Here is a 114,373-nt window from a genome sequence, read left to right as displayed (position 1 = left end):
GCTTGTAATCCGTTGTTCCGTGTCAGTGGAGGCGCATTATAGGGAGTTATTTCAGGCTGACAAGGGGAAATTTAAAATAATCTTCCGAGTGCGTATTTTTTCATCAAAACCACTTAAACTGACAGTTTTTCGAGCGTTTTAAAGCCATAGCGCTGTAGCACAGGCAATAATTGTTCAGCTTCTGTCGTCATTGCCATACAAAATGCAACGTTCTCATCGGTTGATTTCGCATCTGGTGCTTCATGCTCTAACAACCAGGCCGTGCGGCGCGCTATCGCGGCACCAGAATCCACCAGTCTCGTCCCCTCGGGAAGGACCTGTAAAAGCTCTTCCTGTAATAGAGGGAAATGAGTGCAACCGAGCACTACTGTGTCAGGTGGTTCAGACATCCGCAGCCATGGACGCAGAATACGCCGCAGTTCTTCCAGAGAAACTGTTTCACCGTGCAGCTTCGCTTCCGCCAGTTCCACCAGCTCAGCAGAACCCAACATTGCAATTTGGCATTCGTTAGCGAATCGCGCAATCAGCTCATGGGTATACGAGCGCTTCACCGTTGCACGTGTAGCCAGTAGCCCCACAACACCGTTCGCCGTGAGTCGCGCTGCCGGTTTAATCGCAGGCACCACGCCCACAACCGGGAAAGCAAATTTCTCACGTAACGCAGGGAGCGACACCGTGCTTGCTGTATTACACGCGATGACCGCAAGAGAGAGGGGATAGCGCTGCTGGACCGCAGTCACTATCTCAACAACACGCTCGACGATAAACTCCTCGCTCTTCTCTCCATAAGGAAAGGCGACGTTGTCGAAAGCGTAGATATAGTGGAGATCCGGCAGAAGACGCCGGATCTCGTCATAGACCGACAACCCACCGACGCCGGAATCAAATACCAGCACGGTGGGACGGGGATCAGAAGGTGTAGCTGCCAGACAAGGTGTATTCCCGTCCTGCAGTTGCGTAGCCATAAACTGTCTCGTAATCTTTATCGAACAGGTTGGCGATTTTACCACGAACTGTCAGCTGTGAGGTGATTGGATATGACACTCCGATATCCCACAAGCTGACGCCGCCCAATTTAACATCACGATTATTGTCGTAATCATTATCGTAACGTTCACCTATATATTGATAAGCAATGTTCCACCCCAAGTCCTGAACCTGCCCAGTTAACTCATACTTAACCTGCTGTTTTGCTCGGCGATAGAGTACCTTATTCGTATCATCATCCCGCGGGTCAACATACTGTAGCGTCAGGTGATGATCTACCGGGCCAGTCGTAACATTCCCAGTCCATTCCAGCCCTTTAATCGTGGCTGACTTAACGTTGACGTACTGGTTATTCTTGTAATCGATCAGGTTTTGAATTTCATAATGATATGCCGAAAGACGCCAATCAAGCGGCCCTGTCAATCCATCAATCCCTGCTTCCCACTGTTTAGATTCTTCCGGTTTCAAATTCGGGTTGGCTGCAATACCCGGCCCATAGGAAGAGGCAAAACGCGTAGCCCCGTATTGCTGACCAAGTGAAGGAGCCAGGAAACCTGTGCCATAAGAGAGCGTTGCACGGTAGCCATCAACAAACTCCCAGCCTGCAGCAGTCTGCCAGGTGCCATGCCAGCCGAATTGTTCATCATGATCTTCACGGCCTGAGGCTTCCAGCGTGACGCTATCAATTTGTTGTTGCCCAGTTAGATAAAGTCCGGTCGTATCACGTTTATAAGCGTCCGATTTCGTGGTACTACTGGAAGTCAGCTTTTCTTGTTTCCAGTCGACACCACCGCTAATCGCTCCATGCCCAACCTCAACGTTATTTCCCCACTGAATATAGCGCTGTTCCATATTATCCAGCGTAGCATCCCCCGCATAACGACCGAGTTGATTGCTATAGTTGTAATCTTTGAGATGCTGGTAGTTAGCAATCAGTTGGGCGGAATAGATACCTGAGCTGTAACGAAGGCCGGAATCCCAGGACTGAGTGTAATTCTGAGCTTCGTCATTACCGCCAGCATAGCCATAAGAGCCCTGATCGTAATCGCTATTCGCCGTGTAGCCGTAACCACGGAAGAAACCGGAGAAGTTATCGTTAAACTTGTGCTGCAAGCCGCCCCAGAACAGTTTGTTGCGATAACCATCGCGATCGCTGTCGCCGCTGTAAGGGGAGTCAGGTTGAATGTTAAAACCTTTGGTCGTCTGGTAAGCGCCAGCCGCCGTCACCATCGTGTCACCAAATCGTTTATTTATCGTGCCGTCGTAGGTCTGATAACCATCAGTCCCCATACCTGCGTTGATCTGTGATTTCTCTTCATTACTCATCGTAATGATGTTCATCACACCACCGATCGCACCAGATCCGTACACAGCTGAACGCGGCCCGCGAATATATTCAACACGTTGCACCAACGATACCGGAATCTGACCAATATCAATCGCATTACCGATGCCTGCACGCGCCATCGGCACGCCATCAATCAATACCAGGACATGCCGGGACTCAGTACCGCGAACATACAGCGAGGAGCTTTTCCCCATACCGCCGCTTTGCGAAATATCTACGCCCGGCAATCGGCGCATGACATCATTGAGATCTTTTGACTGCCAGCGCTGAATATCTTCACGCGTCACCACATCAGTGGGGGCAAGGACAGTATTAACAGGCTGCTGAAAACGGTTGGCAGTAACGACGAGAGTATCTGGGCTAGTATCCTGTGCCCAACCAGAAAATGCCGTGACGGAAAGTGCCGTGCACAGCAACGATTTTTTAATCATTGTAAAGCATCCACAATATAAGAAGGATGCCGCAGGTCCCACCGATAGTACGCGATGATGAAAGCCAGATGCGACGTTAGCCGGCAGGTCTTCGGGCTTGGAGGCAACTTAAAGAGACGATAACTTCCCACGGCATGCCGCAGTGTCTGCACCAGGTGCGCTCATCCCCTACCTTCCTTACCGCTGCGCGTCAGCTCCAGATTCACACTGGATTCCCTTTTAACTCACAGGACCGGAAAACGGATGCTACAGTTTGTTACAACCCACTGTCCAGACTGCGTATCACAATATCGGAAATCATCAATGACTGGACATCTGATGAGCAATCCCTACAATCCCCGCGTACTTTTATTTTTCAGGACGCATCATGACCCCCGAACACCTTCCGACAGAACAGTACGACGCACAGTTAGCTGAAAAAGTGGTGCGTCTGCAGAGCTTAATGACGCCATTTTATGCACAGGCTCCGGAAGTGTTTCGCTCACCGGTCAGCCACTACCGTATGCGCGCGGAATTCCGTCTGTGGCATGACGGTGATGATCTGTACCACATCATGTTCGACAGCCAGACCAAAAATCGTATCCGTGTCGACAGCTTCCCGGCAGCCAGTGAGCTTATCAACACGCTGATGACGGCAATGATCGAAGGCGTTCGCAACAACCACGTCCTGCGTCACAAACTGTTTCAGATTGATTACCTCACAACTCTGAGCGATCAGGCGGTGGTATCGATGCTGTACCATAAAAAGCTGGATGATGAATGGCGTCAGGAAGCTGAAACGCTGCGGGATGCGCTACGGGCGAAAAACCTGAATGTGCATCTGATTGGCCGGGCAACCAAAACCAAAATCGAGCTGGATCAGGGCTACATTGACGAACGCTTGCCGGTTGCGGGTAAAGAGATTATCTATCGCCAGGTTGAGAACAGCTTCACCCAGCCGAACGCCGCCATGAATATTCAGATGTTGGAGTGGGCGATTGATGTCACCAGGGGCTCAAAAGGCGACCTGCTGGAGCTGTATTGCGGCAATGGCAATTTCTCGTTAGCCCTGGCACAAAACTTCAACCGCGTACTGGCGACGGAAATCGCCAAGCCGTCCGTTGCTGCTGCACAGTACAACATTGCGGCTAACCAGATTGAAAACGTACAAATAATCCGCATGGCGGCCGAAGAGTTTACTCAGGCGATGAACGGCGTTCGCGAGTTCAACCGTTTGCAGGGAATCGATCTGAAGAGTTACCAGTGTGAAACTATCTTCGTTGACCCACCGCGCAGCGGTCTGGACAGCGAAACGGAGAAAATGGTGCAGGCGTATCCGCGCATTCTGTACATCTCCTGCAATCCGGAGACGCTGTGTAAAAACCTGGAAACGTTAAGCCAGACGCACAATGTTTCACGTCTGGCGCTATTCGATCAGTTCCCGTATACGCACCATATGGAGTGCGGCGTACTGTTAACCAAGAAGTAAGACAGAACGTAGGCTGGATAAGCACTACCTGTTCAGATTGCCGGATAGCGGCTTTGCCTTATCCGGCCTACCGCTACAACTGTTACTCCGCAATTTCCTGTTTACGGTTACGGACTTTAAAGCCGATCCAGAACACCAGAATCACAGACAGTACCGCCGGGAAGAAGTTAGAGCCGATATCCGGATATTCAGCGCGTACCACGGTGCTGTACAGCAAAACGCCGAGGATAAAGCAGGCGGCAGCCAGGCCCGGCAATCCCACAGGCATGGTGCGGTTCTGATAGCGTTGATGCAGACAATACACCGTCAGCACCAGCGAAATGATCGGGAATACTGAGAATGGCACAATGGAGCTAAACAGCGCCGCAAATGTACCATTGATCGATAAGCCAGCAACCAGCGCCAGCAGCAGCGTACCTTTATCTTGACCTGACTGTTTCATTGCTTGTCCTTCTCGTTACTCGGAGTGGTGCGTCATCTTCTCTTGTTCACGGCGGTACCAATAAAATGCGCCTTTCGCGATCATGCGTAGTTGCAATACCAGCCGCTCTTCCAACTGTCGGCGCTGCTCAGCGCCAACATCCAGTGCTTCTGCCCCGGCGCTGAACACAATGGTTACCATGGCTTCGGCTTGTGCTTCAGTAAACGCACGAGGCATATGGTTTTCGAGTTCCAGATAGTCCGCAAGTTCCGCGATGAAGTGCTGAATTTCACGAGCGACCGCTGCACGAAACGCTGCGGATGTCCCCGAACGCTCGCGCAATAATAAACGGAAGGCGTTGGGATTGTTGCCGATGAACTCCATAAATGTTGAGACCGAGGTGCGGATCACACTCCCGCCCTTCGCGATACGCTGGCGCGCCTGGCGCATCAACTGACGCAGCATCAGACCGCTCTCGTCCACCATCGTCAGGCCGAGTTCATCCACATCGCGGAAATGGCGATAAAACGAGGTTGGCGCAATGCCCGCTTCACGAGCAACTTCGCGTAAACTGAGGCTGGCAAAACTACGCTCAGCGCTGAGTTGACTAAATGCGGCTTCTACCAGCGAACGCCGGGTTTTCTCTTTTTGTTGCGCTCTAACGCCCATCACGATGTCTGAATCCTTCCACATACCTTGCTGGCACTATACCAGAGATTAGGCGGTTGGCATGGCTTTGTGAATGATTGTTTACGCGCAGTTTGTGCTTCGACTTCGCAAAAAAGCACAACGATAATTGGGTTATCTCAACAACAATGTTACTATTCTGTTGCTTTTATGTATAAGAACAGGTAAGCCTGACCATGTCACATTCTTACGATTACGATGCAATAGTAATAGGTTCCGGTCCCGGCGGCGAAGGCGCGGCAATGGGTCTGGTTAAGCAAGGAGCGCGCGTCGCGGTAATTGAGCGCTATCATAATGTCGGCGGAGGTTGTACCCACTGGGGCACCATCCCGTCGAAAGCTCTCCGCCACGCCGTCAGCCGCATTATTGAATTCAATCAGAACCCACTGTACAGCGACCACTCCCGACTCCTTCGTTCTTCTTTCGCCGATATTCTCAACCACGCTGATAACGTTATTAATCAGCAAACGCGTATGCGGCAAGGATTTTACGAGCGCAACCACTGCGAAATTTTGCAGGGAAATGCCCGTTTTGTTGATGAACACACGATCGCCCTGGAATGTCACGACGGTACGGTGGAAACGCTGACTGCGGATAAGTTTGTTATTGCCTGCGGTTCGCGTCCTTATCGCCCTGTTGATGTCGACTTTTCGCATCCCCGGGTTTACGACAGTGACTCTATCCTGAGCCTGCACCACGAACCCCGTCATGTGCTGATTTATGGCGCGGGGGTCATTGGCTGTGAATATGCGTCGATCTTCCGTGGAATGGACGTCAAAGTTGATTTAATCAACACCCGCGATCGTCTGCTGGCATTCCTCGATCAGGAGATGTCCGACTCGCTCTCTTACCACTTCTGGAACAGCGGTGTGGTCATTCGCCACAACGAAGAGTATGAGAAGATTGAAGGTTGCGATGACGGCGTCATCATGCACCTGAAGTCCGGTAAGAAACTGAAGGCCGACTGCCTGCTGTACGCCAATGGCCGTACCGGTAATACCGATTCGCTGGCGCTGGAAAACATTGGTCTGAAAACCGACAGCCGCGGGCAGCTCAAAGTGAATAGCATGTACCAGACGGCGCTGCCGCATGTGTACGCCGTAGGGGATGTGATTGGTTATCCGAGCCTGGCATCGGCGGCCTACGACCAGGGACGCATTGCCGCCCAGGCACTGGTAAAAGGCGAGGCCACCGCGCATCTGATCGAAGATATCCCAACCGGGATTTACACCATTCCGGAAATCAGCTCCGTTGGTAAAACAGAACAGCAGCTCACAGCAATGAAAGTTCCATACGAGGTTGGCCGCGCCCAGTTTAAGCATCTGGCACGTGCACAAATCGTGGGTATGAGTGTCGGAACGCTGAAGATCCTGTTCCATCGCGAAACCAAGGAGATTTTGGGGATCCACTGCTTTGGGGAGCGCGCGGCCGAAATTATTCACATCGGGCAAGCGATAATGGAGCAAAAAGGTGGTGGTAACACTATCGAGTACTTCGTTAACACCACCTTTAACTACCCAACCATGGCAGAAGCCTATCGGGTAGCGGCGCTAAATGGCTTAAACCGCCTGTTTTAACGCACTGTCGAAATGGCCATCCATTGATCCACGGATGGCCTCTGCCAGCTGTTCATAACGGCTGCGCAGCGGCGAACCAGGACGGTACACCAGACCAATCGTACGACGCGGTTCGGGTTTAATGCATGGCAGATAAACGACACCATCACGCTTACGCTCCGGTGGAACGGCCAGCGCAGGCAGTAAGGTAATACCACTGCCTGCCGCCACCATGTTACGCAGCGTTTCCAGACTGGTTGCCCGAAAATGGGTATCTTCATCAGCACCCGCTTCAAAGCAGAAACCCATCGCCTGATCGCGCAGACAGTGGCCATCTTCCAGCATCAGCAGTTTTTCACCCGCCAGATCGGACATCGGTACACAGTCACGGTTTGCCCATGGGTGATCTTCATAGATCGCCAGCATCATAGGCTCATCAAATAACGGTACTTCGATGAACGCCTCACTCTCTTTGACCAGCGCCAGAATGACGCAGTCGAGCTTGCCGCTATCCAGTTGCGCCAACAGCTGATGTGTCTGCGCTTCATGGAGATACATCTCCAGTTTTGGGAAGGTCTGGTGCAACATCGGAATAATATGCGGCAGCAGGTATGGCCCCACCGTTGGGATCAAACCAATATGCAGCGGGCCAGACATTGTCTCGCCTTGTTGGCTTGCCATCTCCTTGAGCACTTTGACCTCGCGCAGCACGGTGCGCGCCTGATCCACCAGCAGCAAACCGGCCTGGGTGAACAGCACCTTGCGACTCGTACGCTCCAGCAACATGACGCCAAGCTCATCTTCCAGCTTGCGGATCTGCCCGCTCAGCGTGGGTTGGCTAACGTGACAGGAGTCTGCCGCTCGTCGGAAGTGACGATGTTCGGCTAGCGCCACCAGGTATTCAAGATCACGAATATTCATTATTCATCCTCCATCGCCACGATAGTTCGTAGCGATAGGTAGCATAGCAACGAACGATTATCCCTATCAAGCTTTCTGTTTAATAATGCACCACAGAAACGGAACGGTACCCCTTTAACCCTTGAAGCTACTGTCCGTTTGAGAGTTTCTCTCATACTCGAAATAACTAAAGCCAACGTGAACTTTTGCGGACCTTGAGTCCGCATTTTTTTTGCATAAAAAAAGCCCGGCGTCGCAAAGCTCGGCCGGGTTATGGTTTGGTAGGCCTGATAAGCGTAGCGCCATCAGGCAGAACGGCGCACAGTGCCGGATGGCGGCTTCGCCTTATCCGACCTACAGGCGTGCCTTCGCGTAGTCGATCGCCTGCGCAACCTGCTGCGGCGACACGCCACCTTTCGCTGCACGTTTATCCAGACACGATTGCAAGGAGAGGATCGGGTAAACGTCATCGCCAATCACCTGGCTGAACTTTTGTAAGTCGGCAAGCGACAGCGCTTCCAGCGGTTTGCCCTGACGAATCGCCTCGACCACCGTTTCCCCCACAATATGGTGCGCTTCGCGGAACGGGACGCCTTTCGCCACCAGATAATCCGCCAGCTCAGTGGCGTTAGCATAACCCTGCTGCGCCGCTTCCTGGCAACGCGGACGTTTCACCTGGATTCCATCCAGCACCAGCGCGGCCATATGCAGACAGTCCAGCCAGGTGTCGAGCGCGTCGAACAGCCCTTCTTTGTCTTCCTGCATATCTTTGTTGTATGCCAGTGGAAGGCCTTTTAAAGTCATCATCATGCCGGTCAGCGCACCCTGCACGCGACCGCATTTGCCACGGATCAGCTCCAGCGCATCCGGGTTTTTCTTCTGCGGCATCAGAGATGAACCGGAAGTCACACGGTCGGAGAGTTCAACAAAGCCCGCTTCGCCGGTGTTAAAGAAAATCAGATCTTCAGCAAAACGCGACAGGTGTACCATGCCGATAGAGGCGTCGGAGAGTAACTCCAGCACGTGGTCACGGTCAGAAACGCTGTCCAGGCTGTTGCGCGTTGCCGAGGCAAAGCCCAACCAAGCCGCCAACTGCTCGCGATCGATTTCATACGCCGTACCCGCCAGCGCGCCGCAGCCTAACGGACTGACGTCCAGGCGTTTGAGCGCATCCTGCAAACGGCTCTCGTCACGCGCCAACATTTCAACATAGGCCAGACACCAGTGAGCAAACGTCACCGGCTGCGCACGTTGCAGGTGGGTGTAACCCGGCATGACGGCGTCCTGGTTATTCTCCGCCGTCACCACCAGCGCAGTTTGCAACTGACGATTGGCCGACAGTAATTCGATAACCGTATCTTTGCACCACAGCTTGAGATCGGTCGCGACCTGGTCATTACGGCTACGCCCGGTATGCAGTTTTTTACCAAGCTGGCCGACTTTATCAATCAGCTTACCTTCCACCCAACTGTGAATATCTTCGGCATCGCTTTGCAAAATCTGCTGAGGATTCGCGCGAACCTCTTCCAGCAGGTTATTCAGCGCCTCTTCCAACTGCAGCTGTTCATCGGCAGTCAGTACACCTACCGTTACCAACGCTTTGGACCAGGCCACAGAGCCAACAATATCCTGTTCTGCCAGGCGGTAGTCAAAACGCAACGAGTCGTTGAACTGTTTGAACCGCTGATCTGCTGCCTGTGTAAAACGCCCACCCCAAAGTGCCATAACGAATTTCCTTAATATGATATTTTTGCCCGGTGGCGCTGCGCTTACCGAGCCTACAAAACCCACGTAGACCGGATAAGGCGAAGCCGCCATCCGGCACATTAATAGTTAAGCCAGAATACGCGTACCAATTGGCGTGCCGTTAAACAGCGCCGGAAGTTGCTCTGCATGACGCCAGGAGGCGATATCCACCGGACGGCCCAGCGTACGCGCGGCATCCAGCGCTGCATTCACCTTCACGATCATGCCATCGGTAATAATGCCCTGTTCAATCAGCTGTTCCGCTTTCGCCGCGGTCATTTCGGCAATGCGCTGGCCTTTGCCATCCAGAATACCGCTCACATCAGAGAGCAGGATCAGATCCGCACCCAGCGTTGCCGCCAGCGCCGTTGCAGCCTGATCGGCATTCACGTTCATCAGCAGACCATCATCAGTGACACCAATAGAGCTCACTACCGGCAGAAAACCGCTTTCCAGCAGCGTGTTAATCAGCTTAGGCGAACCCGGCTGCGCCAGTCCAACATGACCCAGTTCTTTATCGAGCGGCGTCACTTTTACGCTGTCGCCATCGCCAAGATACAGACCAACAGACGCGATGTGATGCTTTTTCGCCCAGGCCAGCAAGGTTTTATTCGCCGTTCCCGCCAGGGCACCGGTAATAATGTCAATTTGATCGGCAGGCGTGACGCGCAGACCATTTTTCTTTTTCACCGGCAGATTCAGCTGCTTCATCAGCTCGTCGACCACGCAGCCGCCGCCGTGCACAATGACCAGCGGACGCTGGTGGGACTCACGATAATTCACCAGTGCGGTAAACAAGCGCTCCAGCGCCTCTTCGCTATCCAGTAAAACGCCGCCCAGCTTGATAATTAATGGATTCATTGTTGCACCCTTAAATAAGAGACTGCGTTTGGGCAAAGCCAAAACGAATATTTGCGCACTGCATCGCCTGTGACGCCGCGCCTTTCAATAAGTTGTCTTCCGTCGCCACAACGATCAGATGCTCACCCTGCACAGCAAACCCGATATCACAGAATGGTAATCCAACCACGTTCTTCAACGCTGGAACCCCTTTGTCATACAGACGCACCAACGGTTTATCGCCATACGCCTGTTGCAGCGTCTGCGCTACCTGAGCATGAGTTACACCCGCTTTAAGGCGGCAAGTGATAGTTTCCAGAATTCCGCGCGGGAAGTTGCCCAGATGCGGGGTGAAAATCACTTCAGCCCCCAGATGAGTAGCGATTTCCGGCTGATGACGATGGGTAAAGACGCCATACGGTTGCAGGCTTACTTCGCAAAAACTGTTAGAGATAGCCGCTTTACGGCCCGCGCCGCTCACGCCGCTGGTCGCATTAATTACCGGCCACTGGCTGAGATCCAACAGCCCGGCATCAATCAGTGGTTTCAGCGAAAGCTGCGCCGCCGTCGGGTAACAACCCGGCACTGCAATCAGATTCGCTTCTTTCAGTTGGTCTTCGTTCCATTCCGCCAGCCCGTAAACTGCCTGCTCCAGCAGATCGGGATGCTGATGGGTAAAACCATAATATTTTTCATAGAACGCGCCGTCATTTACGCGAAACGCGCCAGAGAGGTCAAACACCACGCAACCGGCCTGCAAAAACTGCGGAGCCAGGTCATGACTTACCTCATGAGCCGTTGCGAGGAACACAACATCCACCCCTGCGCTAAACTCGCTGATATCTGACATTGGCTGCAACGGTAAATCGACAATGCCTTTCAACTGCGGATGCAAATCGGAGATTAATTTTCCTGCATCATTGCTTTGCGCTGAGACGGTCAAAGCGGTTATGGTCATATCAGGATGGCGATTTACATAGGTCACAAGCTCTGCGCCGGCATAGCCACTGGCGCCCACAATCAGCGTATTCAACATCGGGGCTGCTCACCTTCTTAGATTCTGTTGCCAGGTATAAGCCTTTATCACCTCACCTTACACTTGGTGGGTTTTATTACGCTCAACGTTAATGTATTTTTATTCACAAATACTGCATGAATATTGATACTATCATGACCCGAGGTGTGTCAACAATGAAAAACAATTTACCGCCATTTATCGAGATTTACCGCGCTCTGATTGCCACGCCATCGATTAGCGCTACCGAAGAAGCGCTCGATCAAAGCAATGCAGGTTTAATCACTCTGTTGGCGGGCTGGTTTAAAGATTTAGGCTTCAATGTGGAGGTCCAGCCGGTTCCCGATACGCGAAATAAATTCAATATGCTGGCGAGCATTGGACAGGGCGCTGGTGGTCTGTTGTTGGCGGGCCATACCGATACCGTACCCTTTGACGACGGACGCTGGACGCGCGATCCGTTCACCCTGACCGAGCATGACAATAAGCTCTATGGTTTGGGTACGGCGGACATGAAAGGCTTCTTCGCCTTTATCCTCGACGCGTTGCGTGATGTCGACGTCACGAAGCTGAAAAAGCCCCTCTACATTCTGGCCACTGCTGACGAAGAGACCAGCATGGCGGGAGCTCGCTACTTCTCTGAAACCACTGCTCTGCGCCCAGACTGCGCGATTATTGGCGAACCCACTTCACTGCAACCGGTTCGCGCACACAAAGGTCATATCTCTAATGCGATACGCATTCTGGGACAATCGGGTCATTCAAGCGATCCGGCGCGTGGCGTTAATGCGATTGAACTGATGCATGATGCCATCGGCCATATCATGCATCTGCGCGATGACCTGAAAGCGCGCTATCACCATGATGCCTTTACCGTTCCGTATCCAACGTTAAATTTGGGCCACATCCACGGTGGCGACGCCGCCAACCGAATCTGCGCCTGCTGCGAACTGCATATGGATATTCGCCCGCTACCAGGTATGACGCTAAACGATCTCAATGGGTTACTTAACGAAGCGCTGGCCCCTGTCAGCGAACGCTGGCCGGGCCGCCTGACCGTATCGGAACTGCATCCACCGATTCCAGGCTATGAGTGTCCGCCTGACCATCAACTGGTAGAGGTGGTTGAGAAACTGCTGGGCGCACAGACTGAAGTGGTGAACTACTGCACCGAAGCGCCATTTATCCAGACGCTTTGCCCGACGCTGGTATTGGGTCCAGGTTCTATTAATCAGGCGCATCAGCCGGATGAATATCTGGAAACACGCTTTATTAAGCCAACTCGCGAATTAATCACCCAGGTTGTGCATCATTTCTGCTGGCATTAACTGCTTGTCACCCCGCTAATCCTTTAGTGGTAAGCGGGGTGATTTTTTAACATTTCCATAAGCAACGCTTATTTGATTGGATGTGAATTAAATAACGTAAATTCACGGCATTTATTCGTTTGCTGAACCGATTTCGCAGCAATTGACGTCACGTGTTTTACGTGGCTTTATAAAAGACGGCTAAAAAGTTAAGTCCGCAAGATTTCGCGTGATAGTCAGGCGCGAAAGATACAGGACATATTCAAAATAGATGGGGTGTCTGGGTTAATATGAACGAACAATATTCCGCGTTGCGTAGTAATGTCAGTATGCTCGGCAAAGTGCTGGGAGAGACCATCAAGGATGCGCTGGGAGAGAACATTCTTGATCGCGTAGAAACAATTCGTAAGCTGTCCAAATCATCTCGCGCTGGCAATGAAGTTAATCGCCAGGAATTGCTCACCACACTGCAAAATCTGTCTAACGACGAGCTGCTGCCGGTTGCCCGCGCATTTAGCCAGTTCCTGAACCTGGCCAACACCGCCGAGCAATACCACAGCATTTCGCCAAAAGGCGAAGCAGCCAGCAACCCGGAAGTGATTGCTCGCACTCTGCGTAAACTGAAAGAGCAGCCCAACCTCAATGACGCCACCATCAAGAAAGCCGTAGAATCACTCTCTCTGGAGCTGGTACTCACCGCCCACCCGACCGAGATCACTCGTCGTACGCTGATCCATAAAATGGGTGAAGTGAACGCCTGCCTCAAGCAGCTTGATAACAAAGACCTCGTCGATTATGAACGCAACCAACTGATGCGCCGTCTGCGTCAGCTCATTGCCCAGTCCTGGCATACGGATGAGATCCGCAAGCTGCGCCCAAGCCCGGTTGATGAAGCCAAATGGGGTTTCGCGGTAGTTGAAAACAGCCTGTGGGAAGGTGTACCGAACTACCTGCGCGAGCTGAATGAACAACTGGAAGAGCATCTGGGTTATAAGCTGCCGGTTGATTTTGTCCCGGTTCGATTTACTTCCTGGATGGGCGGTGACCGTGATGGTAACCCGAACGTAACGGCAGATATCACCCGTCACGTGCTGCTGCTCAGCCGCTGGAAAGCGACAGACCTGTTCCTGAAAGACATCCAGTTTCTGATTTCTGAGCTGTCGATGGTGGATGCCACGCCGGACCTGATGGCGCTGGTAGGCGAAGAAGGTGCAGCTGAACCTTATCGCTATCTGATGAAAACCCTGCGTTCTCGTCTGATGGCAACCCAGGCCTGGCTTGAAGCCCGTCTGAAAGGCGAGAAATTGCCGAAACCAGCGGGACTTCTCACCCAAAACGAACAGCTTTGGGACCCGCTATACGCGTGCTACCAGTCTCTGCAGGCCTGTGGCATGGGTATTATCGCCAATGGCGAATTGCTCGACACCCTTAGGCGCGTGAAGTGTTTCGGTGTACCGCTGGTGCGTATTGATATTCGTCAGGAAAGCACCCGTCATACTGAAGCCCTGGGCGAACTGACCCGTTATCTGGGCATTGGCGACTACGAAAACTGGTCGGAAGCGGATAAACAGGCTTTCCTGATCCGCGAGCTGAATTCCAAGCGTCCGCTCCTGCCGCGTAACTGGGAACCGAGCAACGACACCCGTGAAGTGCTCGACACCTGTCGGGTCATTGCCGAAGCCCCATATGGCTCCATTGCCGCCTATGTTATCTCGATGGCGAAAACTCCGTCGGATGTGCTGGCCGTGCATCTGCTGCTGAAAGAAGCCGGAATTGGTTTTGCTATGCCGGTCGCTCCGCTATTTGAAACGCTGGACGACCTCAACAATGCCGATGACGTCATGTCTCAACTTTTAAATATCGACTGGTACCGCGGCTTTATTCAGGGCAAACAGATGGTCATGATTGGCTATTCTGATTCCGCAAAAGACGCGGGCGTGATGGCGGCCTCCTGGGCGCAATACCAGGCTCAGGACGCGCTAATCAAAACCTGCGAAAAAGCCGGTATCGAACTGACGCTTTTCCACGGTCGCGGTGGTTCCATTGGTCGCGGCGGCGCGCCTGCACATGCGGCGCTACTCTCTCAACCGCCGGGCAGCCTGAAAGGCGGTCTGCGCGTGACAGAACAAGGGGAGATGATCCGCTTTAAGTACGGCCTGCCGGAAGTGACCATCAGCAGCCTGTCGCTGTATACCGGAGCAATTCTGGAGGCCAACCTGTTACCACCGCCAGAACCGAAAGATAGCTGGCGTCATATCATGGATGAGCTTTCCGATATTTCCTGCGAGCTCTATCGTGGATATGTGCGTGAAAACAAAGACTTCGTCCCTTATTTCCGCTCAGCGACACCGGAGCAGGAACTGGGTAAACTCCCGCTCGGTTCACGTCCGGCAAAACGCCGTCCGACCGGCGGGGTAGAGTCTCTGCGCGCCATTCCGTGGATCTTCGCCTGGACGCAGAACCGCCTGATGCTCCCGGCCTGGTTGGGTGCAGGTACCGCGCTGCAAAAAGTGGTTGAAGACGGCAAGCAAAGCGAACTTGAAGCCATGTGCCGCGACTGGCCATTCTTCTCCACACGCCTTGGCATGCTGGAAATGGTTTTCGCAAAAGCAGACCTGTGGCTGGCAGAGTATTACGATCAGCGCCTGGTCAAAAAAGATCTGTGGCCGCTGGGTGCAGAGCTACGCCAACGCCTGGCAGCAGATATCGATGTCGTACTGGCGATTGCCAACGACTCGCATTTGATGGCCGACCTGCCGTGGATTGCCGAGTCCATTCAGTTAAGGAATGTTTATACTGACCCACTGAACGTCTTACAGGCAGAGCTGTTACACCGCTCACGCCAGGCAGAAGAACAGGGCAATGCACCGGACCCACGCGTGGAACAAGCATTGATGGTCACAATCGCTGGTGTCGCCGCGGGTATGCGTAATACTGGCTAACGTCCCTCCCCCGTCGCCTTCGTGCTATTGTACGAAGGCGACAGCAAAAACCACTGTTACAACCACTTCATTTTCAATATATTTCCCCTCGAACATATTCACCACGTGAATATAACAACGGCAAAACACGATCCTAAGATCGTGATGCTTCAGTTCCTCTTAATGTTTAGGTGCTAATCTTGGCGCTACAATTAAAGACAGGCTCATACTATGCAATCCTTACAACTCCAGTCTAAACCCGTATTTAGCTGGAAAGCCCTGGGTTGGGCGCTCCTCTATTTTTGGTTCTTTTCTTCGTTACTGCAGGCCGTTATCTATTTTAGCGGCTACAGCGGATCTACCGGTTTACGCGACTCCTTGCTGTTTAGTTCGCTGTGGTTGATTCCGGTATTCTTATTTCCAAACCGTATCCGCATTATTGCTGCCGTGATAGGCGTGGTGTTATGGGCGGCCTCGCTGGCTGCTCTGAGCTATTACGTCATCTACGGGCAAGAGTTCTCGCAAAGCGTTCTGTACGTAATGTTTGAAACCAATGCGAACGAAGCCAGCGAATATCTGAGCCAATATTTCAGCCTGAAGATTGTCTTAATTGCGCTGGCCTATACAGCTGTGGCAATTCTGCTATGGACACGTCTGCGTCCTGTGCATATTCCATCACCCTGGCGCTATCTGGTGTCGTTTGCACTGTTATACGGATTGATTCTGCATCCGATGACAGTGAACACATTTATCAAACATAAGCCGTTTGAAAAAACGTTGGATGGTCTCGCCTCACGCATGGAGCCTGCCGCACCGTGGCAGTTCATCTCCGGGTATTATCAGTATCGTCAGCAGTTAACCGCGCTGAACAGCCTGCTGAATGAGAACAATGCCCTGCCGCCGCTGGCCAACTTTAAAGACAACTCCGGTGATGCGCCGCGTACGCTGGTACTGGTGATTGGCGAGTCAACGCAACGTGGCCGCATGAGCCTGTACGGTTACCCACGCGAAACAACGCCTGAACTGGATGCGCTGCATAAATCCGATCCTAACTTCACCGTGTTCAATAATGTCGTGACCTCACGTCCGTACACCATTGAAATCCTGCAGCAGGCGCTGACCTTTGCCAACGAGAAGAACCCAGATCTGTATCTGACTCAGCCGTCCCTGATGAACATGATGAAACAGGCAGGTTATAAAACCTTCTGGATCACCAATCAGCAGACGATGACCGCCCGCAACACCATGCTGACGGTGTTCTCTAAGCAGACGGATAAACAGTTCTATATGAACCAGCAGCGTACCCAAAGTGCGCGCGAATATGACAGCAACGTGCTGGCGCCATTTAAAGAAGTACTGGCTGACCCTGCACCGAAAAAGTTCATCATCGTTCACCTGCTGGGTACGCATATTAAGTACAAATTCCGTTACCCGGATGGTCAGGGTAAGTTCGACAATAATATCGACAATGTGCCCGCTGGCCTGAGTAACGATGAGCTGGAAGCTTACAACGATTACGACAGCGCGAATGTCTACAATGACCATATCATTGCCAGTCTGATCAAAGACTATAAAGCGACCGATCCGAACGGCTTCCTGCTGTACTTCTCCGATCATGGAGAAGAGGTATACGATACGCCGCCGCATAAAACGCAGGGTCGTAATGAAGACAACCCAACGCGTCATATGTATACGGTGCCGTTCTTGCTGTGGACCTCGGAAAAATGGCAGGCTGCACACCCGCGTGACTTCTCACAGGATGTGAATCGTAAATACAGCAGCTCAGAGCTTATCCACACCTGGTCTGATTTAGCGGGCTTCACCTATGATGGTTTCGATCCAACTCGTGCCATTACCAGCCCGCAGTTCAAAGAGACGACCCGCTGGATTGGCAACCCGTACAAAAAGAATGCCCTGATTGATTACGATACCCTTCCTTACGGCGATCAAATCGGTAATCAGTAACAGTCTGCCGGATGCGCTACGCTTATCCGGCCTACAGCTCGCAAAGACTTGTAGGCCGGATAAGGCATTAGCCGCCATCCGGCAATAATCACTTGAGGGCGATTGTTTTCAACGTTACTGTTTCCCTGTCTGCTGCCTGCAAGGGATTAACATGTATCACGACATCAGCCACCTGCTCTCTCGCCTGATCAACGGCCCCACACCGCTGCGGCAGATTTACTTTGCCAGCACCAGTAGCTCAACGCCGGAACTGGCGTATCAGGTCGATTTTCCCCGACTGGAGATTGTGCTGGAAGGTGAATTCACCGATAACGGTGTTGCTAGCGCATCCGCGACATTACAGCCTTGCGATGCCTTGTTCGTTCCGGCTGGTGGCTGGAACTTTCCACAGTGGCTCACACCGGTGACCACACTCAGTATCTTATTTGGCAAACAGCAACTGGGTTTTAGCATCGTGCAGTGGGACGGTAAGCAATATCAAAACCTTACCCGCCAGCACGTCGCGCGGCGTGGACCGCGTATTGGCTCATTCCTACTGCAAACGCTCAATGAAATGCAGATGCAGCCGCAGGAGCAGCAAACCGCCAGGCTAATCGTTGCAAGCTTACTGAGCCACTGCCGCGATCTGCTCGGCAGCCAGATCCAAACCGCATCACGCAGCCAGGCGCTTTTCGAAGCCATTCGCAACTATATTGACGAACGCTACGCTTCACCGCTCACCCGAGAATCCGTCGCGCAGGCGTTCTACATCTCACCCAATTATCTTTCCCACCTTTTTCAAAAAACGGGCGCTATCGGTTTTAACGAATACCTGAACCACACGCGACTGGAACACGCAAAAACGCTGTTGAAGGGTTACGAATTGAAGATTAAAGAGGTGGCGCACATTTGTGGGTTTGTTGACAGCAACTACTTCTGCCGCCTGTTTCGCAAAAATACCGAACGTTCACCATCAGAATACCGTCGGCAGTACCACAGCCAATTGACGGAGAAAGATATCTGCCAGCAATAAAGAAGACAAAAATAACATTCACTGGATTTTTGTAATATCAAAAAAGAAATCCATTACCCATTTTGCCAGAATAAACTCACCTAAAACTGATATGTGAAGTATCTCTCATTTTTCTAGATACATTACATTTATCCAGCTTTTGACAAATTTGTCAGATAGCTCGGTGTGGAGAAACACTCTTATCCTGTTCACAGCAAAGCATTCCGGCAATGGGTTGCTAATAGAAAACGAAGAGGATGTTTTTGTATGGAACTTTACCTTGATACCGCCAACGTCGCGGAAGTTGAACGTCTGGCACGCATCTTCCCTATCGCGGGTGTTACCACCAACCCAAGCATTGTGGCGGCAAGCAAAGAATCTATCTGGGATGTACTGCCACGCCTGCAAAACGCCATCGGCGAAGAGGGTATTTTGTTTGCCCAAACCATGAGCCGCGAGGCGCAGGGCATGGTGGAAGAAGCCAAACGCCTGAGCAATGCAGTGCCCGGTCTGGTAGTGAAAATCCCGGTGACATCCGAAGGTCTGGCCGCGATTAAGATGCTGAAAAAAGAGGGTATCACCACGCTGGGAACCGCCGTTTACAGTGCTTCTCAGGGGCTACTGGCTGCGCTGGCAGGAGCCAAATATATCGCGCCTTACGTTAACCGTATCGACGCACAGGGCGGCGATGGGATTCGCACAGTACAAGAACTGCAAACGTTACTGGAGCTGCATGCGCCAAACAGCATGGTACTGGCAGCCAGCTTTAAAACCCCGCGTCAGGCGCTGGATTGCTTACTGGCAGGATGTGAAGCTATCACCCTGCCATTAGACGTAGCGCAACAAATGCTCAATACCCCTGCGGTAGAGTCAGCAATAGAGAAGTTTGAGCAGGACTGGAACAACGCATTTGGTCACATCAACCTGTGAGGGAAATAAAGTATGGATCGCATTATTCAATCACCTGGTAAGTACATCCAGGGTGCCGATGTTATTACCCGTCTTGGCAGCTACCTCAAACCACTGGCAGAACGCTGGCTGGTCGTTGGGGACAAGTTTGTCTTAGGCTTTGCCCAGGGCGCACTGGAAAAAAGCTTCCAGGATGCCGGACTGGCGCTGGAAATTGCACCGTTTGGCGGCGAATGTTCACAAAACGAAATCGACCGTCTGCGCGGCGTAGCGGAAAAAGCGCAGTGTGGCGCAGTACTTGGTATTGGCGGCGGTAAAACGCTGGATACCGCCAAAGCGCTGGCGCACTTTATGGGCGTGCCTGTCGCCATTGCCCCAACCATCGCCTCTACCGATGCGCCGTGCAGCGCGCTGTCCGTCATTTACACCGATGCCGGTGAATTCGATCGCTATCTGCTGCTGCCCAACAACCCGGACAGGGTCATTGTGGATACCAAAATTGTCGCGGGCGCACCGGCGCGTCTGTTAGCTGCGGGTATTGGCGATGCGCTGGCAACCTGGTTCGAAGCGCGTGCCTGTTCACGCAGCGGCGCAACCACCATGGCGGGCGGTCAGTGTACTCAGGCGGCGCTGGCGCTGGCAGAGCTGTGCTTTAATACGCTGATCGAAGAAGGCGAAAAAGCGATGCTGGCAGCCGAGCAGCACGTGGTGACACCAGCACTGGAACGTGTTATTGAAGCCAACACCTATCTGAGTGGCGTCGGTTTTGAAAGCGGTGGTCTGGCAGCGGCTCACGCCATTCATAATGGTCTGACCGCAATCCCGGATGCGCATCACTACTATCACGGCGAGAAAGTGGCGTTTGGTACGCTGACGCAGCTGGTGCTGGAAAACGCACCGGTCGATGAAATTGAAACCGTTGCCGCGCTGTGCCATTCCGTTGGCCTGCCGATTACCCTGGCGCAACTGGACATCAAACAGGATATTCAGGCGAAAATGCGCATTGTGGCTGAGGCAGCCTGTGCAGAAGGCGAAACCATCCACAACATGCCTGGCGGCGCAACGCCGGACCAGGTGTATGCCGCCCTGCTGGTGGCTGACCAGTACGGTCAACGTTACCTGCAAGAGTGGGAATAACCTGCAAATAGAAAATCCCCGCACTCGCGGGGATTTTTTTATTCATACTATGCCGGATACGCACAAGCGACATCCGGCATTATCTGTTACAGCAGATCGAAACGATCCAGGTTCATCACTTTCACCCATGCGGCAACGAAATCTCTCACGAACTTCTCGTGAGCATCGCTGCAGGCATAAACTTCAGCCACTGCGCGCAGTACGGAGTTAGAACCGAACACCAGATCGGCGCGGGTTGCCGTGTATTTTACTTCGCCGCTCAGACGGTCACGACCTTCAAACAGCTCTTTTGACTCATCAACCGCCTTCCACTCATGGCGCATATCCAGCAGATTGACGAAGAAGTCAGTGCTGAGCACGCCAGGACGATCGGTAAAGACGCCATGCTGGCTGCCGTCGAAGTTGGTGCCCAGTACGCGCATACCGCCCACCAGCACGGTCATTTCCGGTGCGGTCAGCGTCAGCTGCTGTGCTTTATCAATCAGCAGCGACTCGGTGGTCGATACGTCAGGACGAGCGCGGTAGTTACGGAAACCATCGGCAATCGGCTCAAGCAGTTCAAACATCTCAATATCCGTTTGGTCCTGACGCGCATCCACGCGGCCCGGCGCAAAAGGTACTTTAATGCTGACACCCGCAGCGCTAGCCGCCTGCTCTATACCGACAACACCGGCCAGCACGATAATATCGGCTAACGAAGCGGTATGGGCTGACTTATAAATGCCTTCCAGCACAGGCAGTACGCGTGCCGCGGTAGCATTCACATCCCAGCCACGCTGTGGGTCCAGCGCCAGACGCGCACCGTTAGCGCCGCCACGTTTATCCCCACCGCGGAACGTTGATGCCGAAGCCCACGCTACCGATACCAGTTCGCCCACGGACAACCCGGAAGCGGCAATGGTCGCCTTCAGTTTCAGGATATCTTCTTCGCTTGGGTTAAAGAACGCATGCGGCAGCGGGTCTTGCCAAATCAGATCTTCTTTTGGCACTTCCGGTCCGATGTAACGTGCTTTTGGCCCCATATCACGGTGCGTCAGCTTAAACCATGCGCGGGCAAATGCTTCGTTGAAGGCCTGCGGATCGTTCAGGAAACGACGGGAGATCTTCTCGAACTCCGGATCGAAACGCAGCGTCAGGTCGGTAACCAACATTGTTGGCTTACGTTTTTTCGACGGATCGAACGGATCGGGGATAATTTCCGGTGCGTCAACCGCTTCAAATTGAATCGCACCTGCCGGACTGCGGGTTTGTACCCATTCATATTTGAACAGGTTCTCGAAGAAATAGTTGCTCCATTGGGTCGGCGTCTGCGTCCAGACCACTTCCAGACCGGAAGTAATTGCGTCTGCACCCGCGCCGCTGCCGTAGCTGCTGGCCCAGCCCAGGCCCTGCGCTTCAATTGGTGCGGATTCTGGATCGGCGCCTACGTGCGAAGCCGGTGCAGCACCGTGAGTTTTGCCCAACGTATGACCGCCGCCAATCAGCGCTACGGTTTCTTCGTCGTTCATGCCCATGTTACCGAAGGTCGCGCGAATAGCCGCTGCCGCAGAGAGCGGTTCGCCGCTATGGTCCGGCCCTTCCGGGTTCACATAGATAAGGCCCATTTCGGTTGCGCCCAGCGGCGCTTTTGCCAGTTCTTCCGGATGACGGTGGGTCAGCCAGGCTTTTTCATCACCCCAGTTTACGTCGAGATCCGGTTCCCAGACGTCTTCACGACCGGCACCGAAGCCGAAGGTACGGAAGCCTGAGTTTTCCAGCGCCACGTTACCCGCAAGGATAAACAGGTCGGCCCAGGAAATTTTCTGGCCATATTTCTGCTTGATTGGCCAAAGCAGACGACGCGCTTTATCCAGGCTGACGTTGTCCGGCCAGGAGTTCAGTGGCGCAAAACGCTGCTGTCCGCGACCCGCGCCACCGCGTCCATCGATGGAGCGATAGGTCCCTGCACCGTGCCATGCCATGCGGATAAATAATCCGGCATAGGTTCCCCAGTCAGCGGGCCACCACGGTTGAGATTCGGACAGAAGGGCTCTGAGATCCCCTTTCAGGGCAGAATAGTCGAGTTTGCTAAACTCTTTTCGGTAGTCGAAGTCCTCACCCAGCGGGTTAGAACGGTTGGAATGTTGGTTTAAAAGATCTACACGGAGTTGATTGGGCCACCAGTCGCGGTTGTTCGTTCCTGCTCCCGCACTCTGATCGTGACCGCCCTGATGAAAAGGACACTTACCGGCAGTTGATGCGTTTTGGCTATCGTCGGACATGCTCATCTATATGCTCCCTTTACAGTGTTCTGACTACGATATACACCACCAGAGATAAGATATAGTCGAAAAAACCCACAGATTCGATAGCTAATTCCTTTTATATTTAAAGTTACAGAGATGTAGATCAAAATGATCAATAAAAAGCCCTCCGTAGAGGGCTGGGGCATCTGTTTAATTCGGTCTTACACCCAGTGTGTGACAAATAGCGTAGCTCATCTCGGCACGGTTAAGGGTATAGAAGTGAAAATCTTTCACCCCTTCGCGACTGAGGATTTTCACCATGTCCATAGCGATGTTTGCACCTACCAGCTTGCGGGTTTCCGCATCATCATCCAGACCATCAAACATGGTCGACATCCAGGAAGGGATACGAACATTGGTCATATCGGCAAATTTTTTCGCCTGTTTAAAGTTGGAGACTGGCAGGATACCCGGAATAATTTCCACATCGATTCCCGCAGACACGCAGCGATCGCGAAAACGTAGATAGCTTTCCACATCGAAGAAAAACTGAGTAATGGCGCGGTTTGCACCGGCATCAACCTTACGCTTCAGGTTCAGCAAATCGGCCTGAGCGCTCTTCGCTTCTGGGTGTACTTCCGGATAAGCCGCAACGGAGATATCAAAGTCCGCAACGTCTTTCAGCAGAGTCACCAGGTCAGAGGCATACATATCCGGTTTACCGCTTCCCGGCGGCAAGTCACCGCGCAGAGCAACAATATGACGAATACCGTTATTCCAGTAGTCCTGAGCAATGGTCCGCAGCTCATCGCGGGTAGCATCAATACAGGTCAGGTGCGGAGCCGCTTCAAGGCCAGTGCGATCCTTAATACCTTTAATAATGCTGTGAGTGCGGTCGCGCTCACCAGAGTTTGCACCGTAGGTGACTGAAACAAACTTCGGCTTCAGGTTGCTCAGGCGATCGATGGAGTTCCACAGGGTTTGCTCCATTTCACTGGTGCGCGGCGGGAAAAACTCAAACGAAACGTTAATCTGACCCTGTACTTCCGCCAGGCTCTGATTCAGGGCTTCCCGCTGGTTGGCGTGAAAAAAGCTCATACCTTACCTCATCAATCTTTTGTCGTTATATGTTGTGTTGTGAACTGCTATACGTTTAGACGTCTAGATGTAAAAATGACGGAAAAGCACGCTGGCGTCAACACAAAAATCATCGTTAAAGGTGAGGAATACTCAGCCAACGTGAAAAAAATTCACATCAGCCTGAAATGATGGGGAATTGTGGCATGACCGTCTGCAAGCCGTTAACGAGAACGGTGACAGACTCGCCTCTGGCCAGAGCGCGGGTAAGACGTAATACGGGTAGGTTTAACGCAGGATGAGAGCGTTGAAGTGATTATGCAGATGGCTGTTGACGTATTTTATCCGGCCTGGGTCACAAACGAACCGTCGGCCGGATCATCCGGCAACAAAAACTACAGCAGCTGCGCCAGACGGTTGATGTCTGACTGAATAGCGCCGGCGGTGACGTCACGACCTGCGCCCGGTCCACGGATCACCAGCGGGTTATCGCGATACCAGCGGCTTTCAATGGCGAATACGTTATCGCACGGCAACAGCGCCGCCAGCGGGTGTTCAGGACGAACCGCCTCAACACCAACGCGCGCTTTACCGTTAGCATCAAAACGCGCCACATAGCGTAGCACCAGCCCCATTTCACGCGCCGCTTCCAGACGCTGCACCATCTGCTCGTTCAGCTCATCACCATTCTCAAAGAAATGGTCAATAGAGCCTTCTTCACAATGCGCAGGCACCAGCGATTCCACGCGAACCTGGTCCGGTTCGATGTCGTAACCTGCTTCACGCGCCAGAATCACCAGCTTACGCATCACATCTTTGCCGGAAAGATCTACGCGCGGATCGGGTTCAGTCAGCCCCTGTTGCCACGCCTGATCCACCAGATCGGTGAACGGGACCGTGCCATCAAATTGCAGGAACAACCACGACAACGTACCGGAGAAGATCCCGCTGATCGACAGAATGGTATCTCCACTATCAATCAGATCGCGCACGGTATGATTGATCGGCAAACCTGCTCCCACGGTGGCGTTATACAGCCAGTGGCGGCCGGTTTTTTCAAAAGCGTCATGAATTTGGCGATAATTATGACTGCTGCTCGCCCCCGCCAGTTTGTTGGCGCTGATAACGTGGAAACCATGGCTGGCAAAATCCAGATACTGATCCGCAAGTTGCTCGCTGGCAGTAACGTCCAGCACCACTAAATCATCATACGGGTGAGCACGCATCCACAGGAATAGAGACTCTTCATCCTGCTCTACTGCCTCGTCATCAAAGAAAGCTAACGCGCGGCTGGCATCCAGCCCTTCGTAATTCAGCAGGCTACGACGGCTATCAACCACACCCGCCAGCACAAACTCTAATCCGGTGCGCGCTGAGAGCGTGCTCTGCTCGCGAGCGAACAGCTCCAGCCAGCGCGAACCAATGTTGCCTTTGCCGAACAACACCAGACCAATGCGTTTTTCCGCGCGGAAAATTGACTGATGCAGGCCCTGAATCAGGCTCTCTGTTGGCCCAGTACGCAGTACCGCGACCAGGCTGATACCCTCTTCCGATTGCCAGGTGAATTCAACCGGCTGACCTTTCAACTGTTGCCAGAAACGGTGGCAGTGCAGCGGATTACGGGTGACGCCCGCCCCGACCATCGCTACCAGCGCCAGCCCCTGGCGCAAACGCAGCTCGCCCGGCAGACCAGCTTCATCCAGAATTTTCAGTGCGCCGTCAGCGACTTCGGAGGTATAGCAAAATTGCAGCAGTTGGCGGTCAGGATGCACACCCACTGCCAGCGGACGCACCTGGGTACGTTTTAAAACCTGATCAATCTCTTTATAAGCCAGCTTAAAGTCCTGGCCAGTCGGAACCAAAAACTCAATCAGGCAGACGTCATCATGACTGGTCACAATACGCGCCCCGGTACCGGAGGCCAGTACGCGTTCAATGCGCGTTGAACCCTGCTCCGGCGTATAGCTACAACGCAGTTGGAGATCGATATCGCTACCGGAAACCGGCTGTAAGGTACGGGCATGGAGAACCGGTGCCGCCAGACGCGCCAGCTCGCTGGCTTCATCCAGACGCAGCAGCGGCAGCAAACAGGCGTCTTTTACTTTACGCGGATCCGCGCTGTAAACCCCGGCGACATCGCTCCAGATAGTTACGCGAGAAACGCCCGCCAGCGCGCCAACCTGCGTCGCCGAGTAGTCGGAGCCGTTACGCCCCAGCAGGACCGTTTCACCGCAATTGCTGCGGCTAATAAAGCCGGTAACCACCAGCCGTTTACCCGGATGCTGCGCCAGCAGTTGCTGTAGCAGCGGGTAAGAAAGACCTTCATCTACCTGCGGCTGGGCACCGCGTTCAGCACGTAAAAAATCGCGCGCATCCAGCCAGGCTGACTCCAGCCCCTGTTGGTTAAGGACCGCAGACATCAAACGCGCGGACCATACCTCACCATGCCCAACAACCTCAGCATAGACGGCATCGTTCACGCCACTGTCGAGTAATCCAGCCAGACGCTCCAGATCGTGAATAAACGCACCAATTAGTCCATCCGCTATATCAGGCGGTAACAAACCGCTGATAAGCTCGCTCTGATAGCGGCGTAACGCCTGTTGAACCTGATGCGCAGAAAGGCGATCGGTCTGGCTTAATTTCAGCCAGCTAATCAACTGGTTAGTGGTACTGCCTGCGGCTGAAACAACCATCATGTCATCAGGCTGCGAGTACTCCGCCATAATGCCTGCGACACGCAGATAACATTTCACATCAGCCAGACTACTACCACCAAATTTGTGCAGTTGACGACCCTTCGCCCCTGCCTGCGCAATCACACTCATGTTTACCCCTTGTTTGCAGCCCGGAAGCCATTTTCCAGGTCGGCAATTAAATCTTCGCCATCTTCAATACCGGTGGAGATACGCAGCAGCGTTTCGGAAATTCCGGCAGCAGCACGCGCTTCTGGCGCCATGCCCGCGTGTGTCATGGTTGCGGCGTGGGAGATCAGACTTTCAACGCCCCCTAACGATTCCGCCAGCGTAAACAATGACAACCCGCCGAGGAAGCGGCGCAGCGTTTGCTCATCACCATCCAGTTCAAAACTTAACATCGCGCCAAAGCCTTTTTGCTGACGTGCAGCAATCTCATGGCCCTGATTATCCGGCAATGACGGGTGATACAATTTTTTCACCAGCGGCTGAGTTTGCAGATAATCGACTATCGCCTGAGCATTACGTTGCGCCACCTCCATACGAGGAGACAGAGTACGCAGGCCGCGCAACAGCAGATAACTATCAAACGCGCCGCCGGTCACACCAATATTATTCGCCCACCATGCCAGTTCAGTGACCGTTTCCGGATCTTTCGCTATCACAACACCAGCCACCACGTCTGAGTGACCGTTTAAATATTTCGTGCATGAATGCAACACCAGATCGGCGCCCAATGCCAGTGGATTTTGCAGTGCCGGGCTTAAAAAAGTGTTGTCGACCACGCTGATCGCGCCAGCTTCACGCGCCAGCTGACAGATTTTTGCAATATCCACCACGCGCAGCAGCGGGTTGCTTGGGCTTTCTACCAGCACCAGCTTCGGTTTTTCCGCCAATGCGGCCTGCAATGCCTGCTCATCTCCTTGATCGACAAACAGGACGCGGTAACAGCCACGTTTTGCCAGACTGTCAAACAGTCGGTAGCTCCCGCCGTAGCAGTCATGCGGTGCGACCAGCAGATCGCCTGGCTTGAGGAAGACCGTGGTCACCAGATGAATCGCCGACATGCCAGTATTGGTCAGCACAGCACCTGCACCGCCTTCCAGTTCCGCCAGCGCACGCTGAACAACATCGCGCGTTGGGTTGCCGCGACGCGAATAGTCATGGGCGCGAGGTTCATTAAATCCGGTAAAGTTATAGGTGCTGGAGAGGTGAATCGGCGGGACAACGCAACCGTACTGTTCGTCGTCATTTAACCCGCTACGCACTGCGATGGTGGCCTGTTTACGCGTCATATTGAGGAGATCCTGGCTGAGTCGGTGAAAAGTCAGACACCAGAGTAATCATAGTTACGATAGCCGTCAATACATCTGGACATCTAAACTTCTTTGCGTATAGATTGAGCAAACTGGAAATAGCCGTTAAAATTATATGCATTAGCGTACATCTGCGTCGGCTTACTTCGTGTCAGGGCCACGCCACTACGATAAACTACGCGCAATTATGGTCCGGGCTCAGGTTCTGGCCTCAATATTAATGACGAAGAGGATTAGGTATCTCATGGCTGAATGGAGCGGCGAATATATCAGCCCATACGCTGAGCACGGTAAGAAGAGTGAGCAAGTCAAAAAAATTACGGTTTCCATTCCTCTGAAGGTGTTAAAAATCCTTACCGATGAACGCACGCGTCGTCAGGTGAACAACCTGCGCCACGCCACCAACAGCGAACTGCTGTGTGAAGCGTTTCTGCATGCTTTTACTGGGCAACCCTTACCCAACGATGACGACCTGCGTAAAGAACGCAGTGATGAAATCCCGGAAGAAGCAAAGGTAATCATGCGTGAACTGGGTATCAACCCGGAAACGTGGGAATACTGATAGTTAGAACAGCAATGGGCGTGTAGAGGCGGGAATGCTCCCGCCTTTTCTCACAGTGTTACTTACTAATACCATTGAGTTTATTCAATGTTTCTTCCATTTTGAGCGTTTCCGTACGGTTCAATGGATAGAAATAAATCAGAATGACCGCCGCCAAAAACAGGCATAGCGCCGGCAAGAGATTCGCCATCGTATAAATATTTTCCTGCACAATGCTGGTTTGCACTGCACCACCTGTTGACGATGATTGATAGCCAATGATAGCCAACATAAAGCCACCAATCGCCCCTGCGCATGCCTGACCAACCTTGCGCGCAAAGAAGTTCACACCATAAACCGTGCCATCCTCGCGATCGCCAGTGACATACTGATGGTAGTCACAAACATCAGTCATAAACGCCCAAATCATCAGGTTGAATAACCCTGCACCCAGCGTCGCCAGGAACAAGAAAACCAGATAGACCTTTGCATCCGTAATGTGGACAAAGTACATAATCACATACATGACCACGGCAAAAAGCAACGCGCCTACGCTGGCTTCTTTTTTACCAAACCGCTTCGTGAGCCAGGATGCCGATGGCGCCAGCAAAACCAGGGAACCAAAGGTAAACAGCAACGCGACTGACATCGCCTCTTTATTGTGGAAATAGTCATTAAACAGGTAAGTCATGTTGGTACCGGACAACCCCTGATTAATTACAATCAGCAAATCCACAACCACTAAAACAATCAGCGCCTTATTGCGTGCCAGTCCCTTCAGCAACACCGAAACGGGCATGCTCTCTTTTCTCTCCACGCGCACGCGCTCCGTCGTTAAATGACAGGTCAAGGATAAAAAGATCAAGCCCAGCACTGCGCAACCAATGGAAATCCAGAAGAAGTGTTGCCCGGAAATCACCTGGCTTCCATCCACCAGGGTGGTGTACATCAGGATTGGAATGAAAAAGCCAGTTGCCCCACCGCCGATTGCTGACCCAACGCTACGCCAGGTTGAAAGCGATACACGATCTTCAGGATTCGAGCTAATCGCCGCAGACATAGCACCGTACGGAATACTCACGGTAGATAACAGCGAACCGTAAATGAAATAGGAGCAGCAGATGTAGATGATTTTCGCCGTATAAGAAAAATCATTCACAAACGGCAGGAACAGGACAACCGCAATGATGCAAAATGGATACTTCATGCGACGCACCCACGGGTTGAAACGTCCATGTACCGTCAGTTTAGAGGTATCGCATAAGCGCCCTACACCAACATCAACGAACGCATCAAAGAGTTTGGTCACAAAATAGAGTGAGCCAACAATAACGCCGGAAATACCGAGGACGTTAGTATAATAAATCATTAAAAAACTATTAACTAAGCCAAGAATAAAACAGGTTCCGAGGTCACCACATAAATAACCAATTTTATCTCTAATTCCGAAAGGCCTGACGGCAGTGGTTTCATTATTTCCGATAATAGTTCCATCATTAGACATGATGTCAACTCCTTAGACATATTATTCACACAAACTATGCTTATCGACGTAATCAGCCGATACGAAAACTATTACCGATTAAAAGTTATAACCAAGACCGACACGATAACGGGTCTGACGATCGTCTGTCGTTGTTGTGTTATAACCCGAGGAAACGTTGCCAACCTCAACAAATGGAACCCAGGAGCCTAATTTGTACGCCACGCGGAAGTTATATTCATAATCATCTTTCCGGTTGTTATATAAATCTTCGCTATCGGCAATTTTATAAATACCATTTAGCTCAAACATCCAGTCATTGACGTTATAACCAAGCCAGGCTTCCGGACGATAGACCATGCGGTCATCTTTGCCGTCAGTGTTTCTGCGCATGTATTCCTGACGATAGCGGAACGCGGTCCACCAGTTGTCGTTGATGTTGTACTGTACGCGGATATAAGGCTTATAAATCGCGATATTATCGCCCGTTTCGATTGCAATGCCGGGCTGCCAGACAAGACCCTGCCAGGTGAACTGATAGCTTGCGGTATACTCGTTGCCGTTACTTTCCATATTATTCCACGCATCATTTGACTGCGTGTTTTCGGAACGAGAAATGGCTTCTACTGCCACACCAAAACCCGTGGCAAAACGGTGAGACATATACACACGATCGTAATTACGTCCATCGTCATAATATTCATGTCGGTAATCAACATAACCCGCCTGTGCGGCCGCAGAGAATAATGTAATCAGTAATAACGCAGATTTAAATTTCATGACAATCCCTCTTCACACTCAACAACGGAAATAATCCATCTCGTTTGTCCATAAAATGGGAAAACAAAAAGGCTTTTAGATTAATTTTATATTTCCACGAAAGTGTATTTTAGAAAGAAAGCAGAAACCTTTGGTATTTTGCCAGGAGCTGGTAAAAGTGGCAAAAGACAGAAGATAAAAAGGACGCAGATCACCAGTTGCAATATTTTATCGAAAAAATAAAACACCGTTTTATTTATTGAATAAAATAGATTATTCAATACATCAATATATATTTCAGTTCTGAAGCGCAGAAACAAAAAAAGCGCCATAAGGCGCTTTTTTCTGACAGCTGAAACTTACTTGCTGCCTGGGATGCTGAAACGCTTGTTGAAGCGATCAACACGGCCACCGGTAGCAACATCACGCTGCTTGCCAGTATAGAACGGGTGGCACTGACCGCACACGTCCAGGTTCAGATCGTGACCGACGGTAGAGCGGATTTTCATGACGTTACCGCAAGAGCAGTTTGCAGTAATTTCTTCGTATTTCGGGTGAATATCTTTTTTCATGGGAAAACCTCGGTTTAAGGCCGCGTCGCTCTTCCAGCCCTAACGCCAGACACCACGCGATGTTAATTATTCCCCGTCACCTTTCACGCTGCATCAACAGCCTGAAACTCTCGGGTAATGGTCATTGTTTGACGCAATCAATTTGCATCAAAGGCGGCGAATCATACAGAAATTAACCTGCTCATGCAAACTGATCCGCATTCTACCCTCCACTAATGTGTATACTAACCCGCCAGATTTCAAGTCAGGATGATTCAATGCCCGTTGCGCACGTTGCCTTACCTGTTCCGCTACCTCGCACCTTTGACTACCTCCTGCCGGAAGGCTTGAGTGCCAAAGCCGGGTGTCGTGTACGCGTGCCCTTTGGCAAGCAGCAGGAGCGCGTGGGTATCGTCCTTTCCGTCAGCGAGCACAGTGAACTGCCGCGGAGCGAATTGAAAGCCGTTCTCGAAGTGCTGGACAGCGAACCGGTCTACTCGACCTCCGTCTGGCGTCTGCTGTTGTGGGCGGCTGATTATTATCATCATCCCATCGGTGACGTACTGTTTCACGCTCTGCCAATTTTACTGCGCCAGGGACGCCCGGCGACAAACGCGCCCATGTGGTACTGGTTTGCCACTGAAGAAGGCCAGGTTATTGACCTCAACAGCCTGAAGCGTTCTCCCAAGCAGCAACAGGCGCTGGCTGCGCTACGCCAGGGGAAAATCTGGCGCGACCAGGTGGCTGAACTGGAATTTAATGATGCCGCATTACAGGCACTGCGGAAAAAAGGGCTGTGCGATCTGGCGAGCGAAACACCAGGCTTTAGCGACTGGCGTACGCACTACGCGGTTTCCGGTGAGCGTCTGCGGCTGAACACCGAGCAGGCCACCGCCGTCGGGGCGATTCACAGCGCCTCAGACAGTTTTAGCGCCTGGCTATTAGCGGGCGTAACGGGATCAGGCAAAACAGAGGTCTATCTCAGCGTTCTGGAAAACGTCCTTGCCCAGGGCAAGCAGGCGCTGGTGATGGTGCCGGAGATTGGCCTGACGCCGCAAACTATTGCCCGTTTTCGCGAACGTTTTAATGCGCCGGTCGAAGTCCTGCACTCCGGTTTAAACGACAGTGAACGTCTTTCAGCCTGGCTGAAAGCAAAAAATGGCGAGGCGGCGATTGTTATCGGCACGCGTTCTTCGCTGTTTACGCCGTTTAAAAATCTCGGCGTGATTGTCATCGACGAAGAGCACGACAGCTCTTATAAACAGCAGGAAGGCTGGCGCTATCATGCGCGCGACCTCGCGGTTTACCGCGCCCATAGCGAGCAAATCCCGATTATTCTCGGCTCAGCCACCCCGGCACTGGAAACGCTGTGTAACGTGCGGCAGAACAAATATCGCATGCTACGCCTGACGCGCCGCGCCGGAAATGCGCGCCCAGCCACTCAGCACGTGCTGGATCTCAAAGGTCAGCAAGTGCAGGCCGGACTCGCCCCTGCTCTAATCGCCCGTATGCGTCAGCACCTGCAGGCGGATAACCAGGTGATCCTGTTTTTGAACCGTCGCGGTTTTGCGCCTGCGCTGCTGTGCCACGACTGTGGTTGGATTGCAGAATGTCCGCGTTGCGATCACTACTACACGCTACATCAGGCGCAGCACCACCTGCGTTGCCACCACTGTGACAGCCAGCGCCCAATACCGCGTCAGTGCCCCTCCTGCGGTTCGACGCATATGGTTCCGGTAGGACTCGGCACCGAACAGCTTGAGCAGGCTCTGGCACCTTTTTTCCCCGGTGTGCCAATTTCACGTATCGATCGCGACACCACCAGCCGTAAAGGATCGCTGGAGCAGCATCTGGCGGAAGTGCATCGCGGCGGCGCACGAATTCTTATAGGCACGCAAATGCTGGCCAAAGGCCACCACTTCCCGGACGTCACTCTGGTGGCGCTGCTGGACGTTGACGGTGCGCTATTCTCCGCAGATTTCCGGTCAGCAGAACGCTTCGCCCAGCTCTATACGCAGGTCTCTGGCCGTGCCGGACGCGCCGGGAAGCAAGGTGAAGTGGTGCTGCAAACGCACCATCCTGAACATCCGCTGCTGCAAACCTTGCTGTATAAAGGCTATGACGCGTTTGCCGAACAGGCGCTGGCCGAGCGGCAAACGCTCCAGCTTCCACCGTGGACCAGCCATGTGATCGTGCGGGCAGAAGACCATAACAACCAGCATGCACCAATGTTCTTGCAGCAGCTACGGAATCTCATTCAAGCCAGCCCGTTGGCCGATGACAAACTCTGGGTGCTCGGCCCGGTTCCCGCACTGGCGCCCAAACGCGGTGGTCGTTATCGTTGGCAAATATTGTTGCAACATCCATCACGAATTCGTCTGCAACATATCATCAGCGGCACGCTGGCACTGATCAATACGCTACCCGATGCACGCAAGGTTAAATGGGTGCTGGATGTCGATCCCATCGAGGGATAACCCCTCACGATGCGAGGCGGATCGTAAAATTAAAGATCCATCACACTTTTTATGAAAATTCTGTAACCGCTTCCATTCACTATCTGATAAAAATGTTTCAGATGAAGGTTATCCAGGGACGAGTCTGTGCCAGCAGCTCTCTGGCGAGGAGAAAGAGTGAAACCGAATAAGCAGGTTGCCGCCGCTACGATGAAAGATGTTGCTCTGAAGGCGAAAGTCTCAACGGCAACCGTATCCCGCGCATTAATGAACCCGGACAAAGTCTCACAGTCAACCCGTAACAAGGTTGAGCAGGCAGCACTGGAAGTGGGATATCTACCCCAATCAATGGGACGTAACGTTAAGCGTAATGAGTCACGTACCATTCTGGTGATTGTGCCGGATATCTGCGATCCGTTTTTTAGCGAAGTGATTCGTGGCATCGAAGTGACTGCCGCAGAACAGGGATACCTGGTGCTTATTGGCGACTGCGCGCACCAGAACCAGCAGGAAAAGACGTTTCTTAACCTCATTATCACCAAGCAGATCGATGGCATGGTACTGCTCAGCTCGCGCCTGCCGTTTGATGCCAGCGTGGAAGAACAGCGCAATTTACCGCCGATGGTCATGTCGAACGAGTTCGCGCCAGAGCTGGAACTCCCTACCGTGCACATTGATAACCTCACCGCCGCCTTTAACGCGATGAATTATCTGCTGGAACTGGGGCATAAACGCATTGGTTGTATCGCCGGACCCGAAGATATGCCGCTGTGCCATTACCGTCTGCAAGGCTACGTTCAGGCATTACGCCGCAGCGGAATTACGGTCGATCCGCATTTCATCGCGCGCGGTGACTTTACCTATGAAGCGGGAGCCAATGCGTTGAAGCAGCTCCTTGAACTACCGCAGCCGCCTACCGCTGTCTTTTGTCACAGCGACGTCATGGCGCTGGGCGCACTCTCTTACGCCAAACGCCAGGGTCTGAAAGTCCCTGATGATTTATCCATTATTGGCTTTGATAACATTTCGCTCACGGAATTTTGTGATCCACCCCTGACAACCGTCGCACAGCCGCGTTTCGATATCGGACGTGAAGCTATGCTGTTACTGCTCGATCAATTACAAGGGCAGAGCGTCAGCAGTGGCTCACGTTTACTGGACTGCGAGCTTATTATTCGGGGTACTACCCGGGCACTGACGTAAAGTAAAGTGCTTTCGGACTCCCCTGTCTGGTCAAAGGCCCGCCGCTTAAGTAACATGGCGGGCTGACGAACGAATAAATACAGCGAAACGATAGTGGCACAACGAGATTATGTACGTCGCGGCCAACCGGCACCTTCGCGGCGCAAGAAGAGCACATCACGGAAAAAACAACGCAATACGCCTGCGGTATCGCCCGCAATGGTTGCTATTGCTGCAGCCGTACTCGTGACCTTTATCGGTGGTCTGTACTTCATTACGCATCACAAGAAAGAAGAGTCCGAAACGCTGCAAAACCAGAAAGTCACCGGTAATGGCATTCCGCCAAAACCGGAAGAGCGCTGGCGATACATCAAAGAGCTGGAAAGCCGTCAGCCTGGCGTACGTGCGCCTACCGAACCGTCTGCGGGCGGCGAGGTGCTGAATGCCGATCAGCTAACCAATGAGCAGCGCCAGCTATTGGCGCAAATGCAGGCTGATATGCGTCAACAGCCGACGCAGCTCAACGAAGTACCGTGGAACGAGCAAACGCCTGAACAACGCCAGCAAACGCTGCAGCGTCAGCGTCAGGTGCAACAGCAGCAGTGGAATAACGCACAGCAGCAGGCTCAGCAGCCGCGTCCACGGGCAACAGAACAGCCGTATCAGCAGCAGCAAACGCGTACAGCACAAGCCGCGCCGGTACAGCAGCCGAAACCGCAGCCAAAACCGGCGGCGCAACAGCCGTATCAGGATCTGCTGCAAACGCCAGCGCATACCACCGCTGCTCAGCCAAAACCGCAGCCGGCCGCGCCGATAACGAATGAAACGCAGCCGCCAAAACAAACTGCTGAGAAAAAAGATGAACGCCGCTGGATGGTTCAGTGCGGATCATTTAAAGGCGCTGAGCAGGCAGAAACTGTGCGTGCGCAGCTGGCCTTTGAAGGCTTTAACTCCCGTATTACCACCAATAACGGCTGGAATCGTGTGGTCATTGGTCCGGTCAAAGGCAAAGAGAATGCCGACAACACCATCAGCCGCCTGAAGGTTGCTGGTCACACAAACTGCATTCGACTCTCCACTGGGGGTTGAAACCCCCAAAATCCCCCCCATCTATACTTGCATTACGCCCCGTACACTGTGCGGGGCCTGTACATTGCATTTGTAACCAAGGGGTCTGCTCGTGACAACAATAGTAAGCGTACGCCGTAACGGCCATGTGGTAATCGCCGGTGATGGTCAGGCCACACTGGGTAACACCGTAATGAAAGGCAACGTGAAGAAAGTCCGCCGTCTGTACAACGATAAAGTCATCGCGGGCTTTGCGGGCGGTACTGCGGATGCATTCACGCTGTTTGAACTGTTTGAACGCAAACTGGAAATGCACCAGGGTCACCTGGTGAAAGCTGCCGTTGAACTGGCAAAAGACTGGCGTACCGACCGTATGCTGCGCAAACTCGAAGCGCTGCTGGCCGTCGCAGATGAAACTGCATCGCTCATCATCACCGGTAACGGCGACGTCATCCAGCCAGAAAACGATCTGATTGCTATCGGCTCCGGCGGTCCCTACGCCCAGGCTGCTGCACGCGCTCTGCTTGAAAATACCGAGCTTGGCGCACGCGAGATTGCTGAGAAAGCGTTGGATATTGCAGGGGATATCTGCATTTATACCAACCACTTCCATACCATCGAAGAATTGAACTCCAAAGCGTAAGGATCCCCCATGTCTGAAATGACCCCACGCGAAATTGTCAGCGAACTGAACAAACACATCATCGGCCAGGATAACGCTAAGCGTTCCGTGGCGATCGCCCTGCGTAACCGCTGGCGTCGTATGCAGCTCAACGAAGAGTTGCGTCATGAAGTCACGCCGAAAAACATTCTGATGATTGGCCCGACCGGCGTCGGTAAAACCGAAATCGCCCGTCGTCTGGCAAAACTAGCCAACGCGCCGTTCATCAAAGTTGAAGCAACAAAATTCACCGAAGTCGGCTATGTTGGTAAAGAAGTAGATTCCATCATCCGCGATCTGACCGATGCTGCCATCAAAATGGTCCGCGTGCAGGCAATTGAGAAAAACCGCTTCCGTGCCGAAGAGATGGCGGAAGAACGCATTCTCGACGTGCTGATCCCACCAGCTAAAAATAACTGGGGGCAGTCAGAGCAGCCGCAGGAACCTTCTGCAGCGCGTCAGGCATTCCGTAAAAAACTGCGTGAAGGCCAGCTGGATGATAAAGAGATCGAAATCGATCTCGCGGCCGCACCGATGGGCGTTGAAATTATGGCGCCTCCAGGAATGGAAGAGATGACCAGCCAGCTGCAGTCCATGTTCCAGAACCTGGGCGGTCAGAAGCAAAAACCGCGTAAGCTGAAAATCAAAGACGCGATGAAGCTGCTGATTGAAGAGGAAGCGGCCAAACTGGTGAACCCGGAAGAGCTGAAACAAGAAGCTATCGACGCCGTTGAGCAGCACGGGATCGTGTTTATCGACGAAATCGACAAAATCTGTAAGCGCGGTGAATCCTCCGGCCCGGACGTGTCCCGTGAAGGCGTACAGCGCGACCTGCTGCCGCTGGTTGAAGGCTGCACGGTCTCCACCAAGCACGGCATGGTGAAAACAGATCACATTCTGTTTATCGCTTCTGGTGCATTCCAGGTAGCCAAACCGTCCGACCTGATCCCAGAACTGCAGGGTCGTCTGCCGATTCGTGTCGAGCTGCAGGCGCTGACCACCAGCGATTTTGAGCGTATCCTTACCGAACCGAATGCCTCCATCACCGTCCAGTACAAAGCGCTGATGGCGACTGAAGGTGTGGACATCAACTTCACTGAATCCGGTATTAAACGCATTGCCGAAGCGGCCTGGCAGGTTAACGAAACCACCGAAAACATCGGTGCACGTCGTCTGCATACCGTTCTGGAACGTCTGATGGAAGATATTTCCTATGATGCGAGTGATTTGAACGGCCAAAGCATCACAATTGATGCCGAATATGTGAGCAAACATCTGGATGCGCTGGTCGCAGATGAAGATCTGAGCCGTTTTATCCTATAATCGCGTTCAATGCATTTTCATCACTGTTGATGGGGCTGATAAAGCCCCATTTTTATTGGCGCTAAATATGACTGAACAACAACAAATTAGCCGCTCACAAGCCTGGCTGGAAAGTTTACGACCTAAGACCTTACCGCTCGCCTTCGCGGCGATCATCGTCGGTACGGCATTAGCATGGTGGCAAGGATACTTCGATCCGCTGGTTGCTCTGCTGGCATTGATTACGGCAGGACTGCTGCAAATTCTGTCCAATCTCGCTAACGACTATGGCGATGCCGTTAAAGGCAGCGACAAACCCGACCGTATTGGACCGCTGCGCGGTATGCAAAAAGGGGTCATCACCCAACAGCAGATGAAGCGCGCGCTGATCGTCACCGTGGTGCTGATCTGTCTGTCCGGGCTAGCCCTGGTTGCTGTAGCCTGTCACACGCTGGCGGATTTTGTCGGTTTCCTGGTGCTCGGCGGTCTGTCGATTATCGCCGCGATCACCTACACCGTGGGTAATCGCCCTTACGGATATATCGGCCTGGGCGATATTTCTGTGCTGGTATTCTTCGGCTGGCTCAGCGTAATGGGAAGTTGGTACCTGCAGGCGCATACGTTGATTCCAGCGCTGATTCTGCCTGCCACCGCCTGCGGCCTGCTGGCAACCGCCGTGCTCAACGTCAATAACCTGCGCGATATCAACAGCGACAGAGAGAACGGCAAGAACACGCTGGTCGTACGTTTAGGTGCTGTCAATGCCCGCCGCTACCACGCCTGTCTGCTGATGGGCACGCTGGTCTGTCTGGCACTGTTCAACCTGTTCTCACTGCAAAGCCTGTGGGGATGGCTGTTTATCCTCGCCGCTCCGCTGCTGATCAAACAGGCTCGCTATGTAATGCGCGAGATGGACCCGGCTGCAATGCGTCCGATGCTGGAACGCACCGTAAAAGCGGCATTGTTAACTAACCTGCTGTTTGTCGTTGGAATTTTCTTAAGTCAGTGGTCTCTTTAACTGACAAATATCAATTAACAATTGATGATTTTGCCAACAGTACACATAGCGCGATATACTAAAAATTCTCGCAGCAACTGAACGTTAAGCCTATGAAATACGATACATCCGAGCTTTGTGACATCTATCAGGAAGATGTCAACGTCGTGGAACCGCTGTTCTCTAACTTTGGAGGACGGTCGTCGTTTGGCGGACAAATCATCACGGTAAAATGTTTCGAGGACAACGGGTTGCTGTACGATCTGCTCGAACAAAACGGCCGTGGTCGCATTCTGCTGGTCGATGGCGGCGGTTCTGTCCGTCGTGCGCTGGTCGATGCCGAACTGGCACGGCTGGCCGTACAGAATGAATGGGAAGGTCTGGTCATCTACGGCTCAGTACGCCAGGTAGACGATCTGGAAGAACTGGATATCGGCATTCAGGCGATTGCCGCTATTCCGGTAGGTGCCTCAGGTGAAGGCATTGGAGAAAGCGATGTACGCGTCAACTTCGGTGGCGTGACGTTCTTCTCCGGCGACCACCTGTACGCCGATAACACCGGGATAATCCTCTCCGAAGACCCGCTCGATATCGAGTAAGCGAAAAAGGCACCGCAAGGTGCCTTTTTTATGCGTGTCACTGATTGCCGGATGGCGGCTTACGCCTTATCCGGCCTACAATCAGGGGCGGTTACGCGAAAGATTTCGTGTTGTAGCAAGGCGGCAAACGAAGGTATCCCCAGGAGCGTAGTAAACTACGTGACTGGGGTAACTGAGCGCGGCCAACGCAGCTACGGCGCGAAAGATAAAGCGTAATTAGACTTCTTCCATACGACCCAGCAGGGCATGCAGACGATCCTGCCAGCCGCTCTGCTGTTCTTTCAGGCTATTGTTCTCACGCTCCAGTTCTTCACGCTGCTGCTGTGCAGTCTGAACTTCCTGCGACAGTGAGTTGTTCTTTTCTTTCAGCTCTTCGATTTCCATCTGCAACAGCGTGATGGTATCAATCGCCTGCTGTACTTTTGCTTCCAGTTTCTCAAACACTTCTAATGACATCGTCATACCTCTCCTGAATTGCAAGGCGTTGATGGATAAAAATCCTCGTCCCGATAACCGGCGACGCCTTAATAAAAACGAGCGCACTCTACTTAACACCGATTGTATGAAGCCGCGTCATCCCTGTCCAGCAGCATCCCGCGCAGATTGCGGTTTGCAACACTTTTAGTCTTTCTCCTGGTGACATTACTGTCATAACTCTTAAGTGTTAACAGGTTGATCAGTGAAATGATTCAGCTCACACTATTTTTGTATAACAAATACCTCACAATGGCGCGAAAACGCTCATTTTGTTGATGCAGTACACACATTTTAATTTCGATATTTCTCGTTTTTGCGCGTTAACGATAAATTAACAGTGTGCCTACCGGCTCCGGGGATGTCAGTGACCTTCTCGCACACAATAAACATTAAACTCTCTTCAGGATCCGATTATGAGTCAAACATCAACCTTAAAAGGCCAGTGCATTGCTGAATTCCTCGGTACCGGGTTGTTGATTTTCTTCGGTGTGGGCTGTGTCGCTGCACTTAAAGTGGCTGGGGCTACTTTTGGTCAGTGGGAAATCAGTATCATCTGGGGTCTGGGGGTAGCGATGGCTATCTATCTGACCGCAGGCGTTTCTGGTGCACACCTGAATCCCGCGGTAACCATCGCACTCTGGCTGTTCGCCTGTTTTGATAAACGCAAAGTTGTTCCTTTTATTATTTCGCAAATTGCCGGCGCCTTTTGCGCAGCGGCACTGGTTTACGGGCTTTATTACAATCTTTTCCTCGATTTCGAACAAACTAACCATATCGTACGCGGCAGTACCGAGAGCCTGGGTCTGGCAGGTACTTTCTCCACCTATCCGAACCCGCATATCAATTTTGTGCAGGCCTTCGCGGTTGAAATGGTCATTACCGCTATTCTAATGGGGCTGATTCTGGCTCTGACCGACGATGGTAACGGTGTACCTCGTGGTCCGCTGGCACCACTGCTGATCGGCTTGTTGATTGCCGTTATTGGTGCTTCCATGGGTCCGCTGACAGGTTTTGCGATGAACCCGGCACGTGACTTCGGACCGAAACTCTTCGCCTGGATGGCCGGATGGGGTGAGATTGCCTTCACGGGTGGTCGCGATATCCCTTACTTCCTGGTTCCGGTGTTTGGCCCGATTACCGGCGCGATTTTGGGCGCATGGGCATATCGCAAACTGATTGGTCGTCATTTACCGTGCGATGTCTGCGCGATTGAAGAAAAAGACGTTGCGGCCAACACTCAACAAAAAGCTTCGCAGTAATGTGACTACGGGACAAAAAATTATGACTGAAAAAAAATATATCGTTGCACTCGACCAGGGCACCACCAGCTCCCGCGCGGTCGTAATGGACCACGATGCGAATATCGTTGCCGTTTCACAGCGCGAATTCGAGCAAATCTACCCGAAAGCAGGTTGGGTAGAACATGACCCGATGGAAATTTGGGCGACCCAAAGCTCCACGCTGGTAGAAGTTCTGGCGAAAGCCGATATCAGTTCCGATGAAATTGCAGCGATCGGTATTACCAACCAGCGTGAAACCACCATTGTCTGGGAACGCGAAACCGGTAAACCTATCTATAACGCGATTGTGTGGCAGTGTCGTCGTACCGCGGATATCTGCGAAAAGCTCAAGCGCGACGGTATGGAAGAGTACATCCGTAATAATACAGGTCTGGTCATTGACCCGTACTTCTCCGGCACCAAAGTGAAGTGGATCCTCGACCACGTAGAAGGCTCGCGTGAGCGCGCTCGTCGCGGCGAACTGCTGTTCGGTACCGTAGATACCTGGCTTATCTGGAAAATGACGCAGGGACGTGTACACGTCACGGATTACACCAACGCCTCACGTACCATGCTGTTCAACATCCACTCCCTGGACTGGGATGACACGATGCTGGATGCGCTGGATATTCCGCGTGCAATGCTGCCTGAAGTTCGTCGCTCTTCTGAAGTGTACGGCCAAACCAACATCGGTGGTAAAGGCGGCATTCGTATTCCTATCTCCGGTATCGCTGGTGACCAGCAGGCGGCGCTGTTTGGCCAGCTGTGCGTGAAGGAAGGGATGGCGAAAAACACTTACGGTACCGGCTGCTTCATGCTGATGAACACCGGCGAGAAAGCCGTTAAGTCCGAAAACGGACTGCTGACCACCATCGCTTGCGGACCGACCGGGGAAGTGAACTACGCGCTGGAAGGTGCGGTATTTATGGCTGGCGCATCTATCCAGTGGCTGCGTGATGAAATGAAACTCATCAGCGATGCGTTCGACTCCGAATATTTCGCCACCAAAGTGAAAGACACCAACGGCGTGTACGTCGTTCCGGCATTTACTGGCCTGGGCGCACCGTACTGGGACCCGTATGCTCGCGGCGCCATCTTTGGTCTGACCCGTGGGGTAAACTCCAACCACATCATCCGTGCCACGCTTGAATCTATTGCATATCAGACTCGTGATGTTCTGGAAGCAATGCAGGCTGACTCCGGTATTCGCCTGCACGCCCTGCGCGTCGATGGCGGTGCGGTCGCCAACAACTTCCTGATGCAGTTCCAGTCCGACATTCTCGGCACGCGCGTTGAGCGCCCGGAAGTCCGCGAAGTCACCGCATTGGGTGCGGCATACCTGGCTGGTCTGGCAGTAGGCTTCTGGCAGAATCTGGATGAGCTGCAGGAAAAAGCGGTCATCGAGCGTGAATTCCGCCCAGGCATCGAAACCACCGAACGTAACTTCCGTTACAGCGGCTGGAAAAAAGCGGTCAAACGCGCCATGGCGTGGGAAGATCACGACGAGTAATACGTCATAGCCGGATGGCAACTGTGCCTTATCCGGCAATATCTTCGTGCGGGGGCAACCCCGCACACACATCAATAATCTCGCCCCCTCCCCTGTGCTACACTTCGCGCCATTCCTTTCAGCTACGAGTTTGCAATGAGACGAGAACTTGCCATTGAATTTTCACGCGTGACCGAAGCGGCCGCGCTGGCTGGCTATAAATGGCTGGGCCGCGGCGACAAAAATACCGCTGACGGCGCGGCGGTAAACGCCATGCGTATTATGCTCAACCAGGTCAATATCGACGGCACCATCGTGATTGGCGAGGGTGAGATCGATGAAGCACCGATGCTGTTTATCGGTGAGAAAGTCGGGACCGGTCTTGGTGATGCGGTCGACATCGCCGTCGATCCTATCGAAGGCACACGCATGACGGCAATGGGTCAGGCAAACGCGCTGGCCGTACTGGCTGTTGGCGATAAAGGCTGCTTCCTGAACGCGCCAGATATGTACATGGAAAAGCTGATTGTCGGCCCAGGCGCAAAAGGGTCTATCGACCTGAACCTGTCGCTGGAAGCCAACCTGCATAACGTTGCCGCTGCACTCAATAAGCCGCTGAGTGAACTGACCGTCACCATTCTGGCCAAGCCACGCCATGATGAAACGATCGCCGAAATGCAAAAACTGGGCGTGCGCGTCTTTGCTATTCCAGACGGTGACGTTGCGGCCTCCATTCTGACCTGCATGCCAGACAGTGAAGTTGACGTGCTGTACGGCATTGGCGGCGCACCGGAAGGTGTCGTTTCGGCCGCCGTTATCCGCGCGCTGGACGGCGACATGCAGGGTCGTTTGCTGGCGCGTCATGACGTCAAAGGCGACAGCGAAGAGAACCGTCGCATTGGCGAACAGGAACTCGCTCGTTGCGCCGCCATGGGTATTGAAGCGGGCAAAGCGCTGCGTCTCGATGAAATGGCGCGTAGCGACAACGTCATTTTCTCTGCCACCGGCATCACCAAAGGCGATTTGCTGGAAGGGATTAGCCGCAAAGGTAATATCGCGACCACCGAAACGCTGCTGATCCGCGGCAAATCACGTACGATCCGTCGCATTCAGTCGATTCACTACCTCGATCGTAAAGATCCCGATGTGCAGGCGCACATCCTGTAATTGATTTGATCAATAGAGCCTTCCAGCCCATATGGGCTGGAAATCTTTCGTCCAACGAACGAAGATAAGGCAATCAAAGCAGACAGGAGAAAACCATGGCAGATTGGGTAACTGGCAAAGTCACGAAGGTACAGAACTGGACCGATGCCCTGTTTAGTTTGACCGTGCGAGCTCCGGTTCTTCCTTTCACTGCAGGTCAATTCACCAAGCTTGGCCTTGAGATCGACGGCGAGCGCGTCCAGCGTGCCTATTCTTACGTCAATGCCCCTGATAACCCCGATTTAGAGTTTTATCTGGTGACGGTTCCCGACGGCAAACTCAGCCCTCGTCTGGCAGCACTGAAGCCTGGCGATGAAGTCCAGGTGGTGAGTGAAGCTGCTGGTTTCTTCGTGCTGGATGAAGTCCCCGATTGCGACACGCTGTGGATGCTGGCAACCGGCACGGCTATCGGCCCATATTTGTCGATTCTGCAATTAGGCAACGACCTGGATCGCTTCAAAAATCTGGTGCTGGTCCACGCCGCGCGCTATGCCGCCGATTTGAGCTATCTACCGTTGATGCAGGCGCTGGAAAAGCGCTACGAAGGTAAATTACGTATCCAGACGGTGGTCAGTCGTGAAACCGTGGCAGATTCGCTGACCGGGCGTGTACCGGCGCTAATTGAAAGCGGTGAACTGGAAAAAGCGGTCGGGCTGCCAATGGATAAAGAAACCTGTCATGTGATGCTGTGCGGAAACCCGCAGATGGTGCGCGATACCCAGCAGTTGCTGAAGGACACCCGGCAGATGACCAAACACCTCCGCCGCCGACCGGGCCATATGACCGCAGAGCACTACTGGTAAGAACATTTCAATGCCCGGTAAACACCCGGGCATTTTGCCGGATGGCGCATACACTTATCCGGCCTACGAGTCAGCTCTGTACTTTACGTCCTGCGTATCCTTACCATATTTATTTGCGTCCTGGGTGCCAATGAACGCACCCAGATCGATAAGCATACCGACCAGAATCAACGTTGGAACAAAGCGGCCTACCGCCCATTGCCAGACGCCGGGTAACATCGCCCAATTTCCGGCCAGCAGCATCCACGCCAGAATCATCAACAGCGCCCACGCTCCGGAACGCCCCCGGTCATGCAGACGTTTTACCGTCACTGCCGCCGTTGGCCATAGCAGGCACACCAGACAAAAAGCCGCGGTCTGAATATCGAGTAATTGTTTGCTCGCCAGCGAAAACAGAACCAGCATGCCGACGATCCATAGGCCAATCCAAATCCAGAAATCACGGCGCCCGATGCGCCCTTTAAATGAGAATAACCACTGCTGTATGGTCATGTAAGTTCCTTTATTATTACCTTCCAGAACAGTTTACCCTTTTGACAAGCTCGACGGTTACCGTTTTAATCGTGAGCAGTGAGAATGAAAGGTACGATTGATGAAGCACGGATTTACACTGTTTTTATTATTGTTTTCAGCCTTAACCGCCAGCCCTGCGGCATTGGCGGAAGCGCCATCGACGGCAACCACAGCCCCCTATTTACTGGCGGGAGCGCCGACCTTTGATCTGTCGATTAGCCAGTTTCGCGAAAACTTTAATACACAGAATCCGAAGCTGATCCTGAATGAGTTCCGCGCCATCGACAGCAGTCGCGATCGGGCAAATCTCACCCGCGCGGCCAGTAAAATCAATGAAAACCTGTATGCGTCTTCCGCCCTTGAGCGCGGCACCCTGAAAATCAAAAGCATGCAGATAACCTGGTTACCAATTCAGGGACCAGAGCAAAAGGCAGCTAAAGCGAAAGCGCTGGAATACATGACCGCCGTCATCCGCACCGTCGCACCGCTACTGACGAAGGAACAGAGCCAGAAAAAACTGCAAAAACTGCTCGCCGCAGGCAAAGGTAAGCACTATTACGCCGAAACAGAAGGCGCAATTCGCTATGTCGTGGCAGATAACGGTGAAAAGGGGCTGACCTTCGCTGTTGAACCGATTAAGCTGGCTCTATCTGAAAACCTCGAAGGGTCGAATTCCCCCTAAATTATTCACGTTTCAGGAAGGCGGCGACGCAACGAATCCCCAGGAGCTTACATCAGTAAGTGACTGGGGGGAGAGAGTACAGCCAACGCACCTGCAACGTGGAGAATGACGGGGAAATGACAAAAAGCAAAGCCTTTCGGGGGATGAATCTCTATACTGTTTCACAGACCATGCTGCCCTGACGGGCGGCCATATTCCTTAATTCGCTGACAAGCGTGGAGAAATGAAATGCGACATCCTTTAGTGATGGGTAACTGGAAACTGAACGGCAGCCGCCACATGGTAAACGAACTGGTTGCTAATCTGCGTAAAGAACTGGCTGGCGTTGCTGGCTGTGCAGTAGCGATTGCTCCGCCGGAAATGTATATCGACCTGGCGAAACACGCCGCTGCCGGTAGCCACATCATTCTGGGCGCGCAGAACGTTGACCTGAACCTGTCTGGCGCATTCACTGGTGAAACAAGTGCTGAAATGCTGAAAGACATCGGCGCGCAGTACATCATTATCGGTCACTCTGAGCGTCGTACTTACCACAAAGAATCTGACGAGCTGATCGCTAAAAAATTCGCCGTGCTGAAAGAGCAGGGTCTGACTCCAGTTCTGTGCATCGGTGAAACCGAAGCAGAAAACGAAGCGGGCAAAACTGAAGAAGTTTGTGCACGTCAGATCGACGCGGTTCTGAAAACTCAGGGCGCGGCAGCATTCGAAGGCGTCGTTATCGCTTACGAACCAGTATGGGCTATCGGTACCGGTAAATCTGCAACTCCTGCTCAGGCTCAGGCTGTTCACAAATTTATTCGTGACCACATTGCTAAAGCTGACGCGAAAATCGCTGAGCAAGTAATCATCCAGTACGGCGGTTCTGTAAACGCAGCTAACGCGGCAGAACTGTTTGCTCAGCCGGACATCGACGGTGCGCTGGTTGGTGGTGCTTCTCTGAAAGCAGACGCCTTCGCCGTCATCGTTAAAGCAGCAGAAGCCGCTAAACAGGCTTAAGTTGTTAAGGCGGGAGGAGCACTCCTCCCGCTGTATTAACTACCAGTATCCCAACCAGTGCCACCAGAAGGCGCCGGTCACCCCCCAAATGGTCAGGTTGACCACACTCATCACCAGCCCCGTTTTCCACCACTCTGCCAGCGTGACATAGCCCGAACCAAAGATGATCGGCGCAGTACCCGTGCCATAGTGCGTGAGCGACATCATCAGGGAGGAGGAGAAACCGAGCATTAAACCAAGCAATGCTGGCGGCGCGCCGAGGCCTAATCCTGCGGCGAAAAACGCAGCGAACATAGCCGTAATATGCGCAGTAGTGCTGGCGAAAAAGTAGTGCGAGTAGACATAAAGCAGAATCAACAGCAGCGTTGCAACACTCCAGTGCACGCCAAGATGGTCGATTGCGCTACCAACGCTGGTTGCCAGCCATCCCACCAACCCCAGTTTGCTGAGAAAATCCGCCATCATCACCAACGCGGCAAACCAAACTATCGTATCCCATGCCCCGCGGCATTTAAGAATGTCATCCCAGCTCAATACACCCGCCATCAATAGAATCGACAAACCAATTAACGCGGCGCTAGTGGGGTTTACGCTCCAGGCACTGCCCATCAGCATCGCTGGAACACCCGCCCACAGGCAGAGCAGCAAAATGAACACTGCCAGGGTGATTTTTTCTGCCAGTGATAGTGGACCCAGCGCATCCAGTTTTTGCCGCGCGAACTGCGGCGCATTTGGCGTGCGCGTGATAGCTGGCGGATAGAGCCACCAGATTACAATCGGCATGACAACCAGTGATACCAGAGCGGGAAGAAGCGCCGCAATAGCCCACATTCCCCAGGTCATGTTCAGCACGCCATCCGTCCCCTTCGTCAAAAAGCTGACGATTAACGGGTTAGGTGCGGTCGCGGTGATGAACATTGCCGAGCTGATCGGGTTAATGTTGTAGTTCACCAGCGCGAGATAACGGCCCGTTGAGCCATTCTCGGCATGGCCTGGCTGCGAGCCGAGGCTTTCCGCAATCGCCCGCATTACCGGGTGGATAATGCCGCCGCCACGTGCGGTATTGCTTGGCGTTACGGGTGCAATTAGCGTTTCCGCAAGGGTTAATGCCCACGCAATACCCAGCGTTCTTTTACCAAATAGCGCAATAAACCCGTAGCCAATACGCGCTCCCAGGCCAGTCTTTAACAGACTTTGCGACAGCATAATGGATAAACCAATCAGCCAGATTAACTGGTTAGAAAAGCCACTCAACGCATCGTTCAACGCCGCGGAGGGTTTGCCGGGGTTAGTAACGCCAGTCATCGCCACCAGCATAATCGCCACAATCGCAATTGCGCCAATGGGCATAGCTTTACCGATAATCGCAGCGATCGTACCAATAAACAGTGCCAGCAGGTGCCACGCTTGCGGGGTTACGTCAGGAGGACACGGGATAACAAACCAGATGGTCAGCGTAATCACGAGCGAGATGATGGCAGGCCAACAGCGGATGGGGGTCAAACTGTCCATGAATCAATCCTTGAGTTTCCAGTGCGCAAATCTGCGCTCGGGCATTAACCGATATTGCCGCACATAATACAATTCACTCACTCACAAAACATAAAATTAACATTTTGATACATCTACAGTTTTCCTAACACCGTAAACCAGGCGTAATCCAGCGGCAGAAGAATCAAATACGTTGCCGCCGCCAGTGCGATACACAGCAGCATCCCCGCCTTTGCAGGTACTTTCCCGAGCGCCATCGCCACTACGATCGGTGAAGCCTGATACGGCAACAGTGGCGTGGAATAACCCAGCACCTGGATCATAATCACCGACAGCAGCGGGAATCCCGTCGCATCGGCAAAACTTTGCGCCAACGTGGTATACAGCGCCGGAACACCGTTCGCCGTCATAATAAAATTAAGCGCTGTGGTAATACCGGTCAGCGCGAGGAAACTGGTAAACGGCTTTTCCGCATCCAGCGGCATCACCTGTAACAGCGCTTCGCCAACAGCGCTACCAATACCGGTTTGCGTGACGGTGATCGCCAGCCCCAGAATACCCGCCACATAAATACAGGTACGAATGTTGACCCCAGTGGAAAACTCGTCGCCATTGATAAAGCCAACCCGTGGTAGCAATGTGATAACTGCCGCAGCCAGCCCGGTCCACGCAGGGCCAATGCCGTGCCAGCTTTCGCTTACCCACAAGAACAGCACCACCGCTAACATCCAGGCCAGACGTTTTTCATCCCGGCTCATCGGCTCCGGCGGCGTGAGATCGCGCGGCGCATGCGGCTTGCCAGGGAACAACCAGCAGATAAGCACAATGAGCACCGCGCCTTTAAGCCAACCCAGAACCGGCGTATGCAGCAGCAAATAGGGAAGATAATTGAGGTGGATGCCGTAAGAGCCTTCCGCCGCGCCGCTCATCACCAGATTCGGTACGTTAGCGGGTAAAATCGTCGCGGAAAGCTGGAACGTCCCAAACCCGACGGCCAGTGCCAGACCATACCAGGCGCGCGTGCCGTCGTTAATTCCAGCCCGTTTCGCCATCGCCGCGACGATCGGCATCAGCAGCGCAATGCGGCCCATGTTGGATGGCATTACAAATGCCAGCGCGTAACTCAGCAGCACTACGCTCGCCACCATTAACGGCCAGGAATCAGTCAACCTCGATGACAGCGCCCTCGCCGCCCTGTCCGCCAGCCCCGTTTTACGAATCGCGATACCCAGTACAAAGCCGCTAAACACCAGCCAGAACGCGGAGGACGCAAAGCCGCCAAAAATCACATCCGGTGGCGCGATTTTGGCCACCATCGCCACGGCAAAGAACAGCAGCGCCGTTATAAACTCCGGCAGCAGCGACGTAGCCCAGAGCAGAATGGTGATACCAACCACCAGAGAGGGGATAAACAGAGGGTGTGTAAGCCAGAGCGACATGCCTGTCTCCTGTTGTTTTTTTCAACAAGAATACGGGGACAGGCATGCGGAGTAAACGCCAGATTAGGTGGGGTTAACGCAGAATATCACATTGATGATCCTGAATTTCCTCAGCGGAGGCGAGATTCAGTGCCAGCAGATTGCGCTGAGTAGCCAGCAGGACAAAGGATTCGTCGCTCTGGCGCACCATCGCCAACGCATAGCTGCCCATATGCTCACGCGCATCCGGCACCTCTTCCGCCAGCATCATAAACGGGCTGCGTTGTGCCAGTTCATTTTCCGTGACGCGACGTGCCAGATATTCATGACCGCGCAGCCCACCCGGTAATGGTAGCCAGCGGGTGCTGATTTTCGCCAGGTTGTCATCCAGCTGCTTTCTGACATCGGTTCGCAGGCAGGAGATATGAATATGCAGGTGATTTTGCGTACGCCCGCTACGAGAGTTAATGGTCAGAGAGACTGCTTTGTCAGGGATTTCCTGGCCGTATTTTTGGCTCATAAAGCTACGCGCCTGCCAGGCCAGCCAGAAAAAGTTCGGTGTGCCTGATTTCAACAACAGCGGACTTTCCGTACCGTTGATCCGCCAGGTAGGCATCAACAGATATTGCAGTGGGCCGTTACGGTCTTTGAACACCACATATCCGGCATCCGGCTTTACTTCAGCGCATGGTGCGGGGTCCTGCTGCTGCAACTGGTGCGGCAAGCATTGCTGAAGAACGATCTGGCGTAATGCGTCCGGGTTGCCGGTGAATTTCCAGTACCCGATACCTGCAGCGGCGGCGACCACAATCACCGCCAGTAAAAGATAGCCTGCTTTTTTCATTACGCGTTTCCTGTATCCCATTGAAGGGCAAGAGTAACGCAAAACCATGACAAATAAAAAACCCGGTCGCGCTAGGCCACCGGGTCGGTAAATCACAGACTTATTTATCGTTTACTGATTTGGTCGAACGTACCGCCGTTAGAGAAGTGCTCTTTCTGCGCTTTCGCCCAGCCGCCAAACTCTTCGTCGATAGTGAACAGTTTCAGCTTCGGAAATGCGTTTTCGTATTTCTTCGCGACTTCTGCATCACGTGGACGATAGTAGTTTTTCGCCGCAATTTCCTGGCCTTCCGGAGAGTAGAGATACTTCAGGTAAGCTTCCGCCACCGCTTTGGTATCTTTCTTTTCCACCACTTTATCAACCACGGACACGGTCGGCTCCGCGAGGATAGATTCACTCGGGGTCACTATCTCGAATTTATCTTTGCCCAGCTCGTTCGTTGCCAACAGCGCTTCGTTTTCCCAGGCAATCAGCACATCACCGATACCACGTTCAACGAAGGTATTGGTTGAGCCACGTGCGCCAGAATCGAGTACCTCAACGTTTTTATACAGGGCCTTCACAAAGTCTTGTGCCTTGGCCTGATCGTTGTTGTTGTGGTGCAGGGCATAGCCCCATGCCGCCAGATAGTTCCAGCGAGCTCCGCCGGAGCTTTTCGGGTTTGGCGTAATGACCGACACGCCCGGTTTGATTAAATCGTTCCAGTCATGAATTTGTTTGGGATTGCCTTTGCGGACCAGGAACACGATGGTGGAGGTGTAAGGCGCAGAATTATCCGGCAGGCGTTTAATCCAGTTTTTATCGATACGGCCACGTTCAGCAATGGCATCCACGTCGTAAGCAAGTGCCAGCGTCACAACATCGGCTTCAATGCCGTTGATGACGGAAGTCGCCTGTTTACCCGAACCGCCGTGCGACTGGCGGATCACAACGTTGTCGCCCGTTTCCTGCTTCCAGTGCGCGCTGAAGGCCTTATTGTACTGCTCGTACAATTCACGCGTTGGATCGTACGATACGTTAAGTAACTGAATATCCTTTGCCAGAACGCTGGTCGATGCCAGCAATAATGTTAACCCTACGCCCCATTTGTTCATCGCCCAGCTCTCTTAGGTAGTGTTGTGATGAGCAAAGCGTGCCAGAAAGGCATCCAAACATTAAAGAATAAAAAAAGATTTGCTATAACTTGGGGGAATATATGGAGTCGAGTTTTTGCCTGATGGCGCTACGCTTATCAGGCCTACGATTTGCATCATGTAGGCCGGATAAGGCGCAAGCCGCCATCCGGCAATTGCAATTAGTACAGTTTTTTCGCGCAGTCCAGCCAGTCACCTTTGAACGGACGCTTCATGTTTTCGATAGCGTCGATGATGTCGTGGTGAACCAGCTGCTCGTTCTGAATACCTACGCAGCGACCGCCGTGACCTTCCAGCAGAAGTTCAATGGCATAGGCGCCCATACGGGATGCCAGGATACGGTCGTAAGGAACCGGGGAACCACCACGCTGGATGTGACCCAGTACGGTTGCACGCGTTTCACGACCCGTTTCTTTCTCAATGTAATGCGCCAGTTCGTCAACGTCACACATGTGTTCAGTGATCGCTACGATTGCGTGTTTTTTACCTTTCGCGATGCCCGCTTTGATTTCAGTAACCAAATCGTCACGGCTGAATTCCACTTCCGGAACCACCACGAACTCACAACCACCGGCAATTGCAGCCGCCAGGGTCAGGTCACCACAGTAGCGGCCCATCACTTCGACGATGGAAATGCGCTGGTGAGAAGAAGATGTATCACGCAGGCGGTCAATCGCCTCGACAACGGTACCCAGAGCGGTGAAGTAACCGATGGTGTAGTCGGTACCTTTGATATCGTTATCGATAGTGCCCGGCAGACCGATGCATGGGAAGCCCATTTCGGTCAGGCGTTTTGCACCCATGTAAGAACCGTCACCCCCGATAACAACCAGGGCGTCGATGCCACGCTTCTTCAGGTTTTCGATCGCCACCGCACGTACGTTTTCATCACGGAATTCCGGGAAGCGAGCAGAACCGAGGAAAGTACCGCCACGGTTGATCATGTCGGACACGCTGTAGCGGTCAAGCTGGACCATACGGTCTTCATACAAACCCAGGTAGCCATCATGGATCCCCATGACTTCCAGCCCTTCCGTCAACGCTGCACGTACAACACCACGGATTGCTGCGTTCATGCCCGGCGCATCACCGCCGCTTGTCAACACACCGATTTTCTTAATCATGACTACCTCTGAACTTTGGAATGCAAAATGAAATCTGCTGCCGGAAGTCGATTCCGCATATCGAAACGATCCAACGAATATGCAGATAGTATAACAATCACTTCCTGCTGAATTGATTCAGGTCAGGCCAAATGGTGGTAATTTATACACAAAATGCTGGCCCGGTTCACTTTTTTTACAACGAATTATGAAAGCTCAAACATCTTGCCTTCCTTGGGTACGACTGAACAGGGATCCTGGTGAATGATGACATCCGATCCCGGGAAACGCCGTAAAATTGCCTGCTCAACCTGTTCAGCCACTAAATGCGCCTGAACGAGCGGCAGATTATCTTCCATTTCCAAATGAATCTGAATAAAGCGAGTCGGCCCTGACTGCCGCGTGCGAAGATCGTGAGCGCCGCTGACTCCAGGCCATGACGTCACTATATCAATAATTTCCTGACGTTCCTCATCGGGTAAAGCGCGATCCAGCAAAGATTGCACTGCCTCATACCCCATGCGTAATGCGCTATATAAAATATAGATGCCAATCCCCAGCGCAAACAAGGCATCTGCACGATGCCAGCCATACCATGCCAGCCCGAGCGCAATGAGAATCGCACCGTTCATCATAACATCAGACTGATAATGAAGCATATCTGCCCGAACGGCCTGACTTTGCGTACGCTTCACTACCCAGCGCTGAAACGAGACCAGAATGATTGTACACACTAACGCAATGATGGTGACCACCACCCCAACGCCCGGATCTTTCATCGGCGTGGGTTGGATGAGATGCTGAATCCCGGTCAGGAATAAAAACAGCGCCGAACCAGAAATAAACATGCTTTGCGCCAGCGCCGCCAGCGATTCCGCTTTTCCGTGTCCGAACGTATGCTCATCATCGGCCGGTTGCAGCGAATAGCGCACCACCAACAGGTTGGTTAACGATGCCGCGATGTCCACCAGAGAATCCACCAGTGCAGCCAGAATACTGACCGATCCGGTGTACCACCACGCAAAAATTTTGATCAAAAGTAACAGCGATGCCATCACGGTTGCCGCGATTGCCGCCCGGCTCACTAGCCGCCCATAGGTTTGATTCATAAACACTCCTGCCAGGATATGCCGCTAGTATAACGGATGAAGTAAAACAGTCAGGCAATAACCGAGGGACAAATTTTGGGCAAAAAAAACCCCCACATCATGTGGGGGAAGACAGGGATGGTGTCTATGGCAAGGAAAACAGGGTTACTACTGGGAACGTGAGTTGCTACTACTCAATAAATTCAACGATGAGCTTTTTTTCCAGTGCGCTACATCGCGCAGTTGCTCCATTCGTTGTTCATGTTTCTCATTTAAAACCGCTTGCTGCTCTGGCGTTAACAGGCGATACATCTGGTTGCGGATCCTGGCTATTTCAACCTGGCGGGCAACCTGTTCTTGCGCCATTCTTTCTGCCTGAGCGCGCACTGCGCTTTCATCAAATTTCTCTGCGGTGACAAGGCGATGCATTGTCTCCATTTCGCTAACATTAACAGGAGGCTGTTCGTGTCTTGCCTGCTGCATTAAATCTCGCATCTGTTGACGTTGATGTTCGGTTAAACTGATACCGTCAAACATGTGGCTCTGAACGCTGCGTTGCGATGAGCCTTCACCCAGGTGCCAGTGATCGCCTGTGACGACTTCAGCTGCATGGCTAAATGTACTGAGTGCCAGCGTTGAGGCCATGACGGCAGCGGTAACTTTGCCCATCACTTGCTCCCAAAATCTTTTCTGTCGCGATTCAACGAGAGACAGTTTACGATTCGGGCTGCAAACATGCGTCAGGGGGTGTAAAACAACGTAAAGTCATAGATTAGCGACGCCTGATGACGTAATTTCTGCCTCGGAGGTACGTAAACAATGAATAAAATCCTGTTAGTTGATGATGACCGAGAGCTGACTTCCCTGTTAAAGGAGTTGCTCGAAATGGAAGGTTTCGATGTGCTGGTTGCCTATGATGGGGAACAGGCGCTTGAGCTTCTGGATGACAGCATCGATTTACTTTTGCTCGACGTCATGATGCCGAAGAAAAACGGCATTGATACGCTGAAAGCACTTCGTCAGACACACCAGACACCCGTAATCATGCTGACCGCTCGCGGCAGCGAATTGGATCGCGTACTTGGCCTTGAGCTGGGCGCGGACGACTATTTACCTAAACCGTTTAACGACCGTGAACTGGTCGCGCGCATCCGCGCTATTCTGCGTCGCTCACACTGGAGCGAACAGCAGCAGAACAGCGATAACGGCTCGCCGACGCTGGAAGTTGATGCGTTAAGCCTTAATCCGGGTCGCCAGGAAGCCAGCTTTGACGGGCAAATTCTGGAGCTAACCGGCACCGAATTCACCCTGCTCTATTTGCTGGCTCAGCATCTCGGTCAGGTGGTTTCGCGTGAGCACCTGAGCCAGGAAGTGCTGGGCAAACGCCTGACGCCTTTCGATCGCGCGATCGACATGCATATCTCGAACCTGCGTCGTAAGCTGCCAGAGCGTAAAGACGGACACCCGTGGTTTAAAACCCTGCGTGGTCGCGGCTACCTGATGGTCTCCGCTTCATGATAGGGAGCTTAACCGCACGCATCTTTGCCATCTTCTGGTTGACGCTGGCACTGGTGTTGATGTTGGTACTGATGTTACCCAAGCTCGACTCACGCCAGATGACCGAGCTACTGGACAGCGAGCAGCGCCAGGGGTTAATGATTGAGCAACACGTTGAAGCTGAACTGGCGAACGATCCACCCAACGATTTGATGTGGTGGCGTCGCTTGTTTCGGGCGATAGACAAGTGGGCGCCGCCAGGACAGCGGTTATTACTTGTTACGACGGAAGGACGCGTGATCGGCGCAGAACGCAACGAAATGCAGATCATTCGTAACTTTATTGGTCAGGCCGATAACGCCGACCATCCGCAAAAGAAAAAATACGGTCGCGTTGAGATGGTCGGGCCTTTCTCCGTCAGAGACGGTGAAGATAACTACCAGCTGTATCTCATACGACCTGCCAGCAGCTCACAATCTGACTTTATCAACCTGCTGTTCGACCGACCGCTGTTGTTGCTGATCGTCACCATGTTAGTCAGCTCACCGCTATTGCTCTGGCTTGCCTGGAGTCTGGCGAAACCGGCGCGTAAGTTGAAAAACGCGGCGGATGAAGTAGCTCAGGGTAACCTGCGTCAACATCCTGAGCTGGAAGCCGGTCCGCAGGAGTTCCTGGCGGCAGGCGCGAGCTTTAACCAGATGGTGACGGCGTTGGAACGGATGATGACCACACAGCAACGCCTGCTGTCGGACATCTCTCACGAGCTGAGAACACCGCTAACGCGTCTGCAACTGGGCACCGCTCTGCTGCGCCGTCGTAGCGGTGAGAGCAAAGAGCTGGAGCGCATTGAAACAGAAGCTCACCGACTGGACAGCATGATCAACGACCTGCTGGTGATGTCACGTAATCAGCAGAAAAACGCGCTGGTCAGTGAAACAGTGAAAGCTAATCAGCTTTGGGGTGAAGTGTTGGATAACGCCGCCTTTGAAGCTGAGCAGATGGGTAAATCACTCACGGTGAATTTCCCGCCGGGTCCGTGGCCGCTGTACGGTAACCCAAATGCGTTGGAAAGTGCGCTGGAAAACATTGTGCGCAATGCCCTGCGCTATTCACATACGAAGATTGAAGTTGGCTTCGCGGTGGATATCGACGGGATTACCATCACCGTGGACGACGATGGCCCAGGCGTTAGCCCTGAAGACAGAGAACAGATTTTTCGTCCGTTCTATCGTACCGATGAGGCGCGCGATCGCGAGTCTGGCGGAACAGGTCTGGGTCTGGCGATTGTGGAAACCGCGATCCAGCAGCATCGTGGCTGGGTGAAGGCCGAAGACAGCCCGCTGGGTGGTTTACGGCTGGTGATTTGGTTACCGCTGTATAAACGCGCTTAACAGGCTTCCCCGGTCATTTATTGCCGGGGAAGCACTCACGTTATGCTGCCGCAGCCGCAGCCGCTAGCTTTTGCTTTTTAATCCGCTTCACCAGAATTGTCGAACAGATAAAGCCCATTAAGCTGAACGCAATCATCACGCTAAAGACATAGTTGTAGCCAGTGATGCCGCTATTGGTATCAAGCAAATAGCCGTACAACGTGTACGCAAACATCGCTGGCATATAACCGATGATGCAACCAAATGCCATTGCCGAGCCCGCATACTCACGTGGGGTACCGATCTCATCCATCGGCGCGAAGAAAATGGCGCGCTGTGAGAAGATAATCGCTCCGAACCCTAATGTCGCCGCCATACCGATATACACGTTCATTGTTTGATGCGGTAACTGCATGAACACAAGCATCGCCACAGCAGAGATCAGGAACGTCCACTTCAGATACACTGTCGGTGATTTAGCAACTTTATCTGCCAACATTCCACCAATCGGCCCACCTACCATTTTTAACGCATACTGGTTGATGATGCCGTACGCACCGACGAGAGCTACCGGCAGCATATAGATATCTTTTAAGAACGGAATAAAGTAAGTCAGTCCACAGTACGCGGCATAAACGAAGAAAATACCTAAAGAAGCCAGCCAAACATTAGGGCAGGACAAAACATGTTTGATACCCTTTAACACTTCCATGTTGGCACTGGTTTTCTCGCCACCTTTCACTTTGTCATCATCGACAATAAAGTACGTCACAATACCTGCCACAAGCGTAATTACCGTATAGAACAACAGGCCCGCCTGCATCCCCGCTTTACCTTCACCAAACTGGACGAAGACAAACAGAGCGCCAGATGCAACGATAACATCCACCACGCCACGTCCGGCTTCTAAAAAGCCGAACATGCGTCCTTGTTCTTCTTTCGTTCCCAGCAAACGAACGGCTTTCAGCAATACCGGCCAATAAACCACATCGGCAAAGAAAGCCATCGCGGCAAAGCAAATGAGATAACCAGTAAATGACGGTAGCGTTGCCAGATATAAGCCACATAACCCAACGCCAATCAGACCGAACGGTAATAATATTTTCTTGGAGTAACGATCTGCGATATAGAGAGAAAGAAAAAGTCCGGTTGTCTGAACAATCGTATAAACCGTAAAGCTCAACCCAATTTGCGTATTAGTTAAACCCCAGTCATTCTGCATTGGCACATAGAAAACATCTTTCATACTTGAAAGCTTGAATATCGTGCCGCCGCCTAAAATCAAAAAACAGAGCCTTGCCCATTTATTCATGAACATGATTAAACCCTCATTGCTTGTTGAGAGAAATATCTAAATTAAATTGTATAATTAATAAAGCCAGGGGATTATTTTCATAATCCTTTCCGCATTTAATAATATTTTAAGAAAACTAATTAATTTCCTATAAACTTGTCACATATATCACGAATGTATTTTATTTGGGCAAGAGCATGTTCTTTTTCCTGCGCCAGTCGCGCATCAATCATGTTGCTGTCAGGCAGTGGCGTATAACTTGCATCGCGCCATGGGATCCATGGATTATCACCCTCATCGTCGAAGCGAAATGCAGGGGCATAATATTCAACCTCTTCTTCCAGGCCAAAAGCATGTACTTGCGGTTTATCTTCACCTAAAAGTAATAATGCCTTAAGCATCTCTTCCATGGGTAAATCGCCGTGTCCAGAACGACAAGCCTCATGCCCCCAGCCTTTACCTTCTTTAATAATTTTAGCGTCTTTGATATGCACCTGGGTGATTAATGGAGACATAACCTCTAACGCAGAAAGCGGCTGTTCATTAGCATTAATCATGTTGCCAAAATCAAACAGAATAGAGAGATTTTTCATCCCGCTATTGTTAACCAGCGTCACCAGCTCATGGCCTTGCAGATCTTCATGCTGTTCGATAGTAAAGCTTAGTCCGCAATCGTCATACTGAGACAGCCATGCAATATCATTGGCAATCTTCGCCATAACATCGTTGAGATGCCCTTCATAACGCGGGTAGAAACGCACTGAAGTTGCACCAGTAGCAACAGCAATACGGATGGCATCCGTCAATGTCGCCTTATCCGATGCGCTCGTTTCGATATGCACATCCAGATTATATTTTTTGGCCTTCTCTTTAAAATCGTGTAGCTGCTGATCGTTCAGTTTCTGCAGTGATTGGGATTCACCATCCTCAACATGTATTTTTACACCCTTCAATTTTTGCTGATGCGCAATATCCAGAAGATCCCCCGGCAGGACTCTCTCGTAACGCATATTCAGATGAAAAGCATAAGCATGTAGGTACAGCGGTATATTTCTCGCGCGTTCCGCAAGAAGTTCTTGGTTACATTTTCCCATTATTTTTCTCATTCATCGCGAATAACAAGTTCCACTGATTCAAGTCGCCAGTATTCGAAATCAACCTGAACCACTTTTTTATCTCGGGTAGCCCGATGTTTTTCTACTAAAATTCCATACGTATTAGGCGCAACACCCAGTTCTTTGCAGGCCACTTCTGGCATATTGACCGGTTTAAAAACCATTTCTTTGATATTTAAAACATGGCCAAATGCATCTTCCCAGACGCTGGCAAAAGACTGATTGCCCAATTTATTAATGAATCCTGGCGCAACATCGGCATCAATATAGGATTCATGGTAAAACACTTTATGTGAATCAAGACCGCACCAACCGGTAATCAGATAACGATCGCCCGAAGAGAGAAAAACATCCTCAACATGGTGTGGGACTGTATCAATGGTTTCTTTGGTTAAATAATCCCAAAAAGGCTTACGTCCCTGGGCACAGGCTTCAGCATTGAAGCTGGAAAGTGATTTAGGGTTATAAATAAATCGCTTCGACGAAATAAACCAACCACTGCGGTTCTTGCGGAAAATACGCGCATCGATCTCAAGCTCAATCAGAACCTGACGTAAGGTCATACGCTTTGCATCCAGCAGCTCACATAACTCCCTTTCCGAAGGCAATTTGGACCCCGCTGGTAAATTCTTCTCGTTTAACCAGCTTTCAAAGCGCTCCCTGAGCACATCAACATTGTTTTTCTTTTTCATTTCGCTCATCTGGTTTAAACCAATTTGAAGCTAAGATATTTGAGTGCAGGAAATACTCAAGTTTTTTTTCAACGCAGAGTTTCTTTTTGTGGACTAGGTATCAAGAATGGCTTTGAAGCAAACCGAGACCGTCAGGTTTTTGCCCGGTTTTGTACACAGGGGGGATGAAGCACGGGGGAGAGGTAAATCAGGTGTCTCCACCTGATTTAACTGCCAGATGAAGGTAGGTTTATTTTCCCCACAAACGGCGGGAATTGTCTTCGATCTTGCCGCTTAAACGGCGCTTTTGCATCGTTCTGGTCCAGCTTTTTGATAACCCAGCAGCCGACAGTAAACGGTGATATTGCGAATCATCAAACGGCATATGCCAGGCGATAGCAATGGCCTCCCGCACGCTGACGTCGCTCACGCGTGACGCCAGGATCAATGGCGCGTCTGCTGACACCTGACCAGGCGCGATGACGCTACACAGCCAGCCCGTCTTGCCCGCATCCTGCATCTGGCTGGCCATATCGCTGATGCCAAAATGGAAATTCAGCTTAAAGCACGGCGAGCGCGGCTGCGTGACCTGAATCAGCGCCTCTCCCCACTGGAAAATGTCGCCAATATACACATTATCTTCAGTCAGCCCCTCAGTAGAGAGGTTCTCACCAAACGCGGGGGCGACAAATAGCTCCGCCTGCTCCGGAAACGCTTGTCTCCAGTGCTGATAGTGTTCACGCGGATAGTGACACAGCGCGCGATCCGGCCCGCCGTGAATTTTCGTTTCCGCTTGTTCATCCCCCGTCAGCCCCAGTTCGGTCAGCATCAACTCACCGTCAATCTGGACTTTAGCAATCGCGCTGGGACGGCTTCCCGTGTAGTCCCGAACTTTGCCTGTAAAAACATCGACCGGATATCGCATCTGTTCCCTCTCCCGATAAATTTCCCCCATTACACCACATTTATTTTACCCCAGTCGCTCAAAATGAGAGCACGGTTCACATGAAACTTAGGGACACATGCTATCAATGTAATCTGGTTTTGAAACATCATTTCAAATAAGGAGTCGACAACGTGACTGGTCAATCGCAATTTGCTGGCGTCTGGTGTCCTTCCATTACGCCAATGGACAATGATGGCAAGATCGATCTCAACGGTCTAAGCCAACATCTCAAACGCCTTACCGAGGCCAAAATCGACGTGATTTTGCTGATGGGCAGCATCGGGGAATTTGCCTCCTTCACGCTCGAAGAAAGACTGCTGCTGATCCGCGAGGCCCGCGCCATGAGCTCGCTGAAGATGGTCGCCAACGTCTCATCCACCTGCCAGAATGATGTTTTATTGATGGCGCAGGAAGCGTATCGCTCAGGTTACGATGCCGTGATGATCCTGCCGCCCTACTACTACGGACAAACGGCGAAACAGCTGCTGAGCTACTTCCGTCAGTTGGGGCAGACACTCAGCGGCAAATGGTTTGCTTATAACTTCCCGGCACGCACCGGCTGCGATTTAACCCCCGAACTGGTAGCCACCCTCGCCGCCGAGTTCCCGAATTTCGCTGGCATTAAAGACACCGTCGACTGCCAGTCCCATACCCGCAGTATGATTCAGACCACCCGCGCCGTGCGGGAGGATTTTGCCGTGCTGTCCGGCTATGACGAATACTACATTCCCAACCTGTTAGCAGGTGGCGCGGGGATAATTTCAGGGTTGAACAACGTCATGCCGGAACTGTTTGTCAGCGCGCGGGAAGCGTTTAAACAGGGCGACCTGGCAGCACTTCGCGATATTCAGGACCAGATTGGCACCTACATGTCCATCTATGCCATCGGCGAAGATTTTGTCACCACCATCAAAACCGTGGTATCGCGTAAGTTTGGCTATTGTACCGGCGTGTCACGTAATGCCGGTGGAGAGTTGAACGAGAGTGAGTGTCGAACAATCGATGAGGTGTTTGTCGTCAAAGGGTAAATAATTAAGCCGGATGGTGCAGACCATCCGGCTGAAGAGACTTACTTCACGGTGCCACGAATATCAATTTCTGCCGCCCTTGCTTTGGCCCTTTTCGACCAGATAGACGTGATAATCGGCACCAGAATGGAGGTCACAATCACCGACGTGGCGACCAGGGAAGTTGCTGCCGGTGCCATCGGTTTAAATGCCGGAACCATTTCAGCAATCAGCACAGGCGTAGCAACCGCCGCCCCCGCAGAACTGGAAGCGGCAATCCCCGCCGTACCATCGCCACCACCAATCAGTTTATCGGCGATAATCAATGGAATACCAGTGATGATAATCACCGCCACGCCCAGCAGAATACCCAGCACGCCGGTCTGCGCAATCACGCTCAAATCAATGGTGTTACCTAATGCGAAGGCAAAGAACGGGATCAGCGTCTGCACCGCTTTGCTGAAGAACTCCCGCAGTTCAGGGTCCAGATTCCCCAGCGCAAAGCCAATCAGGAACGGCAATACCGCACCAACAAATACGTGTGGTTCAAACGACGCGATCCCGGCGGTTCCCAGAATCACCATGGTCATCAGCGGGCCAGACTCCAGCGACATCAGGACAAACGCCCCGGCCTCTTCTTTGGTGCCGTACTGCTGCATAATCGAGGCATACAGCCCGCCGTTGGTCATATCCATCGCGGCCACCAGCGCCAGCGTAGACAACCCAGCGAAGAATCCGACCTCTACACCATGTTCCGGCAGAATGCGTGAAGCAATCGCTGCAACCACCCACGCCACCAGAATCTTGGTGATGACTAACGTACCTGATTTACGCAGCACGGTGCCGGTGGCGCTTAGCTTGATCGACGCCCCCATGCAAAAGAACCAGACTGCCAGGATAGGCACCGTACCGGTGATCATACCGTTGGTAAAAGAACCGAAATATTTCCCGGCGCCGGGGGAAAAGGTATGACACAACGCGCCCAGGAAAAGCGGCACCAGCATCATACCGCCTGGGATTTTCTCTATCGTACGTTTGATCTGCATTTCCATCACCTGTAGACATAAAAATGGGGCAATTTTTATGGGCGATTGCATCTTGCTTTGAGATGCGCCCGTCTTGATGAAAAGAAGATAGACATTCATAGAGACTATAAAAGTGATCCCACTCGCATAATAAAACCTTGTTTCAATTTAAGTGGATCATTGTTTTTATATTGAGTTTGATCACAAAAAAACCCCACAAGCATCGCTTGCAGGGCTTTGTTAAAGCGTAGAACTTATTTTTTTGCTGCGAAACGCGCGGCAGCTTCGTCCCAGTTCACGACGTTCCAGAACTCTTTGATGTAGTCCGGGCGACGGTTCTGGAATTTCAGGTAGTAAGCGTGTTCCCAAACGTCCAGGCCCACGATTGGGAAACCGGAAGCGCCAGAGATAGCTTCACCCATCAGCGGGGAATCCTGGTTGGCGGTGGAAACAACAGCCAGTTTGTCACCTTTCAGAACCAGCCACGCCCAGCCGGAGCCAAAGCGGGTTGCCGCTGCTTTTTCAAATTCAGCTTTGAAGTTGTCAACGGAGCCGAAGTCACGTTCGATAGCCGCTTTCAGGTCGCCCTGCAGCGTAGTACCGGTTTTCAGGCCTTTCCAGAACAGGCTGTGGTTAGCGTGACCGCCCGCGTTGTTACGCAGTACGGTTTTCTTGTCTGCTGGCAGTTGATCCAGTTTGGTGATCAACTCTTCAACGGACAGGCTGGCGAATTCAGGCAGGCTTTCCAGCGCAGCGTTGGCGTTGTTTACGTAAGCCTGGTGGTGTTTGGTGTGGTGAATTTCCATCGTCTGCTTATCGAAGTGCGGTTCAAGGGCATCATAAGCGTACGGCAGGGATGGCAGTGTATAACTCATAATCATCTCCAGTATTGTCGGGCGGCCAGTGTTAACGCCGCGTAAGCAGTTGGGTCATTATAGTTAATTAAATGATATTGAAAATGATTATCAATGCCGTACTTTTTACAGGGTCTTAATGAATCAAACCCATTGTTAAAGATGTGAGCCGAATCACCCACTTAACGTGATAATTGCCAACATGCGCAAAAGGGCGGCAATCGTCAAAAGGTTAACCACCTGCGTAATTTTTAAACTCGTTAGGTCGGAGGGGTCATTACCGACGATAAAAAATAACGAGGATTAAGTCATGAGTAACGCGATTACGATGGGTATCTTTTGGCATTTGATAGGGGCAGCCAGTGCCGCCTGTTTCTATGCCCCGTTCAAGCAAGTCAAACATTGGTCATGGGAAACGATGTGGTCGGTTGGCGGGATCGTCTCCTGGATAATCCTGCCGTGGACCATCAGCGCCATGTTACTTCCCGATTTCTGGGCCTACTTCAGCTCCTTCAGCCTCTCCACACTGGCGCCGGTATTTCTGTTTGGTGCAATGTGGGGGATTGGCAATATCAACTATGGCCTGACCATGCGCTATCTCGGTATGTCGATGGGTATCGGGATTGCGATAGGTATTACGCTGATTGTCGGCACGCTGATGACCCCGATTATCAACGGCAATTTTGATGTACTGATCAATACCTCTGGTGGCCGCATGACGCTGCTTGGCGTACTGGTCGCGCTGATTGGCGTGGGCATTGTTACCCGTGCCGGTCAGTTAAAAGAACGCAAAATGGGCATCAAAGCGGAAGATTTCAACCTGAAAAAAGGTCTGGTTCTGGCCGTCATGTGCGGTATTTTCTCCGCCGGGATGTCCTTTGCGATGAACGCGGCGAAACCGATGCACGATGCCGCCGCCGCGTTGGGCGTCGATCCGCTGTATGTCGCCCTGCCTAGCTATGTGGTTATTATGGGCGGTGGCGCGCTTGTTAACCTGGGCTTCTGCTTCATTCGTCTGGCAAAAGTGAAGAACTTGTCGATAAAAGCCGACTTCTCGTTAGCCAAACCGCTGATTATCACCAACGTGCTGCTCTCTGCGCTTGGTGGCTTGATGTGGTATCTGCAATTCTTCTTCTACGCCTGGGGCCACGCACGTATTCCGGCGCAGTATGACTATGTAAGCTGGATGCTGCACATGAGCTTCTATGTTCTGTGCGGCGGGATTGTCGGTCTGGTATTGAAAGAGTGGAAAAACGCGGGTCGTCGTCCGGTCAGCGTGCTAAGCCTCGGCTGCGTAGTGATCATTGTCGCGGCAAACATTGTCGGTCTGGGAATGGCCAGCTAAGCATGCTGAGTACTGAGATGACGCCACTGGCTCGGCGTCATCCCGGTTTCCCGCGTAAATACCACCGAAAAGTAGTTACTGTCCTCAAAGCCGCAGCGCATGGAAATCTCGCTAATCATCAACCGACTATGTTTGAGCAGATACTGCGCGTGGCAAACCCGCACCTGGCGGAGATACTGGTTGATGGTCATCCCGGTCTGGCTGCGAAACTGCTGGCGCAAAACGCGCTCGCTGCATTGTTCGCGCTCGCAAAACGTATCCAGTTCAAACGCATGCTCATGGCTACCGGCTAACGCGGTGATCAGTTTATCCAGCAGCGTTTCACTGGAGGTCGCCGGGAGCGTATCCGTGGCATAACGATGCCGCTTAAGGTGTGTCACCAGTTGCCCGAACAGCAGCTCAGCCATGGTAAAAGCCTGTGCATCACGTTGATTACTTTCATGTTCAAGCTGGCTTATCACCTGTCGGACCTGGCTCATGCCAACGCTGCCGAGTCGCCAATGCGGCTGCCTCGGCGTACCGTTAAATCCGGGGATCGCCCCTTGCCAGTCAACATTCAGCGTCAACCGCTCCGGGCAGTAGATGATATTTTGCAACACCAGGTCGTTCACGGAGGTGTAGGAGTGTTTATCTTCGGCGCGAATGTAAAACAGATCGCCACGGGTTATCCGGTACGGGCGATCGTTAAGGACATGCAGACCATTACCACGCCAGACCATAACCAGCTCGCAAAACTCGTGGGTATGCTCAGCAAAGACATCCTGCGGATAACGGTCAGCCACGGCCACAGCCTGCTGCTCATGCGCAAAGAAGTCTGATTTCAGAAGGACCAGATGATTCGCCATCACAATATTCCCTGTCGGATGGCGGCTACGCCTTATCCGACCTACAGATTACGTGACACGTAGGCCGGATAAGGCGTAGCCACCATCCGGCGTTAAGGGACATGATTATCTGAGATTCGGCGGTAAAAAACGTTGATAGCTTTCGCGTTACTGGAGGCGGCTTGCCACAACGAGATCGCGCCCCTGACGAATATCGCGTGGTGACCACTTGAACTCACGACGAAAAAGCGTCGAAAAGTGGTTACTGTCGCCGAATCCGCAGAGATAAGCGATGTCTGTCACACTGTCATCACTGTGGCGAAGCAGATGCCGGGCCTTGATCAGCCGCAAGCGGTTAAGGTAGCGCTGCGGCGTCAATCCGGTTTGCTGTTTGAGCTGGCGATGCAGAGTGCGCAAAGAGAGGGAAAACTTCTCGGCCAGCGCCTCCCAACACACCTCGTCGGCAAAGTTATCTTCCAGCCACGCCATCAGGAGGTTAAGCCGCGCGTCGTTATCGGTCGCTGCTTCCATCAGGCTGCTTTTACGCAGCAGCACCAGCAGTTGCATAAACAGGATCTCGCGATTTGCCGCCGTTGGTGTATCCATCCCCTCACCGAGCGCTTCCATCTGCCCCACCAATTGTCGAACCTGCTGCAACACCCCCTGATTCACCCGCCAGTGGGAGGGATACTGCCCGTTCTGTTCCTGAGGTAAAAGCTGATTCAGCCCAGCCAGAAATTGAAACGCATCCGGGGAGCGATACAACACATTGGTCAGGCACAGATTGTCAGTATGTTCATATAAATGCCGGTCATGATCGCGAACGAAACACACCGTACCGCCGCTGATTGTGTAAGGCTGCCCGTTGAACACATGGATCCCCGTTCCATGTTCGACCACCACAATTTCATGAAAATCATGATGATGCTCTGGAAACGCAGGTTGAGGAAGCCGCGGTTCAATAGCCACTGGCGCTTTACCTGTCGGAAAAAAATCCACGCAATGCAATACCGTCATGATGACATCCTTCCTGATCAAATGAACATGGCTGAATAGTAATTAAGGGTTATCACCCTCACCTTAAATTTTTGACGCCAAAGTGCGTAAACACGGTCAATTCTTCAAGAAATGGCGGGAAAGATCGCGAATTGCGGAAGGCGTCACATCCGCTAAAACAGGTCCTATTAATAGAAATTGTGAACAGCGTCACGTTCACCTTTGCCATGTTGCCAGCCGCTAATTGTGGCTGTCACTGTCAAGAAGGTACGCTTTATCTGGGGTTCTTAGACTGAGTGCAATAAAACTCAGAAGGACCTCGCTATGACTTTTCGCCATTGTGTCGCAGTCGATCTCGGCGCATCCAGTGGGCGCGTAATGCTGGCGCGTTACGACAGTGAACACCGCTCCCTGACGCTACGTGAAATCCACCGCTTCATGAACTGCCTGCAAAAAACAGACGGTTTTGACACCTGGGACATCGACAGCCTGGAAAACGATATTCGTCTTGGCCTGAAAAAAGTCTGCGATGAAGGCATTCGGATAGACAGCATCGGCATTGATACCTGGGGCGTGGATTACGTTCTGATCGATAACGTCGGTCAACGTGTCGGTCTGCCGGTCTCTTACCGTGACAGCCGCACGACCGGCATTATAGCGCAGGCGATGGAGCAGCCGGGTAAAGGTGAAATTTACCGCCGTAGCGGCATTCAGTTTCTGCCCTTTAACACCCTGTATCAACTGCGTGCGCTGGTTGAACAGCAGCCAGAACTGCTCCCGCAGGTGGCCCATGCCCTGCTGATCCCCGACTACTTCAGCTTTCGCCTGACCGGCAAAATGAACTGGGAATACACCAACGCCACCACCACCCAGCTAGTCAATATTAATACCGACGACTGGGACGACACACTGCTGGCGTGGACCGGGGCAGACAAAGCCTGGTTTGGTCGCCCGACGCATCCAGGGAACGTGATCGGCCACTGGATTTGCCCACAGAAAAACCAAATTCCGGTTGTCGCCGTCGCCAGTCACGACACGGCCAGCGCGGTCATTGCTTCTCCGCTGGCCGACAAAAACAGCGCCTATCTCTCTTCCGGGACCTGGTCGCTGATGGGCTTTGAGAGCAGAACACCGTATACCAACGATGCGGCGCTGGCGGCAAATATCACCAATGAAGGCGGCGCGGAAGGACGCTACCGTGTCCTGAAAAATATTATGGGGCTGTGGCTGCTCCAGCGCGTATTAAAAGAGCGCCAGATTACCGACCTGCCAACGCTTATCAGCCAAACGCAAGCGCTGCCGGCCTGCCAGTTCCTGATAAACCCGAACGACGATCGCTTTATCAACCCCGACGATATGAGTGCAGAAATTCAGGCAGCATGCCGTGAATCAGGCCAACCCGTTCCCCTGCAAAACGCCGAACTGGCGCGCTGTATCTTCGACAGCCTGGCGTTGCTGTACGCCGACATCCTGCAAGAACTGGCACAACTGCGTGGTGCAGCATTTAGCCAACTGCACATTGTCGGTGGCGGCTGCCAGAACACCTTACTGAACCAGCTATGTGCGGATGCCTGCGGTATTCGCGTGATGTCCGGGCCGATTGAGGCTTCCACGCTCGGCAATATTGGCATCCAGCTGATGACGCTGGACGAGCTGAACAACGTCGATGATTTCCGTCAGGTGGTGCGCGCCAACTACGAACTGACCACCTTCATTCCCAATCCTGAAAGTGAAATTGCCCGCTACCAGGCGCAGTTTCAATCACTACGACAGACAAAGGAGCTTTGCGCATGACCACTCAACTTGAACAAGCCTGGGAACTGGCAAAACTGCGTTTCGCCGCGGTAGGCATTGATGTCGAGGCGGCCTTACGCCAGCTCGATCGTCTGCCGGTCTCCATGCACTGCTGGCAGGGCGATGATGTCGCCGGTTTCGAAAATCCGGAAGGCTCGCTCACTGGCGGTATTCAGGCTACCGGTAACTATCCGGGTAAAGCGCGTAACGCCACCGAACTACGGGCCGATCTGGAGCAGGCGCTGAGCCTGATTCCTGGTCCAAAACGTCTGAATTTGCACGCGATCTATCTGGAATCTGATACGCCGGTTGCCCGCGACCAAATCAAACCTGAGCACTTTAAAAACTGGGTGGAGTGGGCGAAAGCGAACCAGTTAGGGCTGGATTTCAACCCATCCTGCTTCTCACACCCGCTGAGCGCCGACGGTTTCACGCTGGCGCACGCCGACGACACCATTCGCCAATTCTGGATCGATCACTGCAAAGCCAGCCGTCGCGTCTCGGCGTATTTTGGCGAGCAGTTGGGTACACCATCGGTGATGAACATCTGGATCCCGGATGGCATGAAAGACATCACCGTTGACCGTTTAGCGCCGCGCCAGCGTCTGCTGGACGCACTGGACGAAGTGATCAGCGAGAAACTCGACCCAGCGCACCATATCGATGCCGTCGAAAGCAAGCTGTTTGGCATCGGTGCGGAAAGCTACACCGTGGGCTCTAACGAGTTCTACATGGGTTACGCCACCAGCCGCCAGACCGCACTGTGTCTGGATGCGGGCCACTTCCATCCGACTGAAGTGATCTCCGACAAAATTTCCGCCGCCATGCTGTATGTACCACGCCTGCTGCTGCACGTCAGCCGTCCGGTGCGCTGGGACAGCGATCACGTGGTGCTGCTGGATGATGAAACTCAGGCGATTGCCAGCGAGATCGTTCGCCACAACCTGTTCGACCGCGTACACATTGGCCTCGACTTCTTCGACGCCTCCATTAACCGCATCGCCGCGTGGGTGATCGGCACCCGCAATATGAAAAAAGCCCTGCTGCGCGCGCTGTTAGAACCCACCGAGCAACTGCGTCAGCTCGAAGCCAGCGGCGACTACACCGCACGTCTGGCCCTGCTGGAAGAGCAAAAATCGCTGCCGTGGCAGGCCGTCTGGGAGATGTATTGCCAGCGCCACGACACGCCTGCGGGCAGCCAGTGGCTGGACAGCGTGCGCGCTTATGAAAAAGAGATTTTGAGCAAACGTAGCTAACCGTGACGCCAGGCTTGTAGGCCGGATAAGACGCCCCACGTCGCCATCCGGCAATAAATGAAACACGATTGCCGGATGGCGCTTCGCTTATCCGGCCTACGTAAGACCCGATAACGTTCGGGCAATAAACAGGAACACCGAACATGCAAAAAATTACGACTTCCTGGTTCGTCCAGGGGATGATCAAAGCCACTTCTGATGCGTGGCTGAAAGGCTGGGACGAGCGTAATGGCGGCAACCTGACGCTGCGTCTTGATGAAGCAGATATCGCGCCGTTTAGCGCCGATTTCCACGAAAAACCACGCTATATTGCGCTAAGTCAGCCGATGCCGCTGCTGGCAAACACACCGTTTATCGTCACCGGTTCCGGTAAGTTTTTCCGTAACGTCCAGCTCGATCCCGCGGCAAACTTGGGCGTGGTACAAATAGACAGCGACGGTGCGGGCTACCACATTCTCTGGGGCCTGACCCACGAGGCCGTGCCGACCTCTGAGCTGCCGGCTCACTTCCTCTCTCACTGCGAACGCATTAAAGCGACGAACGGTAAAGACCGCGTGATCATGCACTGCCATGCCACCAACCTGATCGCTCTGACCTACGTACTGGAAAACAACACAGCGCTGATTACCCGCAAGCTGTGGGAAGGCAGCACCGAGTGCCTGGTGGTGTTCCCGGATGGCGTTGGCATTCTGCCGTGGATGGTGCCGGGTACAGATGAAATTGGTCAGGCTACCGCCGAGGAAATGCAGAAACACTCGCTGGTACTTTGGCCGTTCCACGGCGTGTTCGGAAGCGGACCTACCCTCGACGAAGCGTTCGGTTTGATAGATACCGCAGAGAAATCCGCCGAAGTTCTGGTCAAAATCTTTTCGATGGGCGGTATGAAGCAGACCATCTCACGTGAAGAGCTGGACGCACTTGGCAAACGCTTTGGTGTTACGCCGCTGGCAAGCGCCATAGAGCTGTACTGATACCTCCCAACCAACGCCGGATGCGGCTTCGCCTTATCCGGCCTACAGGATTTTATTATTAAGGAGAATAGTGATGAGTTTTATGTTGGCACTGCCAAAAATTAGCCTGCATGGCGCCGGCGCGATTGCCGATATGGTGAATCTCGTGGCGAATAAACAATGGGGCAAAGCGCTGATCGTCACCGATGGTCAATTGGTAAAACTGGGCCTGCTGGATAGCCTGTTTGCCGCGCTGGATAAACATCAAATGTCTTACCACCTGTTTGATGAAGTATTCCCGAACCCGACAGAAGAGCTGGTACAGAAAGGTTTTGCAGCCTATCAGAACGCAGAATGTGACTACATCATCGCCTTCGGTGGCGGCAGCCCGATCGATACCGCCAAAGCAGTAAAAATCCTGACAGCCAACCCTGGCCCTTCTACCGCTTACTCCGGCGTGGGCAAAGTGAAAAATGCTGGCGTCCCGCTGGTCGCCATCAACACTACCGCCGGTACGGCAGCAGAGATGACCAGCAACGCGGTCATTATCGACTCTGCCCGTAAGGTTAAAGAGGTGATCATCGACCCGAATATCATCCCGGATATCGCTGTGGATGATGCCAGCGTAATGCTGGAAATCCCGGCCTCCGTCACCGCCGCAACCGGTATGGACGCCCTGACCCACGCGGTGGAAGCCTATGTTTCCGTTGGTGCACATCCGCTCACCGACGCTAACGCACTGGAAGCGATTCGCCTGATCAACCTGTGGCTACCAAAAGCGGTCAACGACGGTCATAACCTCGAAGCTCGTGAGCAAATGGCGTTTGGTCAGTATCTGGCGGGGATGGCATTTAACAGCGCTGGTCTGGGTCTGGTGCATGCGCTGGCGCACCAGCCGGGCGCAACCCATAATCTGCCACACGGCGTCTGCAACGCCATCCTGCTGCCGGTCATCGAAAACTTTAACCGTCCGAACGCCGTGACGCGCTTTGCCCGCGTGGCGCAGGCAATGGGCATCGATACCCGTGACATGAGCGATGAAGCGGCAAGTATGGAGGCCATCAACGCGATTCGTGCACTCAGCAAGCGTGTCGGTATTCCTGCGGGCTTTAGTTCCCTTGGCGTGACGAAAGAGGATATTGAAGGCTGGCTGGATAAAGCGTTGGCCGATCCGTGTGCGCCATGCAACCCTCGCACCGCCAGCCGCGACGAGGTCCGCGAGCTGTATCTGGAGGCGTTATGATCCGCAAGGCCTTTGTGATGCAGGTGAATGCCGACGCGCACGTTGAATATCAACGTCGGCACAATCCCATCTGGCCAGAGCTGGAAGCGGTGCTGAAAGAGCACGGCGCCCATCACTACGCGATTTATCTCGATCAGGCGCGCAATCTGCTGTTCGCCACCGTTGAGATTGAGTCCGAAGAACGCTGGAATGCCGTTGCCAGCACCGACGTTTGCCAACGTTGGTGGAAGCATATGCGTGACGTAATGCCAGCAAACCCCGACAACAGCCCGGTTAGCGCAGAGCTAAAAGAAGTGTTTTATTTGCAATAGACTTGTAGGCCGGATAAGGCGCTAACGCGCCGCATCCGGCACAACGCAACAGAACAGTTAGTTCTGCTCAGAAACCAGAATCGCCTGAGTGTCAGGCTCCAGCGCTTTAAAAATATGCGCCCGATCGGCGGGGTAACAAATATAGTCCCCCTCGCCTAACTCCTCCGGCGCTTCCGTCAATCCTACTATCGCCTTACCCTGCGTCACGATGATGTGTTCAACCGATCCCGGTGGATGCGGCTGTGAAATACGATCCGCGCCCGGCTGCGTCAGCAGCAGATAGATATCCCGCCGCGCCCCCGGCGGGCAGGCGGCCAGTAAAATGGCCTGATAGTGCGCCTGCTCGGCCACCACCTTTGTCCCTTCTCCTCGACGAATCACCTGCGTTTTTTGTTCCTGCGGCTCCAGCAGGCGAGCAAAGGGAATATCTAACGCCACACACAGCGACCAGAGCGTTTCCAGGCTAGGATTGCCATTGCCCGCTTCCAATTGCGAGAGTGTCGATTTTGCAATCCCTGCGCGACGGGCAATCTCTGCCAATGACAAACCGGTGCGCTGACGTTCACGCACAAGGCTTTTCGCAATCATACTGATGGGCTGGGTCATTCACGACTCCATGTTCTTTATATCGAACGAATCGTTCGACTTGTAATATTAACTGGTCGCGTTCATTATAATGGAAATTCGTTCGATATGGCTAAAACGGTATGAAACATTATTTTTCCAGTCTCAAAGGCGACACAATAAAAGCAATATTTTTGGTCTGTCTGGCCGTCGGCGTAGTCGGCATGTCATACGGCTCGCTGGCGATGGCCTACGGCTTCCCGCTGTGGGTACCGTTTGTGCTTTCGATTACGGTACTGGCGGGTGCGTCCGAGTTTATGTTTATCGGTATCGTCGCCAGCGGCGGTAACCCACTGGCGGCGGCGGCTGCCGGTTTACTGGTCAACGCCCGACACGTGCCGTTTGGCGTCACGGTGCGCGATCTGGTGGGCTCCCGGGCTGCGAGTTTCCTCGGCTGTCATATCATGAACGACGAAAGCGTAGTCTTTGGCCTGTCGCAAAAAACGCCCGAACAACGTAAAGCCGCCTTCTGGCTGTGCGGTCTGGGCGTCGCAATTTTCTGGCCTGTTGGCACACTGATCGGCGCGGGCGTAGGCAAACTGCTCCCCGCCCCGGAAACCATCGGTCTGGATGCCGTCTTCCCTGCAATTTTATTAGCCTTAGTGGTCCCGGCCTTTAAAAATCGCACCACGCTGATTCGCGCCTGTAGCGGTGCCGGGTTGTCGCTTGCCGCCATCCCCTTTGCGCCGGTCGGTTTACCTGTTTTGCTCTCACTGTTTGGCTTACTGACGAGGAAAAAATAATGGGCAACATGACGCTGTTTATCGTCGGTATCGCCATGTTATCTCTGGGAACATATTTAATGCGTTTAGGAGGAGCGAAGCTTGGGAGCCGTTTAGCGTTCTCGGAACGCTCGCAGGCGCTGCTTTCCGACGCCGCAACGGTATTACTGTTCTCCGTTGCACTGGCGACCACCTTTTACGAAGGTGAACACTTCGCTGGCATGGCCCGCGTGCTGGGCGTGGCTTTTGCGGTATTTCTCGCCTGGCGCAAGATGCCGCTAATCGTGGTGATCGTCGCTGCTGCAGTGGTGACCGCATTGCTGCGAATGGCGGGTATAAACTAAAAAAGCGCCTCAAGGGCGCTCTTTCGACAGTACTAAGGTATCTTATTTCAGCAGTTCGGCGGTCATGTGCACGCGGTTACCGGTGTATGCCTGAGTGATTTTGTAATCGCTGGCGCCCGCACGTTCAGCCTGAGCGGCGATTTTTGCTTCAGCGCTTTCCAGCGTAGAACCGGTTGCGGTCACTGTCTGAGCAGCGAAAGAACCGAAAGAAGTAGCCAGAGCGATAACTGCGACAAAAGTTTTGATGCTTTTCATGATATAAACCCTTTAACTTAGTTGTTTGAGTAAGGCACCGTGCCTTGATGTGATAAATAATAGGCTGATACCCGAACAACTGAAAGCGGAAGGATTTGCCAGTCTTATTCAAATTATTTGAGAGATAAGATGTTACGTAATCAGGAATCACAATGGCTTGCTGGCAGCCGTAGAAAAACGCAACCGGCGGGTAGTTGGTTACTTCGTCAGGGTGAACTACAAAGTAAAATTCATCTTTTACATCATGGTGTGGCTCGTGCGGTTTATCACGCGGACAACGGCGTTGAAAGGGTTAAAGAGTTCTACTTTGCCGGGGAATACTGCTTTCTGTACCTGAACTGGCTAACTAACACACCTGCCGATTACAGCCTGCAAATGATCGCCGCTGGAGAAACCACTGAAATCCCCTTGGCTTTGCTGGATGCACCGGAAAATCAGGATATTAAGACTCAGCTACTGGTCCAGCAATTGATCTACAAAGAGAAAAAAGAGCAAATGCTGCTGCTCAATACCCCAGAGCAACGCTATCAGTACGTACAAACACACTTCCCGGACTGGGAGTCACAGCTCACCCAGCGCGATCTTGCCAGCTATATCGGCATTACCCCCGTTAGCCTGTCCCGTATTCGCCAACGTCTTAACAAAGGTTAACGCCTTACGGTGATGCGTCGATTATTGTCCCGTCACTCTTTAATAGATGGCGACCACAATGAACGCATTTCTTCTTTCTCAGATGCTGGCTGGCATCAGCTTCTTACTGGATATTTCCGCTTTTCATTTTCAACGCCGGGCTATCACTTTAACGCTGCTCACCAGTTCTACGTCTCTGTTAGCTATCCATTTCTATCTTTTGGATCAACACGCTGCGGCTGGGTTAATGATCATTGCCGCATGCCGCTATGCGACGGCCATCGTCACTTTTCACCGCTGGGTGATGTGGGGATTTATGCTGGGGTCGCTGCTGTGTAGCATTTATCTTTGGCAAAATCTGTCGAGTATTTTGCCGCTGATGGGAAGCCTGCTGATGACATTTGCGTCATTTCAAAAACGCAGCGGAAAATTACGGGGATACACCTTTTGTGGCAGCCTGTGTTGGCTGCTGAACAATGTGATTGTTGGCTCGCCAGTTGCCGTAATCATGGAACTGGCATTTTCCGGCAGTATTCTGGCCGCCTGGTGGCGTCACTGTGCGACCAGACGTTGCGGATGCGTATAGATCGTCGCCCTGCCCGGTTTGCAAAAACCCACCAGCGTCAGGTTACAACGTTCGGCAACTTCCACGGCGAGCGTTGTCGCCGCAGAAACAGCAAACAGGATCTCCACACCGCACATCGCCGACTTCTGCACCATCTCATAACTGGCGCGGCTGGAGACTAATACCGCGCCCTGTTGCCAGGTTTCCCCTTCGATTGCACGTCGTCCCAGCAGTTTATCCAACGCAACATGACGTCCAACATCTTCATGCCCGCCCGCCAGATGACCTGACGGCTGTACCCAGGCAGCCGCGTGCGTGCAGCCTGTCAGTTGCCCCACGGGTTGAAAATCGTTGAGATGTCGTAAAGCGTTATCAAGATTCGCCAGATCGAATGTCTGGGTAAACGGCAGCGGCTGGACCGGCTTGCCAATGTCATTGAGCTGCTCCACGCCACAAACGCCGCAACCGGTGCGACCGGCCAGCGCGCGACGACGCTCCTTCAGCCCCATAAAGCGACGGCTGGACAACTCAACCTGCACTTCCAATCCGTTGCAGGAAGGCACTACGTCCATCGCGTAAATATCTTGTGGGGACTCAATGATGCCCTCAGAAAGTGAAAAACCTATCGCGAAATGCTCAAGATCTTTCGGTGATGCCATCATCACCACGTGTGAAATCCCGTTGTATACCAGCGCAACAGGCACTTCTTCAGCTACCTCATCAGGCTGAGGATGTTGCAAATCCTCGCGCTTCCAGAGGGTCAACTGGCGCGATCCTGTCAGAGATGTCACATTCTTGATGTTTTCTTGAATAATCTTATTCACTTTCTTTTAACCATATTGGAACACGCATACCAACATTGTGGTATTCTTTACAAATCCCTCCTGGACGGAGGGAAATTCACCCAATTCTGGACCTTTGCGGTCCCGTCCGCAAAGAAAAATAACAACCACTTCCCTCGCGTTCGCGTTACAGAAAAGCGAAGGGAACGTGACAATGTCGAAACAAGGAGCGAACCATGCAGGTCAGCAGAAGGCAGTTCTTTAAGATCTGCGCTGGCGGTATGGCAGGCACCACGGCAGCGGCACTGGGCTTTGCACCCGGCGTAGCGCTCGCGGAAACACGGCAATATAAACTGCTGCGCACCCGCGAAACCCGTAACACCTGCACTTACTGTTCCGTTGGCTGTGGACTGTTAATGTACAGCCTCGGTGACGGCGCAAAAAACGCCAAAGCATCCATCTTCCATATCGAAGGGGACCCGGATCACCCGGTGAACCGTGGCGCGCTGTGCCCGAAAGGGGCAGGACTTGTGGACTTCATCCACTCCGAAAGCCGCCTGAAATTCCCGGAATATCGCGCACCAGGCTCAGATAAGTGGCAACAGATTAGCTGGGATGAGGCATTTGACCGCATCGCTAAGCTGATGAAAGAAGACCGCGACGCTAACTACGTTGCACAAAACGCTGAAGGCGTAACCGTTAACCGCTGGCTTTCCACCGGAATGCTGTGTGCTTCCGCTTCCAGTAACGAAACCGGCTATTTAACGCAAAAATTCTCCCGCGCGCTCGGTATGCTCGCGGTCGACAACCAGGCACGCGTCTGACACGGACCAACGGTAGCAAGTCTTGCTCCAACATTTGGTCGCGGTGCGATGACCAACCACTGGGTCGACATTAAAAACGCCAACCTCGTCGTGGTGATGGGCGGTAACGCCGCTGAAGCTCACCCGGTCGGATTCCGCTGGGCGATGGAAGCCAAAATTCACAACGGCGCGAAGCTGATTGTTATCGATCCACGCTTTACGCGAACCGCTGCGGTGGCTGATTTCTATGCGCCAATTCGTTCCGGTACTGACATTGCTTTCCTGTCAGGCGTTTTGCTGTACCTGCTGAACAACGAAAAATTCAACCGCGAATACACTGAGGCCTATACCAACGCCAGCCTGATCGTGCGTGAGGATTACGGTTTCGAAGATGGCCTGTTCACCGGCTACGACGCGGACAAACGCAAGTATGACAAAACCAGTTGGAACTACGAGCTGGATGAAAAAGGCTTCGCCAAACGCGACGTCACACTGCAACATCCTCGCTGCGTGTGGAACCTGCTGAAACAGCACGTCTCCCGCTACACGCCGGACGTCGTAGAAAACATCTGCGGTACGCCAAAGGCCGACTTCCTGAAGGTCTGTGAGTACATCGCAGAAACCAGCGCCAAAGATAAAACCGCGTCGTTCCTGTACGCCCTGGGCTGGACGCAACACTCCGTAGGTGCGCAGAACATCCGTACCATGGCGATGATCCAGTTGCTGCTTGGCAACATGGGGATGGCAGGCGGCGGTGTTAACGCCCTGCGCGGTCACTCCAACATTCAGGGCCTGACCGACTTAGGCCTGCTGTCACAAAGCCTGCCAGGCTATATGACGCTGCCAAGCGAGAAACAGACTGACCTGCAAACCTACCTTGCCGCCAACACGCCAAAACCGTTGCTGGAAGGTCAGGTGAACTACTGGGGCAACTACCCGAAATTCTTCGTTTCGATGATGAAAGCTTTCTTTGGCGATAAAGCGACAGCGGAAAACAGCTGGGGCTTCGACTGGCTGCCGAAGTGGGATAAAGGGTACGACGTCCTGCAATACTTCGAGATGATGAACCAGGGCAAAGTGAATGGCTATATCTGCCAGGGCTTTAACCCGGTCGCGTCATTCCCGAACAAAAACAAAGTTGTGGCTTCACTGTCCAAACTGAAGTTCCTGGTCACTATCGACCCGCTCAACACCGAGACCTCCACCTTCTGGCAGAACCACGGTGAGTCAAACGATGTTGATCCGTCGAAAATCCAGACCGAAGTATTCCGTCTGCCGTCCACCTGCTTCGCTGAAGAGAACGGTTCTATCGTTAACTCCGGTCGCTGGCTGCAGTGGCACTGGAAAGGCGCGGATGCCCCGGGGATTGCCGTTACCGATGGCGAAATCCTCGCCGGTATCTTCCTGCGTCTGCGCAAGATGTATGCCGAGCAAGGTGGCGCAAACCCGGAACAGGTGCTGAGCATGACCTGGAACTACTCCACCCCGCACGAACCGGCTTCGGAAGAAGTGGCGATGGAGAGCAACGGTAAAGCGCTGGCCGACATTACCGACCCGGCAACCGGTGCGGTTATCGTCAAGAAAGGCCAACAGCTTAGCTCGTTCGCCCAACTGCGTGACGACGGCACGACCTCCAGCGGCTGCTGGATTTTTGCCGGTAGCTGGACGCCGGAAGGCAACCAGATGGCACGTCGCGATAACGCCGACCCGTCAGGCCTTGGTAATACGCTGGGCTGGGCCTGGGCGTGGCCGCTTAACCGACGCATTCTGTATAACCGCGCCTCCGCTGATCCGCAGGGGAATCCGTGGGATCCAAAACGTCAGATCCTGAAATGGGATGGGGCGAAGTGGAGCGGGATGGATATTCCGGACTACAGTGCTGCCGCACCTGGCAGCAACGTAGGGCCGTTCATCATGCAGCCGGAAGGGATGGGACGCCTGTTTGCTATCGATAAGATGGCGGAAGGTCCGTTCCCGGAACACTACGAGCCGTTTGAAACACCGCTGGGGACTAACCCGCTGCACCCGAACGTTATCTCTAACCCTGCCGCGCGCATCTTTAAAGGTGACGAAGAAGCACTGGGTAAAGCAGATAAGTTCCCGTACGTCGGTACAACCTACCGTCTGACCGAGCACTTCCACTACTGGACCAAGCATGCGCTGCTGAATGCCATCGCTCAGCCGGAACAGTTTGTGGAAATTGGCGAGAAGCTGGCGAATAAGCTCGGTATCTCCCACGGCGATACCGTCAAAGTCTCCTCTAATCGCGGCTACATTAAGGCCAAGGCTGTGGTGACCAAACGTATTCGCACGCTGAAGGCTAACGGTAAAGATATCGACACTATCGGTATTCCGATTCACTGGGGCTACGAAGGTGTGGCGAAAAAAGGCTTTATCGCTAACACGTTAACGCCATTCGTCGGTGATGCGAACACGCAGACGCCGGAATTTAAGTCCTTCCTCGTGAACGTGGAAAAGGTGTAACGGAGACGACCTATGGCTTATCAATCGCAAGACATCATTCGTCGTTCCGCCACTAACGGTTTCACCCCCGCGCCTCAGGCGCGGGACCATCAGGAAGAAGTGGCGAAGCTTATCGACGTCACCACCTGTATCGGCTGTAAAGCGTGTCAGGTGGCGTGTTCTGAATGGAACGACATCCGTGATGAAGTGGGCAACAACGTTGGGGTGTACGACAACCCGGCCGATTTGACCGCCAAATCCTGGACGGTGATGCGCTTCTCGGAAGTGGAACAAAACGACAAACTGGAATGGCTTATCCGCAAGGATGGCTGTATGCACTGCGCCGATCCGGGCTGCCTGAAGGCGTGTCCGGCTGAAGGCGCAATCATTCAGTATGCCAACGGTATTGTCGACTTCCAGTCTGAGCAGTGTATCGGCTGTGGCTACTGCATCGCGGGCTGCCCGTTCGACGTGCCGCGCCTCAATCCGGAAGACAACCGCGTCTACAAATGTACGCTGTGCGTTGACCGTGTTGTGGTCGGGCAAGAACCGGCCTGCGTGAAAACCTGTCCAACCGGCGCCATTCATTTCGGCACCAAAGAGTCGATGAAAACCCTGGCAGGCGAGCGCGTGGCGGAGCTGAAAACGCGTGGTTACGAAAACGCGGGTCTGTACGATCCGGCGGGTGTTGGCGGTACGCACGTAATGTACGTATTGCACCATGCGGACAAACCGAATCTGTATCACGGCCTGCCGGAGAACCCGGAGATCAGCGCAACCGTTAAGTTCTGGAAAGGCATCTGGAAACCCCTCGCAGCCGTCGGCTTTGCAGCGACATTTGCGGCCAGCATCTTCCACTACGTCGGCGTAGGCCCGAACCGTGCGGAAGAAGAAGAAGACAATCTGCATGAAAAAGACGACGAGGTGCGCAAATGAAACGACGTGACACCATCGTGCGCTACACGGCGCCGGAACGCATCAACCACTGGATCACCGCCTTCTGCTTCATTCTGGCGGCGGTGAGCGGGATGGGCTTTCTCTTCCCGTCTTTTAACTGGCTGATGCACATCATGGGCACTCCACAACTGGCGCGAATTGTGCACCCGTTTGTCGGCGTGATCATGTTTGCCTCGTTTATCATCATGTTTTTCCGTTACTGGCACCACAATCTAATCAATCGGGATGATATCTTTTGGGCGAAGAATATTCGTAAGATTGTCGTCAACGAGGAAGTAGGTGACACGGGACGTTATAACTTCGGCCAGAAATGCGTATTCTGGGCGGCGATTATCTTCCTGGTCCTGTTGCTGGTGAGCGGAGTGGTCATCTGGCGTCCGTATTTTGCGCCTGCTTTCTCAATCCCGGTGATCCGATTCGCGTTAATGCTGCATTCATTTGCCGCAGTAGCGTTAATTGTGGTTATCATGGTGCACATTTACGCCGCCCTTTGGGTGAAAGGCACCATTACCGCGATGGTGGAAGGATGGGTTACCAGTTCATGGGCGAAGAAACATCACCCACGCTGGTACCGTGAAGTCCGCCAGAAACAGGAAAAGTCATCTGAATGAGTATTCGCATAATCCCGCAAGATGAGCTGGAGAAGAGCGAGAAACGCACGGCGGATATGATTCCGCCGTTATTATTCCCCAGACTCAAAAATTTGTATAACCGCCGCGCTGAGCGCCTGCGCGAGCTGGCCGAGAACAACCCGCTGGGCGACTACCTGCGCTTTGCCGCGCTGATTGCCCACGCGCAGGAAGTGGTGTTGTACGACCATCCGCTGCAGATGGATCTGACCGCTCGCATCAAAGAAGCGAACGATCAGGGCAAACCGCCGCTGGATATCCACGTCCTGCCGCGCGACAAGCACTGGCAAAAACTGCTGCAGTCGTTAATTGCTGAGCTGAAACCAGAAATGAGCGGTCCTGCGCTTGCCGTGATCGAAAATCTGGAAAAAGCCTCAGAACAGGAACTGGAGCTGATGGCCAGCGCGCTGTTTGCCTCTGATTTCGCCTCCGTCAGCAGCGATAAAGCACCGTTTATTTGGGCTGCCCTGTCGCTCTACTGGGCGCAGATGGCAAGCCTGATCCCCGGCAAAGCCCGTGCAGAATACGGCGAACAGCGTCAGTACTGCCCGGTGTGTGGTTCAATGCCGGTCTCCAGCATGGTGCAAATCGGTACCACTCAGGGGCTGCGCTATCTGCACTGCAACCTGTGCGAAACCGAGTGGCACGTGGTACGCGTGAAATGCAGCAACTGCGAGCAAAGCCGTGATTTGAACTACTGGTCGCTGGATAACGAACAGGCGGCAATTAAAGCTGAAAGCTGCGGCGACTGTGGGACTTACCTGAAGATTCTCTATCAGGAAAAGGACCCTAAAGTTGAAGCCGTGGCTGACGATCTCGCTTCACTGATGCTGGACGCGCACATGGAGCAAGAGGGCTTTGCCCGCAGCTCCATCAACCCGTTCCTGTTCCCAGGTGAAGGGGAGTAAGTACTCCGCACCACCGGGCGGCGTAAGTCGCCCGGGTTATAACGTATACGGCGTGACCACGCCTGATATGCCTGCAAAATCCTTGGTATTTCGCGTAACCAGTGTAAGACGATGAATCTGCGCAGTGGCCAAAATAATGGCATCCGGCAATTTCATCCCATGCTCCTGCCTGATACTCACGCTTCGTTCAGCAATATCCTGTGAAACGCCGATCACGTTAAAAGCGCCTAGCGCAACGCGAGTACGGGCTTCCTGATGGTATTTTTTTGCGCCCACCATCACCTCCATCCATGTAATGAGGCTGATTGCATTCTGCGGCGGCCATGTTTCTATCGCTAGTTTTGCTTCATTTCTACCGCTAAACAGATCGATGAGGATGTTGGTATCAAAAAGCGCTGATCCTTTGACCATTACCATTCCTCACGGAGTTTACGCTGGTATTCAACACCATCTTCCTCACAGCCTTGCCACAGCCCAAGAGCGCGTGAAATTGTTGTTTCAGCCTGATCCTGCCTCTCAAGATACTGTTCAACGGCCTCCCGTAAGAGTTCTGCTCGCGGCAGATTGCGCTGAACCTTGAGGTCATCAAGACGTTTAATCACCTCATCTGATAAATCGAGTAAAATTCTGCCCATATCCATCCCAACCATCATACTAACATATACCTTCAGTATATCATCGGCGATTAATTTCCACACAACATACACCTGAGAAAAGCGGGAAAGTAGCCTTCACACGAACGATTTTTACTTTTGCGAGCCACTTTCCAGAATCATAACCACCCCCATTTTTCCCATTTTCATTCTTAGTTATCCAGGTTATAACCCTGTATATCCATACAGATAAGAAGATGTGAAAATGGCACTGGAAAGCGGGATTGCACAGCTGGTTGAAGCATTTATCGTGGCGGGACGCCCTTCTTCGCGCGAGCAGAATATTGATGACCGGAGAGCAGGCTATATCGCCAGCACGGTCCTGGCCGGAGACACTGAAACCCGCGTACAAGTTGAAGATATTGAACTCGATGCCATGATGTTTCGCGTAGTTTCGCCGCGGGGCAGCACGGGAAATCTCCCCTGCGTTATCTATTATCACGGCGGCTGCTTTGTCAGCGGCGGATTTACCACTCATGATAACCAGCTAAGGCAACTCGCCTGGTACAGCGGCTGTCGGGTCATTGCGGTGCAGTATCGCCTCGCACCAGAGCACATCTTCCCGGCAGCACATAACGATGCTGAATCGGGGGCCAATATTATCTGGAAGTATGCCAAGAAACTGGGAGTAGACCGGGACAACATTACGCTGGCTGGCGATAGCGCTGGCGGGCATCTGGCGCTGGTCACCGCACTACGCCTGAAAGCTACCAGGCAATGGCAACCTGCGCAGCTTATGCTGATCTACCCGATGCTGGATGCAACCGCCAGCTTTGCGAGCTATGACCATAATGGACAGGATTACATTATCACCCGCGACACACTCCTGTCGGGCTACGAGATGTATATGCCGCAAACCGATCCATTGCATCCCGAAGCCAGCCAGCTCTGGCGCGAAGACTTCAACGGTTTACCGCCCACGCACATCATTACAGCTGAATTAGACCCACTGCGAGATGAAGGTGAGGCCCTGTATCAACGGTTCCAGGAGCAGGGCGTGGATTGCACCTGCCAACGCTATCTCGGTGTTATCCACGGATTTTTCCAGCTAGCAGGGGTGAGTCAGGCGGCACGAAGCGCAATGCGGGATGTTGCCTGGCGCGCCATAAATTCTACAGCAGTAAGACATGCTTAATTAATATAGTGTTTTCATCTTGTAAACTTAATTGCGTTGCGTTATTTTGTTTACAGGTTGAAAACCTTGTAATGGAACTACACCGTGCATGTTATCAGCCGAAAACCTTTTAACGAGGCAATGCTCATGTATCCAAATCATCAGCTTGCTCTCGCTGATTTACTGAATGTTTTGGAGAAAAAAACATTCATTCAGCCTGAAGAGATGAAGCAGTATATTCCTTCACTGGATAATTTTAAGTACAGAGATAAATGGTGGGTGATTGATGTTTCTGGTAACAGCCTAAGACTCATCTCCTACATAGATTTCAGGTCACATAAGATATTTGTCAAACATATCGTTTCCCATGCCGAATATGACAAACTGACAGCATATTATCGGGGTAATAAAGAATGAGAACGCATCGTCATATGGATGCAGCCAGCGCAAAAAAGATTGTTGATACCTTCAGCGATGCGGTAAAAACCATCCCACTGTTGGGGGAAGACCGAAATGACACTGAGTATCGCAGGGCACTTGCGCTAGTGGAGTATCTGGTCGACCACGACGATCTTGAAAACCCACTATTTGAATTGCTCTGTGCCCGAATCAGTAAATATGAAAAACATGCGCCGGAATTCAAAGCACTCAACCAACACCTGGAGAAAACACCCTCTGGCGTTTCAGTATTGCGTACGCTCATGGACCAATACAGTCTCAAAGCAGCAGACCTTGCCAACGAACTCGGTTCAAAATCGAACGTCAGCAACATCTTAAATGGTCGCAGAGCACTGACTGTAAGCCATATTAAAGCGCTTGCAGAACGCTTTAATCTTCCGGCAGACGCATTCATCGAGTAGAGAAGATACCCTCTGACCTACTCTTCCTCGTTCCCACCTTCTTCATATGCGCCAAAAGGTTTTGCGGGTAGCACAATGTAGGTGCCTTCGAACACCACGCCCGGCGTGTCGTCGCCAAATACCCCGACCTGCATCTGAACGCGCGCCTTACGACCTCTTGCCAGACGGTCCAGGTCTCCGCTCAGCGAGCCCAGATCGGCGATGGCTGTAGGTTTCCCGGTGATCGGCCTGCTGTACCGTATATGCGCGTCAGCAAGGATTATCGTCCCGCCGAGATGACGCTCGCGCAGCATTAGCCAGATTAGCCCCCAGCCCGTTAGCGTCGCCAGTGAAAACAGGCTCCCGGCAAACAGCGTATGGTGCGGGTTCTGATTGCCCGTCTCGGGCATCGTGGTGATAAATTTCTGCCCGGTATATTGCTGAATGCGCACACCCATTTTCTCGCTTAATGGAATATGTTCGTACCAGGCTTGCTGTAGTTGTCCGCACCAGTCCCCGCGATGGAGAATGTCGTCCAGCGTCGCGATGGGTTTAATCATCAAAAAGTGACGCACCGGCGTGGTTTGCGGCGTAGTGATTTCTCCCTGGCTCACAAACCCCAGTTTGGCAAAAAATTCGACCGCATCTTCACGGGCGCTACAGGTTACGCGTTTTACCCCTTCCTGACGCGCCACAGACTCCAGGGTCATCGCCATCAGCGTGCCCAACCCTTTCTCCTGCACGGAGGGGTCAACGGCCATAAAGCGTATGGAGGCTTCGTTATCCGCATTGATGTACAGACGTCCTACTGCGACCAGATTCCCCTCTTCGTCCACCACCATCTGGTGATGCGCCATCGCATCCCAGGCATCCCGTTCGGAGCCTTTAGGCTGGTGCAACGGTTTACGCAGCATCTCCCAGCGAAACTGGTAGTAACGCTCCAATTCTTCTTCTGTTTGCGGTACTCGAAGGTGATACATCGTCGTATTCTCTCTTGTTGTCCGCGGCCACACCGGTAGCTGGTTCATACTTGTAACCAGAACGTCACGGGGCCATCATTAACCAGTGAAACCTGCATATCCGCAGCGAATCGACCGGTTTGCGTATTCATTTCCTGTTGGCGGCAACGCTCAACAAAGTACTCATACAGCGCCTCTGCACGATCGGGCGCAGCCCCTTTTGAAAACCCCGGGCGCATGCCGCGTTCGGTATCTGCCGCCAGCGTGAACTGTGAAACCACCAGCACGCTGCCCCCTGACTGCTGCACGTTAAGGTTCATTTTGCCTTCGGCATCGCTAAAGATTCGATAGCCGAGTACGCGCTCGCACAGGCGGTTCGCTTTCTGTTCGTCATCATCCCTTTCGACACCTAACAGGACCAAAAGTCCTGGGCCAATTTCACCCGTCACCTCGCCCTCCACGGTGACGCTGGCACGGGTTACGCGCTGAATTAATGCAATCATGGTTGCTCTGCTTCTTCTTGTTCTGCGGCTTGTTTAAGTTTGCGGTATTCCCCGAGAGTGACAGTTATTTCCGCGCCTAGCAAGACGATACACCAGGTCCAGTATACCCAGACGAATAAAATGGGGATCACCGCCAGGACACCGTAAATGAGCTGATAAGACGGGAACATCGTGATATAGAGCGCAAATCCTTTCTTTCCGGTTTCGAACAACACAGCGGCCACAAAGGCGCCAATAACCGCATCACGGTTAGGTACACGTGTAGTCGGTACGATGCTGTAAAGCAGCCAGAAAGAGAGCCAGGAGAGCACCAGCGGGAAAATACGCAGGACGTTATCGATCACCGTATTGAGATCGCTGGCCCAGCGCAATGACAACAGATAAGAGCTGATCGCCAGACTAGCCCCCGCCAGCAGCGGCCCCAGCGTTAAAATCATCCAGTAAACGGCGAAAGAGTAAACTTTAGGGCGAGTACGCTTGCTGCGCCAGATAGTATTCAGCGCGTTATCAATGGAATACATCAGTAATAGCGCTGTCACAATCAGCCCACACGCCCCAACGGCCGTCATTTTGTTCGAGTTGGCAACGAACTGTTCGATATAACGTTGAATGACATCTCCCGTCGCCGGGATAAAGTTTGCGAAAATGAAATGACGTAGCTGGACGCTGACGTCAGAAAACATCGGAAATGCAGCGAAAAGCGCAAAAACTACGGCAATAAGCGGCACTAATGAGAGCAATGAGACATAGGCAAGATTCCCTGCCAGCGTCGTCATGTTGTCCTCATCAATCCGCTGCCATAGTAGCTTCAGCCAGGCCCGAACAGGACGCGTATGGTGCCTGGCTTGTTGCTGAACATTTTTTAGCATAGCAACTTCGCGAAATAGTCCGGAATGGTCGTTTTATCGACAACCTGGATGCTGGTAATCCCTAACCGATTAGCCCCTTCAATATTATCGGCGTTGTCGTCGAAAAATACCGCCTCATGCGCAGAAAAACCTTCAGACTGCAGGACATGCTGGTAAATCCGCGCTTCCGGTTTACGCATGCCAAGATCCTGGGAAAGGTAAATATGGTCAGCAGCCTGACGGATTTCGGGGTATTCGTCCGGCCAAAACGTCGTGTGCAGACGGTTAGTATTCGACAAGACGACCACCCGATGCCCCTGCTCACGCAGCTTTTGCATGATGTCGATGACTTCAGGACGCAAGGCAACAAAAACGGCCTGCCAGCCGTGGGAGAACTGCTCATAGCTTAGCGGTAGCGCCATGTCATGACATAGCGCTTCGGCAAAGGCTTCATCCGTTATTTCACCTCGCTCGTGCTGGTGAAAAGCCTCTCCCATGGTGAAACTTTGCTTTAACGAAGCCAGCGGTACACGGCTCAGATCGCTCCAAGTACCTAACACGCGATTGAAGTCGATATCGACAATCACATTACCCAAATCAAAGATATAGAGCATGCCCTTCTCCTTATTCGCCGTGGATGAATAACTGTAGCGGGAAAGGAGAAGTTTGACTATGAGTCCCTGTCGGGATTATTGGCTAAACCATCAGAATTCCTGTGTAAATTGCCAGCGCGACTCAATCACCAACGGAAGACCTGCACTGACAAACTGCGGTGTCCTATTTATCGCATTTGGCGCCTGAGTAAGCGGATTGACACATGTTGCGTCGGGCTGTTTGTCAAAAACGACCAGGCTTTGCGCACTCGATGTCATCGTCATACTCAGCTTACCTGGCCACTGTAATCTGACATTGAGACCATCATTAAAACCAAAGCAGTCATCCCACGGGCCTGATTGTGGGGGGATTTTATTACCTGTTGGTAACTCATTATTCCCGGCTTCTTCCTGCCAGTCGGCCTTAAAACATACCAGTAATTCATCTTCTTCATTCTGCTGGCCCAGTTGTTTTGCAAACCAAGGGTGCCATCCAGCAGATGCCGGAAAAGTTTCAGACATGGTGTGAATTTCAAGTCGCAGAATTAACGCATCGTCTTCAAGAGTCATCGTCTGCAGGACCTCTCCTTCCCAGGGCCAAGGAGCGCCCAGTGGCATGCGCAGTTTCAAGGTATCCGCTTTATGTTCGACAATTTCCCATGATGAATAACAGGCCATACCATGTAGAGCATGAGGCGGTTTGTTAGCAGGTAATACGTACTGTTTCTCCCCCACGGTCAATGTTGCATAGCCAAGGCGGCCTGCCCAAGGAACCATAGGAAAGCAGCCATACTGAAATGCTTTACGCTGTGGCTCCCATTGACGTAACACTTCAAAACCAAACGCCTGAAGCGAGGTGATTCTGGCACCATCGCGCGGAAAAATTTGCAGACGTAGATGTCCTTTTTCCAGAAAAATAGGTTGGCCGATCGGTCCCGGCCAGGCGGTATCAAAAGCACGTTGTAATGCTTGATAATGCTCAGTATTCAATTCGTTGTTCATGTTATTGCTCTCTGATATTTCGGTAAGAAGTTAAATGTTATTAGCGTCATTTTTATTGTCTGAATGTGGCTCGATAAGCCAGACGCAACTGAATGAAAGTATTGAGATAACAAACAGAAACAGTGCTACATACCACGGTTTCCCGCCTCCCAGCGCCAACAAGCTGGAGGCAATGAGCGGGCTTAACCCACCCAGAATTGCTGAGAACTGATAGGCAAAGGAAAGACCCGTATAGCGCACTCGTGTTCCGAACATACGGGTAAATAAGGTGGGCTGTACTGCAAACATCATCGTTGGCCCCAGGTTATAGCCAAGGATCATGCAGCACCAGATGATAAGTGTGCTTTTCGTATCCAGCAGCAGGAAGAATGGGAATGCAAAAAGGATGCAAAAACCAGCGCCAAATAAATACATCTTCCGTTGCCCAACGCGGTCAGAGATCCAACCAATTAATGGACAACACACAATGCCAATTGCTGAGGCGATTAGCATGCCGTTGAGTGGAATATCCCTTGATAATGCCAACTGGCTGGAAATATAAACAATACCAAAGGCATTAATGATGTTCGACGAAACGCTCTCCGCCAGCCTGGCCCCTAGCGCTAACAGAATATTCCGTGGATGCTTACGGAAAAGTTCAATCAACGGTGGTGCTGATTGTTCCTGTGAGACAGCCGTTTTTTGTTTTTTAAAATCCAGTGTTTCTTCAGTATGTAACCGTATAAACATCCCAACAATTAACATGATGGCAGATAGCCAAAAAGGGATACGCCATCCCCAGGCCAGAAACTCTTCCTGAGTCAGGAAGTGATTGCATAATGCAAACACCCCTGTCGCCAGCATTATCCCAACTGAGGCTGCCGTTTGTGGGAGCGAACCTAAAAACCCGCGCTTCGCCTCAGGCGCAGATTCAATAGTCATCAATGCAGCCCCGCCATATTCCCCACCCAGACCGAACCCCTGAACCAGGCGCAGAACCATCAATATAATCGGGGCCCAGATACCAATATCCTGGTATGTTGGAATGAAACCGATTAAAAACGTTGAGGAACCAACTATCGCTAACGTCCAAATCAACGTTATTTTGCGACCGACTTTATCGCCAAAGTGGCCAAAAACAATGCCTCCAAGCGGACGTGACAGAAAACCCACACCAAAGGTGGCGAATGCGGCGATTAAACCAATAAAAGGATCGCTATCAGGGAAAAACAGGGGAGCAAAGACTAGCCCTGCCGCCGTTCCGAAAATAAAAAAATCGTACCATTCCATCAACGCGCCAGCGAAACTGCCCATGACAACGCGTCTCATGGCTTTGCCGGATAGCTCTTTCCCTGGTACATGTTCTATTTCAGCCATAATTTTCCTCTCCGGGTCGGCGAGAAATCTGCGCAATAAAATCACTAAAAAAGCGGCGGATTTATACGAAAAAGCGCGTCGACATGTTGCGACGCGCTTGCTTGTTATTTATCCAACTCAGCCAGTACCTCAGCGTCTTCAGCGTCAACGTTTGCACCAAGTGGTTCCCACTTAATCAACACGCATGTCAGGAAGCCGAGAAAAGGAACAATTGCCAGCCAATAGAACGCTTCTGTCTTTAATGCACCCCACAACATAGGCCAGAAAATAAGTCCGGCAATCGCCCCAGTACGCATAATTGCACGAGCAAATCCTACGCCTGTCGGGCGAATAGATGGCGGATAAGAAAGTGTGGCAATGGTCATTCCCAGGCCGCCCGGGCCCGCTGAATGGAAGAAAATGATTGCGCCCAACAAACCTAAAGAAAGCCATGGGTTGGTGGTTGCTAATGCACCTAAAGCCAGTAATGCAACCGTTACGACGGCGAAACCATACATCGACTGAAGGCGAGTTCCCAAACGCTGGAGGATAAGAGAACCAATCAATCCACCTGTAATGCCACACAGGGCATTCACTACCGCAGAACCGCTAAGAGCCCCGGTTAATCCACCGCTCAGTATTCCCGCCAAAGTCAGCGGTAAATAAACACCCACGGCGTTATATTGCCAGGCTTGCATCGTCGCCACAACGCAGCCGAGAATAGTGCGTTTGCGATAACGTGAGTTAAATAAAATCCCATAGCCGCCATGAAACTTACTTTCTGTTTTTTCAGCAGAAAAATCATCGTTTTTTGGTTTGGCAGCAACGCGAGCATGAACACCATAGCGTTTAGCCAGAATATCGCAGGCTTTATCATAACGTCCGACTCGTGCGGCCCACATTGCAGACTCACCGATGAAGAAATAACGCAGAATCATGATAATGACGGCAAAAATAGCACCAATGAAAATACCATAGCGCCATAATTGCTCTTCCGCGATACCCGACAACAACAGTGGAAGCAGCACAAGATAGACGACCGTAGTTGATACATACCAGGCCATTTGCCAAAGGTTAACCGACGAACCGGTTTTCTTAGATGTTGAGCCGCGTAGCTCTGCCACCGCATTTGTTGCCAGCGGGAAATCAATACCCAAGCCAAATCCCATGATTACGCGACACACCAGCACCCACCAGATGTTCGGGGCTATCGCGACAGCTGCGGCACCTATTGTGCACAGGCCCATTCCGATGATAAATGCACGCTTTTGACCAAAGCGGTTAATCACACGGTTCGCCAGTAATCCACCAATCAGGGCGGCGACTAAAACAGAGGCGTTAACCGTCGCCGCCAGCCCCGGCGAAATACCAAATTGCAATGCGATATATTTATTACCAAAACCCACCATCGCCGCCTGATAGGCATCAATTAGAATGCCACCAAGAGCGATAAAAATGACGCCAACACTGGTGTTTACTGCTGAATGTTTATTAACAATATCAATCACGTCCTGGGGACGACCGATCGAGTAAGGTGTAGGACTGGTGATGTGACTCATCGCAGCATCCTTTTTCATTGTTGTAGGATGGCGCTACCCTTTAGCAGCGCCAGACAGAGGGTTACAGCATCAAACCTCAGCAAATTGCAGCATGACTTTTATAGAGTCATTTTGCTGCGCACGTTCAAACGCCTTATCCGCATCTTCGACAGGGAAGAGATCGGTCACCAGTTCGCTGGTGTCAAACCGCCCATCCGCAAGCCATTCAATCACGGCATCGAAGTCTTCCGGGATGTACATGCCGGAATTCAACAAATCGCGTTCGAAGCGCTGCATCATCGGAAGAGGAATTTCACGTGGGCCACTCGGTACCCCCATGCACACTACCGTTCCGCCAGCATAAACATGGGTAAATGCATCATTCAGCGTGGCCTGGGCGGCAACAACATCAATTGCCCCCGTAAAACGGACCTGTGCATCCAATTCCCCCGGAGCCCAGACTTCCGTGGCACCTAGCTTTAACGACAACGCGCGCTTGGCGGCATCAGGCTCGATGACGGTGATCTTTCCCGCACCCATGATGCGCAATGCTTGAACGATGGATAAACCAATTGTCCCTGCACCAATCACTAATACACTTTCCAATGACGCTTTCGGCATACGGCTCACGCAATGACGCGCGCAGGCTGCGGGCTCAGCGAAAGCCAGTGCTTTTAGTGGTAACGAAGCAGGTGCAACATGGCAGTTTCGTGCAGGTACAATGTGCTGCGAGCGGGCAAAACCCGGCGCCCGGAAGCCAGCAACCTGTGGCGGCTCACACAGATTAAAGCGACCCGCTTTACAAGCACGACACTCCATGCAGGCCATAATTGGGTCGACTACGACATGATCGCCCGGCTTAACATTCGTTACTTCACTGCCCACTTCAGTTACGCGTGCCGCAATTTCATGTCCAGGCACAACCGGAGGTTTTGCAAATGGGTGTCCTCCTTTCAGTACATGCAGATCAGAGCCACATATTCCGTAAAACACCGGAGCAATGCGGACTTCTTGCGGTTTAAGTTCCTGGTGCGGCAGCTCAACATATTGGGTGGTCACCTTCCCAATATCAGAAAATAGAACTTGGGTAATCTTATCCATGGTTCTTCTCCAGATTCGTTAAAATGGGTGATTAACGCTGAGAAATCCCTTCATCGACGATTTCTGCCAGGCGTTGTAAGCGTGGAACCGACACATCACGCAACATTGTTTGCGGATCTTGAGCACCAACAACCGATGCCCAAACGGCACGCCCTGCCAGGAATCCGGAAGCTCCACCCTTCATGGCGATACGGACCGCGCGGCCAAAAATGTCCGCATCAACACCAGAAGAGAGAATGACCCACGGCATTTTCATTTGTTCATGCAACTTTTGACACGCAGCAAGTAGGGTCTGTTCATCACCTTTGCCGCCTAATGGCATTTCAGCTTTATAGAGGTCAGCATCGGTGCAGCCGAGTTCAGCCGCTGCGGCAACGATGGCGCTTTCCCGGTCAAATTCCCAGCCACGACGAGGAGGACGAACGACCGGCTCAATGATGCTGACCAGCCCTGCGCTACGGCAGCGTTGAACAAACTCAGCCACCATAGCCAAACGTTCTTCTGCGGGTTCATCTTCACGCCACAGCACTAACAACTTCATGGCTTTCGCACCCATTTCGCGGGCTTTATGCGGATCAATTGCTCTGTCAATTTCGACACTATCAACCGGAATACCATTACCCGGAACAAAATGGTCAGCCGCCACAATCAGTCCACATGAATCAGCGACTGCACCTTGAGAGACAATCTGATCGAGACAAAATTGTTTATCTGCCAGAACCGCTGAAGCGTAGGGAGACAGAATTTGTGTTGCTGCAACTTTAAAATCAGTCAATACGCTGTCGGCAACAGGTTTAGGATGTCCAGACGCTGCAAACATCAGACGCATTGCTTCACGCTGATCAACGGCCAGCATGGCAAATCCACCGCCAGGGCGAGAAATATCTTTCAGCGTGTATGGGGTATTGTGGGAAGACATAATAACTCCTGTAACTGTTTAAAATTTAGAGTGAATCTGGTCGGCCAGCCTGCTGACGAACCTGAGATAACAGCGCACTCCAGTCCTGACGGCCTCGACCGTTCTCGCTGGCACGGGTGTAATAGGTTTCTGCTGCAATGCCCATATTGAGCGGCGCACCGGTCTGACTAGCGACATCGACGGCAATACGCAGGTCTTTCAACGCGAGGTCCACCATGAATGCCGGAGAAAGGTCTCCTTTAAGTACCTTGCCAGGCCAGGTTGTCGTAAAGTGCCCCTTGCCTGCGGCAGTACCGCTCATGACCTTAATGGCCACATCAAGGCTCAAACCCAATGACTCGCAAAGAACAGCGGCTTCCGCTGACAAGGCGTTCAGCGCAATACTCATATAGTTATTGATGAGCTTTACGCGGATCCCCATACCGGGACCGCCAGCTTCCACCAGCTCATTCCCCATACACATCAGCACAGGGCGAGCACGTTCAACCTGTTCAGGCGTTCCGCCAGCAAGAATCAGCAGCGTGCCGTCAATCGCGTTAACTGACGTCCTGCCCACAGGAGCATCCATCATGCTGATGCCTTTCTCTTTCATCTCATGAATCAACTCATCGGTCTGCAATGGATGAATCGTGGACATGTCAATAACCAGGGCATTGGGGGACAGGCCTTCGCTGACGCCATCTTTACCCAGCAGAACTTGCCGAACGATGTCGCCATTTGGCAGCATAGTGATTATGAATTCGGCACCTTTAGCGGCTTCAGCGGGTGTTTGAGCAGCAGTCGCACCTTTTTGTACTAATTCATTGACTGCCTGTTGGTTTACGTCGAACACACGCAAAGCATGTCCCTTTTGCAACAGATTATTAGCCATTGGGCTGCCCATCTGGCCCAAGCCCAAAAATGCAACGGTTGTCATGAATGCTCTCCTGTGTCAGGTTGACAAAATAATTACAATTAAAAACTCGTTTTCGTCTGTTTTTGAGCATATTTGTAATTTATGACTAAAAACAAGACACGCGTCACTAATTTGATCATTTATGTCATTAAAATGAACAAAAGAAGACAAGATCACACAGGACTAACCAAATATGACCAGAATTGCATGTGTTGGAATCACCGTTCAGGACCGTATTTATTCTCTGAACAACCTGCCCGATGGCGGGGGAAAATATCAGTCAAATCAATATCTGGAGACAGGTGGCGGCCCGGCGGCAACAGCAGCTGTCGCCATTGCCCGGCTTGGTATTGACGTTGATTTTATAGGCCGTGTAGGCGATGACAGTTGTGGGAATACCTTGCTTAACGAGCTTCAGAGCTGGGGGGTCAATACGGCGTTCTGCCGGCAATACCCGAACTCCCGTTCATCCCAGTCCGCAATTTTGGTCGACCAGCATGGCGAACGCATTATCGTAAACTATCCAAGCCCGGATCTCGATACGGATGCAAGGTGGCTGGAGTCGATTGATTTTTCCCGTTATGACATCGTTCTGGCCGATGTACGTTGGCATGAAGGGACGTTGAAATCCTTCGAACTGGCACGTGCCGCCGGAGTTCCAACGCTGTTGGATGCCGATATGACACCACAAGATATAACCCCATTGGTGGCGCTTGCCGATCATGCCGTTTTTTCAACTCCAGGTCTGAAGAGAATGACCGGGCAAGATGATGCACAACAGGCACTTAAACTGGCCGCTGAGCAAACCAATGGTAAAGTGTACGTTACGCTTGGCGGCGAAGGGTCACTATGGATCGAAAATGGTCATATGTGTCAACAGACTGCATTTTCTGTCAATGTTGTGGATACAACCGGTGCAGGCGATGTTTTCCATGGTGCAATGGCAGCAGCTCTTGCAGAGCAAATGCCGACTGACCAGGCGATTCTCTTCGCAAGTGCGGTGGCGGCGATGAAATGCACTCAGGCGGGCGGACGAGCCGGAATTCCTAATCGTGCGCAAACCGAATCATTTTTGTCACTTTATGCGTAAAATAGCCAACAATTACGGGGAAGAAGTCCAGGAGTATTCATGAGCATCATTGAAGTCACCGGTAATCCGCGACACGATCAACTTGTTCATTACATTACAGAACGCGGCTATATGAATATCGAAGAGCTCGCACAATTGCTGGACGTGTCCACGCAAACCGTGCGCCGGGATATTCGTAAGTTAAGCGAACAGGGCTTGATCACCAGACATCATGGTGGAGCCGGACGTGTATCCAGCGTCATGAATACCGCCTTTGAACAGCGAGAGTTGTCCCTTACCCAGGAAAAAGAAGCGATAGCGGAAGCGGTTGCTGATTATCTTCCTGAACGCTGTACGGTATTTATTACCATTGGTACAACGGTGGAAGCCGTCGCACGAGCTTTGCTGAACCGTCGGGATCTTCGCATCATTACTAACAGTCTTCGTGTTGCGCAGATCTTATATAAGAATCAAGATCTTGAGGTTATGGTGCCCGGTGGAACGTTACGTGCTCATAATGGCGGTATTGTTGGCCCAGGAGCAGTGAACTTTATTGAAGGATTTAGAGCCGACTATTTGATTACCAGTATTGGTGCCATCGAGGAAGACGGCACACTATTGGAATTTGACGTTAACGAAGCGCTTGTCGCCAAAACGATGATTAAGCATGCACGTAATACGCTGTTAGTTGCTGATCATACTAAGTTTACCGCCTCAGCCGCTGTATCCATCGGTAATATGCGTAAAATTCGGGCATTTTTTACCGATTCCCAGCCACCAAATTCATTCAAGCAATTGCTTGATTTAGAAAATATTGAGCTAGTCATTGCAGAGCAGGAAACGACCTGATCTTTTAGATAAAAAAAGCCGCTGATAATCAGCGGCTTTTTTGTGCTTACCTGAAAAAGAGTGTTAATTACTCTTCTTTCGCGCCACGCATTGCACGGCGACGATCGTTTTCAGTCAGGTGACGCTTACGGATACGGATAGAGGTTGGTGTTACTTCTACCAGTTCGTCGTCATCGATGAATTCCAGAGCCTGCTCCAGAGTCATCTTAACCGGCGGAACCAGAACCGTTGCTTCGTCAGTACCAGACGCACGCATGTTGGTCAGTTTCTTACCGGTCAGGCAGTTTACAGTCAGGTCGTTAGAACGGCTGTGAATACCGATGATCTGGCCTTCGTAAACTTCAGCACCGTGACCCAGGAACAGCTTACCGCGGTCCTGCAGGCTGAACAGTGCGAACGCAACTGCTTTACCCTGGCCGTTGGAGATCAGTACGCCGTTCTGACGCTGACCCACATCACCCGCACGAACGTCGTCGTAGTGGCTGAAGGTGGAGTACAGCAGACCGGTACCGGAAGTCATGGTCATGAATTCTGAACGGAAGCCGATCAGACCACGGCTAGGGATCACGTAGTCAAGACGTACGCGGCCTTTGCCATCTGGATTCATGTTTTTCAGGTCGCCTTTACGCTCACCTAGAGCCTGCATCACAGAACCCTGGTGCTGCTCTTCAACGTCCAGCGTTACGTTTTCGAACGGCTCTTGTTTACGGCCGTCGATTTCGCGGAAGATTACTTTCGGACGGGAAACCGCCATTTCGAAACCTTCACGACGCATGTTTTCGATCAGAACAGACAGGTGCAGCTCACCACGACCGGATACACGGAACGCATCCGCATCTTCGGTTTCTTCAACGCGCAGCGCAACGTTGTGCACCAGCTCTTTGTTCAGGCGGTCAAGGATCTGACGAGAGGTAACATATTTACCTTCTTTACCGCAGAACGGAGAGGTGTTTACGCAGAAGAACATGGTAACGGTCGGTTCATCAACGGACAGAGCTGGCAGCGCTTCAACATTCTGCGGGTCGCAGATGGTGTCGGAGATGTTCAGTTCGCCCAGACCGGTGATCGCGATGATATCGCCTGCTTCAGCAATATCACTCTCGATACGTTCCAGACCCAGATGGGTCAGAACTTTACCGACTTTACCGTTACGGGTTTTGCCTTCGCTATCAATGATAGTGATCTGCTGGTTCGGTTTAACTTTACCGCGTTTGATGCGGCCGATACCGATTACGCCAACGTAGTTGTTGTAGTCCAGCTGAGAGATTTGCATCTGCAGCGGGCCATCAAGATCTACGCTCGGAGCCGGTACACGATCAACGATAGTCTGATACAGCGGAGTCATGTCTTCAGCCATGTCTTCGTGATCCAGACCCGCGATACCGTTCAGCGCAGAAGCGTAAACGATCGGGAAGTCCAGCTGCTCGTCGGTAGCGTCGAGGTTAACGAACAGGTCAAATACCTGATCAACAACCCAGTCAGGACGCGCGCCAGGACGGTCAACTTTGTTGATAACAACAATTGGCTTCAGGCCATGGGCAAAGGCTTTTTTGGTCACGAAGCGCGTCTGCGGCATCGGACCGTCCATTGCATCCACCACCAGCAGCACAGAGTCGACCATGGACATTACACGTTCAACTTCACCACCGAAGTCGGCGTGCCCCGGGGTATCAACGATGTTGATACGGTAGTCATTCCATTTGATAGCGGTGTTTTTAGCGAGGATGGTAATCCCACGCTCTTTCTCCAAATCGTTGGAGTCCATCACGCGCTCTTGGGTTTCAGCACGTGCATCGAACGTACCGGATTGTTGGAGCAGCTTGTCTACCAGGGTCGTTTTACCATGGTCTACGTGCGCGATGATGGCGATGTTACGCAAATTTTCGATCACAACTTTGCCTCAGGCATTTTAGAAATAGCGCGTTATTGTACACGGATTAATCGCAGTACAAAACAGGATCACAAACATCCTCCGCAAACAAGTATTGCAGAGTTTCTTTGTGATCACATTCACGGAGCGTTAAAAGGGGTAATCTGACATGCTTTGCACCAATATGGTGCTTAATGTTCACATTAAAGCACTATAATGGTGCAATACAACCTTCATGGTGCAGCCCCTTTGCACGATGGTGCGCATGATAACGCCTTTTAGGGGCAATTTAAAAGTTGGCACAGATTTCGCTTTATATTTTTTATGGCGACACGGCCAATTTTTGCAGAATTGAAGACTTCGTTACCACGACGACAATGACCAATCCGGGAGAGTAAGTATGTCCGCTGAACACGTTTTGACGATGCTGAACGAACACGAAGTGAAGTTTGTTGATTTACGCTTCACTGATACCAAAGGTAAAGAACAGCACGTCACTATTCCTGCTCATCAGGTAAATGCCGAATTCTTTGAAGAAGGCAAAATGTTTGACGGCTCCTCAATCGGTGGCTGGAAAGGCATTAACGAATCAGACATGGTTCTGATGCCAGATGCGTCTACTGCTCTCATCGACCCGTTCTTTGAAGAGTCTACCCTGATCATCCGTTGCGATATCCTGGAACCAGGTACGCTGCAGGGCTACGACCGTGACCCGCGCTCCATCGCTAAACGTGCTGAAGAGTATCTGCGTTCTACCGGCATCGCAGACACCGTTCTGTTCGGGCCAGAGCCAGAATTCTTCCTGTTTGACGACATCCGTTTCGGCGCAACTATTTCCGGTTCCCACGTGGCTATCGATGACATCGAAGGCGCATGGAACTCCTCCACCAAATACGAAGGTGGTAACAAAGGTCACCGTCCAGGCGTGAAAGGCGGTTACTTCCCGGTTCCTCCGGTAGATTCTTCTCAGGATATCCGTTCTACCATGTGTCTGATCATGGAAGAAATGGGCCTGGTTGTTGAAGCGCATCACCACGAAGTGGCGACTGCCGGTCAGAACGAAATCGCGACCCGCTTTAACACCATGACCAAAAAAGCGGACGAAATTCAGATCTACAAATATGTCGTTCACAACGTCGCTCACCGTTTCGGTAAAACCGCAACCTTTATGCCAAAACCAATGTTTGGCGATAACGGTTCCGGCATGCACTGCCACATGTCCCTGTCCAAGAACGGCGTAAACCTGTTCTCCGGTGACAAATATGCAGGTCTGTCTGAGCAGGCGCTGTACTACATCGGTGGCGTAATCAAACACGCTAAAGCGATCAACGCCCTGGCTAACCCGACCACCAACTCCTACAAGCGTCTGGTCCCGGGTTACGAAGCACCGGTAATGCTGGCTTACTCTGCCCGTAACCGTTCTGCGTCTATCCGTATCCCGGTGGTTGCTTCTCCGAAAGCGCGTCGTATCGAAGTGCGTTTCCCGGACCCGGCTGCTAACCCATACCTGTGCTTCGCAGCGCTGCTGATGGCTGGTCTTGACGGTATTAAGAACAAGATCCACCCGGGCGAAGCAATGGACAAAAACCTGTACGACCTGCCGCCGGAAGAAGCGAAAGAGATCCCACAGGTTGCTGGTTCTCTGGAAGAAGCACTGAAAGAACTGGATCTGGACCGCGAGTTCCTGACCGCAGGCGGCGTGTTCACCAATGAAGCGATCGATGCGTACATTGCGCTGCGTCGCGAAGAAGATGACCGCGTGCGCATGACTCCGCACCCGGTAGAGTTTGAGCTGTACTACAGCGTTTAATCGTTTGAGTTGCCGTGGAACTTTTAGCCTGCTCAGGCAGGCTTGAGATCGATGGTGAATGATAGGACGCCTGATGGCGCAAACTTATCAGGCCTGGAGGGTAACATTACCTTGTAGGCCGGATAAGGCAAATCCGCCATCCGGCATCTATGTTTGCCAGTCATCTGTAGCCCATCTCTGGATGGGCTTTTTTCTCCACTAACAACCTGCTTTTTCGCGCTTTTTTGATGTAAAAAGCTATAATGCACTAAATTGGTGCAACACTTTTCAGGAGACTGCTGAATGGCAACCGGCACGCTGCCCGATGCTGGGCAGATCCTAAATTCTTTAATCAACAGCATCTTACTCGTCGACGATGAGCTGGCTGTACATTACGCCAACCCGGCGGCACAGCAGTTGCTCGCCCAAAGCTCCCGCAAACTGTTTGGTACACCGCTTCCCGATCTGTTGAGTTATTTCTCCTTAAACATCGGACTGATGCGAGAGAGCCTGGAAGCAGGCCAGGGCTTTACGGATAACGAAGTGACGCTGGTGATAGACAGCCACTCACATATCCTCTCTGTGACCGCTCAGAGGCTGCCTGATGGCCTTATCTTGCTGGAGATGGCCCCTATGGATAATCAGCGCCGTCTGAGTCAGGAACAGCTCCAGCACGCCCAGCAGATTGCTGCCCGCGATCTGGTGCGTGGTCTGGCACATGAAATTAAAAACCCGCTGGGCGGATTACGCGGTGCGGCGCAACTTCTCAGTAAAGCGCTTCCGGACCCGGCGCTGACCGAATATACCAAAGTCATTATTGAACAGGCGGACCGCCTGCGTAATCTGGTCGACCGTCTGCTGGGGCCACAACAGCCCGGCATGCACATCACGGAAAGTATTCACAAAGTGGCGGAACGCGTGGTGGCGCTGGTCTCGATGGAGCTGCCGGAAAACGTCACGCTAATCCGGGATTACGACCCAAGTCTGCCCGAATTACTGCACGACCCGGACCAGATCGAGCAGGTTTTGCTGAACATCGTACGCAATGCTTTGCAGGCGCTGGGACCGGAAGGCGGCGAGATCATTCTGCGCACCCGCACCGCGTTTCAGCTCACGCTACACGGCATGCGTTACCGTCTGGCGGCACGAATTGATGTAGAGGATAACGGTCCAGGTATCCCCTCGCATTTGCAGGATACGCTGTTCTACCCAATGGTTAGCGGTCGCGAAGGCGGTACCGGCCTTGGATTATCTATCGCCCGTAATTTGATTGATCAACATTCCGGCAAAATTGAATTTACCAGTTGGCCGGGTCATACCGAGTTCTCGGTTTACCTGCCTATCAGGAAATAAGGTGACGTTTATGCAACGAGGAATAGTCTGGGTCGTTGATGACGATAGTTCCATCCGTTGGGTGCTTGAACGTGCGCTCGCAGGGGCAGGGCTAAGCTGTACCACATTTGAAAGTGGTAAAGAGGTACTGGACGCGCTGGCCAGCAAAACGCCGGACGTGCTGTTGTCGGATATCCGCATGCCGGGTATGGACGGCTTGACGCTGTTAAAACAGATTAAACAGCGGCATCCGATGCTTCCGGTCATCATAATGACCGCGCACTCCGATCTGGATGCCGCCGTCAGCGCCTATCAGCAAGGGGCGTTTGATTATCTGCCCAAACCTTTTGATATTGATGAAGCGGTGGCGCTGGTCGAGCGCGCCATCAGTCATTATCAGGAACAGCAGCAGCCGCGCAATGTTCAGATCAATGGCCCCACAACCGACATCATCGGCGAAGCGCCAGCAATGCAGGACGTTTTTCGCATTATTGGTCGCCTATCCCGGTCTTCAATCAGCGTATTGATTAATGGGGAGTCAGGAACCGGTAAAGAGCTGGTCGCCCATGCGTTGCACCGTCATAGCCCGCGCGTCAAAGCGCCGTTTATCGCGCTGAACATGGCGGCAATCCCGAAAGATTTGATCGAATCTGAGCTGTTTGGCCACGAGAAAGGCGCGTTTACCGGGGCGAATACCATTCGTCAGGGGCGCTTTGAACAGGCAGACGGCGGTACGCTGTTCCTCGATGAAATTGGCGATATGCCGCTGGACGTGCAAACGCGTTTATTGCGCGTATTAGCCGACGGACAGTTTTACCGCGTTGGCGGTTACGCGCCCGTAAAGGTAGATGTACGCATTATCGCCGCCACGCACCAGAATCTTGAACTGCGCGTGCAGGAAGGCAAATTCCGTGAGGACTTATTCCATCGCCTGAACGTCATTCGGGTACATCTGCCGCCACTGCGCGAACGTCGGGAAGATATCCCCCGCCTGGCGCGTCATTTCCTGCAGGAGGCCGCCCGCGAACTGGGGGTGGAAGCCAAACAATTACACCCGGAAACCGAGGCTGCGCTCACCCGTCTGGCCTGGCCAGGTAACGTGCGTCAGCTTGAGAATACCTGCCGCTGGTTAACCGTAATGGCCGCCGGGCAGGAAGTACTGATTCAGGACTTACCAACCGAGCTGTTTGAAACCTCTGTGCCAGATGCACCGTCCCATATGCAGCCGGATAGTTGGGCAACGCTATTGGCACAGTGGGCGGATCGGGCATTACGCTCCGGTCATCAAAACTTGCTTTCTGAGGCCCAACCAGAGATGGAGCGCACGCTGTTGACTACCGCGCTACGTCATACCCAGGGGCATAAACAGGAAGCGGCACGCTTGCTCGGTTGGGGTCGTAATACCTTGACGCGTAAGCTAAAAGAACTCGGAATGGAGTGACATATCGTCACTGTGTAAAGATTAATAATTGAGCGCAAATAGCTGCTATTTTGCGCTTTACTGTTCCGATGAGTTAAGTATGATCGTGCCCGACTAACGGGGGGAAGTCATCATGCTGGAATCAATCATTAATCTGCTGTCGAGCGGTGCGGTCGAAAGCCATACGCCACAAACTGCGGTCGCCGCAGTATTGTGCGCAGCGCTGGTTGGACTGTTCAGCTAGCGGGTTCGCCGGGTGGCGCTTCGCTTACCCGACCTACGTATTGAGATTTTCGTAGGCACGATAAGCGAAGCGCCACCCGGAAAAGCGTTAAATCACCCGCGAGAATTGCTGCATCCGTGCTTTCTGGCGCAGATACGCATCGAAGCACATGCAAATATTACGGATCAGCAGACGGCCCTTCGGCGTGACCTGAATCCCCTTCTCATCGACATCCACCAGCCCATCCTTCGCCAGCGGTGCCAGCAGTTTCAGGTCTTCGGCAAAATAGTCAGCGAAGTTCAGATCCCATTGCTGTTCCACAGTGGCATAGTCGAGGCGGAAGTTGCAGATCAGGAGCTTAATAACATCTCGACGAATGCAGTCGTCACGGGTCAGTGCAATTCCGCGCCACAGCGCGTCCCCCTGCTCGTCTACCTGCTGATAATAGCGCTTCAGCTCTTTCTGGTTCTGCGCGTAGTTGTCACCAATCATACTGATGGCTGACACGCCCATTCCCAGCAGATCGGTATCACCCTGGGTGGTATAACCCTGGAAATTACGATGCAGCACACCCTTGCGTTGAGCAATGGCCAGTTCGTCATCCGGACGGGCAAAGTGATCCATGCCAATGAACTGATAGCCAGTTTCGGTCAGTGAAGAGATGGTTTCCTGCAGGATATCCAGCTTCTGCTGCGCGCTGGGCAGGTCGGCATCTTTAATTTTGCGCTGAGCGGCAAACAGCGTCGGCAGGTGCGCGTAGTTAAAGACACTCAGTCGGTCTGGATTCAGCTCAGCAACGCGTTTCAGGGTGAAGGCGAAACTTTCTGGCGTCTGTTTTGGCAAACCATAAATCAGATCGATATTCGTTGAAGTAAAACCGATCTCACGCGCATGATTCAGCAGCGCAAAGATGAATTCCTCATCCTGCTCACGGTTCACCAGGCGCTGAACTTCTTTATTGAAGTCCTGCACCCCCATGCTCAGGCGGTTAAAACCTTCAGCGCGTAAATGATCGAGCACATCCAGCTCAATTTCTCGCGGATCCACTTCGATCGAGATTTCAGCGTCGTCGTTAAAGTTAAAGTTGCTACGCAGCAGCGACATCAAACGACTGATTTGCGCTTTATTCAGATACGTTGGCGTGCCGCCGCCCCAGTGCAGCTGACTGACATGACGTCCGGCGAACAGCGGTGCGCGATGAATAATTTCTTGTTCTAAGACATCGAGGTATTGATCGGCTTTATGCTGCTGGCGAGTCACGACCTTGTTACAGCCGCAGAAGTAGCACAGCTTGTGGCAGAACGGGATGTGAACGTACAGCGAGAGAGGACGCTCAGGATAACGCGCCACGGCCTTTAGAAATGCCTCAGTGCCGTAGTCTTCAGAAAACTCCAGCGCGGTCGGGTACGAGGTATATCGTGGCCCGGAATAGTTATATTTCTGGATCAGGGCCAGGTCCCAGTCTATTAACTGCTCTGACATGCTCACTCCTTCCGATGGCGTCTCTGGCGGGTACGGCGTACCGACTTAACCCCAGTACGGGTGATAAGTCGGTTGCGCAGCCACTTCTGTCGCCGCGACAACCGCTGTAGTTTAACGAATAACCACACCAGATAACATATAACCGGAAGGGTTATAAGCAGGACGGGAAGACCCACGGTGTAAAACCGTTAGTTGCCGCCTTTCAGCAGGCGCATCATGTCTTCCTGCTTTTCTTCTTCTTCCTCTTCTTCCTCGTCATCGTAAGAAAGACCCAGCTTTTGCATCAGCTCATCGATGCGGTCCAGCTTGGCATCAACCCAGGACTGATCTTCCGCGCTCAGGGTTTCTCCTGCTTCAAGACGCTCCAGCAGCGCATCCAGGCGCTCATCCGTTTCCAGTAAATCCAACTCAGCCTGTGGTGAAAGCATAGGTTTCTCACTCTTCGGTTTGTGCTGTTTGGTGACTTTTTCTGTCACGCCCAATGGAATGGGGGTTTTGCTGCCAATACGAGGATCTTTTTGCTTATTTTGGTTTCCGCCACCAGATGCGCCTTCGCTACCGGACGCACGGCTACCTGCCGCATGACCACGGTGTTTTTTCTGGCGCTTACGGTCGCGAGCTTCCTGGTTAATTTCTTCGCGTGTTTTACGACGCGCTTTTGCAGGACCTTTACCGCGTGGTGTAGAAGTTGGTTTCATCATGATTCGTCTTTGGCTGTTTTTATTCAGTATATAATTGCGCCGGAATCTAGCAGAAATAAAGAAAAAAGGCGACAGAGTAATCTGTCGCCTTTTTTCCTGACTCTCAACCCTTACGGGCTTTACAATCCCTGTTGGCTATCAACACACCCTGTTTTTCCCTTAGCCTCTAACATTCCGTGTTGTTTCCATTTCCTTTTACTAACGTCTCCGGACGTTTGTCTTCCTGACAATCCTGTGTCTTCGCCTCCTGGCGCTCCTGACCCTCATCCTGAGTCGTCTATCCTTTCAGCTTCCTCGCTATGGATGCTACTTTACCGTTTTGGTTTAAACGTACAAGTAACCTGGGTAACAATTTCTGATTTTAAGAATAGCGCCCAAATGTAACCATATGATTTATTTTAGTTCTGTCATTTTTTACTCTGTCATCTCGTATAGAAACTGTCGGCAATGTCTCACAAAGCGCGAGGTTTTTACTTACACAGCTCACTCGTCGAAAAACCAGCCTTTTGCTGGGGTTCAGGTATAATCGCTGCAAAGCCCTGATTGATGGAGAGGACTGCTTTGACTAACTTGAATTATCAACAGACGCACTTTGTAATGAGTGCGCCTGATATTCGCCACTTACCTTCCGATACCGGTATCGAAGTGGCTTTTGCTGGCCGTTCCAACGCAGGCAAATCCAGTGCGCTAAATACCCTGACGAATCAAAAAGGTCTGGCGCGTACATCTAAAACGCCGGGTCGTACTCAGCTCATCAACCTGTTTGAAGTCGTTGACGGCAAACGCCTGGTCGATTTGCCAGGATACGGTTATGCCGAAGTTCCAGAAGAAATGAAGCGTAAATGGCAGCGCGCGCTGGCTGAATATCTGGAAAAACGTCAGAGCCTGCAAGGTCTGGTGGTACTGATGGATATTCGTCACCCGTTAAAAGATCTCGATCAACAGATGATCCTGTGGGCAGTTGAGAGCAACGTTCAGGTTCTGGTACTGCTGACTAAAGCAGATAAGCTGGCCAGCGGTGCACGCAAAGCGCAGCTGAATATGGTACGTGAAGCCGTACTGGCATTTAATGGTGATGTGCAGGTAGAAGCATTTTCATCGCTGAAAAAACTGGGTGTGGACAAACTGCGGCAAAAACTGGATAGCTGGTTTAGTGAACTGGCACCGGTTGAAGAGGTGCAGGAAGGGGAATAACCCACCGATATGCCGGATGACGCCGCTGCGCGTCTTATCCGGCCTACAGCATGTGCAAAACTTTTCTTTCGCACAATAAAAAACGCCCCAGTCATTACTGACTGGGGCGGCTAAAATATTCAGCCAAATCCGATTACGTGAAGTAAAAGGTCTGAAAGATAGAACATCTTACCTCTGTACCCTACGAGAATAACTTTACTCTTTTTTGAGCAGCTCAGAAAGCACTTTTTGTAATTTTTTTTCATTCCTTACATAGGGAATTCTAATGGACATCACAAAAAGCTCTCTCTTATGTTGCTTAGTTACGAAATAGGAGCGTTATTAAGTAAACCCTTAGTGCGCCTGATCCCAGTTTTCACCACTCCCGACTTCCACCAGCAACGGCACGTCAATCTGAGTCTCGTTTTCCATCAGTTGGTGGATCTTTTTGGAGACGCTTTCCAGATCATCTTTGTGCACTTCAAACACCAGTTCATCGTGTACCTGCATGATCATGCGCACGCGCGGTTGCTCGGTTTGCAGCCATCCATCCACGGCAATCATGGCTCGTTTGATAATGTCTGCAGCAGTTCCCTGCATCGGGGCGTTAATGGCCGCACGTTCAGCACCAGCGCGACGAGCACCATTACTGGATTTAATATCCGGTAAATAGAGACGGCGACCTTCCAGCGTTTCTACATAGCCTTGCTCTTTCGCCTGCGCGCGGGTGCGTTCCATGTATTCCAACACACCAGGGTAGCGTTCAAAGTAGAGATCCATGTACTTCTGTGCTTCTTTGCGCGGAATATTCAACTGGCGCGCCAAACCAAAGGCGCTCATCCCGTAGATCAAACCGAAGTTAATGGCTTTAGCGCTGCGGCGTTGCTCGCTGGTCACAGAATCAAGCGGTAAACCAAAGACTTCTGCCGCCGTTGCGCGGTGAATGTCTTTCCCTTCGGCAAACGCGGTAAGCAGACCTTTATCACGTGAAAGGTGCGCCATGATACGCAGTTCAATCTGTGAGTAGTCCGCAGAGACAATCAGGTAGTCTTCTGGCGCAATGAACGCCTGACGAATACGACGACCTTCATCATTACGTACCGGGATGTTTTGCAGGTTTGGATCCGTTGAAGACAAGCGCCCGGTGGCAGTAACCGCCTGATGGTATGAGGTGTGCACGCGCCCGGTTTTCTTGTTAATCATCAACGGAAGCTTATCCGTATAGGTCGACTTCAGTTTTGCTAAACCACGATACTCCAGGATCACTTTCGGCAATGGGTAATCCAGCGCGAGCTCTTCCAGTACCTCTTCCGACGTTGATGGCGCGCCGCCAGGGGTTTTCTTCAACGGCTTAATACCCTGCTTTTCAAACAGGATAGTTTGCAGTTGCTTAGTGGAAGAGAGGTTAAACGCTTCTCCGGCGATCTCGTGCGCTTTTTGCTCCAGCTCATTCAAACGCAGCGTCAGCTCTTCTGAATGCTTGTGCAGAACAGCCGGATCGATTTTCACACCGTTGCGCTCAACGCGAGACAAAACCGGCACCAGCGGCATATCGATATTTTCAAAGACGTTCAACGGCCCTTTATGCTGCTGCAATTCTGGCCACATTTTCAGATGCAGCTGTAGCGTAACGTCGGCGTCTTCCGCAGCGTAACGGCCAGCCTCTTCCAGTGCTATCTGGTTAAAGGTCAGCTGGTTTTTGCCTTTTCCGGCGATCTCTTCAAAGGTGATGGTTTTATGTTTCAGCCAGCGGTCCGACAGGCTGTCCATATCGTGTCGTCCAGCGACGCTGTTAAGAATGTAGGATTCGAGCATGGTGTCAAAGGTGATGCCGCGCAGCTCGATGCCATAGTTCGCCAGGATACCGCGATCGTACTTCAGGTTTTGCCCGACTTTGTGCGCGTTCTCATCTTCCAGCAGCGGCTTTAGCAGCTCCAGCGCACGGTCGCGCGCGATCTGGTCAGGGGCATCCAGGTAATCGTGGGCAACAGGAACATACGCCGCCACACCCGGTTCAATGGCAAAAGACAGGCCAACCAGATTCGCGGAAATGTTGTCCAGGCTGTCAGTTTCAGTATCGAAGGCAAAGACAGGTGCTTTTTTCAGCTTAGCGATCCACTCTTCCAGCGTCGCTTCGTCCAGAATCGTCACATAGTTTTCATACGAAAGAACCGTGGCCGGCTCCTCAGGCGTTTCATCGACGACAATAGTTTCTTGCGGTTTTGCCGCCGGCTTCGTCCCTTTCGCCTGTAGCCATTTACCCGCTTCAACGTCGGTAACCCAACGTTTAAATTCATACTGTTTAAACAGGCCAAGCAGTTCTTCTGCAGCGGGCTGACGCACTTCCAGCTGCTCACAGGTCAATTCCAGCTCAACATCGGTTTTGATGGTAGCCAATTGATAAGAGAGGTACGCCACCTCTTTGTTCTGCTCAAGTTTGCCCGCCATGGTTTTCGCACCACGGAAGGTCAGCCCCGCTATTTTGTCTGATTCGGCATAGAGGGTATCCAGCCCACCCAGCCCCTGCAGCAGTGCCTGAGCGGTTTTTTCGCCTACGCCTGGAACGCCAGGAATGTTATCTGAGGAGTCACCCATTAGCGCCAGGAAATCGATGATCAGTTCCGGCGGGACGCCGTACTTATTTACCACTTCATCCGGGCCGAGGATCGTATTGGTCATGGTGTTGATAAGGGTGATATTCGGCGTCACCAACTGAGCCATATCTTTATCACCGGTGCTAATCAGCACCGGGCGACCGATCTTCTCTGCTTCCCGCGCCAGCGTACCGATAACATCGTCCGCCTCCACGCCAGAAACAGCCAACAGTGGCAGCCCCATCGCCTTTACCATCGCATGCAGAGGTTCAATCTGCGCACGCAGATCGTCCGGCATCGGTGGGCGGTGAGACTTATAATGTTCGAATAATTCATCACGGAAGGTTTTACCCTTGGCGTCGAATACCACCGCTGCATGGGTTGGTTGATATTGCAGAATCAAGCTACGCAGCATGTTGAGGACACCGTACATCGCGCCCGTAGGTTCTCCTGCGCTGTTAGTCAGCGGTGGGAACGCGTGGTATGCGCGATACAGGTAAGATGAGCCATCTACAAGGATAAGTGGGTTTTCTGGGATCTGAACCATAATGTCCGTGCCTGTTTATCAGATTATGGGTAAAGGATGCCACAGACAGGATGAAAACATGAGTTTTTCGCCGCATTTGTCGAAAAACTTTTGCAGATCTTCTGCTTTGCTCGCAAAGACAGCTGTGGATAACTTTGTGAATAAATAATTTTCAGCTCTTTAAATATAGCAAGGCAATTAATGCTCCATTGTATTTATACAATAATTTCAATTAGTTAAATAAACACACGGCATTTTATTCCATTTTTACAGCTTATATCCTGATGTGGATAGATATTCTCTTTTTTTCTATTCAGGGAAGATCCATCATTTGGTTCGTTTTCTGATAAAATCAGCCCCTTGCGCCTCTTTCGCGCACTGTCTATGGCTAACCTTTTGAATAATTTAATTATGACGAGAATACTCGCTGCGATAACGCTGTTGCTGAGTATCGTATTGACCATATTGGTCACAATTTTTTGTTCTGTGCCGATCATCCTTGCCGGGGTTGTGAAACTCCTTTTGCCCATTCCTGTCGTCTGGCGCAAGGTTTCTGTCTTCTGTAATTTCATGATGTACTGCTGGTGTGAAGGTCTGGCGCTACTGCTGCACCTTAATCCGCGGCTGAAGTGGGATGTTGAAGGACTGGAAGGTCTTAGCAAAAAAAACTGGTATCTGCTCATTTGTAATCATTACAGCTGGGCCGATATCGTTGTGCTTTGCGTTCTGTTCCGTAAGCACATCCCGATGAATAAATATTTCCTCAAGCAGCAGTTGGCCTGGGTGCCCTTTATTGGCCTGGCCTGCTGGGCGCTGGATATGCCGTTTATGAAACGCTATTCACGTGGCTATCTGCTTCGCCATCCGGAACGCCGTGGTAAAGATGTCGAAACGACGCGTCGTTCCTGCGAGAAATTTCGTGCGCACCCGACAACCATTGTGAATTTTGTCGAAGGTTCGCGGTTTACTCATGAGAAGCGTGAGCAAACCCGTTCTCCTTATCAAAACCTGCTCCCACCCAAGGCGGCCGGTATTGCGATGGCATTAAATGTGCTGGGGTCACAGTTCGATAAAATGCTGGATGTCACGTTGTGCTATCCGGAAAACAGTAGCCGACCGTTCTACGATATGCTGAGCGGTAAGCTAACGAGGATTGTCGTGCGGGTGAATCTGGAGCCAATCCATGAAGAGTTACACGGTGATTACGTGAACGATAAGGCATTCAAGCGCCGCTTTCAGCTGTGGTTGAATACGCAGTGGAGTGAGAAAGACGCGCAGCTCGACGCGATTAAAGCCACAAATAAAAAAGCCGGTCAGTGACCGGCTTTTGCTTTTACTTCTGACCGACCAGGTATTTCACGGTATCCGCATACTGTTGTACAAAGATATCCATGCTGCTGGTATCCATGCCCTGCGGGTTGACCTGATATTTGCCATTCACGAACATCGCCGGAACGCCCTGCAGCTGTAAATCAGCCGCTGCTTTTTCCTGCTGTGCCACGAGAGATTTCACTACGAAGCTGTTCCATGCCGCATCATAGTCTTCGCCTTTAATACCCGCATCGACAAACACTTTACGGATATCAGCAACAGACTGAACGGTCTGGGTTTTCTGAACCCCTTCAAACAGCGGAACAGTAACCTGATCTTCAACACCCAGCGCCATAGCAACCGCCCATGCCTGCGTCAGATCTTTGCCCAACGGCCCGAGAAACTCGACGTGGTATTTGGTCATCTTGGTGCCTTCCGGCAGTTTTTTCTTCACGTTATCAGATACATGAAGCACTTCTTCAAACTGGTAGCAGTGCGGGCAGTAGAAGGAGAAGAACTCCAACACTTGCGGTTCACCCGCAACAGGCTTCTCCAGGGTGATGTATTGTTTACCATCCTGGAACTGCGCTGCAGATGCGCTAAAAGCTAAGACCATACCAGCCAGCGCCAGCCATATTTTTTTCATGTTCAAGTTTCTCCGATTAATACATTGGCGTTAATTGTAAGGGGGGCTCTTGCAGAATTTTTGCCTGCTCAATAAAGGTCGCGGTCTGACGATGCCAGTAATCTTCCCCGGTTAACCACGGGAAGTTTTTTGGGAACGCAGGGTCAGCCCAACGTCGAATCAGCCAGGCAAGATAATAAACTAAACGCATAGCGCGTAAAGGTTCTATCAGTCCGATTTCAGAGATGTCGAACTCACTAAACTCTTCATAAGCCTCGATAATGGTTTCTAGCTGCATGCGTTGTTCAGCTTTATCACCATTGAGGAGCATCCATAAATCCTGAATAGCCGGACCATTGCGGGCATCATCTAAATCGACAAACATCGGGCCATCGCGCCACAGAATATTACCGGCATGACAATCACCGTGCAGGCGTAACGTAGTAAAACGCGTATGCCAGCGTTCGGTAACCACCGCGATAAGCGCATCCGTTGCCTTCAGGAAAGCCGCTTTTTGCCCTGATGGGATAAGCTGTGCGTGTTCAAAAACTTTACGCGGCTCAGTCAGGTATTCTTCAAGGTCAATCGTCGGTCGGAAGGTAAAAGTACGCTTGCATCCGGTCTGGTGCATACGCCCGAGATAGCGCCCCACCGCCTCCATCTGATCGATGTTGTCGGCTTCAAACTGTCGTCCACCGACGCTGGGGAAGATCGCATAATGGAAACCCTGATGGCTTAACAGCGTTTGGCCGTTCAGTACCAACGGCGCAGCTACCGGGACTTCATCGCTTACCAGTTCCAGAGCAAACTGGTGCTCTTCCTGGATCTGATCGACAGACCAACGTTCAGGGCGATAAAACTTAACGACAAAGCGTCGACGGTCTTCGTCCTGGAATTGATAGACACGGTTTTCATAGCTGTTAAGAGGGGTAAGCCCGGAATCCACCCGGATCCCCTGCTCAAACAGTGCATCCATGATGGTATCCGGGTGTAGCGTCTGGAAATTAAAAGCGTTGTCGTTCATCCCATCATCCGGAAAATACTACGAATGATTCAGGATATCATTTCGCAGCGCTTTCGGTGGCGGCGATTACAAGCTTTTACTCTTTAATTACGCCACGAGCGCGGAGTAGTGCGGTTTTAAAATCTTCTTCATAATCTTTCTGAATACCTGGGATGACAGCATCCTTCGCTGAGTCTCGCATTTTCAGGTGATAGATCAGAATGTCATCAGTTAAATCCGCCAGTTCGCCGTCAAAACCTGACTCTTGCGCCAGTTTCTGCAAAAATTGCATCAGGTTAAGATCGGGTTCCTTCTGCCAGGCAGGCTGGAGGAGTTCAATAACTTCATTCAGACGTTTACATTTCATGGTTGTGCTCCTTAGGCTCAATACAGATACGTTAGCAGGGTCAATCCCACATTAAAAGAGGCGATATCAGTGATTCTGGATAGTGCAATAACAGGGGTTGTGCTGGCTGGCGGTAAGGCCAGACGGATGGGTGGAACCGATAAAGGTCTGCTTGAACTGGACGGTAAACCTCTTTGGCGGCATGTGGCCGACATTCTCGCTTTGCAGGTCGAAACCGTGGTGGTTAATGCCAATCGCCACCGGGATATATACCAGCAAAGCGGCCTGAAAGTTATTCCCGATTCCTTGGCCGATTTCCCTGGCCCACTGGCCGGGATGCTATCGGTATTCCTGCAGCAAACGGGGGAGTGGTTTCTGTTTTGCCCGTGCGATATGCCCTATATTCCTCACAATCTGGTCGCTCGTTTAAAAGAACAGCGCAAAGCTGCACCGGTTGTCTGGGTGCATGATGGGGAAAGAGATCACCCAACCATTGCGTTGATGCACCGCTCGATGCAGCCTTTGCTGCAGGATTATCTTCAGTCCGGTGAACGACGTGTCATGGTCTTTATGCGTCTGGCTGGCGGCCATGCTGTCGATTTCAGCGATCATAAAGATGCGTTCGTAAACGTGAACACCCCCGAAGAGCTTGCAAAATGGCAGGATAAATCATGATCCCATTACTCGCCATTGCGGCATGGAGCGGCACGGGAAAAACCACGCTGCTCAAAAAGTTGATCCCGGAGCTACGTGCCAGAGGTATACGTCCCGGATTGATTAAACATACTCATCACAATATGGATGTCGACAAGCCCGGTAAAGATAGCTATGAACTGCGTAAAGCCGGTGCAGCACAAACGCTGGTCGCCAGCCAGCAACGTTGGGCGTTAATGGTAGAAACACCGGAAGAGCCCGAACTGGATTTAGCATATCTGGTAAGCCGGATGGATGCAGCGACGTTGGATCTAGTGCTGGTTGAAGGGTTTAAGCATGAACCTGTCGCTAAGATCGTGCTTTTTCGCGACGGTTGCGGGCATAGTCCTGAAGAATTGGCGATAGACGAATATGTTATCGCGGTTGCCAGTGATGTTCCGCTGGCGGTAGATGTTCCATTGTTAGATATCAACGACATACAGCAACTTGCTGATTTTGTTACGCAATGGATAAGATGGTAACCGTGTTGTTATGATGTGCCTGATGCGCTGCGCTTATCAGGCCTACAAAATACATTCAGCCCGGCCCCTGCAGGCCGGATAAGGCGGCACGCCGCATCCGGCGGTTTTCATTCCGCACAGACGCAAAAAAGCCCATCCGTCAGGATGGGCTTCTTCACTTTATTTGATGCCTGGCAGTTTATGGCGGGCGTCCTGCCCGCCACCCTCCGGGCCGTTGCTGCGCAACGTTCAAATCCGCTCCCGGCGGATTTGTCCTACTCCGGAGAGCGCTCACCGACAGACAACAGATAAAACAAAAGGCCCAGTCTTTCGACTGAGCCTTTCGCTTTTATTTGATGCCT

General features: G+C 52.2%; 108 protein-coding genes, 1 pseudogene and 1 riboswitch. Of the genes and pseudogenes, 52 read left to right on the top strand and 57 right to left on the bottom strand.

Going from position 1 to position 114,373, the window contains the following annotated elements:
• Positions 1 to 113: 113 nt before the first annotated feature.
• Together murI and btuB are read right to left on the bottom strand one after the other, a co-directional pair.
• Complete coding sequence (gene murI, locus OGX96_RS10840) at positions 114 to 965, bottom strand: glutamate racemase (RefSeq protein ID WP_003847829.1); 852 nt, start codon at positions 963 to 965, stop codon at positions 114 to 116.
• Positions 910 to 2,766 (bottom strand): TonB-dependent vitamin B12 receptor BtuB, encoded by a 1,857-nt coding sequence (gene btuB / locus OGX96_RS10835; protein WP_286582995.1) that lies wholly within the window; start codon positions 2,764 to 2,766, stop codon positions 910 to 912. Before btuB ends, murI begins: the two co-directional genes overlap by 56 nt.
• Before the next feature lie 65 nt (positions 2,767 to 2,831).
• Positions 2,832 to 3,018, bottom strand: a riboswitch (cobalamin riboswitch).
• 115 nt (positions 3,019 to 3,133) lie between these two features.
• On the opposite strand from btuB, the gene trmA reads away from it, so the two are divergent.
• Positions 3,134 to 4,234 (top strand): tRNA (uridine(54)-C5)-methyltransferase TrmA, encoded by a 1,101-nt coding sequence (gene trmA / locus OGX96_RS10830; RefSeq protein ID WP_286582994.1) that lies wholly within the window; start codon positions 3,134 to 3,136, stop codon positions 4,232 to 4,234.
• An 82-nt stretch (positions 4,235 to 4,316) separates the two neighbouring features.
• On the opposite strand, the gene OGX96_RS10825 is transcribed toward trmA, so the two are convergent.
• Both OGX96_RS10825 and fabR read right to left on the bottom strand, forming a co-directional pair.
• Positions 4,317 to 4,676, bottom strand: a complete 360-nt coding sequence (locus OGX96_RS10825) for a YijD family membrane protein (RefSeq protein ID WP_003825114.1) — start codon at positions 4,674 to 4,676, stop codon at positions 4,317 to 4,319.
• A gap of 15 nt (positions 4,677 to 4,691) precedes the next feature.
• Positions 4,692 to 5,327, bottom strand: coding sequence for an HTH-type transcriptional repressor FabR (fabR, locus tag OGX96_RS10820; protein ID WP_003028862.1), 636 nt, complete (start codon positions 5,325 to 5,327; stop codon positions 4,692 to 4,694).
• A 191-nt stretch (positions 5,328 to 5,518) separates the two neighbouring features.
• On the opposite strand from fabR, the gene sthA reads away from it, so the two are divergent.
• Positions 5,519 to 6,919 (top strand): Si-specific NAD(P)(+) transhydrogenase, encoded by a 1,401-nt coding sequence (gene sthA, locus OGX96_RS10815; RefSeq protein ID WP_003028860.1) that lies wholly within the window; start codon positions 5,519 to 5,521, stop codon positions 6,917 to 6,919.
• Here the strand turns inward: sthA and oxyR are convergent.
• The 4 genes from oxyR to argC all read right to left on the bottom strand — a co-directional run bounded on the left by oxyR (position 6,902) and on the right by argC (position 11,420).
• Positions 6,902 to 7,819, bottom strand: a complete 918-nt coding sequence (oxyR, locus tag OGX96_RS10810) for a DNA-binding transcriptional regulator OxyR (protein ID WP_008787060.1) — start codon at positions 7,817 to 7,819, stop codon at positions 6,902 to 6,904. The genes sthA and oxyR overlap by 18 nt on opposite strands.
• Before the next feature lie 333 nt (positions 7,820 to 8,152).
• Positions 8,153 to 9,523: an argininosuccinate lyase gene (gene argH / locus OGX96_RS10805; protein ID WP_048237070.1), complete on the bottom strand. Its 1,371-nt coding sequence runs from the start codon at positions 9,521 to 9,523 to the stop codon at positions 8,153 to 8,155.
• A gap of 108 nt (positions 9,524 to 9,631) precedes the next feature.
• A complete protein-coding gene (argB, locus tag OGX96_RS10800) occupies positions 9,632 to 10,405 on the bottom strand; it encodes an acetylglutamate kinase (protein WP_003028854.1) in 774 nt (257 codons plus the stop codon).
• 10 nt (positions 10,406 to 10,415) lie between these two features.
• Positions 10,416 to 11,420, bottom strand: coding sequence for an N-acetyl-gamma-glutamyl-phosphate reductase (argC, locus tag OGX96_RS10795; RefSeq protein ID WP_008787057.1), 1,005 nt, complete (start codon positions 11,418 to 11,420; stop codon positions 10,416 to 10,418).
• A gap of 155 nt (positions 11,421 to 11,575) precedes the next feature.
• Between argC and argE the strand changes: the two genes are divergently transcribed.
• The 6 genes from argE (at position 11,576) to gldA (ending at position 20,629) form a co-directional block, all read left to right on the top strand.
• The gene (gene argE, locus OGX96_RS10790; protein ID WP_003028848.1) at positions 11,576 to 12,727 is read left to right on the top strand and encodes an acetylornithine deacetylase; all 1,152 of its coding nucleotides are present in this window, start codon (positions 11,576 to 11,578) and stop codon (positions 12,725 to 12,727) included.
• A gap of 269 nt (positions 12,728 to 12,996) precedes the next feature.
• Entirely contained in the window at positions 12,997 to 15,648 is a 2,652-nt protein-coding gene (ppc, locus tag OGX96_RS10785; RefSeq protein WP_286582991.1) for a phosphoenolpyruvate carboxylase, read from the top strand.
• 210 nt (positions 15,649 to 15,858) lie between these two features.
• The gene (locus OGX96_RS10780) at positions 15,859 to 17,592 is read left to right on the top strand and encodes a phosphoethanolamine transferase CptA (protein WP_111466268.1); all 1,734 of its coding nucleotides are present in this window, start codon (positions 15,859 to 15,861) and stop codon (positions 17,590 to 17,592) included.
• Between the two features lie 151 nt (positions 17,593 to 17,743).
• Positions 17,744 to 18,604 carry a helix-turn-helix transcriptional regulator gene (locus tag OGX96_RS10775; protein WP_286582989.1) on the top strand — a complete coding sequence of 287 codons (861 nt, stop codon included), beginning with the start codon at positions 17,744 to 17,746 and terminating at the stop codon, positions 18,602 to 18,604.
• A 246-nt stretch (positions 18,605 to 18,850) separates the two neighbouring features.
• Complete coding sequence (gene fsa / locus OGX96_RS10770) at positions 18,851 to 19,513, top strand: fructose-6-phosphate aldolase (protein ID WP_020996106.1); 663 nt, start codon at positions 18,851 to 18,853, stop codon at positions 19,511 to 19,513.
• Positions 19,514 to 19,525: 12 nt separating this feature from the next.
• Complete coding sequence (gene gldA, locus OGX96_RS10765) at positions 19,526 to 20,629, top strand: bifunctional L-1,2-propanediol dehydrogenase/glycerol dehydrogenase (protein ID WP_060683063.1); 1,104 nt, start codon at positions 19,526 to 19,528, stop codon at positions 20,627 to 20,629.
• Between the two features lie 86 nt (positions 20,630 to 20,715).
• Here the strand turns inward: gldA and katG are convergent, their stop codons facing one another.
• The 4 genes from katG to metB form a co-directional block, all read right to left on the bottom strand.
• Complete coding sequence (katG, locus tag OGX96_RS10760) at positions 20,716 to 22,896, bottom strand: catalase/peroxidase HPI (protein ID WP_048215178.1); 2,181 nt, start codon at positions 22,894 to 22,896, stop codon at positions 20,716 to 20,718.
• 168 nt (positions 22,897 to 23,064) lie between these two features.
• Complete coding sequence (gene metF, locus OGX96_RS10755; protein ID WP_286582986.1) at positions 23,065 to 23,952, bottom strand: methylenetetrahydrofolate reductase; 888 nt, start codon at positions 23,950 to 23,952, stop codon at positions 23,065 to 23,067.
• A gap of 374 nt (positions 23,953 to 24,326) precedes the next feature.
• Positions 24,327 to 26,759: a bifunctional aspartate kinase/homoserine dehydrogenase II gene (locus tag OGX96_RS10750; protein WP_032945630.1), complete on the bottom strand. Its 2,433-nt coding sequence runs from the start codon at positions 26,757 to 26,759 to the stop codon at positions 24,327 to 24,329.
• A gap of 2 nt (positions 26,760 to 26,761) precedes the next feature.
• Positions 26,762 to 27,922: a cystathionine gamma-synthase gene (metB, locus tag OGX96_RS10745; RefSeq protein ID WP_286582983.1), complete on the bottom strand. Its 1,161-nt coding sequence runs from the start codon at positions 27,920 to 27,922 to the stop codon at positions 26,762 to 26,764.
• 265 nt (positions 27,923 to 28,187) lie between these two features.
• Between metB and metJ the strand changes: the two genes are divergently transcribed.
• Positions 28,188 to 28,505, top strand: coding sequence for a met regulon transcriptional regulator MetJ (metJ, locus tag OGX96_RS10740; protein WP_003825168.1), 318 nt, complete (start codon positions 28,188 to 28,190; stop codon positions 28,503 to 28,505).
• 58 nt (positions 28,506 to 28,563) lie between these two features.
• On the opposite strand, the gene OGX96_RS10735 is transcribed toward metJ, so the two are convergent.
• The 3 genes from OGX96_RS10735 to rpmE form a co-directional block, all read right to left on the bottom strand.
• Positions 28,564 to 29,988 (bottom strand): MFS transporter, encoded by a 1,425-nt coding sequence (locus OGX96_RS10735; RefSeq protein WP_032945626.1) that lies wholly within the window; start codon positions 29,986 to 29,988, stop codon positions 28,564 to 28,566.
• 78 nt (positions 29,989 to 30,066) lie between these two features.
• Positions 30,067 to 30,747 (bottom strand): oligogalacturonate-specific porin KdgM family protein, encoded by a 681-nt coding sequence (locus OGX96_RS10730; RefSeq protein ID WP_286582980.1) that lies wholly within the window; start codon positions 30,745 to 30,747, stop codon positions 30,067 to 30,069.
• Between the two features lie 338 nt (positions 30,748 to 31,085).
• Positions 31,086 to 31,298, bottom strand: a complete 213-nt coding sequence (rpmE, locus tag OGX96_RS10725; protein ID WP_008787040.1) for a 50S ribosomal protein L31 — start codon at positions 31,296 to 31,298, stop codon at positions 31,086 to 31,088.
• 257 nt (positions 31,299 to 31,555) lie between these two features.
• Between rpmE and priA the strand changes: the two genes are divergently transcribed.
• The 7 genes from priA (at position 31,556) to rraA (ending at position 39,542) form a co-directional block, all read left to right on the top strand.
• Entirely contained in the window at positions 31,556 to 33,754 is a 2,199-nt protein-coding gene (priA, locus tag OGX96_RS10720) for a primosomal protein N' (protein WP_286582978.1), read from the top strand.
• A gap of 156 nt (positions 33,755 to 33,910) precedes the next feature.
• Positions 33,911 to 34,936, top strand: a complete 1,026-nt coding sequence (gene cytR, locus OGX96_RS10715; RefSeq protein ID WP_003825179.1) for a DNA-binding transcriptional regulator CytR — start codon at positions 33,911 to 33,913, stop codon at positions 34,934 to 34,936.
• Positions 34,937 to 35,029: 93 nt separating this feature from the next.
• Positions 35,030 to 36,004, top strand: a complete 975-nt coding sequence (gene ftsN / locus OGX96_RS10710) for a cell division protein FtsN (protein ID WP_100271678.1) — start codon at positions 35,030 to 35,032, stop codon at positions 36,002 to 36,004.
• 91 nt (positions 36,005 to 36,095) lie between these two features.
• Complete coding sequence (hslV, locus tag OGX96_RS10705) at positions 36,096 to 36,626, top strand: ATP-dependent protease subunit HslV (RefSeq protein ID WP_003028805.1); 531 nt, start codon at positions 36,096 to 36,098, stop codon at positions 36,624 to 36,626.
• A gap of 9 nt (positions 36,627 to 36,635) precedes the next feature.
• A complete protein-coding gene (hslU, locus tag OGX96_RS10700) occupies positions 36,636 to 37,967 on the top strand; it encodes an ATP-dependent protease ATPase subunit HslU (RefSeq protein ID WP_003028803.1) in 1,332 nt (443 codons plus the stop codon).
• 67 nt (positions 37,968 to 38,034) lie between these two features.
• On the top strand, positions 38,035 to 38,964 hold the full coding sequence (gene menA, locus OGX96_RS10695; protein ID WP_003825185.1) for a 1,4-dihydroxy-2-naphthoate polyprenyltransferase: 930 nt from the start codon (positions 38,035 to 38,037) through the stop codon (positions 38,962 to 38,964).
• Between the two features lie 92 nt (positions 38,965 to 39,056).
• Complete coding sequence (gene rraA, locus OGX96_RS10690) at positions 39,057 to 39,542, top strand: ribonuclease E activity regulator RraA (RefSeq protein ID WP_008787034.1); 486 nt, start codon at positions 39,057 to 39,059, stop codon at positions 39,540 to 39,542.
• 216 nt (positions 39,543 to 39,758) lie between these two features.
• On the opposite strand, the gene zapB is transcribed toward rraA, so the two are convergent.
• Positions 39,759 to 40,004, bottom strand: coding sequence for a septal ring assembly protein ZapB (zapB, locus tag OGX96_RS10685; protein WP_095533156.1), 246 nt, complete (start codon positions 40,002 to 40,004; stop codon positions 39,759 to 39,761).
• A gap of 428 nt (positions 40,005 to 40,432) precedes the next feature.
• Between zapB and OGX96_RS10680 the strand changes: the two genes are divergently transcribed.
• From OGX96_RS10680 to fpr, 4 genes are all read left to right on the top strand, one after another.
• A complete protein-coding gene (locus tag OGX96_RS10680; RefSeq protein ID WP_003825195.1) occupies positions 40,433 to 41,278 on the top strand; it encodes an MIP/aquaporin family protein in 846 nt (281 codons plus the stop codon).
• A 22-nt stretch (positions 41,279 to 41,300) separates the two neighbouring features.
• The gene (gene glpK / locus OGX96_RS10675; protein ID WP_003028792.1) at positions 41,301 to 42,809 is read left to right on the top strand and encodes a glycerol kinase GlpK; all 1,509 of its coding nucleotides are present in this window, start codon (positions 41,301 to 41,303) and stop codon (positions 42,807 to 42,809) included.
• A gap of 135 nt (positions 42,810 to 42,944) precedes the next feature.
• Positions 42,945 to 43,955: a class II fructose-bisphosphatase gene (gene glpX / locus OGX96_RS10670; RefSeq protein ID WP_003840506.1), complete on the top strand. Its 1,011-nt coding sequence runs from the start codon at positions 42,945 to 42,947 to the stop codon at positions 43,953 to 43,955.
• Between the two features lie 95 nt (positions 43,956 to 44,050).
• Positions 44,051 to 44,797, top strand: a complete 747-nt coding sequence (gene fpr, locus OGX96_RS10665; RefSeq protein WP_136392446.1) for a ferredoxin--NADP(+) reductase — start codon at positions 44,051 to 44,053, stop codon at positions 44,795 to 44,797.
• Positions 44,798 to 44,860: 63 nt separating this feature from the next.
• On the opposite strand, the gene OGX96_RS10660 is transcribed toward fpr, so the two are convergent.
• A complete protein-coding gene (locus tag OGX96_RS10660) occupies positions 44,861 to 45,289 on the bottom strand; it encodes a DUF805 domain-containing protein (protein WP_008787028.1) in 429 nt (142 codons plus the stop codon).
• A gap of 100 nt (positions 45,290 to 45,389) precedes the next feature.
• Between OGX96_RS10660 and OGX96_RS10655 the strand changes: the two genes are divergently transcribed.
• Together OGX96_RS10655 and tpiA are read left to right on the top strand one after the other, a co-directional pair.
• Positions 45,390 to 45,992 carry a YiiQ family protein gene (locus OGX96_RS10655; RefSeq protein WP_071444510.1) on the top strand — a complete coding sequence of 201 codons (603 nt, stop codon included), beginning with the start codon at positions 45,390 to 45,392 and terminating at the stop codon, positions 45,990 to 45,992.
• Between the two features lie 228 nt (positions 45,993 to 46,220).
• Complete coding sequence (gene tpiA, locus OGX96_RS10650) at positions 46,221 to 46,988, top strand: triose-phosphate isomerase (protein ID WP_003028783.1); 768 nt, start codon at positions 46,221 to 46,223, stop codon at positions 46,986 to 46,988.
• A 39-nt stretch (positions 46,989 to 47,027) separates the two neighbouring features.
• On the opposite strand, the gene OGX96_RS10645 is transcribed toward tpiA, so the two are convergent.
• From OGX96_RS10645 to cpxP, 7 genes are all read right to left on the bottom strand, one after another.
• Positions 47,028 to 48,500: a DASS family sodium-coupled anion symporter gene (locus OGX96_RS10645; RefSeq protein WP_003825206.1), complete on the bottom strand. Its 1,473-nt coding sequence runs from the start codon at positions 48,498 to 48,500 to the stop codon at positions 47,028 to 47,030.
• Between the two features lie 113 nt (positions 48,501 to 48,613).
• Positions 48,614 to 49,918, bottom strand: coding sequence for an SLC13 family permease (locus OGX96_RS10640; RefSeq protein ID WP_198802944.1), 1,305 nt, complete (start codon positions 49,916 to 49,918; stop codon positions 48,614 to 48,616).
• Positions 49,919 to 49,991: 73 nt separating this feature from the next.
• Positions 49,992 to 50,741 carry a CDP-diacylglycerol diphosphatase gene (locus OGX96_RS10635; RefSeq protein ID WP_020996109.1) on the bottom strand — a complete coding sequence of 250 codons (750 nt, stop codon included), beginning with the start codon at positions 50,739 to 50,741 and terminating at the stop codon, positions 49,992 to 49,994.
• Positions 50,742 to 50,845: 104 nt separating this feature from the next.
• Positions 50,846 to 51,835 carry a sulfate/thiosulfate ABC transporter substrate-binding protein Sbp gene (gene sbp, locus OGX96_RS10630; protein ID WP_198802943.1) on the bottom strand — a complete coding sequence of 330 codons (990 nt, stop codon included), beginning with the start codon at positions 51,833 to 51,835 and terminating at the stop codon, positions 50,846 to 50,848.
• A 200-nt stretch (positions 51,836 to 52,035) separates the two neighbouring features.
• Entirely contained in the window at positions 52,036 to 52,998 is a 963-nt protein-coding gene (gene pfkA, locus OGX96_RS10625; RefSeq protein ID WP_003825214.1) for a 6-phosphofructokinase, read from the bottom strand.
• 185 nt (positions 52,999 to 53,183) lie between these two features.
• Positions 53,184 to 54,086, bottom strand: a complete 903-nt coding sequence (gene fieF / locus OGX96_RS10620) for a CDF family cation-efflux transporter FieF (protein ID WP_003825216.1) — start codon at positions 54,084 to 54,086, stop codon at positions 53,184 to 53,186.
• Between the two features lie 147 nt (positions 54,087 to 54,233).
• On the bottom strand, positions 54,234 to 54,734 hold the full coding sequence (gene cpxP / locus OGX96_RS10615) for a cell-envelope stress modulator CpxP (RefSeq protein WP_008787022.1): 501 nt from the start codon (positions 54,732 to 54,734) through the stop codon (positions 54,234 to 54,236).
• A 150-nt stretch (positions 54,735 to 54,884) separates the two neighbouring features.
• Between cpxP and cpxR the strand changes: the two genes are divergently transcribed.
• Positions 54,885 to 55,583, top strand: a complete 699-nt coding sequence (cpxR, locus tag OGX96_RS10610) for an envelope stress response regulator transcription factor CpxR (protein WP_003028763.1) — start codon at positions 54,885 to 54,887, stop codon at positions 55,581 to 55,583.
• Positions 55,580 to 56,953: an envelope stress sensor histidine kinase CpxA gene (gene cpxA, locus OGX96_RS10605; RefSeq protein ID WP_003028758.1), complete on the top strand. Its 1,374-nt coding sequence runs from the start codon at positions 55,580 to 55,582 to the stop codon at positions 56,951 to 56,953. Before cpxR ends, cpxA begins: the two co-directional genes overlap by 4 nt.
• A 40-nt stretch (positions 56,954 to 56,993) precedes the next feature.
• Here cpxA and OGX96_RS10600 read toward each other — a convergent pair whose 3' ends face one another.
• The 4 genes from OGX96_RS10600 to yiiM form a co-directional block, all read right to left on the bottom strand.
• Positions 56,994 to 58,244 carry an MFS transporter gene (locus OGX96_RS10600; RefSeq protein WP_095533158.1) on the bottom strand — a complete coding sequence of 417 codons (1,251 nt, stop codon included), beginning with the start codon at positions 58,242 to 58,244 and terminating at the stop codon, positions 56,994 to 56,996.
• 122 nt (positions 58,245 to 58,366) lie between these two features.
• Positions 58,367 to 59,320, bottom strand: a complete 954-nt coding sequence (locus OGX96_RS10595; RefSeq protein ID WP_020996111.1) for a sugar phosphate isomerase/epimerase family protein — start codon at positions 59,318 to 59,320, stop codon at positions 58,367 to 58,369.
• Positions 59,321 to 59,328: 8 nt separating this feature from the next.
• Positions 59,329 to 60,033: a GntR family transcriptional regulator gene (locus tag OGX96_RS10590; protein ID WP_032945585.1), complete on the bottom strand. Its 705-nt coding sequence runs from the start codon at positions 60,031 to 60,033 to the stop codon at positions 59,329 to 59,331.
• A 229-nt stretch (positions 60,034 to 60,262) separates the two neighbouring features.
• Positions 60,263 to 60,937: a 6-hydroxyaminopurine reductase gene (gene yiiM, locus OGX96_RS10585; RefSeq protein ID WP_020996113.1), complete on the bottom strand. Its 675-nt coding sequence runs from the start codon at positions 60,935 to 60,937 to the stop codon at positions 60,263 to 60,265.
• Between the two features lie 152 nt (positions 60,938 to 61,089).
• Here yiiM and OGX96_RS10580 point away from each other — a divergent pair, with 152 nt between their 5' ends.
• A complete protein-coding gene (locus OGX96_RS10580) occupies positions 61,090 to 61,986 on the top strand; it encodes a dihydrodipicolinate synthase family protein (RefSeq protein WP_060683052.1) in 897 nt (298 codons plus the stop codon).
• Positions 61,987 to 62,027: 41 nt separating this feature from the next.
• Here OGX96_RS10580 and kdgT read toward each other — a convergent pair whose 3' ends face one another.
• Both kdgT and sodA read right to left on the bottom strand, forming a co-directional pair.
• Complete coding sequence (kdgT, locus tag OGX96_RS10575) at positions 62,028 to 63,011, bottom strand: 2-keto-3-deoxygluconate transporter (RefSeq protein WP_020996114.1); 984 nt, start codon at positions 63,009 to 63,011, stop codon at positions 62,028 to 62,030.
• 233 nt (positions 63,012 to 63,244) lie between these two features.
• Entirely contained in the window at positions 63,245 to 63,865 is a 621-nt protein-coding gene (sodA, locus tag OGX96_RS10570) for a superoxide dismutase [Mn] (protein ID WP_003825239.1), read from the bottom strand.
• A gap of 289 nt (positions 63,866 to 64,154) precedes the next feature.
• Here sodA and rhaT point away from each other — a divergent pair, with 289 nt between their 5' ends.
• Positions 64,155 to 65,189: an L-rhamnose/proton symporter RhaT gene (gene rhaT, locus OGX96_RS10565; protein ID WP_003825242.1), complete on the top strand. Its 1,035-nt coding sequence runs from the start codon at positions 64,155 to 64,157 to the stop codon at positions 65,187 to 65,189.
• Here rhaT and rhaR read toward each other — a convergent pair.
• Both rhaR and rhaS read right to left on the bottom strand, forming a co-directional pair.
• Positions 65,186 to 66,034, bottom strand: a complete 849-nt coding sequence (gene rhaR, locus OGX96_RS10560) for an HTH-type transcriptional activator RhaR (RefSeq protein ID WP_008787014.1) — start codon at positions 66,032 to 66,034, stop codon at positions 65,186 to 65,188. The two genes, rhaT and rhaR, sit on opposite strands and share 4 nt — an antisense overlap.
• A gap of 147 nt (positions 66,035 to 66,181) precedes the next feature.
• Positions 66,182 to 67,030 (bottom strand): HTH-type transcriptional activator RhaS, encoded by an 849-nt coding sequence (gene rhaS / locus OGX96_RS10555; protein WP_008787013.1) that lies wholly within the window; start codon positions 67,028 to 67,030, stop codon positions 66,182 to 66,184.
• Between the two features lie 303 nt (positions 67,031 to 67,333).
• Between rhaS and rhaB the strand changes: the two genes are divergently transcribed.
• From rhaB to rhaM, 5 genes are all read left to right on the top strand, one after another.
• Positions 67,334 to 68,803: a rhamnulokinase gene (gene rhaB, locus OGX96_RS10550; protein WP_286582972.1), complete on the top strand. Its 1,470-nt coding sequence runs from the start codon at positions 67,334 to 67,336 to the stop codon at positions 68,801 to 68,803.
• Positions 68,800 to 70,059, top strand: a complete 1,260-nt coding sequence (gene rhaA / locus OGX96_RS10545; RefSeq protein WP_008787011.1) for an L-rhamnose isomerase — start codon at positions 68,800 to 68,802, stop codon at positions 70,057 to 70,059. The genes rhaB and rhaA overlap by 4 nt, the downstream gene beginning before the upstream one ends.
• Positions 70,060 to 70,202: 143 nt before the next feature.
• Positions 70,203 to 71,030, top strand: coding sequence for a rhamnulose-1-phosphate aldolase (gene rhaD / locus OGX96_RS10540; protein ID WP_198802941.1), 828 nt, complete (start codon positions 70,203 to 70,205; stop codon positions 71,028 to 71,030).
• Between the two features lie 73 nt (positions 71,031 to 71,103).
• Complete coding sequence (gene fucO / locus OGX96_RS10535; RefSeq protein ID WP_198802939.1) at positions 71,104 to 72,252, top strand: lactaldehyde reductase; 1,149 nt, start codon at positions 71,104 to 71,106, stop codon at positions 72,250 to 72,252.
• The gene (rhaM, locus tag OGX96_RS10530; RefSeq protein ID WP_003825253.1) at positions 72,249 to 72,563 is read left to right on the top strand and encodes an L-rhamnose mutarotase; all 315 of its coding nucleotides are present in this window, start codon (positions 72,249 to 72,251) and stop codon (positions 72,561 to 72,563) included. Before fucO ends, rhaM begins: the two co-directional genes overlap by 4 nt.
• Before the next feature lie 57 nt (positions 72,564 to 72,620).
• Here the strand turns inward: rhaM and OGX96_RS10525 are convergent, their stop codons facing one another.
• On the bottom strand, positions 72,621 to 73,169 hold the full coding sequence (locus tag OGX96_RS10525; protein ID WP_103015338.1) for a helix-turn-helix domain-containing protein: 549 nt from the start codon (positions 73,167 to 73,169) through the stop codon (positions 72,621 to 72,623).
• Between the two features lie 101 nt (positions 73,170 to 73,270).
• Here OGX96_RS10525 and OGX96_RS10520 point away from each other — a divergent pair, with 101 nt between their 5' ends.
• Together OGX96_RS10520 and OGX96_RS10515 are read left to right on the top strand one after the other, a co-directional pair.
• Positions 73,271 to 73,930: an AzlC family ABC transporter permease gene (locus tag OGX96_RS10520; protein ID WP_003825259.1), complete on the top strand. Its 660-nt coding sequence runs from the start codon at positions 73,271 to 73,273 to the stop codon at positions 73,928 to 73,930.
• The gene (locus OGX96_RS10515) at positions 73,930 to 74,253 is read left to right on the top strand and encodes an AzlD domain-containing protein (RefSeq protein WP_003825260.1); all 324 of its coding nucleotides are present in this window, start codon (positions 73,930 to 73,932) and stop codon (positions 74,251 to 74,253) included. The genes OGX96_RS10520 and OGX96_RS10515 overlap by 1 nt, the downstream gene beginning before the upstream one ends.
• 42 nt (positions 74,254 to 74,295) lie before the next feature.
• On the opposite strand, the gene OGX96_RS10510 is transcribed toward OGX96_RS10515, so the two are convergent.
• The gene (locus OGX96_RS10510; RefSeq protein ID WP_003825262.1) at positions 74,296 to 74,508 is read right to left on the bottom strand and encodes a YdgH/BhsA/McbA family protein; all 213 of its coding nucleotides are present in this window, start codon (positions 74,506 to 74,508) and stop codon (positions 74,296 to 74,298) included.
• Between the two features lie 129 nt (positions 74,509 to 74,637).
• Here OGX96_RS10510 and OGX96_RS10505 point away from each other — a divergent pair, with 129 nt between their 5' ends.
• Positions 74,638 to 75,159 (top strand): Crp/Fnr family transcriptional regulator, encoded by a 522-nt coding sequence (locus OGX96_RS10505; RefSeq protein WP_198802937.1) that lies wholly within the window; start codon positions 74,638 to 74,640, stop codon positions 75,157 to 75,159.
• A 58-nt stretch (positions 75,160 to 75,217) separates the two neighbouring features.
• Positions 75,218 to 75,724 carry a YgjV family protein gene (locus OGX96_RS10500; protein WP_198802935.1) on the top strand — a complete coding sequence of 169 codons (507 nt, stop codon included), beginning with the start codon at positions 75,218 to 75,220 and terminating at the stop codon, positions 75,722 to 75,724.
• On the opposite strand, the gene fdhD is transcribed toward OGX96_RS10500, so the two are convergent.
• The gene (gene fdhD / locus OGX96_RS10495; protein WP_198802933.1) at positions 75,691 to 76,527 is read right to left on the bottom strand and encodes a formate dehydrogenase accessory sulfurtransferase FdhD; all 837 of its coding nucleotides are present in this window, start codon (positions 76,525 to 76,527) and stop codon (positions 75,691 to 75,693) included. The genes OGX96_RS10500 and fdhD overlap by 34 nt on opposite strands.
• A gap of 194 nt (positions 76,528 to 76,721) precedes the next feature.
• On the opposite strand from fdhD, the gene fdnG reads away from it, so the two are divergent.
• Genes fdnG through fdhE form a run of 4 tightly spaced genes read left to right on the top strand, consistent with a single transcriptional unit; the run spans position 76,722 to position 82,245 of the window.
• A complete protein-coding gene (fdnG, locus tag OGX96_RS10490; protein ID WP_100247862.1) occupies positions 76,722 to 79,772 on the top strand; it encodes a formate dehydrogenase-N subunit alpha in 3,051 nt (1,016 codons plus the stop codon).
• A gap of 12 nt (positions 79,773 to 79,784) precedes the next feature.
• Positions 79,785 to 80,687: a formate dehydrogenase O subunit beta gene (fdoH, locus tag OGX96_RS10485; RefSeq protein WP_003825273.1), complete on the top strand. Its 903-nt coding sequence runs from the start codon at positions 79,785 to 79,787 to the stop codon at positions 80,685 to 80,687.
• Complete coding sequence (gene fdoI / locus OGX96_RS10480; RefSeq protein WP_003028686.1) at positions 80,684 to 81,319, top strand: formate dehydrogenase cytochrome b556 subunit; 636 nt, start codon at positions 80,684 to 80,686, stop codon at positions 81,317 to 81,319. Before fdoH ends, fdoI begins: the two co-directional genes overlap by 4 nt.
• Positions 81,316 to 82,245 carry a formate dehydrogenase accessory protein FdhE gene (gene fdhE, locus OGX96_RS10475; protein ID WP_003028685.1) on the top strand — a complete coding sequence of 310 codons (930 nt, stop codon included), beginning with the start codon at positions 81,316 to 81,318 and terminating at the stop codon, positions 82,243 to 82,245. The genes fdoI and fdhE overlap by 4 nt, the downstream gene beginning before the upstream one ends.
• A 36-nt stretch (positions 82,246 to 82,281) precedes the next feature.
• On the opposite strand, the gene OGX96_RS10470 is transcribed toward fdhE, so the two are convergent.
• Entirely contained in the window at positions 82,282 to 82,656 is a 375-nt protein-coding gene (locus OGX96_RS10470; RefSeq protein ID WP_020996118.1) for a type II toxin-antitoxin system VapC family toxin, read from the bottom strand.
• Positions 82,656 to 82,898, bottom strand: a complete 243-nt coding sequence (locus OGX96_RS10465) for a ribbon-helix-helix domain-containing protein (protein ID WP_020996119.1) — start codon at positions 82,896 to 82,898, stop codon at positions 82,656 to 82,658. The genes OGX96_RS10470 and OGX96_RS10465 overlap by 1 nt, the downstream gene beginning before the upstream one ends.
• 205 nt (positions 82,899 to 83,103) lie before the next feature.
• Here OGX96_RS10465 and OGX96_RS10460 point away from each other — a divergent pair, with 205 nt between their 5' ends.
• The 3 genes from OGX96_RS10460 to OGX96_RS10450 all read left to right on the top strand — a co-directional run bounded on the left by OGX96_RS10460 (position 83,104) and on the right by OGX96_RS10450 (position 84,872).
• Positions 83,104 to 84,033: an alpha/beta hydrolase gene (locus tag OGX96_RS10460; protein WP_286582967.1), complete on the top strand. Its 930-nt coding sequence runs from the start codon at positions 83,104 to 83,106 to the stop codon at positions 84,031 to 84,033.
• A gap of 84 nt (positions 84,034 to 84,117) precedes the next feature.
• Positions 84,118 to 84,429 carry a type II toxin-antitoxin system HigB family toxin gene (locus OGX96_RS10455; protein ID WP_048215202.1) on the top strand — a complete coding sequence of 104 codons (312 nt, stop codon included), beginning with the start codon at positions 84,118 to 84,120 and terminating at the stop codon, positions 84,427 to 84,429.
• Positions 84,426 to 84,872 carry a helix-turn-helix domain-containing protein gene (locus tag OGX96_RS10450; RefSeq protein ID WP_048215203.1) on the top strand — a complete coding sequence of 149 codons (447 nt, stop codon included), beginning with the start codon at positions 84,426 to 84,428 and terminating at the stop codon, positions 84,870 to 84,872. Before OGX96_RS10455 ends, OGX96_RS10450 begins: the two co-directional genes overlap by 4 nt.
• Before the next feature lie 17 nt (positions 84,873 to 84,889).
• Here OGX96_RS10450 and fabY read toward each other — a convergent pair whose 3' ends face one another.
• The 10 genes from fabY to yihU form a co-directional block, all read right to left on the bottom strand.
• Entirely contained in the window at positions 84,890 to 85,831 is a 942-nt protein-coding gene (gene fabY, locus OGX96_RS10445; RefSeq protein ID WP_003825286.1) for a fatty acid biosynthesis protein FabY, read from the bottom strand.
• Positions 85,832 to 85,875: 44 nt separating this feature from the next.
• Positions 85,876 to 86,313 carry a D-aminoacyl-tRNA deacylase gene (gene dtd / locus OGX96_RS10440; RefSeq protein ID WP_003825289.1) on the bottom strand — a complete coding sequence of 146 codons (438 nt, stop codon included), beginning with the start codon at positions 86,311 to 86,313 and terminating at the stop codon, positions 85,876 to 85,878.
• On the bottom strand, positions 86,310 to 87,182 hold the full coding sequence (locus OGX96_RS10435) for a virulence factor BrkB family protein (RefSeq protein ID WP_008786998.1): 873 nt from the start codon (positions 87,180 to 87,182) through the stop codon (positions 86,310 to 86,312). Before OGX96_RS10435 ends, dtd begins: the two co-directional genes overlap by 4 nt.
• Positions 87,176 to 87,775 carry a glucose-1-phosphatase gene (gene yihX / locus OGX96_RS10430; protein WP_008786997.1) on the bottom strand — a complete coding sequence of 200 codons (600 nt, stop codon included), beginning with the start codon at positions 87,773 to 87,775 and terminating at the stop codon, positions 87,176 to 87,178. The genes OGX96_RS10435 and yihX overlap by 7 nt, the downstream gene beginning before the upstream one ends.
• A gap of 90 nt (positions 87,776 to 87,865) precedes the next feature.
• Positions 87,866 to 88,756, bottom strand: a complete 891-nt coding sequence (locus OGX96_RS10425) for an aldose epimerase family protein (RefSeq protein ID WP_286582965.1) — start codon at positions 88,754 to 88,756, stop codon at positions 87,866 to 87,868.
• 30 nt (positions 88,757 to 88,786) lie between these two features.
• Complete coding sequence (locus OGX96_RS10420; RefSeq protein WP_020996120.1) at positions 88,787 to 90,112, bottom strand: MFS transporter; 1,326 nt, start codon at positions 90,110 to 90,112, stop codon at positions 88,787 to 88,789.
• 104 nt (positions 90,113 to 90,216) lie between these two features.
• A complete protein-coding gene (locus tag OGX96_RS10415; protein WP_008786994.1) occupies positions 90,217 to 91,650 on the bottom strand; it encodes an MFS transporter in 1,434 nt (477 codons plus the stop codon).
• Positions 91,651 to 91,719: 69 nt separating this feature from the next.
• Positions 91,720 to 92,730 carry a zinc-dependent alcohol dehydrogenase gene (locus OGX96_RS10410; RefSeq protein ID WP_008786993.1) on the bottom strand — a complete coding sequence of 337 codons (1,011 nt, stop codon included), beginning with the start codon at positions 92,728 to 92,730 and terminating at the stop codon, positions 91,720 to 91,722.
• 31 nt (positions 92,731 to 92,761) lie between these two features.
• Positions 92,762 to 93,649, bottom strand: coding sequence for an aldolase (locus tag OGX96_RS10405; protein ID WP_008786992.1), 888 nt, complete (start codon positions 93,647 to 93,649; stop codon positions 92,762 to 92,764).
• A gap of 25 nt (positions 93,650 to 93,674) precedes the next feature.
• Positions 93,675 to 94,565, bottom strand: coding sequence for a sulfolactaldehyde 3-reductase (gene yihU / locus OGX96_RS10400; protein WP_008786991.1), 891 nt, complete (start codon positions 94,563 to 94,565; stop codon positions 93,675 to 93,677).
• Positions 94,566 to 94,737: 172 nt separating this feature from the next.
• Here yihU and OGX96_RS10395 point away from each other — a divergent pair, with 172 nt between their 5' ends.
• Together OGX96_RS10395 and OGX96_RS10390 are read left to right on the top strand one after the other, a co-directional pair.
• Positions 94,738 to 95,634 carry a sugar kinase gene (locus OGX96_RS10395; RefSeq protein WP_286582962.1) on the top strand — a complete coding sequence of 299 codons (897 nt, stop codon included), beginning with the start codon at positions 94,738 to 94,740 and terminating at the stop codon, positions 95,632 to 95,634.
• A gap of 39 nt (positions 95,635 to 95,673) precedes the next feature.
• The gene (locus OGX96_RS10390; protein WP_008786989.1) at positions 95,674 to 96,462 is read left to right on the top strand and encodes a DeoR/GlpR family DNA-binding transcription regulator; all 789 of its coding nucleotides are present in this window, start codon (positions 95,674 to 95,676) and stop codon (positions 96,460 to 96,462) included.
• A 67-nt stretch (positions 96,463 to 96,529) separates the two neighbouring features.
• Here the strand turns inward: OGX96_RS10390 and typA are convergent, their stop codons facing one another.
• A complete protein-coding gene (typA, locus tag OGX96_RS10385) occupies positions 96,530 to 98,353 on the bottom strand; it encodes a ribosome-dependent GTPase TypA (RefSeq protein WP_008786988.1) in 1,824 nt (607 codons plus the stop codon).
• 379 nt (positions 98,354 to 98,732) lie between these two features.
• Between typA and glnA the strand changes: the two genes are divergently transcribed.
• The 4 genes from glnA to OGX96_RS10365 all read left to right on the top strand — a co-directional run bounded on the left by glnA (position 98,733) and on the right by OGX96_RS10365 (position 103,117).
• Entirely contained in the window at positions 98,733 to 100,142 is a 1,410-nt protein-coding gene (gene glnA / locus OGX96_RS10380) for a glutamate--ammonia ligase (protein WP_008786987.1), read from the top strand.
• Positions 100,143 to 100,424: 282 nt separating this feature from the next.
• On the top strand, positions 100,425 to 101,474 hold the full coding sequence (gene glnL / locus OGX96_RS10375) for a nitrogen regulation protein NR(II) (protein ID WP_008786986.1): 1,050 nt from the start codon (positions 100,425 to 100,427) through the stop codon (positions 101,472 to 101,474).
• A 10-nt stretch (positions 101,475 to 101,484) separates the two neighbouring features.
• Positions 101,485 to 102,894 (top strand): nitrogen regulation protein NR(I), encoded by a 1,410-nt coding sequence (gene glnG, locus OGX96_RS10370; RefSeq protein ID WP_003825317.1) that lies wholly within the window; start codon positions 101,485 to 101,487, stop codon positions 102,892 to 102,894.
• A gap of 112 nt (positions 102,895 to 103,006) precedes the next feature.
• Positions 103,007 to 103,117 carry a YshB family small membrane protein gene (locus OGX96_RS10365; protein WP_020996121.1) on the top strand — a complete coding sequence of 37 codons (111 nt, stop codon included), beginning with the start codon at positions 103,007 to 103,009 and terminating at the stop codon, positions 103,115 to 103,117.
• An 87-nt stretch (positions 103,118 to 103,204) separates the two neighbouring features.
• Here the strand turns inward: OGX96_RS10365 and hemN are convergent, their stop codons facing one another.
• From hemN to OGX96_RS10350, 3 genes and pseudogenes are all read right to left on the bottom strand, one after another.
• Complete coding sequence (gene hemN, locus OGX96_RS10360) at positions 103,205 to 104,578, bottom strand: oxygen-independent coproporphyrinogen III oxidase (RefSeq protein ID WP_100271694.1); 1,374 nt, start codon at positions 104,576 to 104,578, stop codon at positions 103,205 to 103,207.
• A gap of 188 nt (positions 104,579 to 104,766) precedes the next feature.
• Positions 104,767 to 105,276, bottom strand: coding sequence for a Der GTPase-activating protein YihI (gene yihI / locus OGX96_RS10355; protein ID WP_003028627.1), 510 nt, complete (start codon positions 105,274 to 105,276; stop codon positions 104,767 to 104,769).
• Positions 105,277 to 105,445: 169 nt separating this feature from the next.
• Positions 105,446 to 105,631 (bottom strand): annotated as a pseudogene (locus OGX96_RS10350) (hypothetical protein).
• Positions 105,632 to 105,840: 209 nt separating this feature from the next.
• Between OGX96_RS10350 and yihA the strand changes: the two are divergent.
• Positions 105,841 to 106,473, top strand: a complete 633-nt coding sequence (gene yihA, locus OGX96_RS10345) for a ribosome biogenesis GTP-binding protein YihA/YsxC (RefSeq protein WP_008786982.1) — start codon at positions 105,841 to 105,843, stop codon at positions 106,471 to 106,473.
• Positions 106,474 to 106,592: 119 nt separating this feature from the next.
• Here the strand turns inward: yihA and spfP are convergent, their stop codons facing one another.
• From spfP to OGX96_RS10335, 3 genes are all read right to left on the bottom strand, one after another.
• A complete protein-coding gene (gene spfP / locus OGX96_RS22680; RefSeq protein WP_071892919.1) occupies positions 106,593 to 106,640 on the bottom strand; it encodes a small protein SpfP in 48 nt (15 codons plus the stop codon).
• Between the two features lie 166 nt (positions 106,641 to 106,806).
• The gene (polA, locus tag OGX96_RS10340) at positions 106,807 to 109,593 is read right to left on the bottom strand and encodes a DNA polymerase I (RefSeq protein WP_048237100.1); all 2,787 of its coding nucleotides are present in this window, start codon (positions 109,591 to 109,593) and stop codon (positions 106,807 to 106,809) included.
• 215 nt (positions 109,594 to 109,808) lie between these two features.
• Positions 109,809 to 110,144 (bottom strand): hypothetical protein, encoded by a 336-nt coding sequence (locus tag OGX96_RS10335; protein WP_225280871.1) that lies wholly within the window; start codon positions 110,142 to 110,144, stop codon positions 109,809 to 109,811.
• Between OGX96_RS10335 and yihG the strand changes: the two genes are divergently transcribed.
• Positions 110,029 to 110,892, top strand: coding sequence for a 1-acylglycerol-3-phosphate O-acyltransferase, YihG family (yihG, locus tag OGX96_RS10330; RefSeq protein WP_286583088.1), 864 nt, complete (start codon positions 110,029 to 110,031; stop codon positions 110,890 to 110,892). The genes OGX96_RS10335 and yihG overlap by 116 nt on opposite strands.
• A gap of 13 nt (positions 110,893 to 110,905) precedes the next feature.
• On the opposite strand, the gene dsbA is transcribed toward yihG, so the two are convergent.
• The 3 genes from dsbA to OGX96_RS10315 form a co-directional block, all read right to left on the bottom strand.
• Positions 110,906 to 111,529 (bottom strand): thiol:disulfide interchange protein DsbA, encoded by a 624-nt coding sequence (gene dsbA / locus OGX96_RS10325; RefSeq protein ID WP_003028621.1) that lies wholly within the window; start codon positions 111,527 to 111,529, stop codon positions 110,906 to 110,908.
• Positions 111,530 to 111,545: 16 nt separating this feature from the next.
• Positions 111,546 to 112,532, bottom strand: coding sequence for a serine/threonine protein kinase (locus OGX96_RS10320; RefSeq protein WP_286582961.1), 987 nt, complete (start codon positions 112,530 to 112,532; stop codon positions 111,546 to 111,548).
• 76 nt (positions 112,533 to 112,608) lie between these two features.
• Positions 112,609 to 112,878, bottom strand: a complete 270-nt coding sequence (locus OGX96_RS10315) for a YihD family protein (RefSeq protein ID WP_003028616.1) — start codon at positions 112,876 to 112,878, stop codon at positions 112,609 to 112,611.
• A gap of 69 nt (positions 112,879 to 112,947) precedes the next feature.
• Here OGX96_RS10315 and mobA point away from each other — a divergent pair, with 69 nt between their 5' ends.
• Together mobA and mobB are read left to right on the top strand one after the other, a co-directional pair.
• Complete coding sequence (gene mobA, locus OGX96_RS10310) at positions 112,948 to 113,532, top strand: molybdenum cofactor guanylyltransferase MobA (protein WP_048227536.1); 585 nt, start codon at positions 112,948 to 112,950, stop codon at positions 113,530 to 113,532.
• Complete coding sequence (gene mobB, locus OGX96_RS10305) at positions 113,529 to 114,032, top strand: molybdopterin-guanine dinucleotide biosynthesis protein MobB (protein ID WP_003825338.1); 504 nt, start codon at positions 113,529 to 113,531, stop codon at positions 114,030 to 114,032. Before mobA ends, mobB begins: the two co-directional genes overlap by 4 nt.
• The last annotated feature ends 341 nt before the right edge of the window (positions 114,033 to 114,373 follow it).

Origin of the sequence: Citrobacter sp. Cpo100 (assembly GCF_030332595.1) — a bacterium.
Classification (GTDB): Bacteria; Pseudomonadota; Gammaproteobacteria; order Enterobacterales; family Enterobacteriaceae; genus Citrobacter; species Citrobacter portucalensis.
The sequence above is the reverse complement of the archived record's forward strand: the minus strand, read 5'-3'. Positions and strand labels throughout refer to the sequence as shown.

Excerpts from the sequence above, each read along its gene's own strand:
- OGX96_RS10660 (WP_008787028.1), bottom strand. The coding sequence starts at position 45,289 with ATGACCATACAGCAGTGGTTATTCTCATTTAAAGGGCGCATCGGGCGC.
- dsbA (WP_003028621.1), bottom strand. The coding sequence starts at position 111,529 with ATGAAAAAAATATGGCTGGCGCTGGCTGGTATGGTCTTAGCTTTTAGC.
- OGX96_RS10425 (WP_286582965.1), bottom strand. The coding sequence starts at position 88,756 with ATGAACAACGAATTGAATACTGAGCATTATCAAGCATTACAACGTGCT.
- metB (WP_286582983.1), bottom strand. The coding sequence starts at position 27,922 with ATGACGCGTAAACAGGCCACCATCGCAGTGCGTAGCGGGTTAAATGAC.
- zapB (WP_095533156.1), bottom strand. The coding sequence starts at position 40,004 with ATGACGATGTCATTAGAAGTGTTTGAGAAACTGGAAGCAAAAGTACAG.
- rhaT (WP_003825242.1), top strand. The coding sequence starts at position 64,155 with ATGAGTAACGCGATTACGATGGGTATCTTTTGGCATTTGATAGGGGCA.
- priA (WP_286582978.1), top strand. The coding sequence starts at position 31,556 with ATGCCCGTTGCGCACGTTGCCTTACCTGTTCCGCTACCTCGCACCTTT.
- rhaR (WP_008787014.1), bottom strand. The coding sequence starts at position 66,034 with ATGGCGAATCATCTGGTCCTTCTGAAATCAGACTTCTTTGCGCATGAG.
- yihI (WP_003028627.1), bottom strand. The coding sequence starts at position 105,276 with ATGAAACCAACTTCTACACCACGCGGTAAAGGTCCTGCAAAAGCGCGT.
- sbp (WP_198802943.1), bottom strand. The coding sequence starts at position 51,835 with ATGAACAAATGGGGCGTAGGGTTAACATTATTGCTGGCATCGACCAGC.
- yihX (WP_008786997.1), bottom strand. The coding sequence starts at position 87,775 with ATGCTCTATATCTTTGATTTGGGTAATGTGATTGTCGATATCGACTTC.
- OGX96_RS10470 (WP_020996118.1), bottom strand. The coding sequence starts at position 82,656 with ATGGTCAAAGGATCAGCGCTTTTTGATACCAACATCCTCATCGATCTG.
- fdoI (WP_003028686.1), top strand. The coding sequence starts at position 80,684 with ATGAAACGACGTGACACCATCGTGCGCTACACGGCGCCGGAACGCATC.
- pfkA (WP_003825214.1), bottom strand. The coding sequence starts at position 52,998 with ATGATTAAGAAAATCGGTGTGTTGACAAGCGGCGGTGATGCGCCGGGC.
- rhaD (WP_198802941.1), top strand. The coding sequence starts at position 70,203 with ATGCAAAAAATTACGACTTCCTGGTTCGTCCAGGGGATGATCAAAGCC.
- OGX96_RS10435 (WP_008786998.1), bottom strand. The coding sequence starts at position 87,182 with ATGCTAAAAAATGTTCAGCAACAAGCCAGGCACCATACGCGTCCTGTT.
- mobB (WP_003825338.1), top strand. The coding sequence starts at position 113,529 with ATGATCCCATTACTCGCCATTGCGGCATGGAGCGGCACGGGAAAAACC.
- OGX96_RS10365 (WP_020996121.1), top strand. The coding sequence starts at position 103,007 with ATGCTGGAATCAATCATTAATCTGCTGTCGAGCGGTGCGGTCGAAAGC.
- OGX96_RS10460 (WP_286582967.1), top strand. The coding sequence starts at position 83,104 with ATGGCACTGGAAAGCGGGATTGCACAGCTGGTTGAAGCATTTATCGTG.
- OGX96_RS10450 (WP_048215203.1), top strand. The coding sequence starts at position 84,426 with ATGAGAACGCATCGTCATATGGATGCAGCCAGCGCAAAAAAGATTGTT.
- OGX96_RS10505 (WP_198802937.1), top strand. The coding sequence starts at position 74,638 with ATGTTACGTAATCAGGAATCACAATGGCTTGCTGGCAGCCGTAGAAAA.
- oxyR (WP_008787060.1), bottom strand. The coding sequence starts at position 7,819 with ATGAATATTCGTGATCTTGAATACCTGGTGGCGCTAGCCGAACATCGT.
- OGX96_RS10515 (WP_003825260.1), top strand. The coding sequence starts at position 73,930 with ATGGGCAACATGACGCTGTTTATCGTCGGTATCGCCATGTTATCTCTG.
- OGX96_RS10825 (WP_003825114.1), bottom strand. The coding sequence starts at position 4,676 with ATGAAACAGTCAGGTCAAGATAAAGGTACGCTGCTGCTGGCGCTGGTT.
- OGX96_RS10315 (WP_003028616.1), bottom strand. The coding sequence starts at position 112,878 with ATGAAATGTAAACGTCTGAATGAAGTTATTGAACTCCTCCAGCCTGCC.
- btuB (WP_286582995.1), bottom strand. The coding sequence starts at position 2,766 with ATGATTAAAAAATCGTTGCTGTGCACGGCACTTTCCGTCACGGCATTT.
- rpmE (WP_008787040.1), bottom strand. The coding sequence starts at position 31,298 with ATGAAAAAAGATATTCACCCGAAATACGAAGAAATTACTGCAAACTGC.
- OGX96_RS10600 (WP_095533158.1), bottom strand. The coding sequence starts at position 58,244 with ATGAATAAATGGGCAAGGCTCTGTTTTTTGATTTTAGGCGGCGGCACG.
- OGX96_RS10640 (WP_198802944.1), bottom strand. The coding sequence starts at position 49,918 with ATGTCGCTCTGGCTTACACACCCTCTGTTTATCCCCTCTCTGGTGGTT.
- glpK (WP_003028792.1), top strand. The coding sequence starts at position 41,301 with ATGACTGAAAAAAAATATATCGTTGCACTCGACCAGGGCACCACCAGC.
- fabY (WP_003825286.1), bottom strand. The coding sequence starts at position 85,831 with ATGTATCACCTTCGAGTACCGCAAACAGAAGAAGAATTGGAGCGTTAC.
- OGX96_RS10465 (WP_020996119.1), bottom strand. The coding sequence starts at position 82,898 with ATGATGGTTGGGATGGATATGGGCAGAATTTTACTCGATTTATCAGAT.
- katG (WP_048215178.1), bottom strand. The coding sequence starts at position 22,896 with ATGAGCATGTCCGACGATAGCCAAAACGCATCAACTGCCGGTAAGTGT.
- OGX96_RS10420 (WP_020996120.1), bottom strand. The coding sequence starts at position 90,112 with ATGGCTGAAATAGAACATGTACCAGGGAAAGAGCTATCCGGCAAAGCC.
- argH (WP_048237070.1), bottom strand. The coding sequence starts at position 9,523 with ATGGCACTTTGGGGTGGGCGTTTTACACAGGCAGCAGATCAGCGGTTC.
- glnL (WP_008786986.1), top strand. The coding sequence starts at position 100,425 with ATGGCAACCGGCACGCTGCCCGATGCTGGGCAGATCCTAAATTCTTTA.
- fieF (WP_003825216.1), bottom strand. The coding sequence starts at position 54,086 with ATGAATCAAACCTATGGGCGGCTAGTGAGCCGGGCGGCAATCGCGGCA.
- OGX96_RS10520 (WP_003825259.1), top strand. The coding sequence starts at position 73,271 with ATGAAACATTATTTTTCCAGTCTCAAAGGCGACACAATAAAAGCAATA.
- rhaB (WP_286582972.1), top strand. The coding sequence starts at position 67,334 with ATGACTTTTCGCCATTGTGTCGCAGTCGATCTCGGCGCATCCAGTGGG.
- OGX96_RS10405 (WP_008786992.1), bottom strand. The coding sequence starts at position 93,649 with ATGTCTTCCCACAATACCCCATACACGCTGAAAGATATTTCTCGCCCT.
- yiiM (WP_020996113.1), bottom strand. The coding sequence starts at position 60,937 with ATGCGATATCCGGTCGATGTTTTTACAGGCAAAGTTCGGGACTACACG.
- ppc (WP_286582991.1), top strand. The coding sequence starts at position 12,997 with ATGAACGAACAATATTCCGCGTTGCGTAGTAATGTCAGTATGCTCGGC.
- OGX96_RS10680 (WP_003825195.1), top strand. The coding sequence starts at position 40,433 with ATGAGTCAAACATCAACCTTAAAAGGCCAGTGCATTGCTGAATTCCTC.
- argC (WP_008787057.1), bottom strand. The coding sequence starts at position 11,420 with ATGTTGAATACGCTGATTGTGGGCGCCAGTGGCTATGCCGGCGCAGAG.
- OGX96_RS10750 (WP_032945630.1), bottom strand. The coding sequence starts at position 26,759 with ATGAGTGTGATTGCGCAGGCAGGGGCGAAGGGTCGTCAACTGCACAAA.
- menA (WP_003825185.1), top strand. The coding sequence starts at position 38,035 with ATGACTGAACAACAACAAATTAGCCGCTCACAAGCCTGGCTGGAAAGT.
- OGX96_RS10410 (WP_008786993.1), bottom strand. The coding sequence starts at position 92,730 with ATGGATAAGATTACCCAAGTTCTATTTTCTGATATTGGGAAGGTGACC.
- fdhE (WP_003028685.1), top strand. The coding sequence starts at position 81,316 with ATGAGTATTCGCATAATCCCGCAAGATGAGCTGGAGAAGAGCGAGAAA.
- OGX96_RS10595 (WP_020996111.1), bottom strand. The coding sequence starts at position 59,320 with ATGGGAAAATGTAACCAAGAACTTCTTGCGGAACGCGCGAGAAATATA.
- OGX96_RS10390 (WP_008786989.1), top strand. The coding sequence starts at position 95,674 with ATGAGCATCATTGAAGTCACCGGTAATCCGCGACACGATCAACTTGTT.
- fdoH (WP_003825273.1), top strand. The coding sequence starts at position 79,785 with ATGGCTTATCAATCGCAAGACATCATTCGTCGTTCCGCCACTAACGGT.
- OGX96_RS10655 (WP_071444510.1), top strand. The coding sequence starts at position 45,390 with ATGAAGCACGGATTTACACTGTTTTTATTATTGTTTTCAGCCTTAACC.
- OGX96_RS10500 (WP_198802935.1), top strand. The coding sequence starts at position 75,218 with ATGAACGCATTTCTTCTTTCTCAGATGCTGGCTGGCATCAGCTTCTTA.
- cpxP (WP_008787022.1), bottom strand. The coding sequence starts at position 54,734 with ATGGGCAAAGTTACCGCTGCCGTCATGGCCTCAACGCTGGCACTCAGT.
- OGX96_RS10645 (WP_003825206.1), bottom strand. The coding sequence starts at position 48,500 with ATGGACAGTTTGACCCCCATCCGCTGTTGGCCTGCCATCATCTCGCTC.
- OGX96_RS10510 (WP_003825262.1), bottom strand. The coding sequence starts at position 74,508 with ATGAAAAGCATCAAAACTTTTGTCGCAGTTATCGCTCTGGCTACTTCT.
- tpiA (WP_003028783.1), top strand. The coding sequence starts at position 46,221 with ATGCGACATCCTTTAGTGATGGGTAACTGGAAACTGAACGGCAGCCGC.
- polA (WP_048237100.1), bottom strand. The coding sequence starts at position 109,593 with ATGGTTCAGATCCCAGAAAACCCACTTATCCTTGTAGATGGCTCATCT.
- OGX96_RS10775 (WP_286582989.1), top strand. The coding sequence starts at position 17,744 with ATGTATCACGACATCAGCCACCTGCTCTCTCGCCTGATCAACGGCCCC.
- rraA (WP_008787034.1), top strand. The coding sequence starts at position 39,057 with ATGAAATACGATACATCCGAGCTTTGTGACATCTATCAGGAAGATGTC.
- kdgT (WP_020996114.1), bottom strand. The coding sequence starts at position 63,011 with ATGCAGATCAAACGTACGATAGAGAAAATCCCAGGCGGTATGATGCTG.
- rhaA (WP_008787011.1), top strand. The coding sequence starts at position 68,800 with ATGACCACTCAACTTGAACAAGCCTGGGAACTGGCAAAACTGCGTTTC.
- OGX96_RS10335 (WP_225280871.1), bottom strand. The coding sequence starts at position 110,144 with ATGAAATTACAGAAGACAGAAACCTTGCGCCAGACGACAGGAATGGGC.
- OGX96_RS10780 (WP_111466268.1), top strand. The coding sequence starts at position 15,859 with ATGCAATCCTTACAACTCCAGTCTAAACCCGTATTTAGCTGGAAAGCC.
- OGX96_RS10635 (WP_020996109.1), bottom strand. The coding sequence starts at position 50,741 with ATGAAAAAAGCAGGCTATCTTTTACTGGCGGTGATTGTGGTCGCCGCC.
- dtd (WP_003825289.1), bottom strand. The coding sequence starts at position 86,313 with ATGATTGCATTAATTCAGCGCGTAACCCGTGCCAGCGTCACCGTGGAG.
- hslU (WP_003028803.1), top strand. The coding sequence starts at position 36,636 with ATGTCTGAAATGACCCCACGCGAAATTGTCAGCGAACTGAACAAACAC.
- sthA (WP_003028860.1), top strand. The coding sequence starts at position 5,519 with ATGTCACATTCTTACGATTACGATGCAATAGTAATAGGTTCCGGTCCC.
- OGX96_RS10395 (WP_286582962.1), top strand. The coding sequence starts at position 94,738 with ATGACCAGAATTGCATGTGTTGGAATCACCGTTCAGGACCGTATTTAT.
- OGX96_RS10525 (WP_103015338.1), bottom strand. The coding sequence starts at position 73,169 with ATGACCCAGCCCATCAGTATGATTGCGAAAAGCCTTGTGCGTGAACGT.
- sodA (WP_003825239.1), bottom strand. The coding sequence starts at position 63,865 with ATGAGTTATACACTGCCATCCCTGCCGTACGCTTATGATGCCCTTGAA.
- trmA (WP_286582994.1), top strand. The coding sequence starts at position 3,134 with ATGACCCCCGAACACCTTCCGACAGAACAGTACGACGCACAGTTAGCT.
- OGX96_RS10415 (WP_008786994.1), bottom strand. The coding sequence starts at position 91,650 with ATGAGTCACATCACCAGTCCTACACCTTACTCGATCGGTCGTCCCCAG.
- cpxA (WP_003028758.1), top strand. The coding sequence starts at position 55,580 with ATGATAGGGAGCTTAACCGCACGCATCTTTGCCATCTTCTGGTTGACG.
- argE (WP_003028848.1), top strand. The coding sequence starts at position 11,576 with ATGAAAAACAATTTACCGCCATTTATCGAGATTTACCGCGCTCTGATT.
- OGX96_RS10735 (WP_032945626.1), bottom strand. The coding sequence starts at position 29,988 with ATGTCTAATGATGGAACTATTATCGGAAATAATGAAACCACTGCCGTC.
- yihU (WP_008786991.1), bottom strand. The coding sequence starts at position 94,565 with ATGACAACCGTTGCATTTTTGGGCTTGGGCCAGATGGGCAGCCCAATG.
- fpr (WP_136392446.1), top strand. The coding sequence starts at position 44,051 with ATGGCAGATTGGGTAACTGGCAAAGTCACGAAGGTACAGAACTGGACC.
- hemN (WP_100271694.1), bottom strand. The coding sequence starts at position 104,578 with ATGTCAGAGCAGTTAATAGACTGGGACCTGGCCCTGATCCAGAAATAT.
- glnA (WP_008786987.1), top strand. The coding sequence starts at position 98,733 with ATGTCCGCTGAACACGTTTTGACGATGCTGAACGAACACGAAGTGAAG.
- murI (WP_003847829.1), bottom strand. The coding sequence starts at position 965 with ATGGCTACGCAACTGCAGGACGGGAATACACCTTGTCTGGCAGCTACA.
- OGX96_RS10730 (WP_286582980.1), bottom strand. The coding sequence starts at position 30,747 with ATGAAATTTAAATCTGCGTTATTACTGATTACATTATTCTCTGCGGCC.
- rhaS (WP_008787013.1), bottom strand. The coding sequence starts at position 67,030 with ATGACGGTATTGCATTGCGTGGATTTTTTTCCGACAGGTAAAGCGCCA.
- rhaM (WP_003825253.1), top strand. The coding sequence starts at position 72,249 with ATGATCCGCAAGGCCTTTGTGATGCAGGTGAATGCCGACGCGCACGTT.
- gldA (WP_060683063.1), top strand. The coding sequence starts at position 19,526 with ATGGATCGCATTATTCAATCACCTGGTAAGTACATCCAGGGTGCCGAT.
- metJ (WP_003825168.1), top strand. The coding sequence starts at position 28,188 with ATGGCTGAATGGAGCGGCGAATATATCAGCCCATACGCTGAGCACGGT.
- cpxR (WP_003028763.1), top strand. The coding sequence starts at position 54,885 with ATGAATAAAATCCTGTTAGTTGATGATGACCGAGAGCTGACTTCCCTG.
- OGX96_RS10590 (WP_032945585.1), bottom strand. The coding sequence starts at position 60,033 with ATGAAAAAGAAAAACAATGTTGATGTGCTCAGGGAGCGCTTTGAAAGC.
- glnG (WP_003825317.1), top strand. The coding sequence starts at position 101,485 with ATGCAACGAGGAATAGTCTGGGTCGTTGATGACGATAGTTCCATCCGT.
- OGX96_RS10320 (WP_286582961.1), bottom strand. The coding sequence starts at position 112,532 with ATGAACGACAACGCTTTTAATTTCCAGACGCTACACCCGGATACCATC.
- argB (WP_003028854.1), bottom strand. The coding sequence starts at position 10,405 with ATGAATCCATTAATTATCAAGCTGGGCGGCGTTTTACTGGATAGCGAA.
- fucO (WP_198802939.1), top strand. The coding sequence starts at position 71,104 with ATGAGTTTTATGTTGGCACTGCCAAAAATTAGCCTGCATGGCGCCGGC.
- fsa (WP_020996106.1), top strand. The coding sequence starts at position 18,851 with ATGGAACTTTACCTTGATACCGCCAACGTCGCGGAAGTTGAACGTCTG.
- metF (WP_286582986.1), bottom strand. The coding sequence starts at position 23,952 with ATGAGCTTTTTTCACGCCAACCAGCGGGAAGCCCTGAATCAGAGCCTG.
- glpX (WP_003840506.1), top strand. The coding sequence starts at position 42,945 with ATGAGACGAGAACTTGCCATTGAATTTTCACGCGTGACCGAAGCGGCC.